Source organism: Nocardia rosealba (genome assembly GCF_020216065.1).
GTDB lineage: Bacteria > Actinomycetota > Actinomycetes > Mycobacteriales > Mycobacteriaceae > Nocardia > Nocardia rosealba.
Genome location: NZ_JAIWNA010000006.1, coordinates 227,038 through 342,380, shown reverse-complemented (window position 1 = coordinate 342,380; position 115,343 = coordinate 227,038). Strand labels below are relative to the sequence as shown.

Below are 115,343 nucleotides of genomic sequence, written 5' to 3'. Positions count from 1 at the left end.
GCGTGGTGAACATGCCCTTGTAGATGAAGGTCTCGCCGGACAGGCTCGGGAAATACACCGACTCCTTGCCGACGGCGCCCTCGCCGGGACCCGCGTTGCCGAGCTCGTGCTCGATGCGCTTGCGGATCACGTAGGCGCGACGTTCCAGGTCCATGCCCGAGAGCTGCTCGGCCGAGTTCTTGGGCGAGCCGATGAACAGCTGACGGAAGGTCGGCATGGCATCGCGGGCCAGCGCGCCGAGCGAGGACTCGTCGATCGGCACCGCGCGCCAGCCGAGTACGGCCATGCCCTCTTCGGCGACGATCTTCTCGACGCCGTAGGCGGCACGCGCGGCTTCGCGGCGGGCCTGCGGGAGGAAGGCGATACCGGTGGCGTAGGAGCCTGCCTCGGGCAACTCGAAGTCCACAACCGCGCGGAAGAACTTGTCCGGGAGCTGGATCAGGATGCCCGCGCCGTCGCCGGAGTTCGGCTCGGCGCCCGCGGCACCTCGGTGCTCCAGGTTCAGCAGTGCCGTGATGGCCTTGTCGACGATGTCTCGACTGCGTCGTCCGTGCATGTCGGCGACGAATGCGACGCCGCAGGCGTCGTGCTCGTATGCCGGATCGTAGAGCCCGGTGACACCGGGTGACCTGTGGCCAGGAAGTTGCGTCATGCCTCTGCCTTCAAGAAAGTCGGCTGTCGATGATCGGCCACCCAGCAAGCTGAGCGTGGACCCTTCGTCGTTTCGCCTCCGTCAAGACTGCGTCCGTACGATCCGAAACCAGCGGCGATGATGGTTTGCGGCGTGCAGTCACGTCTCCAGTTGTCCACCCGCTTCGTTGACGTAGTGGGGGTGCTCAGAGGTAACGGGACGCTTACCTGTCCCTTACCTCCGCGCGGGGTTTCACCCGCTACTCTTGGCCCGGTTTCACCGGACCCCGAGCAGGTGGTTGTGCCGAACAAGGGTGCGTTCGGCGTAAGAGCAAACGATAAGTCAGACCGCAGACCCAACCAACTAAGGTTGGGCTTAGTAACCCTGTCTAGCTGGGGTTTGTAACGCCAGCCCGTATCGTCACGCGCGTCGTCCAGTGTAAAGCAGGGCGGGGGCCGGATCGATCCCGCAGAACCGGCGCCGACCTGCGCGAACACCGTCGACGGGCGAGCCGGAACCGGCCGGAGGTGTGTGACCTTCGACCGAACTCAGCTGCATCGCAGCAGGATTCCCCAGCAAAGCGCAGGTCAAACCTATGGTTTCCCGCTAACCAGGGCCACCGACGGTGAGATATTCCTGACAGCGCCCCGACATGCCCTGGTAGTCAGCCAACCGTACGGTCTGCAAGTGAGACGCTCTTCACAGCACATATCCAGCTAACACGCGGCAGTGTCGTTCGCCACAGGACGGCCCCGAAGCGGCCACCGATGCGGCTCGCCGGGACCGACACGCCGAGGTCGGCGGCCCGCGCCGCTACCGCCGCGATGCCGGGAGTTCGGATCTGTGAGGCTGACCACAAATACCGCTTCGCCGCTCGGTGTGGCGGCGCCGGGCCTGTCACGCTGACACCACGAATCCATGACAGTTTCGCCACGCGAAAGAACCGGGGAGAAGGTATGACCGGCACACTCGCCTGGCTCGGCGGCGGCCTCGTCACGCCTTCGCGCGACCACAACGGGCCCGACAACGCCGGATATGTCGTCACCGGCGCCGCGGTGGCGCTGTTCGGCGTGGTCGCGGGACTGGTCACCGCCGTCGCGCTCGCCGCGGCCGACGGGATCGGGTTCTTCTTCGTCGCCGTGCTCGCGCTGCTCGCCGCCGTGGCGGCCGGTGCGATCGGGCGGGCGCTTGCCACCAGGAACACCACCGACGACCGGCGCGGCACCGCCGCGCGCGTCGGAATCGGCGTGCTGGCCGGGGTGTTCGTGGCCGAGCTGGCCACCACCGTGCTGCTCGGCGGGACCGTCGACCGCGAGCTGGACGTGCGCGCCCACGCCGACGCCGAACAGGCGCCTGCCGTCGTCACCGCGCGCGCCGAGTACGACCTCGCCGTCGCCGACCGCACCGCGCTCGACGCGTCCATCGCGACCGCGCAGGCCGATATCGACCGCAACCTGGTGATCGCGCGCTGCGAGTTCAATCCGACCCCGGAGTGCCCGCAGACCCGCATCACCGGTGTTCCCGGTCGTGGACCCGAGGCCCAGACCGCCAACGAGATGCTCGACGACGCCCGCAAGCAGCTCGCCGCCGCACAGGCCCGCACCGACGGCCTCGACCAGCGCGTACGCGCCGAAACGGCCGAGCTGGCCGCCGCCCGCGCCGACGCCTTCGCCGAGGGCGATCGCGGGATCGGCGCCCGCTGGCTGGCCATGAACGGCTACACCGCCGATCACCTCGGCGGCGCCGCGCTTCGCCTGCTGATGCTGGTCGCGGGAATCGCGCTGGCGTTGTTGCCGCTGCTGCTGCGCTGGTGGCGTGGGGAGACCGCGCTGGACCGCAAGGTCGCCGCCGACGAGATCGCCGACCGGGCCGAACGCGCCGCCGACGCCGCCATCGCGGTGAAACAGGCCGAGGTGCGCACCGAGACGGCGGTGCTGCGGGCCGACCAGGAACTCGACTCGCAACGGCTGGCCATCGAGGCCGACGGCGTGATCGATCGAGAACGCCAGCGAACCAGGATCATCGCCGCGATCGGCGGTTTCGAGCTCGGGTACACCGAGCCGCATCGAAAGGACGAGTCCGTGGCTCTGGAACCGACTTCGCAGCAGCAGCTGCCCGCCGGATACCTCCCGCACGCCCTGCCGCACGGCCAGGCCGGTGCGCTGGTACCCGCCGAGCAGGCACCGCCGCAGGCGCCGACCGGGGGCGGGCTGGAGCTGCCGATCATCGGGACCGTGCCGTTCACCGACACCGCCGCGCGCTGGATCCGGCCGCTCGTCCCGTCGTTCGTCGCCAATGCCATCGACTCGGCCACGCATCCGCTGCGGACGGCGCGACAGGCGTTCGAAGAGGTCGAGGAGGTGACCTTCACGCTGCGCCGCAGCCGGAAGGTGACCGTCGATACCCAGGACTCGCAGCAGCAGTTCCAGCACGCACCGCAGCAGCAGTTCCAGCAGGCGCCCGGGCAGCAGGGTTACCTGCCCGCGGGTTATCCACCGCCGCAGTACAACCCGTACGCGCAGCAGATCGCGTCGAATGTGGTGGACGCGCCCGGCCGGAACTACCACCCGGATCCGCGGCAGTACCCTGGGCAGCCGAGCTACACCGCATTGCCCGCAGGACAGGGCACGGCGCTGCCCGCCGCCGGGCAGGGTGAACTGGCCGGGTCGGACGCGCAGGAGCTGCCGGGTGGCCGACAGCGTCAGCTGCCGCCTGCTCGATAGCTCAGTGGACATCTGTTCACTGGGCGTCAGCGGTGATCGATCGCACCGACGACCTCCGGGTGCGCACGACAAAACGCGCGACCATCAGTTGTTATACGTACCGGATTCGCCGGTGACCTAGCTAACAAGGTCGCCTGTTCAGGGTGATTCGGTTTACAGTTCGAGTGTGATCAGCGACGTACGCTCCGGGACGTCTTCGCCCTGGGGTTCGCCCCTGCTCGGACCCGCCGAGGAGAAGGCGACCATCCGCCGGGTGCGGGTGCAGTTGCTGCTCACCGCTCCCCTGCTCATCGCCAACCTCATCGGCATCGCGATGACCATCGTGCTCGCGGGATTCGTGCTGCCGGGGCCGAGCATGTTCACCGGGCGGCTGCTGCTGGTGAACGCCGTCTTCACGCCGCTGTGCGCGGTGGCCGCGCTCGCGATCGGCACGGTGTGGGGGACCGTCGCCGGGCTGCGAACCATGCGCTGGGCCACCGACCCCGACCACGTGCCGACACCGGCCGAACAGCGCGTCACCGTCTCGGCGCCGCGCTGGATGGTGCTGCAGCAGGCGATGCTGTGGACCCTGGCGCTCATCGTGCTCACCATCGTGTACGGCGTGATCGAGCCGGGGCTCATCCCCAAACTCATCCTCGCCATCGGGTCGGCCGCGATCGTGGTGTGCGCCAACAGCTATCTGATCGTCGAATTCGCGCTGCGGCCCGTCACCGCGCGGGTGCTGCAAGCCGATCCGCAACGCCGGCGCGGCATCGGCGTGTTCGGCCGCACCATGCTGTCGTGGCTCGTCGGTGTCGGTGTGCCGGTGGCGCTGGCGATGGTCGTCGCCATCTGGGCACTCGCCGATCCTCAAGTGAGCAAGGCGCGCCTGGCCGTGTGCGTGCTCAGTCTCGGCGGCTCGGCGCTGCTGTTCGGCATGCTGCTGATGGCGCAGGTCGTCGCCGCGACTGTCGCGCCGATCCGTGGCGTACGCCAGGCGTTGCGCCGGGTGGAGAACGGCGACCTCGACGCCGAGATCGCGCTCTACGACGGCACCGAACTCGGTGAGCTGCAGAGCGGGTTCAACCACATGGTGCACGGCCTGCGCGAACGCGCCATGATCGAGGATTTGTTCGGAAAACACGTCGGCCACGATGTCGCCATGGCCGCCATCGCCTCGCGCCCCGTCCTCGGCGGGACCGAAACCGAGGCCGCCGCCCTGTTCATCGACATCATCGGCTCCACGACCATGGCCGCCACCCTTCCCGCGCCCGAGATCGTCGGCATCCTCAACCGCTTCTTCGACATCGTCGTCGACGAGGTGGAACGCCACGGCGGTCTGCTCAACAAGTTCGAAGGCGACGCCGCCCTCGCCATCTTCGGTACTCCCGCGCCGCTGGAAGACGCGGCGGGCGAGGCCCTTTCGTGTGCCCGCGCCATCCAGCGCCGCCTGCGCGACACCTCCGACCTGGACGCGGGCATCGGCGTCGCCGCCGGGCGCGTGGTCGCGGGCAATGTGGGCACCCACAATCGCTACGAGTTCACCGTCATCGGCGATGCGGTCAACGAGGCGGCCCGCCTGTGCGAACTGTCCAAGCAGTACGAACAACGCCTGCTCACCTCCGCGACCACCCTCACCAAGTCCGCGCCGACCGAAGCGAACCACTGGACCCTCGGCGAGCAGGTCACACTGCGTGGCCGCCTCGAACCCACCCACCTCGCCCTTCCGCACACTCCGTGAACCCACTGCCCCGGCCCGGCCCCGCTAGACTCGGGCCGTGCGCCCCGCCGTGACCACGGTCGGCGCCGTCGGGGCGGGCATCGATCCGGCACAAACGCCGACGGTCCCGATCCGCCCCCTGCGATTTCGCGAACTGCTCGACGAGCCGTTCGCCCTCATCCAAGCCCATATCCGGCCGCTGGCCGCGCTCGCGGGGGCAACGCTCACCCTCGCCGTACTCGGTGTACTCGGTATCACCGGCGTGGTCTCGCACCTCACCGACGGCTCCGACGCGGGTACCGCGTGGGCGGTGGTGCTGGCAACGGCCGCGTTCGGGTGGTTGTCGCGGTTGGTCTTGCGTGGTGTGACCGTTGCCCTGGTGCTGGCCGACTTCGCCGGCGCCCGCATCGGCCTGCGGTCCGGCCTTCGGACTGCCGCACACCACGGCGGGCCGCTCGTGCTCGCGCAGATCATGTTCTCGCTCATCGGAATCGGCGTGTTGGCGGTCGGCAGCCTGCTCGTCATCACCTATCCGCTCGCCCTGATCTGGCTGTCGAATCTGCGTGCCCGCAGATTCGTCACCGAACCCGCGATCATCGCCGAGAACGCAGGCTACCGGCAGGCCGTCATCCGCTCGAAAGACCTGGTGGAGGGCGCGAACTGGAGCATCGGCGGTCTCTGGCTCACCCAGCGGGTGCTGTTCGCCGTGCTCGCGGTGCCCGCCTTCGGCATCCCCTTCTTTCTGTCGGACTTCTCCGGCACCCACCGATGGGCCTTCATCACGCTGGTCGTCGGTGGTCTACTGCTGGTGGTGACGGTCGCCGAGATCGTCGAATCAACCAGCCGGGTGCTCTGCTATATCGACCGTCGCTGTGTCCGCGAAGGGCTCGACATCCGCATTCCGGGTGAGAACCGATGAACGACAACCAGATCGGTCCCCCGCCACCGCCCCGGCTCGGCCCGGCCGCCGACCATCGCGCCGAAGCCGAGAACGCCGCGGGCCGCCGCGATTTCGACCGTGCCGTACGGGAACGCTTCCGCGCGGTCCTGCGTGGACTGGAACAGAACGGCAGCCTGCCGGTGCGCCGCTCACGCACCGCGCAGGAAACCGCCGACGACGCGACCCTCACCCTTCCACCCGAACAGTCCGCCGAATTACATCCGGCGGCAAGCACTTTCGACGAGGTCGTCTACGGCGGCCGCCGCGCCACCGAGGACGAATACCGCCACCTCGAATACGCCGACCGCTATTCCCAGCACGCGCCACCGCCGGCCGCCGAGCCGGTCGACATCGAGATCGTCGACACCGAACCCGCACCGCGCCGACAACTTCCGCCACTTCCGGCGATCCTGCGCAACCCACGGTTCTGGGCGGTCCTCGCGGGCATCCTGTTCCTCGGCGTGCTCCTGTACGCGGGCCTGCAATCCTGCGGCGCGCCCAACGCACCGACCCCGCCCGACCCGCCTCCGAACATCGACAGCCCACCGGACCGGCCCGACGACCTCCCCGATCCCGCGGGCAGCGACTCGATCTTCAGCACCCTCCCCGGCTGGCTGGCCTACGGCGGCCTGCAACTGCTCATCGCCTTCGCCGTGGTGGTGTGGTGGCGAGCCCGCAGGCGCGGCGCACTCGTCGGCGAACCGCGCCCGGTGGAAGTGGCCGCCAACGAACTGCTCGCCGGCCAGGCCGGGCTGTACCGCCGCTCGGGCGACGTGGCCTACGTCGCCCACATCCTGCGCTCGGCGACCCTGCGCCGAATCCGACCACGCCTCGGCACCCCAACCGACGACCAACTCGTCGCGACCGTCGCCACCCGCCTCGGCACCCCAGCCCCCCAGATCGGCACCGTACTGTTCGGCCCGGTGCCCGACGAATCAACCCTCTACCACGTTGCCGCACACCTCGAATGGATCGAGACGGAGCTCGGATGACCGACAACACTGTCCTGCAGAAGACGCCGACCGCGGCCGAGGCCGGGGCGGCGTTGGCCGCCTTGCGTACCGAGATCGGGAAGGCGGTGGTCGGTAACGATCAGGCCGTGCTATATCTGGTGCTCGCGCTGCTGTGCCGGGGGCACGTGCTGCTGGAAGGTGTGCCGGGCGTGGCCAAGACGCTGCTGGTGCGTGCGCTGGCCACCTCGCTCGACCTCGAGCATGCCCGGGTGCAGTTCACGCCCGACCTGATGCCGGGTGATGTCACCGGGTCGCAGATCTACGACCCGCATTCGGCCGAGTTCACCTTCCGTCAGGGGCCGGTCTTCACCAACCTGCTGCTGGCCGACGAGATCAACCGCACCCCACCGAAAACGCAGTCCTCGTTGCTGGAATCGATGGAGGAGCGCCAGGTTTCGGTCGACGGGCAGCCCCGGCCGCTGCCCGACCCGTTCGTGGTGATCGCCACCCAGAACCCGATCGAGCAGGAAGGCACCTATCCGCTGCCCGAGGCGCAGCTCGACCGGTTCCTGTTCAAGGTCGACATCCGCCTGCCCGAACGCGACGACGAGTTCCGCATCCTGCAGCGCCACGCCAACGGCTTCGACCCACGCGACCTCGGTGCGGCGGGATTGCGCCCGGTCGCCGGGCCCGCGCACATCGCGGCCGCGCGGGCCGCGGTGGGCCAGGTGACGGTGAGTCCCGAGGTACTCGCCTACATCGTCGACCTGTGCCGAGCCACCCGGTCCTCGCCCGCCGTCGCCCACGGTGCGTCGACCCGTGGCGCCACCGCGCTGCTCGCCGCAGCCCGCGCCTTCGCCTGGCTGAACGGACGCGGATACGTGACCCCCGACGATGTGAAAACCGTTGCGGTTCCGGTGCTTCGGCACCGTCTGCAGTTGCGTCCGGAGGCCGAGTTGGACGGGGTGAGCGCCGAGGGTGTGCTCGCGTCGTTGCTCGGCTCGGTGCCGGTTCCGGTGTAGCGGTGGTCGTCACAGGCCGGTTCGCGCTGCTCGCCACGATGGCGGGTGCGCTGGTGATGTTCGCCGTTCCGTCGTTCGGTGGTGTGCTCGGCGCGAGTTCGCTGCTGCTCGTCGTCCTGCTGATCGATGTCGCGCTGGCCGCCCGCCCGAACACGCTGACCGTGACGCGCGAGCCGTTGACCGTCGTCCGGCTGGGCCGGGAGACGGAAGTCGAACTGGCCGTGACCAATACGGGAACCACTGCGGTTCGCGGGCTGCTCTGGGATGCGTGGCCCGAGAGTGCGCGCGCCGAATACCGCACGCGCCGCCTGGCTTTGGCACCGAACACCCGGGTCCGGTTCCGCACCAAGCTGAATCCGGTATATCGCGGCGACCGGGTGGCGGGTCCGGTGACACTGCGTCTGCTCGGACCACTCGGCATGGCCGGGCGGCAGACTCGCGTCGACGCGCCCGCCCGCGTCCGCGCGCTGCCCGCCTTCCGCAGCGAACGCCTGCTGCGGTCGAAGGTGAAGCGGCTGCATCACCTCGAGGGCCGCAATGTCGCCAATACCCGTGGTCAGGGCACCGAATTCGATTCGTTCCGGGAGTACGTGGCAGGCGACGACGTGCGAAGCATCGACTGGCGGGCCACCGCGCGCGCCACCGATGTGCTCGTGCGCACCTGGCGGCCCGAACGCAACCGGCACATGCTGATGGTGCTCGACACCGGCCGGGTCAGCGCGGGCCGGGTGGGCGACGGCACCAGGCTGGACTGCGCGATCGAGGCCGCCCTGCTGCTCGGCGGGCTGGCCGGCGCGGCGGGCGACACCGTCGACCTGCTGGCCTACGACCGCACGGTGCGTGCGGAGGTGACCGGTGCCGGTGGTGCGGGCCTGCCGATGAAACTTATGCACACCCTTGCCGGGGTCACGCCGCAGCTTGTGGATACCGACACCGACGGCCTGGTTCGCACCGTGCTCGCCCGGGTGCGCAGGCGGGCGCTGATCGTGTGGTTCACCAGTCTGGACGGTCCGACGGTCACCGAACACCTGCTGCCCGCACTGCCGACGCTCACCCGACGGCACCGGGTGCTCATCGTCTCGGTGACCGACCCCGACATCGCCGCCGCCGCTCGCGACCGGGAAACCGCCGATGCCGTCTACACCTCGGCCGCCGCCGAGACCGTGCTGGCCGAACGCGCGGTGGTGCGGGAATCCTTGCGCAGGCGCGGGGTCGCGGTGGTCACCGCCGCGCCGGATCAGCTGCCCGAGGCGCTGGCCGACGAGTATCTGGAGCTCAAGCGGTCCGGTTCGCTCTGAGTTGTGGACAGCCGGAGTTTCCACCGGCACTCACAGTTCATGCACCGATTCACCAACAGGTTGTCCACAGGATGGGCCTGTGGACAACTTCTCAGCGCAGCGAAAGCTGCTGGCGCCGAGACAGAATCGCGCCGATCACGTGATACGGGGGATAACCCGCGGGCACCTGGGTGCGGACCGCCGCGCACATCGACTCGGCCAGCTTCGTCCCCAGGTGGTGCTGGGCGGCCGGGGTGAGGGTACGCAACCTGGTGAGGTACTGCCGTGCGGCCGTCGCGAGCTCGTCGGACAGGCCGGTCGGGTCGAGCTGCGCGGCCCAGCCGGTGAGCCACGGGGGTGCGGCCGCCAGCGCGGGCCGGGGAAGCTGCTGACGGGTGTGCACAACCACCGTGCCCGCGAGCACGTCACCCACACGCCTGCCCTCGCGTGAGCACAGCGAGGTGATCACCGCGACCGCGCCGAAGCCACCGAGCATCCAGAAGTCGACGATCGCCCCCGTCAGCCCACGGGTGAGCGCGTGCCGGAAATCGGTCGGGCCCGCATCGGTGCGAACGACCCGCAGCCCGAACGCCATCTTCCCCAGGGAGCGTCCGCGCGTGAGGGTTTCGCTGCACACGGGATAACCGACCAGCACGGTCACGATGGTGACCACCGCGAGCACCGACATCCACGCCTCGTCGGCGGCGCTCCACAACAGCATCAGCATCCCGGCGTAGAACAGGCAGAAGGCCAGCGTCAACTGCAGCATCAGGTCGAGCAGGAAAGCGCCCGCACGGCTGGGGATACGCGCGATGGGAAGTTCGAGCGCCACCGCTTCGCCGGTGGTGAATTCGGCCATGTGGCTAGCATTCCCGATATGGACACCGATGCCTACAGCTGGGCGCGTCAACGGTCGTGGTATCGGCTGGATCAGCTGGTCCGTCAGCGCAGGCTCACCGGGGCCGAGGCCGACGAACTGATCGCCCTGTACCGCTCGGCGTCCCAGCAGCTGGCCAAGCTGCAGGGTCATCGGGCCGATCCCGAGGTGCTCGCCGGGCTCAGCGCGCTGCTCGCCCGCGCGCGTGGGCGCGTGCTCGCGGCGCGCTCCCAGCCGTGGCGCGAGATGGGCCGATTCTTCACCAGGGGCTTTCCGGCGACTGTGTACAGAGCATGGCCGTGGTGGTTGGGGACAACCGCGATCTTCCTGCTCGTCAGCACGGTGATCGCGGTGCTTGTGGACAACTCGGCGGGCGCCCGCGAAGCCTTGGGGATTCCCGAGGGCGATCACTCGATCATCACCGGACCTGGGGGTTCGTTCGAGACCTACTACTCCGAACACCCCAACGACGCCTTCGCCGCCAAGGTGTGGACCCACAATTCCTGGGTCTCGGCGATCGCCTTGTTCACCGGCGTACTGATTCTCCCGGCTGTGTATGCCCTGTTCATGAACGCGCTGAATCTGGGGATAACCGGTGGATTGATGGCCGACGCCGACCGGCTCGACTCGTTCTTCGGTTTCATCCTTCCGCACGGAACGCTCGAGCTCACGGCGCTGTTCGTGGCGGGCGGTGTCGGCTTGAAGCTCGGCTGGACGCTGGTCGATCCCGGTCGGTCGAGCCGGGCCGCCGCGATGGCACGGCAGGGCCGGGCGACTGCCACGGTCGCGCTCGGTCTGGTCGTGGTGCTGCTGGTGTGTGGATTGCTCGAGGGATTCGTGACGCCCAGCGGCCTGCCCGCGCCCGTGCGCATCGCTCTCGGCTTCCTGGCCGAAGGATTGTTCCTCGCCTATGTGTTCGTGGTGGGCCGCCGGGTCGCCGAAGAACAGGACGCCGCTTCCGCGCTCCCCGAGGCCATGCCCGATCCGGCCTTGCGATGGCTGCCGAAGGCTCCCGCGCGGGCGTGATCACGCATCTGCACGTGCATTTGTGCGGCAGGCAACTCCGAGCACACCTCGGCTGTGAGCCCACTGGGCAATCGACAGCTACGTGAGGTTACGAGTTGGTGAACTCCCCCGATTTGAGTTCCGCTGGCCGCAGCGAGTCGAGCTCGAGCTGCGGCCAGCGTTGCCGTTAACTGTACACAATCGTTATGCCCATGCAACCCCCTACGCGCAGGTTAGGGGTATCGAGTGCGGGTCTGCGAAGACCTGTGAAGCGCCCGCTCTCCACAACTACAGCTAACTCCTGGCGCTTCGCCGGGAAGGCAATTGCACACACCGGGAATTCACCTTCGGCAAACCTGGGACCACGAGTCCCATGCGTTCGATGGCGCGGTCAAGGGAATATTGCTGCCCATTGCCCACACCCCCGACCGCGCCCCGCGCGTAGCCGATAACCTGCGACAACGGCAACCGGATTTCGGTTTGCGCGATACGTGGCGCCTTAAAAGAAACCTTAAGTTTGTTTACAAGGCTGCAAACATGATCAACAACTAGCAATCAGGTCGAATCACCTGCCATGCAGCTACTTACTGCGCGGCTGACAAGTTGCGCAGCGGCTCCCGAACGGCTCGAGACGGGCAGTGAAACAGCTGGAAGACAGCCGGATTACCGCGCTGTGATCTTCGCCTCACCGCCCCGGAATAGCGAAGCCCTACGATGACGACATGACCGGGGTCAAGGACCGTTTGCTCACCATCGTTGCCGGCCAGCTCGGTAATCCACACGGACCACTCGGCAAGGTGGTGGCCTTGCTCCTCAATCGGGGAAACAAGCGCGCCATCGCGGGCGCCGTCGACGGCGCTGCCCCCGCCGCGGGCGCGGATGTGGCCGATATCGGCTTCGGCGGCGGCGCGGGCTTGGCGATGCTGCTGGAGCGAGTCGGCCCGGACGGCGTGGTGCACGGCATCGAACCCTCGCCCGACATGCTCGCCCGCGCCCGTGGCACCTACGCCATGGAGGTGGCCGAGGATCGGCTCGTGCTCGCCGAGGGCACCCTCGCCGCCTTGCCGCTGCCCGATGCGAGCCTGGACGCGGCGATCACGGTGAACACCGTCTACTTCCTCGACGACCTGCCTGCCGCGTGCGCCGAACTCGATCGCGTGCTCCGGCCCGGCGGCACGGCCGTGATCGGTATCGGCGATCCGGACGGTATGGCCCGGATGCCTTTCACCCCTTATGGATTCACGCTGCGCCCGGCAGCCGAGGTGACGGGCGCGCTCACCGGGGCCGGCTTCACGGTCGAACAGCGCACCCTGCCCGGCCCGCCGTTCCCCTTCCACCTACTCGTCGCACGCAAGGGGTGAGCGTCGCCGGAAATGACAAAAGGCCCGATCCCGAGGGATCGAGCCTTTTGCTCTCTGTGGGCGAAGGGGGACTTGAACCCCCACGTCCTTACGGACACTGGCACCTGAAGCCAGCGCGTCTGCCATTCCGCCACTCGCCCGAGCGACTCGAAAAATCTAACATGCTCGCCACCCGAAAATAAAATCGGGCCCCTGACCTGCGGTGATGTGAACCTGCACAGCTCGGGAACCGGGGCGCCGCGCCGGGAGTTACCTGGTAGGAGGATCGTGGATATCATGCAAGGAACGTGGTCGGGTTCGGACACGCCGTAAAGGGCACTCCGACAGGACGGACACGCGCACCGAAGGGAGGGCTGTGATGGGCATCGTGTCGAGATTCGAACGTCGCTTACAGAGCGCCGTCGGTGACGTGTTCGCGAGGGTGTTCGGCGGCAGCGTCGTTCCCCAGGAGGTAGAGGCCGCGCTGCAGCGCGAAGCCGCAGATCGGATCCAGGATCTGGAGGGCGGGCATCAGCTCGCACCCAACAGTTATGTGATCACGATCAACGAATCAGATTTCGGGAAACTCGACGCAGATCACGACCTGACGACCAAGGCGTTCGCCAAACATCTGCAGGATTACATCCGCGAGCAGGGCTGGCAGACCTACGGCGAAGTGCACGTGGCGTTCGAGGCATCACCTACGCTGCACACCGGAATGTTCAGAGCGAGCGGCCGCGTCGACCCCGACGCCGGTCGCGGGACCGTCCCCCCTCGCCCCGGACCGCCACAACGACCCGCACACCCGCAACCAGGAGCTGGCCCCATGACGCACAACTCAGGCTACGAGCCAAGCCGAGAGCCCGCGGAGTCCGATCCACGCAACCGCGGGTACGCACCGCCGCCCGCCGCGCCTGGGGCTCCCTATCCGCCTGCCGACGACTACGGCCGCGGTGGCTACGGCGCGCCCGAGGGTCAGTCCGGCTACGACCCCGCCTACGGCCAGCAGGGCGGCGAGTACCACAACGGGTACGACCAGGCCCCGCAGCCGGGCTACGGTCAGCCCGGGTACGGCCAGCAGGGCTATGCCGAGCCCGGTTACGACCAGCAGGGCGGGTACGGCCAGCAGGCCTACAGCCAGCAGGGTGGTTACGGCCAGCCCGGTTACGCCGAGCCGGGTTACGACCAGCAGGGTGGGTACGGTCAGCAGGGTTACGCCGATCCGCAGCAGGCCTACGGCCAGCAGCCCGGGTACGGCCAGCAGGGTTACGCCGAACCCGGTTACGACCAGCAGGGCGGCTACGGCCAGAACGGTTACGCCGAGCCCGGCTACGGTCAGTCCTCCGGTTACGGCGCCCAGGCGGCCGGTTACGCCGAGCCCGCTTACGAGGAGCCCGCCGGTTACGGCCAGCAGGGTGGGTACGCCCAGCCGCAAGCCGGTTACGGCCAGCCCGCGGGTGGTTACGGTGCCCCGGCCCAGTCCAGCTACTCGGCCACGCTGCAACTCGACGACGGCAGCGGCCGCACCTACCAGCTGCGTGAGGGTTCCAACATCATCGGCCGCGGCCAGGACGCGCACTTCCGGCTGCCCGACACCGGTGTGTCGCGCCGCCACATCGAGGTCCGCTGGGACGGTCAGACCGCCATGCTCTCCGACCTGGGTTCCACCAACGGCACGCTGGTCAACGGCTCGCCGGTACAGGACTGGCAGCTCGCCGACGGTGACGTCATCCGGGCCGGACATTCCGAGATCCTGATCAGGATCGTCTGATCCCGTAAGCTGCGCGGTGCAGGTCACGTGTCGACGCCGTCGGCCCTATGATGCTGCCATCACACGCACGGCCCCGACCTCGGGGCCCGCAAGCCAGCACGCTGGTGGGGGTCACTTCGTCCCCTGCCGTACCGACGTACCCGGGCGAACAGGAGGTGGAACGCCGTGCAGGGATTGATCCTGCAATTGACCCGCGCGGGGTTCCTGCTGCTGCTCTGGTTGTTCGTCTGGGCCGTTCTGCGGACCTTGCGCAGCGATATCTACGCGGCATCCGGCATCCGGATACAGCCGAGGGCCGCACGCGGAGCGCGTGGTTCCATCGGTCTGCCATCCCTGAGCCGAGGCCAGAAGGGCGCCAAGTATCTAGTGGTGACTCATGGTTCACTAGCCGGCACTCGGATCACACTCGGCACGCAGCCGGTCCTCATCGGCCGCGCCGACGATTCGACGCTGGTACTCACCGACGACTACGCCTCGACCAGGCACGCGCGACTGTCTCAGCGTGGTGACGACTGGTACGTGGAAGACCTCGGTTCCACCAACGGCACGTATCTCGACCGCGCGAAAGTCACCACCGCCGTCCGTGTTCCGCTCGGCACTCCTGTCCGGGTCGGCAAAACAGTGATCGAGCTGCGATCGTGACACTTGTTCTGCGCTACACCGCGCGAAGCGACCGCGGACTCGTCCGGGGCAACAACGAGGATTCGGTCTACGCGGGCGCTCGCCTGCTAGCCCTCGCCGACGGTATGGGTGGACACGCCGCCGGTGAAGTCGCCTCCCAGTTGATGATCGCCGCGCTGGCGCATCTCGACGACGACGAACCCGGCGAGGACATCCTCGGCAAGCTCGACCGCGCCACCCGTTCCGGCAACGCCGCCATCGCCGACCACGTCGAGGCCGAACCCGAACTCGACGGCATGGGCACCACGCTCACCGCCATCCTGTTCGCGGGCCGCAAGCTCGGCATGGTGCACATCGGCGACTCGCGCGCCTACATGCTGCGCGACGGCGAACTCACCCAGATCACCCGCGACGACACCTTCGTGCAGTCGCTGGTCGACGAGGGCCGCATCACGCCCGAGCAGGCGCACACCCACCCGCAACGATCGCTCATCATGCGTGCCCTCACCGGCAACGAGATCGAGCCGACGCTCATCATGCGTGAAGCCCGCGCCGGTGACCGGTATCTGCTGTGCTCCGACGGACTTTCGGACGTGGTGAGCGACGAGACCATCGGCAACACCATGCGTGAGGGCAATACCGACGAGTGCGCCGACCGGCTCATCGAATTGGCTTTGCGCTCGGGCGGTCCCGACAACGTCACCGTTGTCGTCGCCGATGTCATCGACCTCGACTACGGGCAGAGTCATCCGATCGTCGCCGGTGCCGCCTCCACCGAGGAGGAGGAAGACGCGCCGCCGCCGAACACCGCGGCCGGCCGCGCCGCCGCCATGCGTCCACCGCGTGCCCAGCCGCGCCGTGCCGCCGCCGCTCCCCCGCCGCCGGAGACCAAGTCGCACAAGCTGCGCTGGCTGCTGCTGTCGGTGGCCTTGATCGTGGCCGTCGCGGTGGGACTCGTGGTGGGCTACAAGATGATTCGCAGCAACTACTACGTGGGCGCCGACAACGATCAGGTGGTCGTGATGCGCGGCCTGCCCGGTTCGATCCTCGGCTACGCCATCCACGACGTGGAGCTCACCGCCTGCGTGAACAGCAAGAACGAGATCACGCTCCTCGAGGTCGGCGCCACCGCCCCCACCGGCTGCAAGAAGCTGATGGTCAGCGATCTCAAGCAGACCGGCCGCGACCAGGTGGAGCGCAGCTTGCCGCCGGATTCGCTGGCCCAGGCCCGCGAGAGCATGCGCCGGCTCACCGGCGAGGTGCTCGACCCGTGCCCCAAGAAGGAATCGGTGCCGCAGCCGGGTGTGCTGCCCACCGAGGTTCCGCCTGCCACTCCGGCGCCCGCGCCCGGCCCGGGTGACCAGCCCGCCACGGCGACACCGACGCCCGCACCGACCACTACGCCCGCCCCGACACCTTCCCCGCAGATCTCAGGGGAGAACTGCCGGGTGACGGACTGATGTCCGCACCGGCACCACCGTCGGCGGGGGCTTTCCCGAGTCCCCCAGGCGGATTCGCGCCCGCACCGCCGCCCTCGACGCGGCGGAACCAGGAGCTGTTGCTGCTGGCGGGCGCGGCGGGTATCACGACGGTGTCGTTGTTCATCGTCGAGGCGAGCCAGGAACAGTCGATCACCTGGGACATCGCCAAGTACGGTGTGGCGTTCCTCGCGCTGTTCGGGGTGGCGCACCTGGCGGTTCGCCGGTTCGCGCCGTTCGCCGACCCACTACTGCTACCGATCGTGGCGCTGCTCAACGGTCTCGGTCTCGTCCTGATTCACCGCCTCGACCTCGCCGACGCGCAGCAGGCGGCATACGACTCGAGCCCCATCCCGTCCCCGGACGCCAACCAGCAGATCATGTGGACCGGCCTGGGCATCGTGGTGTTCATCAGCCTGCTCATCGTGTTGCGTGACTACCGCACGCTGGCGCGCTACACCTACACACTAGGCCTGGTCGGACTGATCGCGTTGGCGATTCCGGCACTGTTGCCGAGCCGGTTCTCCGAAGTCAACGGCGCCAAGATCTGGATCAAACTCCCCGGATTCAGTGTGCAGCCGGGCGAATTCGCCAAGATCCTGCTCATCATCTTCTTCGCGGGTGTGCTCGTGGCCCAGCGCGACCTGTTCACCGCCGCGGGCAAGCATTTCCTGGGCATGGAGTTCCCGCGGCCGCGCGACCTCGGTCCGGTGCTGATCGTGTGGGTCGTGTGCATCGGTGTGCTCGTGCTCGAAAAGGACCTCGGCACCTCGCTGCTGATCTTCGGCACGGTGCTGGTGATGCTCTACATCGCGACCGAACGGGTGGGCTGGTTGCTCATCGGCGGCGGCCTGCTCGCGCTCGGTTTCGTGTTCGCCTACCAGCTTTTCGGGCATGTGCGGGTGCGCGTGGACACCTGGCTGCACCCGTTCGACGACTACCACAACACCGGCTACCAGATCTCGCAGTCGCTGTTCGGTTTCGCCACCGGCGGCCTGGCGGGCACGGGCCTTGGCAGCGGGCGTCCGCAGCAGGTGCCCTTCGCCAAGACCGACTTCATCGTCACCACCATCGGTGAGGAACTCGGCCTGATCGGCCTGGCCGCGGTGCTGATGCTGTTCCTGATCTTCATCGTGCGTGGGCTGCGCACCGCGCTCGCCGTGCGCGACAGTTTCGGCAAGCTGCTCGCGGCGGGCCTGTCGTTCACCATCGCCATCCAGATCTTCGTGGTGGTCGGCGGCGTCACCAAGCTGATCCCGCTCACGGGTCTGACCACACCGTTCATCTCCTACGGTGGCTCCTCGCTGCTGGCCAACTACGCGCTGCTCGGGTTGCTGATCAAGATCTCCGACGCCGCCCGCGCGCCCGCGCCGACCCGCAAACGCGCACCGGCGCCGATCGCCGAGGCGTCGACCGAGTTGTTGCGCAGGTCGGAAGGCAGGGCGAGCGCATGAACACTCCACTACGCCGGGTCGCCGTCGCCGTGATGGTGATGGTCGTCGCGCTCCTGGTGAACGCCACCTATCTGCAGGTGGTCAAGGCCGACGACCTGCGCGCCGACCCGCGCAACGTGCGCGTGCTGCTCGACGAGTACTCGCGCCAGCGGGGCCAGATCTCGGCGGGCGGTACCGTGCTCGCCGGTTCGGTCGCCACCGACGACCGGTACAAGTACCTGCGCCAATACCCCAGCAGCCCACCGGCTTACGCCCCTGTCACCGGGTTCTACTCGATGCAGTACGGCAAAACCGGGATCGAGCTGGCCGAGGACCCGCTGCTCTCGGGCAACGACTCGAGCCTGTTCGGGCGCAGGCTCGTCGACATGTTCTCCGGTCGCGACCCGCGCGGCGCCAATGTGATCACCACCTTGAACCCGGTGATGCAGCAGGTGGCCTACGACGAGATGACCGCCAAGGGCTACACCGGTTCGGTGGTGGCGATCGAGCCGAGCACCGGCAAGATCCTGACGATGGTCTCCACCCCGAGTTACGACCCCAACGAACTGTCGGGCCACGACGGTGCGGCAGGCCGGGCGGCGTGGGACCGGCTCAAGAACGACCCGTCCCAGCCGATGCTCAATCGCGCGGTCTCGCAGACCTATCCGCCCGGTTCCACCTTCAAGGCCGTGGTCACCGCCGCCGCGCTGGCCAACGGTGTGAGTGTGGACGACCAGTTCACCGCCGCCCCCAACATCACCCTGCCCGGCACCAGGACCACGCTGGAGAACTACAACGGCGCCACCTGCGGTGACCAGCCGACCGCCTCGCTCACCGAGGCCTTCCGGCGGTCCTGCAACACCGCGTTCGTCGAGCTGGGGATGAAGGTCGGCGCCGCCGAACTCAAGGACCAGGCCGCGGCCTTCGGGATCGGCCCGCACCGCGGTGTCCCGATCCCGGTCGCCGAGTCGACGGTCGGGCCGATCCCCGACAACGCGGCTCTCGGCCAGAGCAGCATCGGTCAGCGCGATGTCGCGGTGACCCCGCTCGACGTCGCCGTGATCGCCGCGACCATCGCCAACGGCGGCTCCCGGATGCAGCCGTACCTGGTGGACCAGACGCAGGCTCCCGACCTGTCGGAGCTGAGTGTGACCGAGCCCTTCTCGGTGGGCCAGGCCGTGAGTCCACAGGTAGCGTCGAGCCTGGTGAACCTGATGATCGCCTCCGAAGCCAACACCGCGGGCGGCGGCCGGTCGCCGTACCAGATCGCGTCCAAGACCGGCACGGCCGAACACGGCAGCAATCCCCGTAACACCCCGCCGCATGCCTGGTATATGGCCTTCGCGCCCGCGCAGAACCCGAAGATCGCCATCGCGGTGATCGTCGAGAACGGCGGCGACCGGGCGCTGGCGGCGACCGGCGGCTCGGTGGCCGCACCGATCGCCAGGTCGGTACTGGACGCAGGCCTGGCAGGGGGCTGAACGAAATGAGTGTGCGAGTGACAACACGGGGGCCCCGATGCTGAACAACGGCGCCATGATCGCCGACCGCTACCGCCTGCAGCGGCTCATCGCCACCGGCGGTATGGGTCAGGTGTGGGAAGCGATGGACACCCGGCTCGATCGCCGGGTGGCGGTCAAGGTCCTCAAGACCGAGTTCTCCGCCGATCCGACGTTCCGTCAGCGGTTCCGGGTCGAAGCACGCACCACCGCGCAGCTCAACGCGCCGGGGATCGCGGGCATCTACGACTATGGCGAGACCACCGACCCGTCCGGCGGCGAAACCGCCTACCTGGTGATGGAGCTGGTGCAGGGCGAACCGCTCAACGCCGTGCTCAACCGCATGGGCAGGCTGTCGGTGATCCAGGGCCTGGACATGCTCGAGCAGACCGGACGCGCGCTCGAGGTCGCCCACGCCGCGGGTGTGGTGCACCGCGACGTGAAGCCGGGCAACATCCTGGTGACGCCGACCGGTCAGGTGAAGATCACCGACTTCGGCATCGCCAAGGCCGTCGACGCCTCGCCGGTGACCAAGACCGGCATGGTGATGGGCACCGCCCAGTACATCGCCCCCGAACAGGCCGTCGGCGAAGACGCCACCGCCGCCTCCGACGTGTACTCCCTCGGTGTGGTCGGGTACGAGGCGCTGGCAGGCGTCCGCCCGTTCACCGGTGAGGGCGCGATCACCGTCGCCATGAAGCACGTGCGCGACGCACCCCCGCCGCTGCCCGCCGATCTGCCCGCCAACGTGCACGAGCTGATCGCGATCACCATGGCCAAGGATCCGGCGCAGCGCTACCGCAGTGGTGGCGAGTTCGCCGACGCCGTCGCCGCTGTGCGCGCCGGGCACATGCCGCCCGTACCCGGTGGTGCCGGCGCGTCGATGACCGGGGCGACCCGGGTGCTGCCGCCCGGACCGACCACCGTGATTCCGGCCGCCGACTACGACGGCGCGACCATGCGTTTCGGCAATCAGCCGCCGACCGGTGGATACGCGGGCCCGGCCACACAGGCCGCCGCGCCCGCCGCCGTCGCCGCGACCAACGATTCCAAGAACAACCAGAAATGGCTGATCGCGCTGGGTGTGGGCGCGCTGCTGCTCGGCGGTGGCGTGATCTGGCTGCTGTTCGGCGGCGAGCCCAACCGCGACACCGGCCCGACCACAACCACCGTGCAGACCACCGCGCCGGTTGCCCCGCCGGTGACGACCACCCGTCCGCTGCCGCCGCCGGTCACCTCCGAGGAACCCGCGCCTACGCAACCCGACCGCCCGACGACCACCACGCCGGAACCGACGACGACCACGGAACCGCCGACCACCACGCCGGAACCGACGACGACCAAACCGGAGCCGACGACCACCGCCCCCAAGACGACCAAACCCGCGCCCACCACCACGAAACCGGCGGCGGCGACCACCACCCGGGACAAGCCGCGTATCCCCACCTTCGATCTACCATTTCCGAATGAGGACAACAACGCCGTAGGCCCGAACATAGGACAGCAATGACCACCCCGAAGAATCTCTCCTCGCGGTACGAGCTGGGCGAGATCATCGGGTTCGGCGGCATGTCGGAGGTGCACAAGGCCCGCGACGTGCGCCTCTCGCGCGACGTCGCGATCAAGGTGCTGCGCGCCGACCTGGCCCGCGACCCAACGTTCTACCTGCGCTTCAAGCGTGAGGCGCAGAACGCGGCCGCGCTGAACCACCCGGCCATCGTCGCGGTCTACGACACCGGCGAGGCCACCGTCGACGACGGGCCGCTGCCCTACATCGTCATGGAATACGTCGAGGGCGACACCCTGCGCGACATCGTGCGCGGCAAGGGTCCGCTGGCGCCGCGCAAGGCGATGGAGATCGTGGCCGATGTCTGCGCTGCCCTCGACTTCAGCCACAAGGCGGGCATCGTCCACCGGGACATGAAGCCCGCCAACATCATGATCAACCGCGCGGGCGCGGTGAAGGTGATGGACTTCGGCATCGCACGCGCGATCGCCGACAGCTCCAACCCGATGACCCAGACCGCCGCCGTGATCGGTACGGCGCAATACCTTTCCCCCGAGCAGGCGCGCGGCGAGACCGTCGACGCGCGCTCGGACGTGTACTCGGTCGGTTGTGTGCTGTTCGAAATCCTCACCGGCCAGCCACCTTTCACCGGTGATTCGCCGGTCGCGGTCGCCTATCAGCATGTGAAGGAAGACCCGCCGCTGCCGTCGTCGGTGAATCCGGCGGTCCCGCGCGAGCTCGATTCGGTGATCCTCAAGGCGATGGCCAAGAACCCGGCCAACCGCTACCAGACCGCCGCGGAGATGCGCGCCGATCTGATCCGGGTGCTCGGTGGGCAGAAGCCGAGCGCGCCGATGGTGATGAACGACGAGGACTACGCCGGCTACGACGAGCCCGCGCCGCGCCGGTTCCACGACCGTGACGACACCTCCGAACACCCCGCCGTCGGCCCGCCCGCCGAGCAGGGCAATCGCACCGGTTTGATCGCGCTCGGCGTCGCCGCGGCGCTCGCCGTCGCGTTCGGCATGTTCTGGGTGCTGATCGGTCCGGGCAGCAAGCCCGACCAGGTCGCGGTGCCGGACATGTCCGGCAAGACCGCGCAGCAGGCCGAATCCGAGCTCGTCAAGGCCGGTTTCAGCGTGGCCGTGCAGCAGAAACCGGACGGCAAGGTCGCGCCGGGCAATGTGATCGCCACCCAGCCGCTCGGCGGGTCGCGCATCGACGAGGGCAGCACCGTCACCCTGCAGGTGTCGACCGGACCCGCGCAGGTCGCGGTGCCGCGCATTCTCGGGATGACCCAGGCCGAGGCCGAGCAGGCGCTGAATTCGACCGGCCTGCAGATGGATCCGAACGTGCAGCGCCGCGCGTCGAGTGTCGCCGACACCGACCGGGTGATCGGGCAGGAACCGACCGCGGGTGTGCGCATCGACATCGAGCAGCCGATCGTCATCGTCATCGGCAGCGGCCCCGAACAGGTCCGGGTACCCGATGTGGTCGGCCAGGACATCTCCGTCGCCGAACCGAACCTCACCGTGAGCGCTGGGTTCAAGGTGGAGGTCAAGGAGGTGCTCTCGCCCCAGCCGAAGGGCCAGGTGCTCTCCACGAGCCCGGCGGGCGGCAGCAACGCGGAGAAGGGCTCGACCATCACCGTGCAGGTGTCCCTCGGCGACCGCATCACCGTTCCTGACCTGACCGGGCTCACCCCCACCCAGGCCCAGGAGAAGTTGCGTGCGCAGGGCTGGACCGGTCAGCTCAGCCAGACGACGGTCATCACCCTCGACGGCAGCGCCTCGGGCAAGGTCGTCGGGCAGAACCCGCCGGCGGGCACCTCGGTGACGATGAGCGGAAATGTGATCCTGCAGGTAGGGGCCTCACCCATTCCACGGTGAGGCTCGCGGGCCTAGACTTGGGCTAGCTCCATCCCACCCAGCACTGCTGAACGAGGAGGTAGCCCATGACCACGGCCAGGGACATCATGAAGCCCGGCGCTCAGTGGATCACCCGCGACGACACCGTGGCCACGGCCGCAGCGGCGATGGCCGATCTCGGTGTCGGCTCGCTCGTCGTCGCCGACGACAACGAACGCATGTGCGGCATCATCACCGACCGCGACATCGTCGTGAAGTGCATCGCGCGCGGCCTGTCGCCGGAACTGACGACCGCGGCCGAACTGTGCGAGGCCACACCGCGCTGGATCAGCGCGGACGCCGATGTGGAAGACGTGCTCGACCAGATGGAAGACCATCGGGTCAAGCGGATGCCGGTGATCGAGAACAAGCGGCTGGTCGGCATGATCAGCGAGGCCGATCTGGCTCGCCACCTGGACGACAATCAGCTCGGCGAGTTCGTCACCGCCATCTACGGGCGGCCCTGACTCACCGTCAGCTCAGGTCGAGGTGCTCGTTCATCGACCTGGCCGCCTCGGCCAGGTCGGTGAGTTCGACGACCTCCACACCGTTGGTGCGGAGTTTGTCCACACCCTCGCAGGCCGCGACGAACAGGCTCGGTTCGCGCCACGCGATGACCACCCTGGGGATACCCGCCGCGAGGATGCGGTCGGTGCAGGGCCGCCGGGTCGCGGTGGCGCGCGTCGAGCAGGGCTCGAGCGTGCTGTAGATCGTCGCGCGGGCCAGCCTGGGGTCATCGGCGCCGAGTTTGTTCAGCGCCGATTCCTCGGCATGCACCTTTTCGTCGGTCTCGCGTGAGTAGCCGGTGGAGATCTCCACACCGTCGACGACGATGACCGCGCCCACCGAGTAGGCCGTCGAACTGGGCGGACACTGCCGGGCCAGCTCGATGGCCCTGTGCATGAAACGGTGATCGAGGCTGTCTGTGTGCACGATTTCCCCTGGGTTCGAAAGTTATCCACAGCCTGTGGCAGTTGTGGAGTCGGTCATGTTCAGGTTGTGCAGTACACCGGTGGATGAACTGTGAACAGCGGTATTTCCCCAGGTCGGCACCGGGAATTCAGTCACAGGGCCGGTGGGTGAATCTGGTCTGTCGGCGCGCCGACCAGGTAGTTCACAACAGCGACATCCCCAAGTTGTTCCACACCCGTCAAGTGGAGTCGGCGCTGCGGTCCACCAGGGAAGAGGGCCGGGCCGACGAAGCGGGGCGCGGCCGCGTCACCGACCAGGATCGGGGCGATCGCCAAGCGGATCTCGTCGACCAGGTCGGTTGCGAGGAAACCTGTGTGCATCCCGGTGCCGCCTTCGACCATCAGCCTGTGGATACCGCGCGCGGCGAGGTCGTCGAGCAGGGCAGCCAGGTCGAGCCGGTCACCCAGGCACACGACCTCGGCCGTGTCGGCGAGTCGATCACCGAGCCGGGCCGCGCCCGCCGTAGTGGTGTAGACGATCTTCGCGCCACCGGTGTGCCAGAAGCGCAGCGCCGGATCCAGCTCGCCCGATGCGGTGACGGTGATCTTCACGGGATACTCCGGTCGCCCCGACGCGACGCGTGTTGCCCGCCGCTCGGCGCTGTTGACCAGCAGCCGTGGATTGTCGATCCGTAAAGTGCCCGCACCGATCAGGATCGCGTCGGACTCGGCGCGCAAACGATCGACCTCGTCGAAGTCGGCGCTGTTGGACAGCAGCAGCCGCTGCGCGCTCGCGTCATCGATGTAGCCGTCGAGACTGGTCGCCACAGACAACAGCACTCGCGGGCGTCTCGGCGGGGCGGCGCTCCCGTCGCCACCGCCGGATGCCGCGGGCACCTCGCTCACGGGGTCACCAGCGCGGCGACCTCCGCCTCGAGCGCCGACACCAGCGCCTCGGCCGGGCGTTCGCCACAGACCTCGAGCCAGTTGGCCAGCATCCGGTGCCCGCCCTGCGTGAGTACCGACTCCGGGTGGAACTGCACGCCGTGGATCGGCAGGCTGCGGTGTCGCATGGCCATCACGATGCCGCTCTCGGTGTGGCCGACCACTTCCAGCTCCGCGGGCATGGTCTCCGGGAGCACGGTGAGCGAGTGGTAGCGGGTGGCGGTGAAAGGGTCGGGCAGACCGGCCAACACGCCCGAGCCGAGGTGGTACACCGAACTGGTCTTGCCGTGCAGGAGTTCCGGAGCCCGGTCGACGGTGCCACCGAACGCCTCGCCGATGGCCTGGTGTCCGAGACAGACGCCGAGCAGTGGCTTCTCGTACTTGGCGGCGGCGTGCACCAGCGGAATGCTCGCGCCCGCCCGGTCGGGGCTGCCCGGCCCGGGGCTCACCAGAACGCCGTCGAAAGCGCCGCCTTCGTCGCCACGGGTGAGCAGGGCGTCGAGGTCGGCCAGGCGTGGGTCGTCGTTTCGCCACACGACGGCGTCGGCACCCAGCTGGCCGAGGTATTGCACCAGGTTGAACACGAAGCTGTCGTAGTTGTCGACGACCAGAACACGCATGCAACGAGGGTACGTGCCCGGCCGGTAGGTCGTCGCATCCATTACCTGGTGGGATAGCCTAGGAGACGACCAGTACCGGAGAATACGAGGACGTCATGCCCAAGTCCAAGGTCCGTAAGAAGGCCGATTACACCCCGAGCCCTGCCAGCCGTACCCCGGTGAAGGTCAAAGCGGGTCCGTCGCCTGTCTGGTACGTCGCGATCATGCTCGGCTTCATGCTGGCCGGCCTGCTCTGGCTGCTCGTGTACTACCTGGCTGCCGAGAAGATCAGCTGGATGAACGACCTGAACGCCTGGAACTTCCTGATCGGTTTCGGCCTGATGGTCATCGGGCTCATCATGACCATGCGGTGGCGCTGAACTACACCGGTGTCATTCATGCACACCTGTGGATGAAGCTGTGGACAACTCGAGGATCAATGGGGGAACAAGCCGCGTGAACGCAGGTCGACCCGCCGACAGCAAGTCCTGGACCACGCCGACCGCCGCCCTGATCGCGGTCACCGGCGGTGGCCTTTTGCTGACCGTTGCGGCCGTGCTTGCCCAGGATGGCCCCTCGCGGCTCTTCCTCGGCGTCGCCGCTGTCGCGGTGCTGGCCATGGCCGTGCTCGCCCTGCGTCAGCGGCCCCGGCTCACCATGGTTCCCGGGTCCCCGCCGCGCCTCATCGTCGGCACTCTCACCGGCCGCGACGAATACCCCCTCGACCACATCGACCGGATCCGTGTGACCTCCTACCGGCGCATCGGCCGCAAGAACACCATGCTCGAGGTCGACGTCCGCCACAACGACACCGAGCGCCTGCTGATCTTCGGCCGCTGGGACCTGGGCACCAACCCAGCCGACGTCTACGACGCGCTCGTCGTCAACGGCTTCGCGAAGGTCGCCACCGACTGACGTTGTTTCACGTGAAGCAAAGAACTCCCCGCCGCGACGATCGCGACGGGGAGTTCTGTTCTCGGAGTCGAGCGCCGAGAACCGCGGCGCCAGCCGCTATGTCACAGTGACCGAAGAGATGACGACCGGTTCGGTCGGGCGATCGTTGCGGTCGGTCTCCACCGCCGCGATCGCGTCGACCACCTTGCGTGAATCCGGGTCGACCACCTCGCCGAAAATCGTGTGCTTGCGGTTCAGGTGAGGCTGCGGTCCCACGGTGATGAAGAACTGCGATCCGTTGGTACCCGGGCCCGCATTGGCCATGGCCAGCAGGTATCCACGATCGAAACGCAGCTCGGGATGGAACTCGTCGCCGAATTCGTAGCCCGGGCCGCCGCGGCCGGTACCGGTCGGGTCGCCGCCCTGGATCATGAATCCCCGCATCACCCGGTGGAAGACGGCGCCGTCGTAGAACGGGCCAGCTTCCGTGCCACCCGCGTTCGGGGTGGTGTACGAGGCGCTGCCGTCGGCGAGGCCGACGAAATTGCGCACCGTCTTGGGCGCGTGGTTACCGAAAAGCGCGATCTTGATCTCGCCGTGGTTGGTGTGCAGCGTCGCCACGGCCGTCTGATGGGGTGAGGTCACGCAGCAATGGTGCCACGCGGTCACCGCGTCGCCGGGCACCTGGTGGAGCGTGGTTTTCGTGTTTGTGCCGTCGGCGGCGTTCTATGCCACAGTGGTCGCATGAAGCTTCGTAACCCGCTCATCGCCTCCCTCGCGATCGCCGGTGCGGGCGCGCTGGCCTGGATCGCCCGCAGCAAGCGCCCCCAGCTGCCCGAACCCGCCGCCGAACCGCCGCGTCTCGGCTACTCCCGCAACGGCTCCGCGCCGGCCCCCGTCGCGGAGACCGGCGCGAGCTGAACCCTCAGCGGCTCACGGACTTCTTGTACTGCACCTGAGCCAGCGGCACGAAGATCAGCAGGATCAGCACGATCCAGATCAGCGACGTGGCCACCGGATGCTGCATCGACCAGGCCTCCGAGGTGGGGGCCAGCGGGCTGGTGTTGCCGAACAGCTGACGCACCGACTCGGTGACCGCCGACATCGGATTCCACTCGGCGAACACGCGCAGCGGGCCGGGCAGGTCGTTGATCGGGACGAAGGCGTTGGACAGGAACGTCAGCGGGAAGATCACCATGAAGCTGGCGTTGTTGAACACCTCAGGCGCCCGCACGAGCAACCCGACCACGGCCATCATCCACGACAGCGCGTAGGCGAACAGCAGCATCAGCAGGTACGCGAGCACCGCGTCGAGGAACGACCCACGAATACGCCAGCCGACGATCAACCCGGTCAGCGACATGACGACGAGGCTGACCAGGTTGATCACCACATCGCTGATCGTGCGCCCGAACAGCACCGCCGAGGGCGCCATCGGCAGCGACCGGAACCGATCGATGATGCCCTTCTGCATGTCTTCGGCCAGGCCCGCGCCGGTGAACGAGGCACCGAACACCACGGTCTGGACGAAGATGCCCGCGATCAGGAATTCGCGGTAGCCGCCTTCCAGCCCCGGCACCTTGATGGCCGAGCCGAATACGTAGGCGAACATCAGCACGAACATGATCGGCGACATGGTCGTGAAGATCAGCACGTCGGGCACGCGCTTGATCTTGATGACATTGCGCTTGGCGATCGTGAGGCTGTCGCTGACCACCATCGCCAGCCGTTCTTCCAGGCTCGGCCCGGTCACCGGTGGTGTCTTGTCGATCGAGACGCTCATCGGCTCTGTCCTTCCTTGGCGTCCGCCTTCTCGGCATCCCCCGCCACGAGTTCTTCGGCCTCGTGCCCGGTGAGGGAGAGGAATACGTCGTCGAGCGACGGCCTGCGCAGCGCGACGTCGTTGATCTCGACCTTGTGCTCGGTGAGCCTGCCGATGGCGGTGACCAGGTCCTGGGAACCGTCGGCCACGGGCACGGTGATCTTGCGCAGACCCGGTTCGATGTGGATTTCGCCGTCGGCCAGGCCGCTGAGCACCTGTTTGGCGTCGGTGAGCTGGTCGACGGTGGCGACGGTGAGTTCGATGCGGTCGCCGCCGACGAGCGCCTTGAGTTCGTCGGCGGTGCCGCGGGCGATGACGGTGCCGCGGTCGATCACCGCGATGGAGTCGGCCAGGCGGTCGGCCTCCTCCATGTACTGGGTGGTGAGCAGCAGGGTGGTGCCGCCGGAGACGAGTTCCTCGATCACATCCCACAGATCCAGGCGGGCGCGTGGGTCGAGGCCGGTGGTCGGCTCGTCGAGGAACAGCACCGGCGGGTTGGCGACCAGCGCGCCCGCGAGGTCGAGGCGCCTGCGCATGCCGCCGGAGTAGCCCTTCACCGGGCGGTCGGCGGCGTCGGTGAGCCGGAAGCGTTCGAGCAGCTCGCGGGCCCGTTCCTTACTGCGCTGCGTGCCGAGGTGATAGAGCCTGCCGACCATTTCGAGGTTCTCGAAGCCGGTCAGATACTCGTCGACGGCGGCGTACTGGCCCGACGCGCCGATGCGCGAACGCAGTGCCTGCGGATTGTTGATGACATCGACCCCGGCGACGGTGGCGCGGCCTTCGTCGGGAACGAGCAGAGTGGTGAGTACACGGACAGTCGTGGTCTTTCCCGCGCCGTTCGGGCCGAGAAGTGCGGTGACGGTGCCTTCGGGGACGGAGAGATCCAGCCCGTCCAGTGCGGTGAGCTGTCCGTACCGTTTGACCAGCCCCTCGGCGACGATTGCGTCGGGCATGATTCTCCTGGATGTCGTAGTTCGCGAACCCTTGGTGGCCTCAGTATTGCCCCACCCACCGACAAGTCGCATCCTCATTTCGGGTGGTTCCTGATGTCAGATGTACAAATTTGTTCGACATGCCGATTGCATGCGACACGCGGCGAATCGGACTGATTTTTGGGCGATGCGGCGACGGACCGGCCCGGAATCGGGGTGGCCGCACATCGCCGACGACGAGAACATGTTCCGCGCGCGCGAGGCGTAAAACCTTGCGTACCAGCGACTTCGGGTGTTCGTAAGAGGTTTGTGATGTCTCACAACACTGCGGCGACCGCTCTGCGGCTGCGGCCGACGGCCCCGTGACGGGCCGCGACACGAAAAATTCTCGGAAACTGATCCGTTGCGCGTACACGATTTCCGCGCGGATCGCGTAGGATCGTTCACGTCGGCCCCTCCCCCCCGGGCCGACCCTACGCGGGCCTCGGCTAACTCCCCCCCTTCGCCGAGGCCCGCTCCCCATTTTCCGGCAAGGTGCAGTTCCATCGCCCGGCAGCCGGGTTCAGGCCACGCGACGCGGCCACGAGAACAGCTAGTGATCCTCGTGGCCGGCGGGCGCTTCGGCCCCCTGTTCGGCCACTGTGCGCCAGGCGGTAGCCAGCCGGGCCGCACGGACCTTCCCGGCGACCCCGAGCAGCGGCGCGTCCCGCTCCCAGCGCTGCCGGATCTCCTGATCCACTCGGTCCCAGTGCGGTTCGAGTTCGGCGAGCAGCGCGGCGCAGCGATCGAAGACGCCGGCGAGCGCGATATGCACGCCCGCCGATATGGCGGGCTCGGTGCTGAGGCCACGCACGGCCGCAAACAGCGCCAGCAGGGCCGTGAGCGCGTCGGCGGGCCATTGCGCTTGCCGGGCTACCCGCACGAGCTGACCGAGCACAGCGGCGAGCACATGCAGGTCTTCGACGGTGCGGAACGGCTTCAGGTAATCGGCGTACCCGTCACCGGGCAGCGTTTCTCCCGGCGCGTCCGCGAAACCGACGGTGGCGTGCGGGATCTCCGGTGCGAACGGCAACGGCGGCAGCGGGGTCACCTCCGCCTGCGGTCCGGCCGCGACGAGCACGGCACGCAGGTCCGGTTTGCCGTCGGAATGTGTACCCGCACGGGCGATCACGAGAAACCGGGTGGCGAAGGTACCGAGGGTGGCGAACGATTTGGTGCCGGTCACCATCCCGTCGCCGGTGACGGTCGTCGTCATGGCCGAGGGTCGTGCTCCGGTGGCCTCGGTCGCGCACATCGAGCTCAACTCGTCGGGGGCGAGCGTGGGCACCAGCGCGTGCAGCGCTTCCTGGTACCCACCGAGGAACGCCGAACCCAATGCGACACTGTCGAATCCGGCGACAGCGGCGCGGTCGACAGAATTGGTGAGATCCGCGCAGCGAGCGCGGTGATGTGCCCAATCCGCCGCGAAATCCGCCGAATCGGCGGCGCCGGGGGCGGCGGTGAGCAGGAAATCGAAAACCGAGGAATTCACAGAAGTGGAGCCTAGGGGAATCGAACCCCTAACCCCTGCCTTGCAAAGGCAGTGCTCTGCCAATTGAGCTAAGGCCCCTTACCGGTGGTGTACCGGCTGGCAACCCGAATCAGCGGGTGGTGACCTCACGCCAGAGATCGGCTTCGTCACGCTTGCGGAATTTGGTGATACCGATGAGAACCGCGATCACAACACCGACCGTGAGGACAATCTTCATGATTCCCACCCTACTGTGATGTTCGGGAGTGGGCCTAGGAGGACTTGAACCTCCGACCTCTTCGTTATCAGCGAAGCGCTCTAACCGCCTGAGCTATAGGCCCGAACTCGATTCCGATCCCCTGCCGGAGCAGTGAACCGCAACGAGACACGAGGTTACCTTACCCGCCCGCCGATAACCAAAACGGCCGGTCAGAGCCAGTTTCCTGGTCCGACCGGCCGTGCCGGAAAACGCGTGTTCCTAGTCCGGATCGGCCAGGGTCACCTGGATGCCACCGACCAGATCGCAGCACTGGTTGTAGATGAACACACCGACCGTCGCCAGCGCGGTGAACAGCACCACGTTGATGAGCCCGATGACACCCGCGTACCCGAAGATTGTGCCCGCGTCGATCAGGCCGCCCGAGCTGCCCTCCTGGTTGAACATCTCGCCCAGCGAGTTGTCCAGGTTGTCCCACACACCCATGCCCGCGAGCACGATGTAGAGCAGGCCGACAGCGACCATCCACACGAAGAACAGCGCGACACTGATGACCAGGGTGATCTTCAGCGTCGACCACGGGTCGATGCGGCGGATCTGCACCGTCGCGCGCAGCGGCTCACCCGACGCGGCGGCCGCGATGGCCACCGGAACGGCGGGCGACACCGGGCCCGAGGCGGCCGCGGCCCGCGCCGACGGTCCGCTCGGCGGCTGCTGGGGAGCCATCGGCAGCCCGGTGTTGGCCATCGGCAGGTCCGACCCCGGATGACGCACATCCGATAGATCGGGCATGTCCTTGACCAGCTCGGGACGAGCGATGCTTCGGGTCGGCCCGTCGATGCCGACGGACTTCACCATCGCGGCTTCCTTGCGCGCCGCCTTGGCCGCCAGGTCGGCGGTGGTGCGCGCGTTGGACGGACCGCTGCCCTTGAGGCCACCGCCACCCTGACCACCCGAGGACGGGCGGCCCTGGCTCGGCGCCTCACCCGGGCGGTACAGGTTGGACTGCGGTTCCCGCTGCGGCAACTGCGCCCAGCCGTCCTGGTAGGGCGATTTACCCTTGCCGTTGCCCGAGCCGTTGGCAGGCCCGTTCGGCTCGGTACCCATCCGCACGGTGGCCTGGTCGAACGATTCGTCCCCGGCGCCACCGGATTCCGGTGCCTTGGCGCCTTCGGCCGCACCCTGACGTGGGATCGGCCGCGGCTGGATCGGAGACGAGGCGACCCGCTCGGTGACGCCGTTGGTCTGGTTCCGATCGTCGTTCGACTGATTCGGTGTGGTCAATGGAATCCTCAGATCCGTTCGTTGCCGCCGCTGGTTGGGTTATTGCTCCGAGGCCGCGTCGCCGATGAGCTGATCGGGATCGGGCTCGTCGGCGTTGCGCGCGATCGCTAGCAAGGTATCGCCATCCGCGAGGTTCATCAATCGCACGCCCTTGGTCTGGCGTCCGGCTTTGCGGACCTGCTTGGCCGCGGTGCGGATGACGCCACCACTGGAAGTGATCGCGTACAACTCGTCCTCGTCGTCGACGATGAGCGCACCCACCAGGCTGCCACGCTTCGGATCGTATTGGATTGTCAATACGCCTTTTCCGCCGCGACCCTGCGCGGTGTACTCCTCGATCGCCGTACGCTTGGCATACCCACCGGCGGTCGCGACCAACAAATAGGTGTCCGGGCGGACCACATTGAGCGAGAGCAATTCGTCGTCGGTGTTGAACCGCATGCCCTGTACGCCGCTGGTGGCGCGGCCCATCGGGCGCAACGCCTCGTCGGTCGCGGAGAAGCGGATCGACTGGCCGTGCGCCGACACCAGCAGCAGGTCGTCGTCGGAGGAGCACAGCACCGCGCCGACCAGCTCGTCGTCGTCGCGCAGGTTCACCGCGACGATGCCGCCGGAACGGTTGGAGTCGAAATCGGTGAGCTTGGACTTCTTCACCAGGCCCGCGCGGGTCGCCAGCACCAGGTACGGGGCGTCCTCGTAGGTCTTGAGCTGGATGATCTGGGCGATCTTCTCGTCCGGCTGGAACGCCAGCAGGTTGGCCACGTGCTGGCCACGCGCGGTGCGGTTGGCCTCGGGCAGCTCGTAGGCCTTGGCCCGGTACACCCGACCCTTGTTCGTGAAGAACAGCAGCCAGTCGTGGGTGGAGGAGATGAAGAAGTGCTTGACGATGTCGTCCTGCTTGAGGCCGGCACCCATCACGCCCTTGCCGCCGCGCTTCTGCGAGCGGTACAGGTCGGTCTTGGTCCGCTTGGCGTAACCGGTCTCGGTGATCGTGACGACCACGTCCTCGCGGGCGATCAGGTCCTCGTCGGCCACGTCGCCGTCGGCGGCGATGATCCGGGTCCGCCGGTCGTCGCCGTACTTCTCGACGATCTCGGCCAGCTCGTCGCGCACGAGCGCGCGCTGGCGCTCCGGCCGCTCCAGAATGTCTTTGTAGTCGGCGATCTCGAGTTCGATCTTGGCCAGATCGTCGACGATCTTCTGCCGCTCCAGTGCCGAGAGGCGACGCAGCTGCATGTCGAGGATGGCGGTCGACTGGATCTCGTCGATGTCGAGCAGCTGCATCAGGCCGGTGCGCGCGGTGTCGGTGTTGGCCGAGCGGCGGATCAGGGCGATGACCTCGTCGAGCAGGTCGAGCGCCTTCACCAGGCCGCGCAGGATGTGGGCCCGCTCCTCGGCCTTGCGCAGCAGGTAGCGGGTACGCCGGACGATGACCTCGAGCTGGTGGTTCACGTAGTGCCGGATCATCTGATCCAGGCGGAGCGTGCGCGGCACACCGTCGACGATCGAGAGCATGTTCGCGCCGAAGCTGGTCTGCAGCTGGGTGTGCTTGTAGAGGTTGTTCAGCACCACCTTGGCCACGGCGTCGCGCTTGACCGTCACCACGATGCGCATGCCGACACGGTCGGAGGACTCGTCGTGGATATCGGAGATACCCGCGATCTTGCCGTCCTTGACCTGCTCGGCGATCGAGTTGACGAAGTTGTCGGTGTTCACCTGGTACGGCAGCTCGGTGATGACGATCGTGGTGCGGCCACGCGCGTCTTCCTCGATCTCGACCACACCGCGCATGCGGATGGAACCGCGACCGGTGGTGTAGGCGTCGTGGATGCCCTGGCTGCCGACGATCAGGCCGTGGGTCGGGAAGTCGGGGCCCTTGACGCGTTCCATGCACGCGGCGAGGGTGGATTCCTCGTCGGCGTCGTAGTTCTCCAGCGACCAGTAGATGGCCTCGGCCAGCTCGTTCAGGTTGTGCGGCGGGATGTTGGTCGCCATACCGACGGCGATGCCGTTGCTGCCGTTCATCAACAGCGCGGGCACACGCGCGGGCAGCACGGTCGGCTCCATCGAGCGACCGTCGTAGTTGGGCACGAAATCGACGGTCTCGCTGTCGATATCGCGCAGCATCTCCATCGCCAGCGGCGTGAGACGGCACTCGGTGTAACGCATGGCGGCCGCGCCGTCGTTGCCTCGGGAACCGAAGTTGCCCTGGCCGTCGACCAGCGGGTACCGCAGCGACCACGGCTGGGCCATGCGCACGAGGGTGTCGTAGATCGACGAGTCGCCGTGCGGGTGGTAGTTACCCATGGTCTCGGCGACCGGACGCGCCGACTTCACGTAACCGCGATCGGGGCGGTAGCCGTTGTCGTACATGGCGTAGAGCACGCGCCGGTGCACCGGCTTGAGGCCGTCGCGCACATCGGGCAGCGCGCGGCCCACGATCACGCTCATCGCGTAATCGATGTAGCTGCTCTGCATTTCGTTCTGGATGTCGACCGGTTCGATCCGGTCGCCCGCACCGCCGGACGGTGGCAGCGTGGTCTCAGTCATCGAATCTCCTTAGAGGGCTGATGTGTTCGCGGGCGCGCGGTGGCGCAGCACCGTTCACACATCGAGGAAGCGAACGTCCTTGGCGTTACGGGTGATGAAGCTGCGACGTGCTTCCACGTCCTCGCCCATCAGCACGGAGAACAGCTCGTCGGCCGCGGCGGCGTCGTCGAGCGTCACCTGACGAAGCACCCGCACCGACGGATCCATGGTGGTTTCCCACAGCTCCTTGGCGTTCATCTCACCCAGACCCTTGTAGCGCTGGATGCCGTCGTCCTTGTTGATCTTCTTGCCCGCGGCCAGACCGGCCTCCACCAGCGCGTCGCGCTCGCGGTCGGAGTAGGCGAACTCCGGCTCCGAACGCATCCACTTGAGCTTGTACAGCGGCGGCTGGGCCAGGAACACGTGGCCCTGCTCCACCAGCGGACGCATGAAGCGGAACAGCAGCGTGAGCAGCAGCGTGGCGATGTGCTGACCGTCGACGTCGGCGTCGGCCATCAGGATGATCTTGTTGTAGCGCAGCTTGGCGATATCGAACTCGTCGTGGATACCGGTGCCGAACGCGGTGATGATCGACTGGACCTCGTTGTTCTTGAGGACGCGGTCGATGCGGGCCTTCTCGACGTTGATGATCTTGCCGCGCAGCGGAAGAATCGCCTGGTACATCGAGTCGCGGCCGGACTTGGCCGAGCCACCGGCGGAGTCACCCTCGACGATGTAGATCTCGCACTTGCCCGGATCCTTGGAGCGGCAGTCGGCCAGCTTGCCGGGCAACCCGCCCAGGTCGGTCGCCGACTTGCGGCGTACCAGCTCACGCGCCTTACGGGCGGCCATCCGGGCCTGCGCCGAGGACACCGCCTTCTGCACGATGGTCTTCGCGTCGGCCGGATTGGCCTCGAACCAGTGCGTGAGGTGCTCGTTGCAGGCGCGCTGCACGAACGACTTCACCTCGGTGTTGCCGAGCTTGGTCTTGGTCTGGCCCTCGAACTGCGGCTCGCCGACCTTCACGCTCACGATGGCGGCCAGGCCCTCGCGGATGTCGTCGCCGGTGAGGTTGCCGTCCTTCTCCTTGAGGAGCTTCTTCTCCTTGGCGTACTTGTTGACCACCGTGGTGAGCGCCGCGCGGAAACCCTCTTCGTGGGTACCGCCCTCATGGGTGTTGATCGTGTTGGCGAAGGTGTGGACCGACTCGGAGTAGCCCGAGTTCCACTGCATCGCGACCTCGAGCTCGTGGCCGGTGCCCTTGCCGGTGAAGCCGACGACCGAGTTGTGGATGGCCGACTTGGTGCGGTTGATGTGGCGGACGAAATCCACCAGACCGCCCGGGTAGTGGTAGGTGCGGGTCTTCACCTTGTGCTCGACCGCCTGGGCGGCGACCTCGTCGGCGTGCTTGGGCGCCTCGGCCGTCTCGCTGACCACCTCGTCGGTGACCTCGGAATCGCTCACCCGCTCGTCGGTCAGGGTGATGGTCAGGCCCTTGTTGAGGAACGCCATCTCCTGCAGACGGCGCGCGACCGTCTCGAAGTTGTAGGTGGTGGTCTCGAAGATCTCCGGATCGGCCCAGAACCGGATGGTGGTGCCGGTCCGGTCGGTCGGCTCGCCCTGGACCAGCTTGCCGGGCTTGGAATCCTTGTAGACCTGGGTCCAGTGGTAGCCGTCGTTGTCGATCTCGGCTTCCAGCTTGCTCGACAGGGCGTTCACCACGGAGATACCGACACCGTGCAGACCACCGGACACCGCGTAGGCGTCGGAGTCGAACTTGCCGCCGGCGTGCAGCTGGGTCATGACGACCTCGACGGTCGGAATGCCCTGCGCGTGCATGGCGGTGGGGATACCTCGGCCGTCGTCGACGACCTCGACACCACCGTCGGCCAGCAGCGTCACGTCGACCCTGGTCGCGTGGCCCGCCATCGCCTCGTCGACCGAGTTGTCCACAACCTCCCAGATCAGGTGGTGCAGACCGCGTTCACCGGTGGAACCGATGTACATGCCAGGGCGCTTGCGCACCGCCTCGAGGCCTTCGAGGACCGTGATGGACGAGGCACCGTAGCCCGAATTGTTGCCCGATGCGTTGGAGTCGTTGGCAGCCACTTGTCGGTAGCTCTCCTTACTTGCTGATCCCTGGCGCGGACAGCTCGCAAGCGGCTGCACAACACGCGCGTCGAGGGTTCGCCGCTGGTTACGTCACCATCCTACTGGTAAGGCCAACTTACAGTGCACCTACGACACCCCTGACGTCGCCGTGAATGCGAGAACTCGAACAAGCGCGAGTGGCTTCCGCCTCGCCACATGTTTTGCCGGTCGTAGGGGCCGCTAGGGTTCGCCTCGGCCGGGGTCGCGCCGATGCGTGCTTTCCTGGGGTCTTCCACACTCGACCCGAAGTTATCCACAGGTTTTGTCCACAGGCTGCGAATCTGGGGATCGAAGCGGCGGTGCCGCAACGGAACTCGCACCGGTGACCGCCCGGCTACCCGTAGGTGTCGCGCGGGCCGCGGCCCTTGATGTGGCGTTCGCCCTTGCGCCAGCTCGGCGCCGCCGGACCCGTGATCCGCAGGGAGGTGACCACGCCCTGCCCCACCGCCGCGTTGATCTTGGCAAGGATCTGGCTCTGCAACATCCGTAGCTGGGTGGCCCAGGCGGTGGACTCGGCGGCGATCTTGAGCACGCCGTTCTCGAGGGTCACCGGGGTGGCGTGTGCGGCGATGTCCTCACCCACCACGCTCGGCCAGCGACCGAAGACCATTCCCTCGGCAACCTTGCCTGACCAGCCACGATTCTTCGCGATGGAGCCCGCGAGCGCGGACAACAGCTGGGGATCGCGGGCGTCGGGGCCCGCACCGGACCAGCCGCTGCGGCGGCGTCCACCCGCGCGCAGCTTGCGCACCGGCGACGCTCGACCCTGCCCGACCGACTTGCCGCTGGCCTTGGCCGCGGCCCGTGCTTCCTCGAGGGCGCGGCGGGCCAGATCGATCCCGCGCAGTTCCGCTTCCGGCTCGTCCTGCACGCGGTCCCACCTTCCGGTCTCGAGGCTCATCGGTCGGTTCGGGAGTCTACGCCGGGTGCCCGACAGAGCCGTCGCGCACCGATGTGGCATATGTCCAGCATGTCCACGGTTTTCCACAGGCCCTGTTGATAACTATGGCTGGCTGTGCATATCTTCGGCCACGATCCGTGAGGTTCGCCGGTCCGCGTCGCCCTCGGTCTGCACCCGCAGCGGCGCGGCGGCCAGTTCGGCGGGTACGTCCTCGGCGACCGCGGCGGTGATGAGTACCTGTTCGGCACCCGCCGCCACCTCCGCGAGGGCGGTCCGGCGGCGCCGGTCCAGCTCGGCGAACACGTCGTCGAGCAGCAGCACCGGCTCGGCGCCGGTGTTGCGCAACAGCTCGAACGAGGCCAGCCGCAGCGCCAGCGCGAACGACCACGACTCGCCGTGACTGGCGAATCCCTTCGCCGGCGCGCTGCCGAGCAGCAGTTCGAGATCGTCTCGATGTGGGCCGACCAGGCACACACCGCGGTCGAGTTCGCGCCCACGCGCGGCCGCCAGTTCGCGCAGCACGATCTCGCGCACCTGGTCCACGTCGTCGGGTTCGGGAGCCCGCGCGGGATCGAGCAGGTCGGGCGGAAGGTACCCGGAGCGGTAAGCGATTGCAGCAGGGCGTGATTCCGGCGCGATCGACCGATATGCCTCTGCCAGATAGGGATACAGGTCGTGCACCAGGCGCAGCCGCTGGGTGAGCAACACCGAGGCATGCTCGGCCAGGTGCCCGTCCCACACGTCGAGCGTGCTCAGGTCCGAACGCGAACGCACCTGGCGCCCAGCGGTTTTCAGCAGCGCCGACCGCTGGCGCAACACCTTGTCGTAGTCGGCGCGCACACCGGCCAGCCTGGGCAGGCGGGCTGTGCACAACTCGTCGAGGAACCGGCGCCGCTCCCCCGGGTCGCCACGGACCAGCGCGAGATCCTCCGGCGCGAACAACACGGTCTGCAGGATGCCGAGGATCTCGCGCGACCGGCGAACCGGCGAACGGTTGATCTGCGCTCGGTTGGCGGCACCCTGCTTGAGCTCCACATCCACCCGCAGCTCGCGGCCTGCGTTCACCACGGTCGCCCCGATCGCGGCCTGGGTGGCGCCCATGCGGATCAGCGGCGCGTCGGCGGAAACCCGGTGCGAGCCGAGCGTCGCCAGATAGCCGACCGCCTCGAGCAGATTGGTCTTCCCGTTGCCGTTCGCCCCCAGCAGGACGGTGCGCCCTGGGGACAACTCCAGCTCGGCGTGTTCCCACGAGCGGAAATCACGAACCGACAGCGCACGGATGAACATGTGCGGTGCGGCCCCGCTCAGCCGGGCAGCCGGACCGGCATCAACAGGTAGATGTACTGGCTCTCCAGCGCCGCGAACGCACCGGACTCGAGTACCTTGGGCTCCTCGTCGGACGCAGGCAGCAGCACGGCGGGACGGCTCGGCGTGGTGAAGCCGAAGGTGACCCGGTCGGCGTGCAGCGCCGACAGACCCTCGGTGAGGTATCCGGGGTTGAACGCGATGGTCAGCGGCTCACCACGGAAATCGGCCTCGAGCCATTCCTCGGCGCGGCCTGCGTCGTCCCCACCGGCCGACAGCAGTACACCGTCTGTGGAGAACTCGAGGCGCACCTGGGCGCCGCGCTCGGCCACCAGCGCCACACGCTTGATCGCCTCCGACAGTGCCGACACCGGCAGCGTGGCGATGGAAGTGTGCTCCTTGGGGAGCAACTGGCGGAACTTGGGGAATTCCGCGTCGAGCAGGCGGGTGGTGGTTCGCCTGCCCGCGTTGACGATGCCGAGCAGACCGTCGGCGCCGTTGCCGTTGCCGAGCGAGAGCTGCACGGGCGCGGAGGCGGTGCCGAGCGTCTTGGCGGCCTCGGACAGCGTGCGCGCGGGGATGAGCACCGCGGTCTCGATATCGGGGCGCGTGGGCTGCCACTGCAGGTGGCGCACGGCGAGGCGGAAGCGGTCGGTGGCGGCGAGCACCACGTCGTTGCCCTCGATCTCCACCCGGATACCGGTGAGCATGGGCAGCGTGTCGTCACGGCCGGCGGCAACGGCGACCTGGCCGACGGCCTCGGCGAACACGTCGACGGTGAGTTCACCGGTCTGCTGGGGCACCTCGGGCAGTTGGGGATAGTCCTCGACCGGCATGGTCGGCAGGGAGAACTTGGCGCTGCCGCAGGCGATGAGCACACGGGTGCCGTCGACGGATACGTCCACCGGCTTGTTCGACAGTGCCTTGGTGATGTCGGCGAGCAGACGGCCCGAGACCAGGACCTGACCCGGACCGGCGACCTCGGCCGCGACACGCATCTGCGCGGAGACCTCGTAGTCGAATCCGGAGACCGTCAGGCCGTTCTCGTCGGCCACCAGCAGGACACCACCGAGAACCGGCACGGGAGGCCGGGACGGGAGGCTGCGGGCCACCCAGGCCACCGACTCGGCGAAATCCTCTCGGGCGACCCGAAACTTCATGCTCGCAAGCTCCATCGCCCGATTTGTCCTCTCCGAGTTTCGAATCCGTATGCGGGTGTGTTCAGCGGAGTTGAGGTGCTGCGTCGGCCGCGCACTGAGTCTCGCACAACCTGCCGACAACCAAACGGTACCCGGACAACGCGCGATCTCCGCATCGACCCTCTAGGAGTTCCGCGCGTCCTGATCCCGTCCCTGTTGTCCTTGCCTGTCTGTGAGTGAACCACCGACGGAGCCGAGCCCTCCCGACCGAGTTTCCACACACCCTGTTTTAAAGAGATCTCTCTATGAATGAGAACTGAAGTAGTAGTAGGCACTGTGGAATCTGTGGAGTTCCGCCATTTCCGCAGCTCAGAGGGCTTGGTGGCATGGGGATGGCCGTGGAGTGACTCGAGGATGAATCGGCGGTGTCTGTGGACACCCGAAGTTGTCCCAGATCCATCCTCGAGTAGTCCTCGAGTTGTTCCACCGATTTCACCTACTTGTTCACACCCTGACCAAGGGTGGTGACGAATCGGTGGATTCCTCGAGGAGTCCACAAGAAGTCCTCGAGGAATCCACAGGCCGGATCCGGCGCCGCCGCAGGTCAGTGGCACTCACAGGCTGTTGGTGGAGGAACCTGTGGACGATGTGCACAACTGCCTGTGGGTAGATGCTCCCCAGATCGCTCCCCAGGCCTGTGTGTGAACCGGTGCACAACCGGTGGATTCCTCGAGGAATCCACAGGGATTCCACAGGGCAAAAAAGAACACCGCCCCAGCTCAGGGCGGTGTTCGGGGTTGGGGATGAAATCAGCGGGAGCGCTGTTTGATTCGGGCTGTGAGTTCTTGGACCTGGTCGTACACGCGACGCCGTTCGGTCATCTCCTTGCGCACCTTCTTCTCCGCGTACATGACCGTCGTGTGGTCGCGGCCGAACGCCTGCCCGATCTTGGGCAGCGACAGATCGGTCAGCTCACGGCACAGGTACATCGCGATCTGGCGCGCCTGCGCCAGCGGACGCGCCTTACCCGGCCCGGTGAGCTCCTCCAACGTCGTGTTGAAGTACTCGGCGGTGACCGCCATGATCGTGGCCGCGTTGATCTCGAGGGCGGCGGTGTCGGGCATCAGGTCGCGCAGCACCACCTCGGCCAGCGACAGGTCGAGCGGCTGACCGTTGAGCGAGGCGAAGGCCGTCACCCGGATCAGCGCGCCCTCCAGTTCGCGGATATTGCGCTCCACCCGGCTCGCGATCAGTTCCAGCACGTCGTGCGGCACGTCGAGCCGGTCCATCCTGGCCTTCTTGCGCAGGATGGCGATGCGGGTCTCGAGTTCGGGCGGCTGCACATCGGTGATCAGGCCCCACTCGAACCTGGTCCGCAGCCGCTCCTCGAGGGTGGCCAGCTGCTTGGGCGGACGATCCGAGGACACCACGATCTGCTTGTTCGCGTTGTGCAGGGTGTTGAAGGTGTGGAAGAACTCCTCCTGGATGCCTTCCTTACCCTCGATGAACTGGATGTCGTCGACCAGCAGGATGTCGGTCTCGCGGTAGCGGCGCTTGAACGCCACCTTGCGGTCGTCGCGCAGGCTGTTGATGAAGTCGTTGGTGAATTCTTCGGTCGACACGTACTTCACCCGCATGCCGGGGAACAGCCGCTGCGCGTAGTGACCGGCCGCGTGCAACAGGTGCGTCTTGCCCAAACCCGAAGCGCCCCAGACGAACAGCGGGTTGTAGGCCCGGGCAGGCGCCTCCGCGATGGCCACCGCGGCGGCATGGGCGAACCGGTTCGACGCGCCGATCACGAACGTCTCGAAGGTGTACTTCGCGTTCAGGCTGGCCGAGGACGACGACTGCGGCGGCGCCTCGGGCGACTTGCTGAAATAGGTCGGCCAGTTGTTGCGCGCGTCGACCACCGGCTCGTCGTCGACCGGTTGAGCGCCCGGGGTCCCCGGCCGCGGCGGCTCCGGCGCGGTATCGGCCGGTGTCTCCTCGACACGCGCGGCGGCCGGCTCCTCCTGCGGTTGCGGCCGTCGCGGCGCACGTGCGGGCGGATCGGTGCCGAACAGGGTTTCCTGCCCGGAATGATCGCGCCGCGACGATCCCTGCTCGCGCCTGTCCTGGGGCGGTTCGGGGGCGCGCTGTTCGGGACGGGCACCACGGAAGTCCGGGCGGCCGGCGAACTCGCCGTTGAAATCGGGAACGGGGTAGACAGCCGTCGGCTCGAAATCGGCGCCGGGGAAATCCTCACCGCTGTACTCGCCTGCCTTGTACTCCTGGGGCTTGGCGTACTCGGGAGCCTGCTGGTACTCCGGTTGCTGCTGGTAGTCGCCTTGCGGCTGGTACTCCGGCTCGGCCGGGTACTCGCGCGGCCCGGCGTATTCGGTGCGCTCGCCGTACTCACCGGCCTGCGCCGGGAACTCGCGGCCGCCGAAGCTGCTGCCGTACTCACCATCGCGCTGGTAGTCGGGAGCCTGCTGATACTCGGGGGCCTGCTGCTGGTAGTCGTTGCCGTACTCGCCGGAGTTGCCGTTGTAGTCGTCGGCGCCGTAACGCGGTCGGCCGTAGTCACCGCGCTGGGGATAGTCGGGCACGCTGAAATCGGGGCCGGGGTAGCCGGCGGGCGGACGAACTTGCTCACGCGGACGCTCCGGACGGCTCGTCATCCTGGCGTGCCGGGGCGAACTGCCCGTGCGCTCCCCCGCGGCCGGGCTCGGCGCGGCGATGCGCACACCGAGTCCTTCCACCTGTGGCCCGAGTCTGCGCCCGAGCGAACGCAGGATCGGCTCGCGCAGATCGCGCTCGATCGCTTCCTGTGCCAGCGACGACGGAACGGACAGCAACGCGAAACCCTGGGCGACGGTGAGCGGTTTCACCAGCTTCAACCACGCCTGCTGGGCCCGGCTCACCGCGGGAATGGCGCCGTCGGCCGAGCCGGTGGTGAGTTCGGCGACCACCTCCGGCCACACTGTGGCCAGCACGTTCTGCTCGTCGTCCATGCAGCGTCCTCCCCGGACCGGTTTGTTGGGCCAACGGCCGCCGAGCACGCCAGCGCAGCACCTGTGACCAGGTGCGATCGGCGTGATCGAAGCGAACAACCGAAGCCGGTTCGAACGCCGTGCGGTCCCGGGATCGGACTTGGCGAGGGCACCGTCGGCCCTACGAATATGCCACTCCGGCCGTCTTTCCACACAATTATCCACAGATGTGGACAAACCTGGGGATAGAGGAATTCTGCCAGCGTGTGGCAGTGAAAGGAGCTGGACCTGCGGTTCTTCAGCAATCCCCCGGCTACAGAGGCTAGCCGCAAGGCGCCCGCGACGCCAGAGGTGTGGAGGAACTCACGAAAAGTTGCTGTCCGCGTCAGTGACGCCCGGGCGTGTCGCCGCAGGTCGGCTCGCCGACCGTCGGACACGACCAGCGGGTAATCTGAATGCCGGTACTCGTCCCGACCCTGTCCGGCCCGGACGTTTGCCGACCGTTTCGCCCCATGTGGGCCGAATTTGACCCTGTATGGGGCGATCAGTACCCTCATACAGTCACCCCTTGGCGCGGTGGCGGCTGTGCGCTGCACGCTGATCGCCAAGGCACTCTGTGCGTAGACCGCGGTCCGCAGCGCAGAATCCGAATCACCGAAAACTTCGGGTACCTCACCGGTGCCCACCAACTCGAGGAGTGTTGACCGTGGCCAAGGGCAAGCGGACGTTCCAGCCGAACAACCGTCGTCGGGCGCGCGTGCACGGCTTCCGCCTCCGGATGCGGACCCGTGCGGGCCGCGCCATCGTTTCGGCGCGTCGCCGTAAGGGCCGCTCCGAACTGACTGCCTGATCGCGCGTAGTCGGACGCTCGGGTGTTGCCTGAGCCGTATCGGTTGCACCACCGTGCTGATTTCTCCCGCACGGTGCGCCGCGGTCAGCGAATCGGGAGGCGAGATCTCGTCGTACACGCGTTCACGCATACGTACGACGATGTCGCCGACGGCGATTCCCTGGTCCGCGTAGGCGGTCCTCGGTTCGGGCTGATTGTCAGCAAGGCGGTGGGTAACGCGGTGGTTCGCCACCGGGTGGCCCGCCGCCTGCGTCATATGTGCGCCCAGGTGATCGATGACCTGCCCGCCGATACCGATGTCGTGATCCGGGCCCTGCCCGGTGCGGCTACCGCCGACTCCGCCGAGTTGCTGCGCCAGCTGCGCGCCGGACTCCGCAAGCTCGGCTTGCACCGGGTTCCGGCGGCCGCGCTCGGTCGCACCTCGGCCGGTGAACGGTGATGCGCACGCTCGCTCGGTTACCCGCGAACGCGCTGATCTTCCTGATCGAGCTCTACCGCACTTATGTCTCCCCCACCCGGATGCCGATCTGCCGCTTCACCCCCACGTGCAGCGAGTACGCGGTGACCGCCCTGCGGACCCGCGGGCTGGTCGTCGGATCGGTACTGACGGTCGTTCGCCTGGCCAAATGCGCGCCCTGGCACCCTGGGGGGTGGGATCCCGTGCCGGAGCGCGGGTCGAATGCTTTCACCAAGTCATCGCCCGCGCTGATCGGCGATACGAACGACGGGAGTACCTAGAGCCGTGCTCGACATCATCTACTGGCCGGTATCCGCCATCCTATGGTTCTGGCACAAAGCCTTCGGCTTCGTGTTCGGCCCCGACAGCGGGCTCACCTGGAGCCTCGCCGTGGTGTTCCTGGTCTTCACCCTCCGGCTGGTGTTGTACAAGCCGTTCGTGAAGCAGGTCCGCACCACGCGGCAGATGCAGGAGCTGCAGCCCCAGATCAAGGAGCTGCAGAAGAAGTACAAGAACGACCGCGAGACCATGGCGCGGGAGATGCAGAAGCTGCAGAAGGAACACGGCTTCAACCCGCTCATGGGCTGTCTGCCGGTGCTGGTGCAGGTGCCGGTGTTCCTCGGTCTGTTCCATGTGCTCCGCTCGTTCAACCGGACCGGTCACGGCTGGGGTCAGCTCGGTTTGACCGCCGAGGAAAACGCCAACATCGGCAACTACATCTTCAGCGCCACCGACGTCCAGTCGTTCCTGAGCGCCCGTATCTTCGGCGCCCCGATCGCGGCATTCATCACCGCGCCGGTGAGTGAGCTGCAGGCATTCGCGGACTGGGGCGGCACGCCGACCCGGATGAGCATCGCGCTCGTCGCCGTCCCGCTGATGGTGATCGCCGGCGTGGCGACCCACTTCAACGCTCGCGCTTCCGTCGCTCGCCAGACCCCTGAGGCCGCAGCCAACCCGCAGGCCGCCATCATGAACAAGCTGTCGCTGTGGGTCTTCCCGCTCGGCGTGATGGTCGGTGGCCCCTTCCTGATGATCGGCATCCTGCTCTACTGGGTGGCCAACAACATCTGGACCTACGGACAGCAGCACCTGGTGTTCGGCCGGATGGAGAAGGAAGAAGAGGCCAAGAAGCAGAAGAAGCTCGAGCTGCGGGCGCAGAACGCGCCCAAGCCCGGTGCCAAGCCGGTCGACGTCCGCAAGAAGCAGGACGCGCCCGCCGACGAGTCGCCCTCGGCGAACGGCACCGCGGCGAGCAACGGCACCCCGAAGCAGTCGGCCAAGCAGGGCGGCAAGCGTAAGCCCGGCGGGCAGCAGCGGCCGGGAAACCGTGGCCGCGCGAACCAGAAGCGTAAGCGCTGAGACGCGACCGGATAGAGGGAAATCCAATGACTGTTGAGACCCAGACCGACGGAGGGGACGCCACCGTGTCGACGACTGTGGACGTCGTGAACGACGCCGAGGAGGCGTTGATCGAAGAGGGCGAGATCGCGGGCGACTACCTCGAGCAGCTGCTGGACGTGCTCGACTTCGACGGCGACATCGACCTCGACGTAGAGGGCGACCGTGCGGTCGTGAGCATCGACGGCGGCCGCGACCTGACCAAGCTCGTCGGCCGCAATGGTGAAGTTCTCGACGCGCTTCAGGAACTCACCCGCCTGGCCGTGCAGCAGGCGACCGGCGTCCGTAGCCGCCTGATGCTCGACGTGGCCGGCTGGCGCGCCCAGCGCCGTGCCGATCTGAGCGAGCTGGGTGTGGCCGCCGCCAAGCGGGTGCTCGAGTCGGGCAAGCCCGAGGCGCTGTCGGCGATGACACCGTTCGAACGCAAGATCGTGCACGACGCCGTTGCCGACATCGACGGCGTGGCGAGCGAGAGCGAAGGTGTCGAGCCGAATCGTCATGTGGTGGTTGTGCCGGAGTAGGCTCACACCGCCGCGACCACGCAGGAAGTAGTAAGGCCTCCGGTCCCGGACCGGGGGCCTTATTCATGCCCCGATCACCACCACTGGAGAAGGATGTTTCACGTGGAACGAGAACTGGGTGCGCTGTCCGCCGAACTGGAACCGCCCGCTGCCGCAGCCCGGCTGTTCGGTGACCGCCTGGACCTCGCCCGCCGCTACTGCGCGGCGCTCGCCACCGCAGGCGTGGAGCGCGGGCTCATCGGTCCGCGCGAAGTCCCCCGGCTCTGGGAGCGGCACATCCTCAATTGCGCGGTGGTCGGTGAACTGATCGACGAAGGCGCGTCCGTGGTCGATGTCGGCAGCGGCGCCGGACTGCCGGGCATCCCGTTGGCCATCGCGCGGCCGGACCTTCGTATCACGCTCGTGGAGCCGCTGCTGCGCCGCACGGTGTTCCTGAGCGAGTTCATCGAGGACGCCGGGCTCGATGTCACCGTCGTGCGCGGGCGTGCCGAACAGTCGGGCGTCATCAAGGAAGCCGGTGGTGCGGATGTCGTCACCTCCCGAGCAGTCGCCCCGCTCGCCAAACTGGCGCACTGGTCGCTTCCCCTCCTCCGCGACCACGGACGCATGCTCGCGCTCAAAGGAACCAGCGCCGCTGAGGAACTCGAGCGTGACGGTGCCGAACTGATTCGCGACGGCGCGACCGATCTTCGCGTCGTCGGCTGCGGCGCCGGGATTGTCGAAATCCCGACCCTCGTCATCAGCGCCGAACTCCTCCCCCGGGCCGAACGCCCGAACCGTCGCGGCGGACGTAAAGCCGCTGGCGCGGAAAAGAAGATGAGAAAGCGCAACAACTCCTGAATCGCCACTTCCTCGCTTTCGAATGCCACTCACCGAGTTTCGTACCGTGACGAAATAGGCCGAGGGTGGTTGGGTGCACCTGATTCAGGTCGAATTTCGCCATAGCGACTGGGATGGCAAGAGGTGGGCGCAGGAGTAGCAGACTACGGCCATGCCTCGACCGTCGTGATGGCTGATCGTCAGCGGAACCGGCTCCAGCGCGGAATCCGGTGGGGGCGACGGCCAATGACTCGTGCGGTGTTTCACGTGGAACGCGATCGCGCGTTGTTTCCCGTGAAACAAGCGTCGGTGAAGTGAATTCTGTGCCGCGTTGTGCGTGTCCCGTGCGGCGTGCCGCGATTCAGCTTTCCTAACTGTCCCGGTGCTGGCAAGCTATTGAGGGTCGGCGCGAGTGAGTCCATCTCCTCGAATTTCGAGTTCTCCACCGACGCAGTTTGTTTGTGATGACACGGCGCCGACGTTCGTCGGGGATACGTGATCTGAAGTTCTCGGGTTAGGAGCAATCTATGTCGAGCGGTCCGGCGAATGTTTCACGGGAAACAACGTCGCGGGTCCCGGGGATGCTGGACTCCAGCAGCTTCGACGCGGAGACGTTCGGGAATACTCCTTTCGGGCACATCTCCCCCGCCGAGACCCCGATCGCGGCGGAAGCGCAACGCGCCAGCCAGATTCTGCATCCAGGAAAGGTCACTGTGCCGAAACCCCGCGAGCAACGGATCATCACCATCGCCAACCAGAAGGGTGGCGTAGGCAAAACGACAACGACGGTGAATCTTGCCGCCGCACTGGCGCATCAGGGGATGACCGTCCTCGTCGTCGATCTAGACCCGCAGGGCAATGCGAGTACGGCGCTGGGCGTCGCCCACCACTCCGGTGTGCCATCCAGTTACGAGCTGCTGATCGGTGAGGTGTCGGTGACCGACGCCATTCAGCAGAGCCCGCACAGCGAACGTCTGTTGTGCGTTCCCGCCACGATCGACCTCGCCGGTGCGGAGATCGAACTGGTCTCGATGGTCGCGCGCGAAGGTCGGTTGAAGACCGCGATTCGCGACGCCGCCGTCGCCGGATACGACATCGACTACGTGTTGATCGACTGCCCGCCCTCGCTCGGTCTGCTCACCGTCAACGCGCTCGTCGCGGCCAAGGAGGTGCTGATCCCGATCCAGTGCGAGTACTACGCGCTGGAGGGCGTCGGCCAGTTGCTGCGCAATATCGGGCTGGTGCAATCGCACCTCAACCCGGAGCTGCACGTGTCGACGGTGCTGCTCACCATGTACGACGGCCGCACCAAGCTGGCCGACCAGGTCGCGGAGGAAGTGCGCAATCACTTCGGCGACGTGGTGCTCAAGTCGATGATCCCGCGCAGCGTGAAGGTCTCGGAGGCGCCGGGCTACGGGATGACCGTGCTCGATTATGATCCAGGCTCCCGTGGCGCGATGAGCTACATGGACGCCGGGCGTGAGCTCGCCGGGCGCGCCCAGGTTGTCCAGGGCGCGTCGTAGTGCTGGTGTGTTGGAACGAGGAAGGGATCGGTAGCCGATGAGTCAGGCGAAAAAGGGCGGTCTCGGTCGCGGGTTGGCGGCGTTGATCCCGACGGGGCCCGCCGTGGCGCCCGGGCTCAGCAGTTCCGCGGCGAGCGTGATCGGCATCAACCCGATCGGCCCGCAACCGGCCGAGGCGTTCCTGCATCGCGTTCCCGATGCCGAGCCCGCAGAGCCGGAGGAGGATCTGGTCTCCCCCGGCGACGCGGTGTACCGAGAGATCCCCGCGGATCAGATCGAACCGAACCCGAAGCAGCCGCGCTCGGTGTTCGAGGAAGAGGCGCTCGCCGAGCTGGTGCACTCGATCCGTGAATTCGGGTTGATGCAGCCGATCGTGGTGCGTCGGCTCGAGCCGGGTGTCGACAAGTTCCAGTTGGTCATGGGCGAGCGTCGGTGGCGCGCATGCCAAGAAGCGGGCCTGGCTACGATCCCGGCCATCATCCGCGATACCGCGGACAGCTCGATGCTGCGCGACGCGCTGCTGGAGAACATCCATCGCGTGCAGCTGAATCCCCTCGAAGAGGCGGCGGCGTATCAGCAGCTGCTCGAAGAGTTCGATGTCACCCACGAGGAACTGGCCTCACGTATCGGCCGCTCGCGTCCGGTGGTGACGAACATGATCCGGCTGCTGAAGCTCCCGATTCCGGTGCAGCGTCGGGTGGCCGCCGGTGTGCTGTCGGCCGGCCATGCCCGCGCGCTGCTCGGTTTGGACGCGGGCGCCGAGGCGCAGGAGGCGCTGGCGGAACGGATTGTCGCCGAAGGTTTGTCGGTGCGCTCCACCGAGGAAGCGGTGACGCTGGCCAACCGCAATCCGTCGGAGGTCGCTCCCCCGGCGCCGAAGCGCAAGCCGATCCACATGCCGGGTCTACAGGAAGTCGCCGAACGCCTATCGGGTTCCTACGACACCCGCGTGACGGTGAGCCTCGGCAAGCGCAAGGGCAAGATCGTTGTCGAGTTCGGTTCCGTCGAAGATCTCGAGCGCATTGTGGCGCTGATGGAGCAAGCCAGCCCTGAAACGTCACTGTGACAGGGACTTCCCAGCCTTTATACATCTCGGAAAGAGGCGGCATTACTGTGGATAGTGATGTGGCGTGAGCGTGGATGAATCGGACAGCTGGAGGCTGAACAGAGCAGTGTCGACCAGCGTCACAGCATTGACCCTCGACGGACTCGATCGGCTTCCGGCGCATACCCGGCGGTGTGTTTTCTGGGAGCTCGATCCGGCGGTCGCCGCCGACTCCCAGTCCTTCAGCGATCCGGTCTTCGAGAAGGAGGCATGGCTCTCGACGGTCATGCTCGAATGGGGATCATGCGGGCAGGTGGCACAGGTCGACAACAACATCGCCGGCTGCGCGCTGTATTCGCCGCCGAGTTCGGTGCCGCGCTCGACCCTGTTCCCCACCTCCCCCGTGAGCCCGGACGCCATCCTGCTGACGACGCTGCAGGCCGAATTCCCCTATGACGAATCTGATGTAGCCCACCGGCTGGTGCAGGCCGTGGTGGCCGATCTGGTGCGTCGCGGTGTGCGGGCGCTCGAGGCATTCGGCATCCGCAATGGACCGCCGTCGAGCTCGGTCGCCGATCGGGGGCTCGGCTCGTCGATGCGGCTCATGGAACGGATCGCCGCTCCCCTGCGCGATCGGGCCTCGACCACCCAGTGCACCCCGGAAACCTGCATGATCGACGCGGACTTCCTCGAGGACGTCGGCTTCGAAGTGGTGGCCCAGCATCACCGCTTCCCACGCCTGCGTCTCGAACTCGACTCCGACCACGGCTGGAAGGAAGACGTCGAGCGCGCCCTCGACCAGCTTCTGGCCGCCGCCGAGATGGCCCCACCTGCCAGAATCGGCGTGCGCTAGCCGACACAAGAAAGCGGCCCCGCCTGCGCGGGGCCGCTTTTGTGGTTTCGGGAGAACATGGGTGACTCGCCGGGGACGGGCTGCCGCGACCCGCTACTCGGTCTGGCCGCCGACGTAAGCCTCACCGCACCTGGGTCTGGCCTGAAACTCCGGGGAGGCGGACGAGACCGGAATTTTCCGGCAGCCGATCCTGGGCCGCCAGTTCCTCGGCGAGCAGTTCGGCGAAGGTGTAGGTACCGGTGGGCTGGTCGTCCTGGCCGAGCAGGTACAGCCGCTTCACCGAGATGAGGATCGCCTCGGCGATCACGTCCCGCATGCGCGGGTTGGTGAGGATGGAGGCGTCGTATTCGTTGGTGAGGTAGCCCAGGTCCACCTGGACCGTCGGCATCTTGGTGAGGCGCAGCAGATCCCAGGTGCGCTGATGGGTGCGGCAGTCCTGCAGGGACGTGCGGGCAACCACTTCGCGCTGGATGAACCCGGCGAGTACCTGCCCGATCATCGACACCGAACCGTGCGAATTACCGAAGTAGAACCCGGCGACGCCCTGCGCCGACGGATTGTCGCTCATCGCGCAGCGCAACGAGATCATCAGATCGGCATCGAAAGCGTTGGAGGTATCGGCGCGTTCGGCATCGGTCGGGTTGGCGCCCCACGGACGCGACAGGAACGTCTCCATGCCGGTGGCGGCCATCCGGCCCTCGAGCCGCGAGGCCAGATCCCACAGGATCTCCGACTCGTACACGTCACCGAACTCCGTCGGCACGGCGAATCCCTTGTCGGGGCCACCGAATCCGGGGTCGATGACGATGCGCTTGCCGGTGAGCTGCGGTCCCGCCCGGTGCACCACCTCTTCCTCGGCGATGCGATGCGGGTTGCCGCCGGTGACGCGCGCGCCGAGCAGATCGAGCGAGCGCAGTGTGTCGGGCCCACAGATGCCGTCGGCCGAGAGACCGATCTCGCGCTGGAAGGCGCTGAGTCCCTCGTGGGTGTGTGGACCGAAGTAGCCGTCGACCCGGTGCACGTAGAAGCCGAGGTCCTGCAGCTTGCGCTGCAAGGTGGCCACGTCGTCGCCGTACAGCGGGGCGGACAGCTGGTAGATCAGTGTGCGGGCACCCAGGCGATAGGAGGCTTCCTTCAGCGCGCGATACGTGGCCGGGCCGACGATCCCGTCGACGAGCAGACCACGCTGCTGCTGGAACGCGCGAACCGCCGAGTCGAGCGAGCGGTCGAAGACCACATCGGTGTCCTGCCAATCGTGCTGGCGATGCAGGAAACCGAGGCTTGCGAGGGTGCTCCGAACCTCTGCGACGGCCGGTCCTGAATCGCCGTGACGAAGTCGGTGCATGCGTAAGAGCCCTTTCCTTCGGCCGGAGCGTCCGTCGATTGTCTCAGACCCGGGCGGTATTACGGGAATCCCGGGTCCAGGCATCCTACGGCGCGTCGGCCGGTGGGAGGTGTCTTTGTCGGATCGATCGCGGCTCAGATGAGCCCGTCGAGCTCGCGCAGCAGCGCCGCCTTGCCCTTGGCGCCGACGATCTGCTTCACCGGCTTGCCGCCCTGGAACAGGATCATGGTCGGCAACGACAGGATCTGGTAGTCGCGGGCTGCGCCGGGGTTGGCCTCGGTGTCGAGCTTGGCGATGGTGAGCTTGTCGGCATGGGTGCCCGCGATCTCCTCCAGCACGGGGGCGACCATCTTGCACGGGCCGCACCAGTCGGCCCAGAAGTCGACGAGCACGGGCTTCTCGCTGAGCAGCACGTCGTCGGCGAAGGACTGGTCGGTCACGGTGATGGTGTTGGCACTGTCGGCCATGGGTGTTCTCCTAGCTGGGTGGAACGCGAAATCAGTTGGCGGACACCGCGGCCGGGCCATCGGCGTTGTCGAGTGTGTTGGCGGTGATGTCGCCCTGCTCGGCGAGCCAGCGCTCGGCGTCGATGGCGGCGCGGCAGCCGGTGCCCGCGGCGGTGATCGCCTGGCGGTAGGTGTGGTCGACGAGGTCGCCCGCGGCGAACACGCCCGCCACATCGGTGGCGGTGCCCGGATCGGTCACCTGCACATAGCCTTCACCGTCGAGCGCGACCTGGCCCTTGACCAGTTCGCTGCGCGGATCGTGGCCGATGGCGACGAACAGGCCGGTGGCCGCCAGTTCGGATTCTTCGCCGGTCCTGGTGTCGCGCAGGGTGAGGCTGGTGACGCTGTTGTCGCCGTTGACCTTCACGACCTCGGCGTTGAGCCGGAAGTTGATCTTCTCGTTGGCCTTGGCGCGCTCGAGCATGATGCGTGAGGCACGGAACTCCTCGCGGCGGTGCACGATGGTGACGCTGGCGGCGAACTTGGTGAGGAAGGTCGCTTCCTCCATCGCCGAGTCGCCGCCGCCGACCACCACGATGTCCTGGCCCTTGAAGAAGAAGCCGTCGCAGGTGGCGCACGCGCTCACGCCGCGGCCGAGCAGTTCCTGCTCACCGGGGACGTGCAGGTAGCGGGCAGCCGAACCCATGGCGAGGATGACGGCGTAGGCCTCGAAGGTCTCGTCACCGACAGTGACCTTCTTCACCGGGCCGGACAGGTCGATCGCGTCGACGTCCTCGGTGCGCAGGTCGGCGCCGAAACGCTTGGCCTGCTCGCGCATCTGCTCCATCAGGTCGGGGCCCATGATGCCCTCGCGGAAACCGGGGAAGTTCTCCACCTCGGTGGTGGTCATCAGGGCACCACCGAACTGGGTGCCCTCGAAGACCAGGGGCGCCAACTCGGCGCGGGCGGCATAGACGGCCGCCGTGTAGCCGGCGGGTCCTGAGCCGACGATGATCAGGTCGCGAACTGGCGTGCTCATGGGGCCCTTCCGAAAAGCAATGCTGGGACGTGTCAGTCAACAACAGCCTAAACGGTGTTGTTCCCTGTGTTGGTTTGGCGGCTGGCGCCGCGGTTCTCGGCGCTGAACCCCCGCCTCTTCCCTCCCTACGGGCACTCCTTCGTCGCACCCTTCGGTCAGTCCAGAGGCGGGGACGCGCCGAGAACGGGTGAGTGTGGGGCCAGAAGGGCTGGTCAGCCGATGTCGCGGACGGCTAATCGGCTGGGGGCGCCCGTGGTGCATCCGGTGCCGACGACCAAAGCGGTGATGGTGGGGGTTTGGGGGCCTTTGACGAGGACGAGTACGGCGTCGTCGCCGCGGAAGGTGATGCTCGACGCACCCAGGACGGCACGGTCGATGCCGTTGGCCTGCACGCAGCGGGTGAGGGCGGCTTCGTCGGCGAGGGGGCCGTGCACGTCGCGTTTGCCGAGGGCGGTGAGGGCGGCGGCCGCGGTGAGGTCGTCGCCCGGGGTGGCCGGTTCGGTGGGTGGGGCCGCGGTCGGTGTGCCGTCGGTGTTGTCGAGGGTGCCGACTACGGCGCCCGCACCCGCGAGGACGGCGATCGTGGCCGCTGCCGCCACCAAGAAACCCATCCTGCGCCGGGACTTGTACTGCGCCAACGAGATCGGCGTGGACTGTTCCGCGGCGGGGGTGGCGATGGTCGGGACAGACGTGATCCGTGCGGTCGGGCCGTCGCCCGCGTCGGGTTCGGCGACGGCAGGCACGGAGGTGATTCGTTCGGTCGGCCCCTCGTTGGCGTCGAGTTCGGCGACGAATCGGAACATGCGGTCGGCCACGTCGTCGGGCATGCGGTGCATGACCAGGTCGTCGTCGGCCAGCGTACGGAGGTGGGTGTTCACCTCGTCGAGATCGTTCAGATAGCGCAGCGCGTCCGGGTCGGTGCGGACCTTGGGCCACAGTTGCTCGCGGAGTTCCGGTGCGAGATTGTCGGCGTGCAGATCGGCCAGCAGTTCCGACGGGAACGGAGGCTGCGGCACGGATCGAGCCACCTCGCACCTCCCCTGTTCTGTCGATTTTCGGATCGCAGCATGTACATCGCTGACTTGTTCGTCACTGTTAATGACGCATCCGGGCTAGCTCCGGTTCCCTGGATCCCGGAAAAATTCCAAACGTTCTTGCAAACGTACGCGCGCTCGGGCGCATCTGCTCTTGATCGTGCCTTCCGCCACGCCGAGTGCCAAGGCGGTTTCGGCCACACTCCGCCCCTCCATCTCGGTCATCACCAGGGCGAGCCGCTGTTCGTCAGGGAGGGTGAACAGCGCCTCGCTCACCACGAGGTTCAGCTCGTAGTCGGCGTAGGCATCGCGTGGCTCGACCGCCTCGGGCATGGTGTCGGGGGTGACGGAGATGGCGCGGCGGGTCTTGTTGCGCCGGATCCGGTCGAGGCAGGCGTTCACGACGATGGCGTGCAACCAGCTGCGCACCTCGGACTCGGCGCGGAACGTCTCGGCGGTGCGATGGGCGGAGAACAAGGCGTCCTGCAGGCAGTCGGCGGCGTCCTCACGGCTGTACGACGTGCGCAGCGCGGTCTGCCAGAGGTGGTCCTTGTGCCTGCGCAGCAGTTCGGAGAAGGCATGCGGTTCGCCGCGTACGTGCGCGGCGAGGAGTTCCTTGTCGCTGCCGTTCTCCAGGAACGAGCGATCGCGGAACGCCGCCTGGCGCGTTGTCCCCCCGCGTACTTGCTCGTTGACTTCCGGCGACAACACCTGACCCCTTGGACAGCGCTCATTACGGCGACTTCATGTCGGCGAACGAGGCCGATCCATCACCTGACTACAACGCGGCGTCCAGGACCGACGTCGACAGATCCTGGGTAGCTCCCTGCCGAGAGCGCGGGGTGATCATATCGCTGATAACAATTGCGCACCAACCGGACCGCGGTTCGATGAACAGTGATGTTCTAGCGCGAAATAGGCATCCACCTGCGCAGATAGCAGGTGGGAAGGACTGCGGCGCGGATTTACGGCGCGGCGTCGAAGCGGACGTCGGCGACGGCGGTCTGGAACTGTCCGCCCGAATTCGCCAGTCCGGTGATCCATACGAGCACGAAGCGAGCAGCCTGATCGGTCTGCACGGCGACCTCGGTGACGCCGTCGCCGAGACGGGCGGAGCCGATCAGCTGAGTCTGGTCGAGCGTAGGCGTCTCGGTGGGCGAGGTCCGGATCTCGACGGTGCTGCCCGCACTGGGCGAGGTGATCGAGACATTGGTGAGTTTGGCGGGCGCGGGCAGCGTGGCCAGCAGTCCCACGCCCTTCTTGAGGGCGGGGAACTGCTGGAAGTACTGGTCGGTGCGCCACACCGTTTCCGGGTTCTGGTCGAGCACCGCGCCCGCCGTCGCGGCGCCGTCGGGGGTGCCCTCCGGGGAGAACACCCTGGCACCGGTGACGGCCACCGGCACACTCGACGGTTGCGCGGGCTGGTCCGCCGTCGGTGCGGCGGCCGCGCTCGGCGGCGCCACACTCGACGTGAGCCCGATATTGATCTGCTGATCCAGCGGCTTGTCCGACGCGCCGGGCGCGAAGATACTCACCATCCACCAGATCAAGATGCCGACCACCAGCGCGGCGAGCACGCCGAGGCCGACCATGATCCACATCATCCGCTTGGAGCGTTCGCGTTCGGCCGCAAGCAGTTCCGGGTCGGCGAGCGAATCGGGGCCGGCCGCGACCGCCCGCTGACCAAGCCGCAGCACGGGGATGAAATCGGTCTTCTGATCGACGACCGAGGCCTGCTCGAGCACGTGCTGCACGGTGGCGGCGGTGCGCACACCCTTGTTCGATTCCAGCGACCGCACGGCGACGGCCGAGATCTCGAACGGCACCTCGGGCCGGATCTGGCGCGGCTCGACCGGAGTTCCGTCGGGCCCGAAGTCGGCCAGCCGCAGCCCGCCGATCGTCGCGGCCGTACCGGTGACACCGCCCACGCGAATCGGCCAGCGCGCGGTGATGAGCGCGTAGAGCATGGCACCGAGGCCACGCACATCGGACTGGGCGTCGGAATCGCCGAGCGTGCCGGGGAAGGCGAGCACGGCGTCGCCGGAAGCGCTGATCCGGATGCGGTCGGGATGGTCGATCGAGAGCGAGCCACCGCCGCGATGGGCCAGTTCGGCCGCCGAGGCGAGTACCCGGATGGCCCGGGCGGCACCGATCGGCGACGGCACGGTCTCGGCCATCTCCCGCAGCGACCGGCCGGGTGTCCACTCCGCGACCACGATGCCGCCGGAACTACCGCGCACCACGTCCAGGACCCTTGCCAAGCCGGGCGAGTTGATGCGGCCCAGGCGCAGCGTGCGCGACAGGATCGCCTGCGGACCGTCGTGGCCCGCGTTCTCACCCGACTTCTGATCGGCATCGACGAAGGTCAGCGCGACCTCGCGGTCGAGTTTGATGTCGAGGGCCTGCCAGAACTTGAGCCCGCGCGCGCCGCCGTGGCTGGCGAGCAGGCGATACCGGCCGCCCGCGACCGACGCGCCGGGGATCAGCTTCGGTCCGCGCTGCGGGCGTTGCACGTCCTGCGGCGGTACGGGGATCGGCAGCATGCCGGTGTCGTGGGTCGGATCGTGCGGCGGTGCGGCCGCGCGACGGTCCTCGGTCGGTTCGTTCTTCTCCGGCGACCCGTCTGCCTGCAGGTTCTTGCTGTCGTCGGGCGCGTCGGCGTGTTCGGATCCCGCGGTGTCTGCCCCGTCGGGCCGGACATCGGTGGACCTTCCTCCTGCGGCGCGCGCCGCAGAATCAGCGGCTGGGACGCCGCCCACCGCGTCATCGCTCACCCTCGGTCCTCCTTCGGCCTGATCTCCCGTATCGGTCTGCCGAACAGCGTACGGGAACTGTGCTTGACCGGTGATGTCAACAGCACCGGGCCGGATCACGGGCAACACCATGGTCTGGGTGTCCAGCGACTGCCCGTACGCCGGGAAGGCGTAGGTGTCGGGCCTGCGCAACACGGTGGTCGCGTAGATGTCCTCGGCCGAGGCGTCCTCGTCGAGCGCGAGTTCCGGCGCGGGCGGGGTGATGCCGAGCTTGCGCGAGACGGCGACGGTGATCGCCACCACCTCGGGGATGCCGACCAGACGCATCAGCCCGAACGCCACCGAGAACAGGACGAGCGCGTCGACGGTGACCCGCAGCAACGAGGCCGGGCCGCCGGTGACGTTCGCGAGGCCGGTCACGGTGTCGATGATGAGCATCACCGCGCCGCCCGCGATCGAGGCGAGCACCACCCGGGTGATGGTGCGGCCGACATTGGACATGCGCAGATCGCCGAGGCTGCGGTGCAGCAGTACCCCGCCGATCACCGCGCCGACGGTGAAGCTGAGGCCGGTGGCGACGCCGAGGATGATGACCACGTCGTCGCTGTCGCGAGCGATCACCGGGGCGAGCGCCGAGCAGGCGATCTTCACCGTGGTGATGCCGAGGATGATCCAGGTCGGCGTCCATGCCTGTTCGCGGGCGTAGAAGACGCGCAGGTGGATCAGCACGAGCGAATACGGGATCAGCGTGAAGGCCGACCAGCTCACCGCGCTGCCGAGGCGGGCGGCGTCACCGGAGAACCGGGCGTATCCGTAGAGGGCCTCGCCGATCGCCGGGCCGGCCAGGGTCATGAAGGCCACGATCGGGATCAGCGCGATCATGGTGAGGCGGGTGGCCGCGGACAGGTCGTCGACCACGGCGGGCGTGTCGTCGGCGGCGGCGTTGCGGCTCAGCCTCGGCATGATCGCGGTGAGCAGCGTGACGCCGATGACGCCGTAGGGCAGCTGCAGCAGCGCCCAGGCATTGGCGAAGATCGCCGGGCCCGCCTCGTCGGCCGCGGAGGCGATGTTGTTCGCCACCACCAGGCCGACCTGGCTGATGAGCACGTACAGGATGATCGCGGCGCCCATCTTGCCGAACTGCTTGAGGCGCGCGTCGATGCCCCACAGCGGGCGCAGGTCGATGCCGTGCCTGCGGATGGCGGGCAGCAGGCTCAGCGCCTGGGTGGCCACACCGGCGGTGATGCCGAGGCCGAGGACCAGCAGTTTCGGGTCGCTCATCCGTACCGGGTCGAGCGTGATCTCACCGGGTGTGAGCGCGTACACCGCCAGCACGACGAGAGCGACGATGTTGTTCATCACCGGTGCCCACGCGCCCGGTTTGAAGGCCTGTCTGGTGTTGAGGATGGCCGTGAACAGCGCCGACATGCCGTAGAACAGGATCGCCGGTGCGAGCAGGTAGGTGAGTGCGGTGGTCAGCGAGGTGTTGACCTTGCCGTCGGAGTCGACGAGCACGTGGCTGGCCAGGATGGGCGTCGCGGCGAGCGTGAGGACTGTCGCCACGAAGAGCACGGCGAAGGCGGCGGTCACCAATCTTCGGACGAACTCGGCGCCGTTGTCGGCGTCTTCCTGTTCGGCGCGCACCAGGGTCGGCACGACGATCGCCGTGAGCACCGCGCCGAGGACCAACTCGGCCACCATGTTCGGGATCAGGTTCGCCGAGATGAACGCACTGGCGATGGCCGGACCGAGCACGGTGAGCAACAACAGCTGCTTGGCGAACCCGGTGATCCGGCTGACGAGCGTCGCCACGGCGATCGACCCGGAATCTTTGAGCAGCTTCTCGTTGGCCGACTGTGGATTCGTGTCACGCGGCGCGGGCTTCTCGGTGCGAATCCGCTCGGGACGCGCGATCACCTGCGTCTGTTCGGCCGCCCGCACCGCGTCACCACCGGGCCGACTCGATGCCGCGGGCATCCCGGGGAAGTTGTCGCGCCCAGGCCCCGGTCGAGCTGCCTCGTACCCACGCGGCGGCGGACCGGCCTGCGGACGCCGCCCAGGATCTACCTCGGGACGTGCCTGCCGAGGAATCGCCCCGGACGCCCCCGCGGCCCGCTGCTGCGGAAACTCCCCCGACCGGGGCCCCGGCCGCTGCGGACCACCCGGCCGCTGTGCAGGCCCTTGATGCGCATCATCGCCACCTCGAGGACCGCGCGGTTGCCCGCCGCCAGGCTGACCGACTCCAGATCGTCCGCCGGCGCCGGGCTGTCCGCCGATGCCGGGCTGACCGCCGACGCCAGGCTGACCGCCGCGACTCCCTTGCTCGCCCGCACCGGGGTGCTCGACGCCACCGCGACCGCCCATGACCGAGGGTCCGGCCGGGCCCGCCGAACCTCGCTGCTGACCTGGCCGGTCGCCCGGCTCGACGCCGGTGGGACCGGGTCGCTGGCCTGGCGCGGGCGGGAACTCGCCCCGCTGACCGCCGGGCACCGAGCCGAAGCCACCCGGGCGTCCGTCGGGGCCGGGGCCCTGTGGTCGGAACTCGCCGGGGCGACCGGGTTCGGGGCGCCGCGGCCCACCAGCGCCGGGCACTCGCGGATCAATCGGCGGTGGTTGCGACGACTCGCCGTAAGGAGCGGCCGATCGCGGATCCGGTGCGGGTCGCTGTGGCCCTGGGCCACCCGGTCGCTGCTGGCGGGGGAACTCCCCCGAACGCCCGTCTGCCGGATAGGACTGAGGAGGCTGTGGACCACCCGGTCGCTGCTGCCGAGGCAACTCCCCGGAACGGCCGTCGGCCGGATACGGCTGGGGTCGCTGCGGACCAGGGCCGCCCGGTCGCTGCTGGATCGGGAATTCGCCGGAAGATGCGGGCCGACGGTTGCTTTCGCCGGTACGTCCCGGTGCGCGCAGCGCGTCGTCCGCCACGGCGCCGTTCGGGTCCCCCGGTCGCGGTGGCTGCCCGCGCAGCGGGTCTGCGGGCCTCGGACGGTGATTCGGCTCGACGGGCGGCATGTGCGGCTGACGCGGAGCACCAGGTGCCCCGCCGTAGTTCGACTCGCCGGGATGAGGTGCGCGCGGGGGTTCACCGGGGCGATGGCGCGGCTCGTCATCGCGCGGATACTGCGCGTGCGGCGGCTCGCCCGGCGATGGACTGAAGTTCGGTTCGCCGGGCCGGGACGCCTGCGGGTACGGCGGCTCACCGGTACGACCGGGCCCGTAGTGCGGCGCGCGAGGGGGTTGGACACGCGGGATTTCGCCCGAGCTGCCGGGAACGGGTCGTCCTGTCGGCTGGGCGGGTCGCGCACCCTGCTGCGGGCCGGGATCAGCGGGGCGCGGCCGGGCCGGGTCGACGGGGCCCAGGCGCGGCGGGACCGGGCGATCGCCGGGACGGGCGGGCACCTGCGGCTCGTCGGTGTCGCGGCCGCTCATTCCACGCTCCCATGGCGCGGCGGGGGCCCAGCGGTGGGTCGGCTCGTCGCGTTCGTCGTGGTTGTGCCGATGAGCGGAATCATCGTCGCCCATCATGCCTCCTGTACCCGGCGCAACCCGCGAATCCCGCCTCGTTCTTGCCTGTCATGGTCCCCCGCGCGCCGGTCAGGCGTGGGTGTTCACTGCCGACGCAGTCGTTGCCGGGCGCGTCGCAGCCGTCCGGCCCGTTCCACCGTTTCGGGGGTGAAGCCCTCGTCGGCGGGGTCGGGTCGGCCGCGGAAGCGCCGCCACAGCCGGCGCCCGGCCAACAGCAACAGCAGTATCGCGGCACATGCCGTAATTATGGCCAAGGCCTGACCGTAGGCGTTCGAACGCACCGAGACCGACGTCGGCTCCCCTAGCGTGATTCCGTCCGGGGTGGTAAGGGCGATGGGAATGACCAGCTTACGGCTGTCACTCACCTCGGTCGGTATCTGAAATGACCGAGTTCCGTTCGGCGGAAGGAGCTGTTCGCCGATATCGGTGATGTTCGTCTCGGAAGGCGCGGAGATCCGGAAGTTCACCCGGATCGCCACCGGCAGGTCATTGCGGGCAACCAGCAGCAACGGGCTCTGCTCGGACGCGAGCGTGTACACACCGCCCGGTGGCAACACCGATACCGACGCGAACACGGTGTCGACTTCCCGGGTCACCTGATCGACACGCCGGTCGGCATGCAGGTCGGCGAGAGTGTCGTCCTCGCCACGCCGGTCCGACAGGCTCAACGCCCGCAGCAGATCCTCGCGCGCGGGCGTGAGGAAGGCCAGCGGCGTCAACTCGGCCTCGGGCAGCTCGACGAGCGCCCGCATCATCTCGGTGATCCGTGCACCCTGGTCGCGCACGGGCACGACGAGATGTTCGGGCGCCGCGTCCTGAGCGGCCGAGGGCAGGTATTCGAGGGTGAACGGGCGCGGATCCGGCTCCTGCGCGACGAGCTCGGCGAACGGCCGGGGCTGGGCCAGCTGGTTACGGGTGAGCAGTTCCACCTGTTTGAGCAGCGCCACACCCTCCTCGCGGCTGGCGCCCCACTGCTGCGGCGGCATCAACAGCTGCGAACGCGGCCGGTCCGGCGCCGGATTCAGCGCGGTCCACGCCATCGCGCCGAGCGCGTCCTGCAACCGGGCGGCCCGCGAGTCGTTGGTGACGTCGAAGCGCACCTTCGACGGTGTGAACGAGGGCGTCGGCGGGTTGGAACCCACGGCGGCCAGCGCCGTCGCCGACCAGATGTCGAAGGTCGTCACCCGCAGCGCCGGATCGGTGTTCGGCCCCGCCTCGACGCTCACATCCGGCACCCGCACCACGTCCGGCGCGGCCTGCTCCCCGCCGACGACCGTGCCGGGCACGAACGTCGACGGTGTGGAGGTGAGCGCGGTCTCCGGATCCGGCACCGAACCCTCACCCGATACGGCCGACCCGGCGAGCACCGCCGTGCCGTACCCGTACTCACGCAGCAGCTGCCCCGCCGCGTGATCGATGCTGCCGGAATCGGGCAGGCTCACCCCGCGCAGCGACCTGGTGCCCAGGATCGCGTCGACCACATCGGCCGGTGCGTGCAATGCCCGCGCCGACAGACCCGGCTCGTTCACCGCCGCCAACGCCGTCACATCGACCTGCGCGTACGGCAACGCCACCGTGCACATCGACCCGGCGAGCGCGCGCAACCGGTCGAGCCAGGCCTGCGCGTTCGCGGCACCGGTCCCCTCCCGCGTCGCGCCCTCCGGATCCGACGGACTCGCCAGCACCCGGTAGCCGCGCGTCATCGTCTGCGCGGTCGACACCAGATCGGGATCGATGGCGATGCACACCGACCCGGCGACCGCGTTGTCCTTACCCGGTGCGGGTGCGACCGCTTCCAGCGCGGCGACCAACTGCTCGAGCCGCCCGCCCTTGCCGAGCGAGGCGGCGAGCTCGTCGTCGAGCAGTTCCACCTGCCCGTTCACCGACCCTGGTTTGCCCGCGACCATGCGCGGCCGGTCGGCCAGCGGCCAGATCACCGTCGTCGCCACCGGTGTGGCCTCCGGTGGCGCGGCGACCGGGGCCGGGTCGCCGTCGGCCGGTGGCAGTCCGAGCACCGGAAGCAGGAAGCGGGCGTCGTCGAGCCGGGCCTGCGAACCGTAGGCCGGCTCACCGTTCACATTCAGCAGCAGCGGATACACACCGGGATCGGTGATGCCGAGCGACGCGCCGTCGCCGCCGCGCAACGCGATCCGCACCGAGAACTGTTTGCGCTGGCCAGGACTCAGCTGCGGCGTCACATCCTCGAACGGCCCGGTCACGTCGTAGTTCACCTGATCGAGCCGCAGCGAACTGCGCAATCCGCTCGGCGAGAGCACCGGGGCGGCGCGCTGGATGCGCACGCTCACATCGTCGACCACCCGGTCACCGATATTGGTGACCGTCCCCGACACGGTGAGCACCGGGTCGCTGTTCGTGGTCACCGTGCCCGGCGCCACCGCGTCCAGGGTGAGTTTGAGGAACTTCGGCGCCGACGCGTCGTCCGGTTGCGCCTGCGCCACCGCGGGCAGCAGCGCCACCGAACCCAAGATGGTCAGGACCGCCGTGATCAGCCGGAACAGTCCACCCGTCATCGCTTGCCGGTCTCCATCCGGTCGATCATCCGATTAGCCACCTCGGCCAGCCGCCGCTCGTCGGCGTAGGCCAATCGGGAATCCAACTCGCTCAACGGAACCCACGCAACCTGGGTGACTTCCACGTCGGCATCGGACAACTCACCGCCCAGACACCGCAGCAGATAGTGGTGCACGGTCTTGTGTACCCGTCTGCCCTCGGTGACGAACCAGTAATCGATATTGCCCAGCTCGGCGACCACCTCGCCGATGATGCCGGTCTCCTCGGCGACCTCACGCATGGCGGTCTGCTCGGAGGTCTCGCCCTCCTCGATGTGGCCTTTGGGCAGCGACCACAGCAACCGCCCGCGCCGATCGGTCCGCCCGATCAACGCGGCGCACCGCAGTTCCCTCGGCCCGTCCAAGCCGTCGACAACGAGGCCGCCCGCGGACGTTTCGCGCACCGTGCGCATACGCGGCTTACCGCCGTTACCCGCCCCGCCGCGCCGCCGCGGCTGGCGGCGTCGACTGTTCGCGCGATCGGCCGGAGGAGACACTCCGCCAGCTTAGCTGTGTGGGTGGGGCGCAGGGGTGCGCGAGTTGGTGGTGAGGTTGCGGTGGGTGGTGTGCCCGGCCCTTTATGGATTGCGCCCCGGAGAGTACTGGCTGTGTTTTTGGAGCGCTGGCGCGCTCGAGCGCGGCCCCTGAGGGGCCGCTACGCCGCTTCGCGGCGGACCCTCCTCGAGGTCGGGTCGTGCGGGGCTGGGAATGCTGTCATGGCGGACTTGGGTGGTGCGGGGTGGCTGATAGTGCGGTAGGTGGTGGACTCGAGTGGTGCCGGGGGCTGGGAGCTCGGAATGTGGTTCGACGGGCTCGGTAAGCTCTGTACTCGTGGTTTCCTCTGATGTTGTCGCGGATCGTCGTGCTCGGCTGCTTGCTGGTGCGGCGGTGACGTTGGGGCAGCTGTCCGAGGTGCTGGTGCCGTTGGGGGGCATGTTCGCCGCGCGGGGGCATTCGCTGTATCTGGTGGGGGGCAGCGTGCGCGACGCGGTGCTCGGGCGGTTGGGCAATGATCTGGATTTCACCACCGACGCGCGGCCGGAGGTCGTGCAGGAGCTGATGCGGGGGTGGGCCGATCAGCTGTGGGACACCGGTGGGCTCGCGTTCGGGACGGTGAGTGCGGCCAAGGGGGATCAGCAGCTCGAGATCACCACGTTCCGGGCCGATACCTACGACCGGGTGTCGCGCAATCCGGAGGTGACCTTCGGTGACACGCTCGAGGGCGACCTGGTCCGGCGCGATTTCACGGTGAACGCGATGGCGGTGAAGATCGCCGAGGACGGTTCGCTCGAGTTCGTCGACCCGCTCGACGGGCTCGACGCCCTGCTGAAAGGCGTGCTCGATACGCCTGCGGCACCGCAGGATTCGTTCGACGACGACCCGTTGCGCATGCTGCGCGCGGCCCGCTTCGTCGCGCAGCTCGGTTTCGAGGTGGCACCTCGGGTGCGCACGGCGATCGTGGAGATGGCCGAGCAGATCGACCGCATCACGGCCGAACGGGTGCGCACCGAACTCGACAAGCTGATCGGTGCGGAGCATCCGATCGACGGCATCAACCTCATGTGCGATACCGGTCTCGCCCAGCGGGTGCTGCCGGAGGTGCCCGCGATGAAGCTCGAGATCGACGAGCACCACCAGCACAAGGACGTCTACCAGCATTCGCTGACGGTGCTGTCGCAGGCGATCGACCAGGAGGAGGGCGACCCCGACCTGGTGTTGCGCTGGGCGGCGCTGCTGCACGACATCGGCAAGCCCGACACCAAACGCAACGAGCCGGGCGGCGGCGTGAGCTTCCACCATCACGAGGTGGTCGGCGCGAAGATGGTACGTAAACGCATGCGGGCACTGAAGTACCCGAAGGCGTTCACCGAAGACGTTGCGCGCCTGGTGTTCCTGCATTTGCGCTTCCACGGCTACGGCAAGGGCCAGTGGACCGATTCGGCGGTGCGCCGCTACGTCACCGACGCCGACGACCTGCTCGATCGCCTGCACAAACTGGTCAAAGCCGACTGCACCACCCGCAACAAGCGGCGGGCGGCGGCGTTGCGCGCCACCTACGACGAGCTCGAGCAGCGCATCGCGGCCCTGCGTGAGCAGGAGGATCTGGCGCGGGTGCGTCCGGACCTGGACGGCAACGCGATCATGGAGCTACTCGGCCTCGAGCCGGGCCCGCAGGTGGGCAAGGCGTGGAAATACCTCAAGGACCTGCGCCTGGACCGTGGCCCGATGACCCGCGACGAAGCCGAGGCCGCCCTGCGTGAGTGGTGGGCGACGCAGCAGTCCTAGAACACGATCAGCGTGGTCCCGGCGATGATGGCGTCGCGGATCTGGGTGAGGTCGAACGAACCGGTGGTCTCGGGCAGTTCGATGCGGAATTTCACCACGTCGCCGCGGCGGTGCGCGTAGGAGATGCTCGCCCGGTTGGGCAGGTCGTCGAGCAGCAGCGCGGGCGCCTGCACCACCCGGCGCGGTAGCCGGATGCGGTACCAGCTGGCGCGGCGGATGTCGATGGTGAGCAGGTTGTCGTAGACCTGCGCGTCGACGACCGCGCTCATCTTGCGGGTGCGGTGGGTGGCGACGATCCGGCCCTGCTCGTCGAGCCGGAGCTTCCAGTCCAGGTTCTGTTCGTCCACCCAGTCGATGAGGGCCCCGATGCCGATGCTGCCCTCGATGTCGAGTTGCTGCACGCGAATCTTGGTCGGCACACCGGGAATGAGGCGAACGCCGTGCGCGATCACGGTGACGATGTCGAAGGGGTGGGAGTCCCAGACCAGGTCCGACAGCACCGTTTTGCTCTGGAAGTGGGCACCGCGCCTGCGCACCTTGAAGGTGTCGAGGGTGGCGGTGAGGTCGTGGCCGAGCAGGGTGGCCGACACTTCCCGCCCGCCGAAGCGGCTGAAGATGCCCTCGCTGAGCACGGTCATCAGGACGTCGGGCATCAGCGCGGTGACCGTGCCCGAGCCCAGGTCGGCCACCGGGTCGGCCCAGGACGTGGTGAAGCCGAGCCACTGGTCGATCCACGAGGGGTCGAGCAGACGTTTGCCCAGGTCGACAGCGCCCGCCAGTGACCAGGACTTCGGATCGAAATACGTGGCCATGATGGTCCGAGAGTACTTGCCCGCGGCGTCGGCGGCCATGCTCCACGGCGTGTTGAGCCGACATCACAGCCGGATGCTTCCGCATGTGCGGGAGATTTATCTATGTATCGCCGCATCTGCGGAACTATCCTGGTCGGGTGGCACTACTGCGAATCAAGGAAGCCGCCGATCTGCTCGGGGTCAGCGACGACACCGTGCGCCGGTGGATCGACTCCGGCGCGCTGTCGGCGAGCAAGGACAGCGCCGGCCGGTTGGTCATCGAGGGTCGTGAGCTGGCGGCTCTCGCTGTCGAGCAGGCGCGCCCGCCGCACACCGAGGTGGGCAGTGCCAGTTCGGCCCGGAATCGGTTCCCCGGCTTGGTCACTCGCGTGCTGACCGACACGGTGATGGCACAGGTGGAGATGCAATGCGGTCCGTTCACAGTGGTCTCGTTGATGAGCAGCGAAGCGGTGCGCGAGCTCGGGCTCGAGCCCGGCAGTGTGGCGTTGGCGAGTGTGAAGGCCACGACGGTGGTCGTGGAACGGGCCGCCGGATGAAGCGCGCGCTCGCCTTGGTGGCCGCGCTGACCGTGCTCACCGCCTGTGGTTCCGAAACGGATTCGGCGACAGGTGATTCGACGCTCACCGTGTTCGCGGCCGCCTCGTTGAAGAAGGTCTTCACCGATCTGGAGGACGACTTCGAAGCCACGAATCCCGGTGTGGACCTGCGGTTCTCGTTCGCCGGATCGTCGGATCTGGCCGCCCAGTTGCAGGCCGGTGCGCCCGCCGACGTCTTCGCCTCGGCAGACCAGCCGACGATGGACAAAGTGATCGCCGAGGGACGCATCACCTCTTCGCGCGCCTTCGCCACGAACGTCCTCACCATCGTCACCGCACCCGGTAACCCGAAGGAGGTCAACAGTTTCCGCGATCTGACCAAGGATGGCGTGTCCGTCGTCGTGTGTGCGCCGCAGGTGCCGTGTGGCCGAGCGACACAGAACGTCGCGGGGGCAGCGCAGGTGACATTGCGGCCGGTGAGTGAGGAATCGTCGGTGGCCGATGTGCTGACCAAGGTGACTTCCGGACAGGCGGACGCGGGCCTGGTGTACGTCACGGATGCGGCGAGTGCCGGCGCGAAGGTGCGTACGGTCGCGATCCCCGAGGCTTCGGCGGCGGTGAACACCTATCCCATCGGGGCGGTCGACGATGCGGGCAATGCCGGGAAGTTCATCGACCTGGTGACCGGCCCGACGGGTCGGCGGGTGCTGACCGAAGCCGGGTTCGGTGTGCCGTGAGAACCGGCGCCGCAGGGTTTCCCCGCTGGTTGTTGCTGCCCGCGCTGCTCGGATTCGCCCTGGTCGTCGTGCCGCTCGGCGCCTTGGCCTGGGGCGTGGAATGGGGTCGGTTCGGTGCGCTGGTGACCACCGAGGCCTCGCGCGACGCACTGTGGTTGAGCCTGCGGACGGCGGCCGCGAGCACGCTGCTGTGCGTGCTGCTCGGTGTACCGATGGCCGTGGTCCTGGCCAGGGCGCGATGGCGCGGGCTACCGGTGCTGCGCGCACTTGTGTTGCTGCCCTTGGTATTACCGCCGGTGGTCGGTGGTATCGCCCTGCTGTACACCTTCGGGCGGCGTGGGCTGTTGGGAAGCCACCTCGAAGCCCTCGGTGTGCAGATCGCGTTCAGCACGACGGCGGTGGTGCTCGCGCAAACCTTTGTGGCACTGCCGTTTCTGGTCCTCACACTCGAGGGCGCGTTGCGGACGGCGGGTCACCGCTACGAGCAGATCGCGGCCACCCTCGGTGCCGGGCCGAGCACGGTGTGGTGGCGGATCACCCTGCCGCTGATGCGTCCCGCGCTCATCTCCGGTGCGGTGCTCGCCTTCGCCCGCGCGCTCGGTGAATTCGGCGCCACCCTCACCTTCGCGGGGAGCCTGCAGGGCCGAACCCGCACGCTCCCCTTGGAGATCTACCTGCAACGCGAAGCCGATCCCGATGCGGCCGTTGCGCTTTCGGTGGTGCTCATCATCGTCGCGATTCTGATCGTCCTCCTCGCCTACCGCCGTACCAGCCCGATCCCAGGCACCCAGCTAGGCAGCGCCCGCAGCGGAGGGAGAGCGGAATGAGCCCACACGACGAGCCGCGAAGCGTGCCGTCGGGCTTCGATCCGGCGAGCGCACACCACGAATCCGTACGGAGCGAGCCGTCGTCCGGTCCGGCGGGGTTCTCCGCGAGCGCACCCGACGAATCGTCAGGGAGGTCGTCGCATCCGGCGGGCCTTTCGGTGGCCGCACGCATCGCGGATCGCGAGCTGGACCTGGCGCTCGAGCTCGCGCCGGGCGAAGTCCTCGCCGTCCTCGGCCCCAACGGCGCGGGAAAGTCCAGCCTGCTCCAGGTGATCGCCGGCTTGCTCGTCCCCGACGAAGGCCACGTGCGCTTGGGCGCCGACACTCTCACCGATACGGCGAAAGCTATCGCGTTGGCACCACATCGACGCGGCATCTCGCTGCTCGCCCAGGAACCGTTGCTGTTTCCGCACCTCACGGTTGCCGAGAACGTCGCTTTCGGCCCACGCAGCCGTGGGAATCGGCAAGCGAAAGCTGTTGCCGCCGAATGGCTCCGAGCCGTCGACGCCATGCACCTGGCCGACCGCCACCCCGCAGCGCTCTCCGGCGGCCAGGCCCAACGCGTCGCCCTGGCCCGTGCCCTCGCCGTCGACCCGCACCTGCTCCTGCTCGACGAACCCATGTCGGCCCTCGATGTCGATGTCGCCCCCGCCATGCGCTCGCTGCTGCGCCGAGTCCTGCGCGATCCCGCCCATCCGCGCTGCGCGGTCCTGGTCACCCACGACATCATCGACGCCATCACCCTCGCCGACCGCCTCGTCATCGTCGAATCCGGCCGCATCGTCGAATCCGGCCGGGTCACCGACGTGATGTCGCACCCACGCAGCCCCTTCGCCGCCCGCGTCGCAGGCCTCAACCTCCTCCACGGCACCGCCACCGCGCCGCGCGGGTCCGACCCGGCCTTCGCGGCAGTGCTGGTCGGACCCGGCCGACACAGCGAACCGATCTCGCCAGGTGACAGCGAAGCCCAGCACCGGCCAGCAGCACACCCCGCCGATCGGCCGGCGGACAGCGCCGCTGCCAGGGCCTCGCTCGGCTCCACAGAACGGCCGACAACCAGCGTTGCCGGTGGTGGGTCGGGGTCGAGTTCGGCCGGCGGCGCCCGGCACTCGGCAGCGGTCGCCCTGAGTATCGACGACTACTCGGGGTCGACACCCGATGACGAATCGGCAGTCGATGGTTGCGTCGTCGGCGATTTCACCGCAGGCACCCGCGCGGCGGCTGTCTTCTCCCCCGCCGCCGTGTCGGTTTTCACCCGCCCTCCCGGTGGCAGCCCACGCAATGTCTTCACCGTCGACATCACCGAGATCACCGATCGGGGCGGCATCGTGCGGGTGCGTGGCGACGCACCGAACGCGCCCGGGCTGTGCGCCGATCTCACCCCGGCCGCCGTGGCCCAGCTCGGCCTCTCCGTCGGCGCGCGGGCGTATTTCGCGGTCAAGGCCACGGAGGTGCGGGTGTACGCCTGCTGAAGCGTGGGCCCGGGCTACGGCGCACAATGAGGGCGTTCATGCACGCGCGCAAACCGGAGGGCAGCATGCCGCTGGACCTGAACAGTGATCTGGGCGAAGGCTTCGGCCCGTGGCGGATGGGTGAGGACGCCGCCATGCTCGACATCGTCACCAGCGCCAACATCGCGTGCGGTTTCCATGCGGGCGACCCGACGATCATGCGCCGCACCTGCGAACTGGCTGTGGCCAAGGGCGTGCGGATCGGCGCGCACGTCGGCTACCGCGATCTGGTCGGCTTCGGCCGCCGCGATATCGCCATCGCGCCCGCCGAACTGCGCGACGAGGTGCTGTACCAGATCGGCGCTCTCGCGGCATTCGCGCGCGCGGCGGGCGACCGGGTGCGGTACGTGAAGCCGCACGGCGCCCTCTATCACGCGGCCGCTCGCGATCGTCTGCTCGCCGACGCGGTCGCGACCGCCGTCGCCGAGGCCGAAACCGGTCTCGCCCTGCTCGGCCCGGCCGGAACCGAACTCGAACACGCCGCGAACCGGGCGAAAGTGCGTTTCGTCGGCGAGGGTTTCGCCGACCGCGCCTACACCGCCACCGGCACGTTGGCGCCGCGCGGGGTTGCCGGTGCGGTGCTGACGCCCGACGACGCCGTCGCCCAGGCGGTATCCCTTGCGTTGTCGGGGACCGCGCGTACCGTTGACGGTCCGGGTGCGGTCGCTGTGTCCGTGGCCAGTGTGTGCGTCCATGGTGACTCACCGGCGGCCGTGGAGATGGCGCGCCGCATCAGGGGGGCGTTGGACGAGGCAGGCGTACCTGTCGAACCATTCGGTTGAGGGTGGGAGGCGCGATGGTGACCGACTGGAGCACGCGGATCAGGCCCGCGGGCGACCGTGCCATGCTCATCACCCTCGACGATCCGCGGCCGGTGCAGCGCCTGGCGTCGGCGCTGCGGGTGCATGCCATCGCCGGTGTCCAGGACGTGCTGCCCGCGGCGGAGACCGTGCTGGTCACCCTGCATTCGGTGAACTACGGCACGCAGGTGCGCCGCGAATTGCTCGCGCTGCTCGACCGCCTGGATTCCGAATCCGCACAGCCGGATTCGCTCGATGTTTCCCGTGGAACACTGTCCGACCCGGACCGCCCCGACGAGCTGGTCGAGGTGCCGGTGCGCTACGACGGGGTCGACCTGCCCGAGGTCGCCCGGCTGCTCGACCTGTCTGTCGCGGAGGTGATCGCGGCCCATACCGGTACCGTCTGGCAGTGCGCCTTCGTGGGTTTCGCACCCGGTTTCGGATATCTCGTCTCGCCCGACGGAAGGCTCACCGTGCCGCGCCGGGCCCAGGCCCGCACCGCCATCCCACCGGGTGCGGTGGCACTGGCCGGTGGGTACTCGGCGGTATATCCGCGTGGCACACCGGGCGGATGGCAACTGATCGGAAGTACCGATCTACGCATGTGGGCGGTCGATCGCGATCCGCCCGCGCTGATCCGAGCGGGAACGGCGGTGCGGTTCGTCGACATCGCGCAATAGGCAAGGGCTGCTCAATGGTGCGCCGCCTCGACAGTTAATCGGGGAGAGATCGCATGGTGATCTTCATCGAGCGGGTGGGGCCGCTCGCGACGATCCAGGACCTGGGCAGACCCGGCTGGTTCGATTCCGGCGTGGGTCCGGCGGGCGCCGCCGACCGCGCCTCGCTGCGGCTGGCGAACCGGCTGGTCGGCAATCCGGAGGACCACGCGGGCATCGAGGTACTGCTCGGCGGACTCGTAGTGCGCACCGATGCGCACGTCACCGTCGCGGTCACCGGCGCACCAGCGGCGGCCACGGTGGACAGCACGCCCGTCGGCCATGCGAGCGTTCTCGAACTCGAGGCGGGCCAGACCCTTCGCCTCGGCATGGCAGGCACCGGTTTACGCACCTACATCGGTGTCCGTGGCGGCATAGACGTGCCGAAGGTCCTCGGTTCCCGCAGCCGCGACACCCTCTCCGGTATCGGCCCCGACCCGCTGCGACCGGGCATGCAGCTACCCGTCGGTCCCCCGCCGCGCACCTTCCCGACCGTCGAGTTCGCGCCGGTCCCCGTGCCGCCGGAGGTGCTCGTCGTCCGCGCTCGTCCCGGCCCGCGCGAAGACTGGTTCACCGACCCCGCCGCCCTGTTCCGGGGCTCGTGGCAGGTGAGCAGTGAGACCGACCGCGTGGGTGCCCGCCTGGATCGGGTCGCCGGGCCGCCGCTCACCCGCTCGATCACCCGCGAACTGCCCGCCGAAGGTGTCGCCCTCGGTTCGGTGCAGGTCCCACCGAGCGGTCAACCGGTCGTCTTCCTCGCCGACCATCCGATCACCGGCGGCTACCCGGTCGTCGCGGTCGTGCTCGACGCCGACGTCGACCGCGTCGCCCAACTCCGTCCGGGTGAACGCCTGCGCTTCGCACCCGACGACTGACCGACCACAACCTGTGCCGCTCACCTCCGCCGGAAACGCGGCACGCTCGGTGCTGCGCGGCGACGAACTTCTGCCCGTCGCACCCGGCTCGACACCGCCGACCTGCGCGGTCCCCGCGGAATGATGTGGTCGAGTGCGTGCTCCGCGGAGACCGGACAGGTGCCCGACGACTAGCGCGCCCGCCGCGAATTCAGCGCGATCGCGACGATGCCGAGCGTGTACACCCCGGCCCCGACCAGCACCACCGGCAGCGAACGACCATCGGCCGGGATCACCAGTGCGGTCGCGGCGATGGCCAGCACGAAGGTCATGTTGAACACCGTGTCCTGGAGGGCGAAGACCTGTCCGCGCCGGTCGTCGTCGATCTCGATCTGCATGCTGGCGTCGCCGGTGAGCTTGATCGTCTGCCCGGCGAGCCCGAGCCCGAACGCGCCGATCAGCAGCAGCCGGTGGGCGTGGTCGGTGGCCGATTCCGATGATGCGAGCGCGATCGGTGTCACCAGGGTGAGCTGCACGATGACGGCTGTCGCGAGCCCGACGAGCACGGTCCGCGGCCTGCCGAGCCGGGGAATCAGCACGGGCGCGAGGATCGCGGCGAGCAGCATGCCCGCCGCGGCCGCACCGATCGCGACCCCGAATCCGACCAGCCCGCCGCTCATTTCGCTCTGCCCCTCGGGCTGACGCAGTACCAGCACCATGATGAGCGTGTTCATCCCGAACACGATGCGATGCGCTCCGATGCCGATCATCGCGGTCGTCACCTGCGTCGATCGCCAGACCGCGCGCGCACCCGTGGCCAATCCGGTGGCGATCGCACGGACAGTGCTTTCCGCTCCCGCCGAGCCCTTTTCGGGCCCGAGGATGTGGGGTGTGAAACCGACGGCGAGCAGCGCGCCGACCACCGACCCGACCCCACTGAGCGCGACCGCCACGGCCGAGGCCGAGTCCCCCGCTCCGAGCACCGCGATCACCGCCACCGACGCCGCCGCGCCGATCCCCGCGCACGCCGAGGCCACCGTGGCCAGCACGGAGTTCATCGGAACCAGCCAGCGCTGTTCGAGCACCCTCGGCAGCGCGGCCGACACTCCGGCGAGCACGAATCGGCTGATTCCGACGGTCGCCAGCGCGAGCACGAGGAGCACGCTCTCCCCCGCCCCGGCGAACAGCGCGAGCGCGGCGGCCGCGATCAGCGTCGCCCGCGCGATGCTCGCCACCAGCAGCACACTGCGCCGATCCCAGCGGTCGAGCAGGGCGCCCGCGTAGGGGCCGAGCACCGAATACGGCAGCAGCAGCACCGCGAAACCGGCGGCGATGGCCAGGGGGTCGGTTTCGCGTTCGGGGTTGAACAGGATGGCGCCCGACAGCGCCGCCTGGAACATGCCGTCACCGAATTGGGCGGCCAGGCGCAGCAGCGCCAACCGTGGCATCCGTGGATTGCGCCGCACCACACCGCGGCTTTCGCGCAGCAGATGTCGCAGCGAGATCGGCCGCTCATCCGCCGGATTCGAGCCGTCAGCGCGATGGGTCGACACGTCGTGAGGATAGTGGTGCCAGAATTGAGGTGGCGGTACGGGTGCAGCGCAGGAGGAGGGTCATGTCCACATCGACGACACCGCGCATCGAGGTGCATCGGGGCGGTGACCGGATGAAGACCAGGATCTCCTGGCTCGACTCCAAGCATTCGTTCTCGTTCGGCGAGCACTACGACCCCGACAACACCCATCACGGCCTGCTGCTGGTGAACAACGAGGACGTGGTGCTGCCCGGCGAGGGTTTCGACACCCACCCGCACCGCGACATGGAGATCGTCACCTGGGTGCTCGGCGGCAGTCTGGTGCACCAGGATTCGCTCGGCCACAACGGCGTGATCTATCCCGGTCTGGCCCAGCGGATGAGCGCCGGCACCGGCATCCTGCACTCGGAGAAGAACGACTCATGGCGCCTCGACGGCAAGCTGCCCGAGCACGACGAGCCGGTGCATTTCGTGCAGATGTGGGTGGTGCCCGACGAACCCGGTGTCGATCCGGGCTATCAGCAGCTCGAGATCGATGACGAACTCGCCCGCGGCGATCTGGTGACGGTGGCCTCGGGCCTACCGCGTTACCGCGACCGCACCGCCATCTCGATCAATTCCTCGCACGCGGCGATGCACGTGGCCCGGTTGACCGCCGAGAGCGCACCCGTGACCCTGCCCGATGCCCCCTACCTGCATGTTTTCGTCGCCCGCGGCGAGGTGGACATGGAAGGTGTCGGCACCTTGGCCCAGGGCGACGCCGTGCGGCTCACCCGCTCGGGTGGTCAGCTGATTCGCCCGCACGGCGACGCCGAGGTGCTGGTCTGGGAGATGCACGCCCGGCTGGGCGGCTAGGCCGAGCCGGGTTCGCGCACCAGGGCGGTGGTTCTGGCGTTGGCGCGGGTGGCGGCGACGATCTGCGCGAAGTCGGGGCGGTAGTCGCCGTCGGGTGGTTGCAGCCAGATGCGGTAGCCGCTGCGTTCGTCGGCCGGCGAGGGCAGCACCACGTCGCTGCCGGGCAGGGCGACCGATGCGCACACTCGGAACATCTCGGCGAACAGTTCGGTGTCGAGGTAGGAATTGTCGGTGGGCCCGGTGAGGAAGGTCCAGCGGCCGGACCGGGGATGCCCGATGATCGGTCCGCAGCGTTGACCACGGCTGAGGAGCTGTCCGCGCACTCGTTCGCCCAGCGTGGAGGGCATCACCACGGCTCCGACGGCCCCGATTTCGAGCACGATGCGCCCGAAGGTGGCTTCGACCACGGCATAGAGACCGTTGTGCTTGCGATAGTGACGACAGCGCGCGAGCGCGTCCTGGGTTTCCGAGTATTCCTCGGCGGCGGCATAGCCGCCCTTGCTGTCAGTGCGCTGGCTCATCACTACCTCGTCTCCGTCGACGGTGTGGAGCTTGCATTCGCTAGATATTTGCCGCTATCTACAGCCTAATGCGACACAACGACGCTGACAATAGTCAGTAGCAGGTGTGTTCACCCGGAGTACGATCAGCGCCCATGGCACCCGTTTCGCCTACCGCCGCGCGCTGGGAACTGGTCCTGCGCCTGCGTGAACTGCGCGAACAGCGTGGTTTCGACTCCGCGGGTTTTGCCAAGCGGGTCGGTTTCACCCCCGCCAACTGGTCCCATGTGGAAAAAGGCCGACGGGTCCTCACACGCACGACTATCGAACCGGTGCTCGATGTTCTCGATGTGCCCGTCGACGAACGGCGGGAATTGCTCGCGCTGCTCGAGGTCAGCAAACAGCGCGGCTGGTGGTCCACTTCGGCCGCGCTGATCGGCCCCGAACTGCAGCGTTTGTACGGAATGGAGGCGGGGGCGCAGAGCATCCGCAGCTACGACAGCCTGATCGTGCCCGGCCTCCTCCAAACGGAGGCATACGCGCGGGCGCTCATCAGTGCCGACGTGATGATCCGCCCGGTGCAGGTAGACCAATTAGTCGCGATACGGTTGCGGCGCCAGCGGCGGCTGCGGGAACCGGAACCGCTGGAACTCACGGCCGTGCTCGGTGAGGCGACGCTGCGTCAGCAGACCGGGGGACCCGAAGTGTTGCGCGGGCAGTTGCGTCACCTGGTGGAGCTGATGCGCGAGCTCGACACCGTCGACGTCCGGGTGATCCCGTTCAGCGCTCCCGAGGGCGCTGTGCTCGGCGGTTCCAGTTTCCATCTGCTCGACTTCGCAAGCGATCAGCTACCGACTTTCGCGTGGGCGGAGAGCGCTGTTTTCGGTGGGCATGTAGACGACGCCGAACAGGTCCGCGATCTCGGCTACGCCTTCCTGCGGGCCAGGGATCAGGCCATGCCGAGATCCGAATCCCTTGCCCTGATCAGCGACTATGCGAGAGTGTAAGATTTGTGTCATGTCGATCACAGCTCGCCGCCGCCCGGCCGATCACGGCTGGTTCACCTCGTCGCGCTCCAACAACGGTAACCAATGTGTCGAGGTTCGCTTCGAAGGTGACGCCGTCCAGATACGAGACAGCAAATTCCGGCGCAACCCGATGAACCGTGGCCTCGACGAGCCGATCATCACCGTCCCCGCCGCCGTGTGGACCGCCTTCCTCGACTGCCTGCTCGCCCAGCGCCCGCACCCCTCCCTCACCACCCAGCACGCAGCCGACGGCACGACAACCCTGCGCCACGGATCGACCGCCCTGCACTACACCCCCGCCGAATGGGACGCCTTCGTAGCCGGCGTCCGCGACGACGAATTCGCCTGCGTGTAACCCGAATCCGCTCCGCACCCGTCGGCGACCGGGCAGTGCGCGTCAGGATGGACGCCGATGCCCGATCGCCGACGTGTCGCGGCGCCTTCCAGCACGCCCCCGGTTCGCGATGATGTTTCGGCATACTGGAGCGCGTGACTTCGGATCTGAGCAGCCCCTCCGGTATCGACCTGTCCTTCCGTGATCAGGATGTGCGGGTGCAGGACGATCTGTTCGCGCATGTCAACGGGCGGTGGTTGGCCGACTACGAGATTCCGGCCGACCGGGCGGTGGACGGTGCGTTCCGGACGTTGTACGACCAGGCCGAGATCGATGTGCAGACCATCATCACCGAGTGCGCAGAGGGTTCGGCCGACAGCGCGGATGCCCGCAAGATCGGTGACCTGTACTCGAGCTTCATGAACACCGAGCTGGTCGCCGCCGCCGGGCTCACCCCGGTGGCCGACGAACTGCGCGCCATCGCCACGGTCGCCGACGCGAGCGCGTTCGCCGCGCTGCTCGGCCGCTTGCAGCGCACCGGCGTGCGCGGCGCGCTCGCCTACTACGTCGACACCGACGACAAGGACTCCACCCGCTACCTGCTGCACGCCACCCAGTCGGGCATCGGCCTGCCCGACGAGTCGTACTACCGGTCCGACGAGTTCGCCGAGATCCGCGACGCCTACCGCGCCCACCTCACCAAGATGTTCACCCTCGCCGCGTCCGACCCGGCCCTGGCCGGCCTCGTGCCGACCGATCCGGCCGACGCGGCGAATCGGGTGTTCGAGCTGGAACGCACCCTCGCCGCAGGCCACTGGGACGTGGTGCGCCGGCGCGATGCCGAGAAGAGCTACAACCTCACCACTTTCGACGAGCTCGCCACCGCCCACCCCGAATTCGATTGGGCCGCTTGGGCCGACGCCGTCGCCGAGGGTGTCGACCGTGCGGGCACCGAGCTGTTCGCCGAACTCGTGATCCGCCAGCCCGGTTACGTCGGCGCCTTCGCGCGCGCGTGGTCGGATGTGCCGCAGGCGGATTGGCAGGCATGGGCCGCGTGGCAGGTGCTGCACGCGCGCGCCCCCTACCTCACCGACGAGATCGTCGCCGCGAACTTCGACTTCTACGGCCGCACTCTCACCGGCGCGCAGGAGATTCGGGAACGCTGGAAGCGAGGCGTCGGCCTGGTCCAGGAACTGCTCGGCGAGGCCGTCGGCAAACTGTATGTGGCCAGGCACTTTCCGCCCGAGGCCAAGGCGCGCATGGTGGAACTGGTCGCCAATCTGCAGGAGGCCTACCGCCGCAATATCGCCGAACTCGAGTGGATGGGCCCCGACACCCGCGCCGCGGCACTGACCAAGCTGGAGAAGTTCACCCCCAAGATCGGCTACCCCGACACCTGGCGCGACTACTCGGCCGTCGAGATCGACGCGGCGGACCTCGTCGGCAACTACCGGCGTGGCTACGCCGCCGAACACGACCGTGACCTGGGCAAACTCGGTGGTCCCGTGGATCGCGGCGAATGGTTCATGACCCCGCAGACGGTGAACGCCTACTACAACCCCGGCATGAACGAGATCGTCTTCCCGGCCGCCATCCTGCAGCCGCCGTTCTTCGACATGAACGCCGACGACGCCGCCAACTACGGCGGGATCGGCGCGGTGATCGGCCACGAGATCGGGCACGGCTTCGACGACCAGGGCGCGAAGTACGACGGCGACGGCAATATGCAGGACTGGTGGACCGACGACGACCGCGCCGAATTCGGCAAGCGGACCAAGGCGCTGATCGACCAGTACAACGTGCTCTCGCCCGCTGATCTGTCCGACGAGCACACCGTGAACGGCGAGTTCACCATCGGCGAGAACATCGGCGATCTCGGTGGTTTGTCGATTGCCCTTGCCGCGTACAAGATCTCGCTCGACGGTGAAGAGCCGCCGGTCATCGACGGCCTCACCGGTCTGCAGCGGGTGTTCTACGGCTGGGCGCAGGTGTGGCGGACCAAGGCGCGGCAGGAGGAGGCGATCCGCCGCCTCGCCGTCGACCCGCATTCGCCGCCGGAGTTCCGCTGCAACGCGGTGGTGCGCAATATCGACAGCTTCTACGAGGCGTTCGAGGTGACGCCCGACGACAAGCTGTACCTGGCACCGGAGGAGCGGGTCACCATCTGGTGATCGGGCGCGACCCTACCGCTGAGCCGGTAGGGTCGAAACCCACTGTCAGGGAGAGGTTTTCCATGCGCTGTCACCAAGTCGCCGACGACGTCTTCACCATCCGTGGCACGGATGTGAACATGGTCCTGCTGCGCGAGGGCCGCGACCTCACCCTCATCGACGCCGGCTGGTACGGCGACGCGAAGATCATCGAATCGGCGATCCGTGCCCTCGGCCACCGCCCCGAAGACGTCGTCGCCGTCCTGCTCACCCACGCCCACCTCGACCACGTCGGCGCCCTGAACCACCTGCACCGCCGTTACGGCACCCCCGCCTACACCAGCCCCACCGAGGTGCCCCACGCCCGCGGCGAGGTCCACGAGTCAGCCACTCCCCTCGACGTGATCAAACGCCTCACCGCCCCGAGCACCGCGGCCTGGGCACTGCGCATCACCGCCGCGGGTGGCCTCCGCAAGAACCCGGTCCCCCACATCCAGCCCTTCCCCACCGAAGGCCCCCTCGACCTCCCGGGCAACCCCGTCCCCATCTCCTCCCCCGGCCACACCTCCGGCCACACCGCCTTCCACCTCCCCACCCAGGGCGCCATAGCCACCGGCGACGCCCTCATCACCGCCCACCCCACCTCCACCCACCAGGGCCCCCAACTACTCCCGAAGTTCTTCCACCACAACACCGAACAAACCCTGAACGCCCTCGGTGCCCTCGAACCCCTCGACGCCCCCCTCGTCCTCCCCGGCCACGGCCTCCCCTTCCGGAAGGGCATCACCGAAGCCGTAACCCGAGCCCGCGAACACGCCACCACCCTCCTGCGCTGAACTTCACGCCTGCTCCGGTTTCGGTGCATCGAACGCAAGTAAGAACGGAGAAAGTCGCGTTTAAGGGGATTAAAGTATAGTAAGCAACCGTCTCCGTTCCCCCGCGCATCGCCGATCTGGACTATGTACCGCCATCGCAAGTGGTGACCGCGTGCGAAGCAGCCGCGATCGCGGTGGCACGGCTCGAAGCAGGCTTCGGTCAGTACATGGCACCGCTCGCCGACTTCCTGCTGCGCAGCGAGTCGGTGGCGTCGTCAAAAATCGAACACATCGACGCCGGCTGGCGGGCCTTCGGAAAGGCCATCGGCGGAGCGAAGGCGAGCGACGAAGCGAAATCACAGCTCGCCGCCGTCCAGGCACTCGCCGCAATGGTGGAGGCGGCAAGCACCGGCCCGGTCACGACCTCGGATCTGCTTGCCGCACACCGGCTGCTCATGGCTCCGGACTATTACGCGGCTCGTGAGGCCGGCCGTTTCCGCGATGCACAAAACTGGATCGGCGAGAGCGACTACACCCCACTGCACGCGTTGTTCGTCCCGCCGCCGCCCGAGCTCGTCGACGACCTGATGGACGACCTGCTGACATTCGCCGCCCGGACCGACCTGCCGATCATCGCGCAGGCGGCGATCGCGCACGCTCAGTTCGAGTCCATCCATCCGTTCGTCGACGGCAACGGACGGATCGGGCGCGCATTGATCAGCGCGATATTCCGCAGGCGTGGGCTGACCAGCCGGGTAACCGTTCCGTTGGCGTCGGTCATGTCGGCGAACACCGCACGCTACTTCGATCAGCTCACTGCCTACCGGGCGGGTCGCGTCGACGAATTCGTCGAGTACGTGGCGCTGGCGGCCGTCCACGCGAGCGAGGCGGCGGTCGAATCGGCCCGGACGTTGGCGGACTTGCCCGCGCAGTGGCGTGCCTCGGCCCGGCCGAGGGCCGGATCTTCGGACGAAGCGCTGATCGCCGGTCTGCTCGACCACCCGATCCTCAATATCGACACGGCGCTGCGAATCGCCGGAACGACAGACTCCGCCACCTATCGAGCGCTGGATCGCCTGGTCGAGGCGGGCGTGCTCGAGGTGCTTTCGGCAGCGAAGCGGGGTCGAGTATGGGCGGCAACCGACATTCTGGCCGAACTCGACGCGCTCTCGGCGACGATCGGAAAGCGGACGGCCGCCGGGCTGAAATAGGTCAGCGGAGGCGGAGTTCGGTTTCGGCGTCGAAGTAGAAGATTTCTTCGGGTTTGGGGCGGAGGTGGAGGGTTTCGCCGAGGGTGGTGTGGAAGCGGCGGTCTACGCGTACGACGATTTTGCCCGCGCGGGTGGACCAGTCGGTGCCTGCGCCGTGGGTGTAGACGAAGGATTCGGCGCCGAGTTCCTCGAGGAGTTCGGCGACGACGGTGATGCCGTCGGGGTCGGTGGTGACTTCCCAGGATTCGGGGCGGATGCCGAGGACCACCCGAGCGCCGGTGACACTGCGCGGCAGCGGGATTCGCAGGCCGTCGAGGACGGCGTGACCGTCGGTGACGGGGGCTTCGAGCAGGTTCATGCCGGGTGAGCCGATGAAACCGGCGACGAAGGTGTTCACCGGGTCGTCGTAGAGTTCGCGCGGTGCGGCGATCTGCTGCAGGGTGCCTTCGCGCAGCACAGCGACGCGGTGGCCCATGGTCATGGCCTCCACCTGGTCGTGGGTGACGTACACCGTTGTGGTGCCGAGGCGCTGCTGCAGGGCGGCGATCTGCGAGCGGGTGCTCACCCGCAGTTTCGCGTCCAGGTTGGACAGAGGTTCGTCCATGCAGAACACCTGTGGGCGGCGCACGATCGCCCGCCCCATCGCCACCCGTTGCCGTTGCCCGCCCGACAGTTTCGCCGGTTTGCGGTCGAGCAGCGGCTCGAGTTCCAGCATGGCTGCGGCTTCGCGTACGCGAACGAGAGTGTCGGACTTCGACATTCCCGCGTTGCGCAGCGCGAAGCCCATGTTCTGCGCCACCGTCATGTTCGGGTACAGCGCGTAACTCTGGAACACCATCGCCACATCGCGCGCCCGGGGCGGCAGTCCGGTCACATCACGATCGCCGATGCGAATCGTGCCGTCCTCCACCGATTCCAGCCCGGCGAGCATGCGCAGGCTGGTCGACTTGCCGCACCCGGACGGTCCGACGAGCACGAGGAATTCGCCGTCGGCGATATCGAGATCGAGTGCGTCGACCGCGGCGGTCTCGCTGCCGGGGTAACGGTGGGTGACACCGTCGAACTGCACTGTCGCCATGGACTTCTCCTCGAAACGCTGGGACTACTTGGGCAGCTTGGGGGTGATCTGCCGGTCGATGATCGCCTGGATGTCACCGGCGACCTTCGCGAGAACCGTTGCCGGATCGGCGTTCTGCAGACCGATCTGCTCGTATCCGGTGCCGATGATCTGGTCGGCGCCGGGCACGAACACCCGCGCGTAGTCCTGCGACTTGGTCACCGCCAGTTGGTCGATGGCGGTCTTGGAGTGCGGGTTCTTCGCGAGGAAGTCCACCTCGGTGGGATCGCTCACCGCCGACTTGCGCACCGGCATGTAACCCGTGTTCTGCGAGAAGTACGCCGTATTGGCGGCATTGGTCGCGAACTCGATGAACTTCAACGCGTTCACCTTCCGCTCGGCGGAGATGCGCGAGGGCACCGCGAGACCGGCACCACCGGTGGTGACGCCGGGCCCACTGGGATGCGGCAGGAACGCCGTGCCGAGCTCGAACTTGCCGGTCGCGTTCTTCTGGATGCCCTTCAGGTCACCGGTGGAGGCGATGGTCGAGGCGGCGACCCCGGTCCCGAAATCGACGGCGATCTGCGGACGGATCGCCGCGTACTTCTTCACATTGATCGATTCGCGCAGGTAGGTGGCGGCCGCGATCGAACCGGGGTCGGTGAACTTCAGCGCCCACTTGTCGGAGTAGGCGCCGCCGAAGGTCCAGTTCGGGCCCTGGAAGGTCCAGCCGAGGTAGTTCTTGGCATCGCCCCAGGCATGCGCGAACTTGTCGCCGCCGACCACCGACTGGATCTTGGGCCCCCACTCGTCGAACTCCTGCCACGAGTTCGGCCCACGATCCGGCAGCCCCGCCTTGGCCCACACATCCTTGTTGTAATAGAACAGCGGCGTCGAGCGCGCGTACGGCAGCGCGTAGTGCTTACCGTCGAACAGGTAGTCCGCGGCCAGCGAGTCGACATAGTCGTCGAGCTTCACCCCCGCGTCTCCGAACAGCCCGTCGAGCGGTTCGATGGCACCGGTCAGCGCGTAGTTGAACCACCAGACATCGGACAGCACAACAACATCGGGCAGGTCACCACCGGTGAGCGCGGCGTTGAACTTCTGCGCCACCTCCTCGTAGTTCTTGCCCGCGTCGACGAGGTTCACCTTCAGCTCGGGGTGCTGTGCCTGGAACCGGTTGATGAGCTCGAGCTCGAGTTCCTTGGAGGTGCCGGGGTGGTTGGACCAGAAGGTGATCGTGTTCGCGTCGCCGCCACCACCGGACCCGCCGCCGGTGCCCGCGCAAGCGGTGAGCGCGAGACCGGCGGCGACACCGCCGGACAGGCCGAGGAAGCCGCGACGGCTCAGCGCCGGAAATCGTGAAATGGACACGTGGATCTCCTGTTCGAGAATCAACCCTTGACCGCACCGGAGGTGAGGCCTTTGATCATGTGACGTTGCAGCGCGAGGAACACCACGAGAATCGGCAGCATGGTGAGCACCGTGCCCGCCATCACCGGACCCCAGTTGGTGACGCTCGGGTTCTCGGTGTTCTGCAGCAGCGTGAGCCCCACCGGCAGGGTGGCGACGTCGGCGGAGTCGGCCATCAGGAACGGCCAGAGGTATTCGTTCCACTCGTTCACCAGCGTGACCACCGCGAACGCCACCATCGTCGGCCCCGACATCGGCAGCACGACACGGGTGAGCAGCCGCCACCAGTTGGCGCCGTCCATGCGGGCGGCCTCGATCACCTCACCGGGTAGCGACAGGAAGTGGTTGCGCATGAGGAAGGTTCCGAACGCCACGCCGCAGAGCGGGATGATGATGCCCTGGAAGGTGTTGCGCCAACCGAGCTGCGCGATGAGCGCGTAGTTGGAGATGACAGTGATCTGGTTGGGCACCATCAACGCGGCGATGATCGCCAGGAACACGATGTTCTTGCCGGGGAAGCGCAGGAACACCAGGCCGTATGCGCTGAACACCCCGAGCGTGAACTTCACCGCCGACACCACCCCGGTGACGATCAACGAGTTGCGCAGGAACGTCCAGAACGGGACGGTCGTCGTGGCGTGCCCGTAGTTCTCCGGGTGCCAGCTGTGCGGCCAGTACACCGCGGGCTGGGTGTAGATGTCGGCGCGGTCCTTGAACGAGGTGATGAGGATCCAGAACAGCGGAACCCCAACCATGACGAGCACGCACAGCATCGCCGCGTACCCGAGCAGGGTGATCGCGCGTTCCCGCCTGCGATACGAAACCGTTTCGGGACCAACGTGTTTCATCGTTCACCTCGATCCATCACGCGCACCTGGATCAGGGTCACCACGAGCAGCACGGCGAACATGATCGTCGCGACAGTCGCGCCGTAGCCCGCCCGGAAATTGCGGAACGACTCCTCGTACACCTGGAAGACCATGGTTGTCGTGCCGTTGCCGAGCGGCCCGCCACGTGTCATCACATTGATGATGTCGAATACCTGAAGCGAGTTCAGCAATACCGTGATCGAAAGGAAGAATGTGGTCGGACGGAGTTGCGGCAGAAGTACTTTGGTGAATCTCGTCCACCGGCTCGCGCCATCCATTTCGGCGGCTTCCAACAGTTCGCTCCGCACGCCCTGCAATGCCGCCAGATAGATGACGAAGGTGTATCCGAGATTCTTCCAGATGTAAGTGATCGTCACCATGAACAACGCCCACTGCGGATCCTGGTAGAAATCCGGCACATTCGTCACGCCGAGGCGGTGCAACACATCTTGCACGAGCCCGAAACTGGGGTCGAAGATGAATTGGAACGCCACCCCGATCGCCGCACCGGAGATCACGAACGGCGCGAAGATGGCAGAGCGAACCACATTGCGCCCGAACAACTTCCGGTCGAGCAGCATGGCGAGCGCCAGGCCGAGTGCCATGCTGACGACCACCGCCGCGACGGTGAAGATCACGGTGTTGCCGACGACCTTCCAGGAGTCGTCGCGCTGCCACCATTCCACGTAGTTGGCGAAACCGATGGGCGTGGCGACGGGGTCGGCGATGTTCCAGTCGGTGAACGAGAGCCGGATGTTGTCTGCCAGCGGCCGGTAGACGAACATCCCGAGCAGAACCAAGTTCGGGACTACGAGTAACAGAAACAACGCGTAGTCCTGCCACGGCCGATTTCTCAGGCCGCGACCTCGCTGCACGGGAAGAACCCGCTCCGGACTGCTACGCACCGCGGCAGCTTTACGGCGCATGGCGAACCGCTGGTTAACCCTGCCCGCCGATTTCCTGAACATCGGGCGCACAAAGACGAGTACAGCAAAAAGCCGAACAACACGACCTGGTTTGATCGTATTGTTCGGCTTTTGTTCAGTGCCGCTGGGGAATCAGTGGCGCCGGGCTGTTAGTTCCAGTCGCCCAGGCCGTCGCCCGCGCTCAGGGTGGGGCCCTGGGTGCCGGTGACGATCACCGCATCACCGCGACGCGAGTTCTCCAGAAACCACTTGGCATCCTCGGTGCTCACGTTCAAGCAGCCGTGGCTGGCATTGGAGTAGCCCTGCTGACCCACCGACCACGGCGCGGCGTGGATGAAGATGCCGCTGTTGGACAGGCGGGTGGCGTACTCGACCTCGAGCTTGTAGCCCTCGGGGTCGGTGACCGGCACACCGTAGGTCGACGAGTCCATCGTCATCTTCTCGAGCCGCTCGCCGACGATGTAGGTGCCGTTGGGGGTCTCGTAGCCGGGCTTGCCGAGCGAGGTCGGCATCTCGCGCACCACTTCACCGTTGCGGGTGACGGTGATGACCTTGGTGGCGTCGTCCACGGTGGCGACGAAGGCGTCACCGATGTGGAACGAGCTGGTCGTGCCGCCGGCGACGACGGTCACGTCGGTGTTGGCGGGCCAGAACTCGGTGGGCTTCCAGCGCACCTGCTTGTCGCCGGTCCAGTAGAAGTTGCCGGGCACGTTGGCGCTCGAGGTGACCTTGATGGCCCGCTCGGCGGCCGCACGATCCTCGATCGGGTCCTTGAAGGTGATGATGATCGGCTGTGCGACGCCGACCGTCTCGCCGTCGGCGATGTTGATGTTCGGTGGCGCGAACGTCGCCTGCGGCGCGGGCTGCTCGACCACGGGGTTGCTGGAACCCGCGCCGGGAAGCGCGGGCTGAGCCTGCGCGGGAACAGCGATGAGCGCGCCGGTGGCCGCGATCGCCGCCGTCAGCAGCAGACCACGGCGAAGCCGATGGGATTGCTGCCGGTTTGCCTCGTAGTGCATTAGGTTTCCTCGTCTATATCTTCGAATGACGCGGAGTCCGCATGGGGTCTCCACGGGGTAACGACGCCCCGACCCTGACCGCTCATTCCTACCCGTCCGGGGTGACAACGTGCCAGCTCCGTTGCATCGCGATCACGGAACGGCAACGCTGTGCGCTGTGTCACATAACAACCTGTGACTCAGCGGCTTTCGTCAAACGCCACGCTCAGGGCGGCGAGTCGGAAAGGCGTCGGCACCACGGTCCGGAAGCACACGCATGTGACTCTCAAACCTGGAGTGAGGGAGATCACGCCGTGCGTGTGAAGTGGATCGCCCGGTTCGGCGCGGTCGCGAGATTGTGCGGCACCGTGCGCGGCCGGCGGCCGAGGGCCAGCGCGGGGTCCAGGCGCAGCCGGGCACCGGTGAGCAGGGTGGCGAGCACGACGCGCAGTTCGTATTCGGCCAGCGTGGCGCCGATACACCGGCGATGACCGCCGCCGAACGGCGCGTACTCGAACGGGGTGAACTTGCGGCCGAGGAAACGGTCGGGGTGGAACATTCGTGGTGCCGGCCAGATCGACGCCTGGCTGTGCAGTACACCGACCGCCAACCCGATCGTCTGTCCGGCGGCCACGTCGACCCCACGCCAGCGCCACGGTTCGCGCAACTGCCGCAGCACGATGGGCACCGCCGGGTGCAGGCGAAGCGTCTCCTGGCAGACGGCGTCGAGCAGCGGCGCGGTGGCCTGTTCGGCCGGGTCGTCGCCCGTCTGCGCCAGCTCGTCGGTGAGCCTGGCGAGCAGGCCGGGTTCGCGATGCAGGTGATACAACGCCCAGGTGAGTGAGGTCGCGGTGGTCTCGTGCCCGGCGACGAGCAGGGTGCGCAACTGTTCGCACAGTTCGGAATCGGTCAGCGCGGAGCCGTCCTCGTAACGAGTGGCGAGCAGCAGATCGAGCAGATCGCCCGCGGCCGGGCCCTCGGCGCGACGACGCGCGATGCCTGCGAGCAACTGCCGATCGAGCCGGCCCCTGGCCGCGACGAAGCGGTCCCACGGCCCGAAACCGCCTGTAGCACGGCGCAAAACGGGAGCTACGAGTAGTGGCGTGGTGAAGGTCGAGAGGAAGTCGTCGACCGCGTCGGCGTATTCACTGTCGGCGCCAGCGCCGAACGCTGCCGCGAGGATCGTGCGCAGGGTGATGGATCGTGCCTTCGTCAGCACGTCGACCCGACTGCCGACCGGCCAGGAAACCCCTGTACCACTGTCGGATTCGAGTTCGCGCAGCGTCGATTCCCGGATCACCTCGCCCAGCGCCCGCACCTTCGCGCGGTGGAACGCGGGCGCGAGCATGGCCCGATCCGTGCGATGACGCGGCCCTGAACTGAGGATCAGCGACGCCGTGCCGACCATCGGCTCGATCGGGTTCGGCCGCGGCGGGCCGACGAGCTCGACCGGCGCCCGGAACAGTTCGCGCGCGCCCTCGGCGGTCCCGGTGAACAACACCGGCGGAAATCCCGGAAAACCGACCGCGAACGGGTCACCGCTCGCCGCACGTCGACGCAGGTAGCCCTCGAAATCGAGGCCCGCGGCCAAGCCGTGCAGCAGGGCGGGGCGTGGTGGGCGCTGGCCGTTCATGCTGTGTCCGATCGGCATGCTCGGGCGGCCTCCGTGGTTACGCTTCGCTGCCGCTTCCGGCCGCTGACCTCTCATGCCAGGTACTACGGCGTGCGCCCGCGCCCGGTTCGACTACGGCTCGGCGCGGGTGCGCCGCACGGTGCCCTGGGCGATGGCCGCGAGCTTGGCCAGTCGCGCGTCCCCGAGCGCGGTCACCGCGTTGCCGAGCCGATTGGTGACGAACGCGATCGACATGCCCAGATCAGGATCGGCGTAGGCGCCGGAGCCGCCGACTCCGTAGTGGCCGAAGGCATGTCGTGGTTGCTGCTTGGTCATCAACACGGGCCGGTGGTAGCCGAGGGTGAACCGCAACGGCAATCCGAGCACGTAGTCACGGCTCTCGGTCTGCTGGGTGCGGTTGATCTGCTCGATCGTCTCCGGGCGCAGGAACTGCACCGGCGAATCACCTTCGGCCACAGTATTTTCCGCGTCACCCGTATAAACAACGCCACCGTTGGCCAGCGCGCCGTACATCCGCGCCAGCGCCCGCGCCGAGAACACCCCGTTCCAGCCGGGCATCACCGCGTCGTGCACGCGGGGATCGCGCACGAGTTCGTCGAAACTCTCCGGCATCCCGGCCTCCGCGAGCCCGCGCACGGGCCGCACCCAGGACAACACCGACGACGCGGTGTTCCAGCGGATACCCGGCGGTGCGAGATGCGGGAAAATCTTCGCGATCCGGCGGCGCTGTGCGACGGGCACCTGGAACCAGAACTCGTCGGTGCCCAAGGGCTGGGCCACTTCCCGGCGCAACAGCTCGGTGAAGGATTCGCCGGTCGCGCGCTGCAGGATCTCCGAGACCAGCCAGCCGAAGGTGATGGCGTGGTACCCGGAGGTGCGGATGCGGCGCGGGTCGGCCGGACTCTCGGCCAGGGCCGTCACCACCGCGCCGTAGTCGAGAATCCCCTCGCGGCCCGGAACCAGCCCGCGCACCCGATGCAACCCGGCCCGGTGCGACAGCACATCGCGCACGGTGATGTCGTGCTTGCCGTGCGCGGCGAACTCGGGCCAGTACTCCGCGACCGGCGCCTCGTAGTCGATCAACCCCCGCTCGGCCACCCGGTGCAGCACGGTGGCGGCCACACCCTTACCGGTGGAGAACGTGAGCGCCACGTGCCCGCCGTTCCACCGCTGATCCTTGGCCGCCCACCCCGCCCAGACATCGACGACCGGGCGTCCGTCGAGGTAGATCGCCAGCGCACCGCCCCCGCGGCTCGGCTGCTGGAACATCCCGAAGAAGTGGTCGGCCAGCCGGATGAACCTCGGATCGATGCGCATCTGCCGTGGCGCGGTCGGCGTTCCCGCGTCCGGCTCGCCCGCTGTTGCTGACACCATCGGCCCAACCTCCTGATGCTGCGTAGCGATCCGCCGACCGGATCGGGTCGACGCCGGTGGCTTCGGTGGTGTATTCACAGTAGGTGTTTGCAGATCTGTCCATCCGCCGGTTGGCCGGCGCGCTCGCCATCACGGCGTTCGCGCTCGGTTCGAGCGCGTGCGGCGGCACCATCGACGGCTACGCGCAGCCGGCGATCGACGTGGTCCCCGCCACCAGCAGCGCCGCACCGACCACCAAGAAACCCGGCAAGTCGACGACGAGCAAACCGGCACCCACCACCAAAAAGGGTGGAACCACCGACTTCCAGGCCAGCGTCGGCGACTGTGTGAATCTCGGCGGTACCGCCGAGGACGCCACCATCGAGAAGGCCTCGTGCGGCAGCCGCTCGGCCAACTACAAGGTGATCGGCAAGGCGCCCAACCGCGACGGTTGTATCGCCGACAGCGACCAGAACTACTTCGAAACTCTCGACGGCGTCGAGACCGGCGCCCTGTGTCTCGACATCGACTGGGTGGTCGGTGGCTGCATGGATGTGGCCGCCGAACAACTCGTCGCACGCCGGATCGACTGCAACGCCTCGGGCAACGAGCCGGTGCGGGTCGTCACCATCAAGAGCGACGCGACCAGCGCCAACGACTGCCCCGACGACGCCGACGTGGGCTATGTCTACGACACCCGCCGCTTCGTCGTCTGCGCGCAGACGCTGTAGACACCGACGACGAGACGGGCCGCACGGTGTGACCGCGCGGCCCGTTGTCTGTTCACTCGCCGATCAGATCGGGTGGAACCCGGATCCGTGGCCGCCGCGCGCGTTCATGTCGTTCATGATCGCGGACATGTTCGTGCCGACCTCGGGGCCGAAGCAGGCCACCGCGAGATAGGCGTTCACCATCCCCACCAGCGTCGAGCCGACCACCACCGGCGCACCGGAATCGCCTTCCACGACGCACATCTGCGACCACGTCTCCACATTGGTCGCGAACACGTCGCCCCAGGTGATGCCGCAGGTGTTGCCGGTGGTCCGGCCCTCCTTGCACACGATGGTCGGGAACTGGGCCGGCCCACCGACGCCGGTGATGGTGACATTGCCGATCCGGTTCACCGGGGTGATCCGGCCGGGAGTGAATTCGATGACGGCGTAGTCGAGTTCGGTATTGCTGTAGACGAACCTGCCGATCTCGCCGTATCCGCGATCGACCTCTGCGGCCACGGGTGCGCCCGCGTCACCGCAGTGCCCGGCGGTGAGGCCGACGAGCCTGCCCGCGCCGTCGTGGCCGACCGTGGTGAGGGTGCATTCGAAGGTGTTGTCGATGACGATTCCGGATCCGCCGCCGATCACCGGTGGGCCGGGTTGTGCCTGCGAGGTGCCCGCGCCGGTGCCGAGTAGAGCCGCACCGAGGGTGAGCGCGAAGGCGGCCGTGGCCACACGCGCGAGTTTGCTGAACATGTCCCTCCAGATGTCGGAAGTTCGCACGATATCAATACGGTCTGTCTATAGCCGCAGTATTCGATCCCGGGCGCGCCAGAGCGAAGCCCTCGGATTGCTGCTTACCAGGCGCCGCGACACCCCGGGCAGTGATAGCGATTCTCTATCGAAATCGTGATGAAGCCGGCCCTGGCGAGTTATACCCGTGATCCGTGCGAGAAATCAGACGTGTCATTCGTTATGTATGACAGTTTTCCGCAATATTCTTTCCGGCAGCCGCAGACGCTGGGAGTCCGTGCTCGGAAACGACATCCGGCGCAAACTCCTAAGCGGGACAATTCAGGGCTGTATGGTCCGTCATGGCAGTGGTCATAAGGGCCGCCGACAGTGATATCCATCTATGACAGCGCTCACATGTCGGTGGTGTGTTCTGCACTACTCCGTAGTAAGGTGCGTCAAGCAAACAAGTCGTCGGGGTGTTGATGGCCTGGCGTCGAGAGGGGTAATAGCAGTGCAGTCGACCAAGAGTCCGCCCGAACGTTCACGGGTCAGTGAAGCTGTGGACTGGACCAAGGGCCTTTGGGAAGACCATCCGAAGAAGTCCCTCGAAACCTTCGGTCGACAGATCACGATGGGTATCGAAGCCATCACGGAACTGATCGTCGCGATCTTCCGTAAACGCTTCCCCTTCGACGAGTTCGTCCGCCAGTGCGCGTTCATGGCCAACGTCGCCGCCGCACCGACGCTGCTCGTGGCCATCCCCATCGCCGTGATCGTGTCCATCCAGGTCGGCGCGGTCGCCGGTCAGGTCGGCGCGACCTCGTTCATCGGCGCCGCCAACGGCCTCGGCATCATTCAGCAGGGCGCGCCCCTGGTCACCTCGATCATGATCGCCGGTGCCGTCGGCTCCGCGGTGTGCGCCGACCTCGGCTCACGAACCATCCGCGAAGAGATCGACGCCATGAAGGTGATGGGTGTCGACCCGCTGCGCAGGCTGGTCGCGCCCCGCCTCGGCGCCGCCATGCTGGTGAGCTTCCTGCTCTGCGGTTTCGTCGTGTTCGTCGGCTTCATCACCGGCTACATGTTCAACATCTTCGCCCAGGCGGGCACGCCCGGTTCCTACATGAGCACCTTCGCCTCGTTCGCGGTGACCCGTGACCTCGCGGTGGCGCTGCTCAAGTCGGTCATCTTCGGCATCATCGCCGCCATCATCGCCTGCGACTCGGGCCTCAACGCCCGTGGCGGCCCCGGCGGTGTCGCCAACGCGGTGAACTCGGCGGTCGTGAGTTCCATGGTCATGCTGCTCGGCGTCAACGTCGCGATCACGCAGATCTACGCCGCTGTCTTCCCCCCACAGGTGGTCTGACCATGTCATCGACTTATGTACCTCCGCTGCTGCGGCCGATACGCCAGCTCAAGGCGGCGGGCAAAGCGCCCGTCGACATGCTCGCCCGCCTCGGCCACCAGGTCTTCTTCTTCCTGCGGTCCGTCGGCTCTATTCCGCTGGCGTTCAAGCAGTATCCGAAGGAGATCTGGCGGCTGCTCTCCGACGTCACGTGGGGAAACGGCAACATCGTCGTCGGTGGTGGAACCATCGGCGTCATTCTCATCATCAGCGCCTTCGGCGGCATGACCGTCGCCATCCAGGGCCACACCTCGCTCGACCTGCTCGGCCTGAGCCCGATCACCGGTGCCATCTCGGCCTTCGCCACCACCCGTGAACTCGGTCCGCTGCTCGCGGCGCTGGCGTTCGCGGCCCAGGCGGGCTGTCGATTCACCGCGCAATTGGGCGCCATGCGCATCTCCGAGGAGATCGACGCGCTCGACTCCATCGCCATCCGCCCGCTGCCCTACCTGGTCAGCACCCGGATGATGGCCGCGGTCATCGCGATCGTTCCGCTGTACTGCATCGGCCTGGTGATGGCCTATCTGTCCTGCGCGGTCACCGTGCAGCTCATCGGTGGCACCGCGGCGGGCACGTACTCGCACTACTTCTACCAATTCCTGGTACCGACGGACGTGCTGTACTCGCTGCTCAAGGCGATCATCTTCGTCATGATCACCACGTTCATCCAGTGCTACTACGGCTTCTTCGCCTCGGGTGGTCCCGAGGGCGTCGGCGTGGCCGCGGGCCGGGCGATCAAGATGTGCATCATCCTGGTCGTGTTCGCCGACCTGTTCATGACATTGGCGATCTGGGGCGTCGACCCCGGCATCAGGATCTCGGGGTAGGGCCAGATGATCATCGATCCCAGTGGGCGCGGCCCCACTATGAAACAGCTGTACGTCGCGGGCCTGTGCGGCCTGGTCGTCTTCGCTGTGATTCTCGCTTTCCTCATGGCCAGGTACCAGGGCTACTTCGTACCCAAGGTGAACGTGGCCGCGAACCTGTCGACCACCGGTGACGGGCTTCCGTCCAACGCCGACGTGAAGTTCCGCGGTGTGCTCGTCGGTACGGTGAAGGACGTCGACATCGTCGACCAGGGCGCCGTACAGAAGGTGAACATCGAGCTCAAGCCCGAGTTCGCCAAGGGTGTCCCGAGCAATGTCACCGCTCGCATCGTGCCGAGCAACCTGTTCGCGGTCACCTCGGTGGAACTGGTCTTCAACGGTGCCTCCGCCGACTACCTCGAAGAGGGTTCGGTCATCCAGGAGGACCGCAGCGAGGGCACCATCGCGCTGCAGGACACCCTCACCACGGTGCGCGACATCCTCAACGAGGTCGACCCGGTGCAGCTGGGTCGTGTGCTCGGCACCCTCACCCAGGCCCTCGACGGCAGCGGCCGCGTGCCCGGTTCGACCATCCAGCGCCTGGACGAGTGGATCACCACCGTCTCCGACGCGGGCCCGAACCTGGCAGGCATGCTCGACGACTTCTCGGCCTCGGCCAACGCGCTGAACCAGTCGGCGCCGGAACTGCTCGACGTGCTGGGCAGCTCGGTGCAGACCGCCAACACCATCGCCACCAAGCGCGATCAGCTGGTGGCGCTGCTGATGGGCGCGAGCGCGACCACCGACCGGGTCAACGACCTGTTCGCCAGCAACCCCGATGTGGGTAAAGAAGTCACCGTGGGCATGAACGCCACCCTCGGGGCCGTCGCGCACGAGCCGAGCTCGATCACCAAGACCTTCCAGGTGTTCGGTCCCTCGCTCGCCGCGCTGAACACCACCTTCCACGGTGGTCCCAGCGGCAAGCAGATGGTCTGGAACGCGGGCCTCACGTTCACCCCGTACCAGCCCAACACCGTCGCGGATTGCCCGCGCTACGGCGATCTGCTCGGCCCGAGCTGCTTCACCGCGCCCGCCGAGGTGAGCCTGCCGCCGCTCCCGGAGAAGCTGCGTCCACGGGCGCTCGACTCCGCCGCGGGTCTGCCGCCGCTGGTGAACATCCCCGGGCTGCCGCAGATTCCGGGCCTCACCATCCCGGCCGCACCGCTGCAGGCTGCCGCCGGAACCGAGATCACGCCGTTCGCCGGTACTCCGCTCGAGGGGCTCGTCCCGTCGTTCCAGATCCCGGGCCTGCCCGGTGCTGCGCCCGCCGCCGCACCCGCGCCTGCGCCCGCACCCGAGCAGGCACCCGCGGTGCCGTCGGGTACGCCCATCTCCTACCAGGGCAACGACGCCATCGTCGAACTCCTCGGCCGCAAACCGACGGTCTCCGAGCTGCTGCTGCTCGGTCCGATCATGAAGGGCGGAACTCTGACCGTGTACGAAAACGAGGGTGGCGTATGAGTATCCGCAAGCCACTGATCGGATTCAGCATCTTCGCGCTCGTCTCGATGCTCGTCATCGTGGTCGTGTGGAATACGCTCGCCCGTTCGGTAGACGGTGACACCCGCAAGTACACCGCCATCTTCACCGACGTCCTCGGGCTGCGCCCCGGCGACGACGTCCGGATGGCCGGTGTGCGCGTGGGCAAGGTCGAGAAGATCGAGCTCGACGGCAAGAACGACGCCAAGGTGTCGTTCATCGTGCAGAGCGACCAGGACGTCTTCGACGACACCAAAGCCCTTGTCCGCTACCAGAACCTGATCGGCCAGCGCTATGTGGCGCTCACCCCCGGCAAGTCGCCGAGCCCGCAGGTGCTGGCCAGCGGTTCGGTGATCCCGCTCGAGCGCACCGAGCCCTCGTTCGATATCTCCGCGCTGCTCAACGGTTTCCAGCCGCTGTTCCAGGCGCTGGAGCCGGCCCAGGTGAACGCGATGTCGGAAACGCTGATCCAGGCGTTGCAGGGTGACGGAGTCTCGTTGTCCTCCTTCATCATCCAGGCCGCACAGCTGGCCACCGACTTCCAGCGGCGCGATGCCATCCTGAGCGATGTCATCACCAACCTGTCGGCGGTGATGGCCGGTCTGGCCAAGCGCGGCGACGAACTGGAGACCCTGGTGACCCAGACCCGCGCCCTGATCGGCGGGCTCTACGACCAGGGCCAGTCGCTGCAGAATTCGACGGCGACGCTGGCCGACGCCACCACCTCGCTGGTCGCGATGATGAGCAAGATCCAGCCGCAGCTGGCCGCTACGCAGAACTCCACCACCGCAGCACTGAACCTGTTGCTCGCCAACGGCGCCAAGCTCGACCAGGTGGCCATCGACATGCCGTCGATGCTCGCCGACCTCGGCCGCATGACCTCCGAAGGCACGCACGCCAACGCCTACCTGTGTGGTCTCGATGTCTCGCTGTACGGGGTGCTCTTCCCGCGCGGCCTGTTCAGCCAGATCGGTGGCACGTCGCACTCGGAGGTGTGCCGATGAGCAAGCTCAAGAAAACCTTCCTCGGCAACCGCAACTTCTGGCTCGGTGTCATCGGCTCGCTGGTGGTCGTGCTGTTGCTGGTCGGCTCGAGCATCCTGCAGTTCATCGGGATCGGTAAGCAGACCATCGATGCCGAGTTCGTGCAGGCCGCGGGCATCAGCACGGGCGACAAGGTCGCGGTGTCCGGTGTCCAGGTCGGCACGGTGTCGGGCGCCAAGATCGAGGGCGACCACGTGGTCATCACCCTCGACGTGGACTCGAGCATCAAGTTCGGACCCGACGCGCACGCCTCGATCAAGATGGCGACCCTGCTCGGTGCCCGCTACGTCGACCTGAAGCCGGGCGACGGATCGGGCCTGAAGAACGACACCATCCCGCGCTCCAACACCGATGTTCCCTACGACATCGCCGATGTGGTGCAGGTCGGCACCCCGAAGTTCGAGGCCCTGGACACCAAGAAGCTGGCCGCCTCGCTCAACACCATCAACGGCGAGCTCGGCGATTCGCCCGCGCTGGTCGCGCAGGCGCTCGACAGCGTCGGCGCGCTGGCCAAGGTGATCGACAAGCGCAAGGGCGAGGTCGACAGCCTGCTCAAGGACCTGGACCGCGTCACCCAGCTGCTCGCCGACAACCGCAACAGCGTGCTGCTCGTCATCACCCAGGGTGAGGCCATCGCCAGCCGGGTGATGGAACGGCAGAACCTGCTGCGTCAGCTGCTCGACAACATCGCCACCCTGACCCGTCAGCTCGAGGAGATCGGCGGGCAGAACGGCAACCAGTTCGCGGGCACTATCGAGCAGCTCAACACCATGTCGCAGGGCCTGCAGAAGAACAAGGACAACCTCGACAAGCTGTTGCAGATCGGTCAGCCCACCGCGCGCTACTTCAACAACGCGCTCGGCAACGGCAACTACGGCTCGGTCGCGCTGCCGTGGTTGCTCCCCGACAACTGGCTGTGCTTCGCACAGGTGATCCAAGGGTGCGCAGGATGAAACTGAATTTCGGACGCGGTAAGGCGCTGGTTCGCGCCGTGCTGATCGGCGCGACCGCACTCACCATCGGCAGCTGCTCGTTGCTGCCCAGCCAGGTGGACGACGCCCTCGGCCGCTCGACCAAGATCACCGCGGACTTCGAGAACATCGCGGGTATGTATGAGGGCAACGAGATCATGGTCCTCGGTCTGCCGGTGGGCAAGGTCGACAAGATCGTGCCCAAGGGCACCTTCGTCGAGGTCCACATGACCATCGAGTCGGGGGTGAAGATCCCCAAGGAGGCGATCGCCGCGATCATCTCCCCCTCGATCGTCACCGACCGCCACATCGAGATCACCCCGCCCTATACCGGTGGGGAGGCACTCGAGTCCGGTGACCACCTGCCCAAGGCGCGCACCAGGACCCCGGTCGAGCTGGACACGATGATCAAGACCATCGACCAGTTCGCCGCCGCGCTCAAGCCCGAAGAGGGCCAGGAAGGGCTCGGTCCGCTCTCGGGCCGGGTGCTGTACCCGGTGCTCAACGGCAACGGTCAGAAGATCCGCGAAACCCTCGATGCCCTTTCGTCGGCGCTGAAGGTCGGTATCGACAACAAGGACGCGATCTCCAACATCATCATCAAGCTCAACGAGCTCACCACGATGCTGGCCGACAACGACCAGTCGGTGCGCGACTTCAGCAACCAGGTCACCCAGATGTCGGGGCTGCTCGCCGAACAGGCCCCCGGCCTGCAGGCCACCCTCGACCAGCTCAACGGGTTCCTGGCCAACACCTCCACGACCTTCGGCGAGCACGCCGACACGTTGTCGGAATCGTTGACCGGGCTCACCACCGTCACCAACCAGTTGCGCGCCAACTCCGGTGCGATGGTCGAGATCGTCGATGTCGTCCCGCTGCTGATGCAGAACATCGACGGCGCGATGAACAAGGAGAAGGGCTTCGTTCGGCTGCACGCACTGATCGGTACGGCTCTGTCCGGCGAAATGATCAGCCTGTTCTGCGAGCGCATCCAGATGAAGTCCGATGGTTGCCGCACCGGCAAGATGGAGGATTTCGGTCCCGACTACGGGTTCACCGCCGCACTGCTGGGACTCACGAAATGACCGGACCTATGACGAGGAAACTCCGCCGCAGCATGCTTGCGGCCACCGCGCTCGCCACCGTGACCATCACCACCGGTTGCGGTTTCACCGTGGAAGATCTGCCGCTGCCCAAGCCGGGCGCCGAAGGCGACACCTACACCATCCACGCGGAGTTCGACAACGCGCTCAACCTGCCCGACCAGGCCAAGGTGAAGATCGGTGGTTCCGACGTCGGGGTGGTTTCCTCGATCAAGACCAAGAACTTCACGGCCATCGTCGACCTGCAGATCCGCTCCGACATCGACCTGCCCAAGGGCAGCACCGCCGAGTTGCGTCAGGCGACGCCCCTCGGTGACGTGTTCATCGCCCTGAACAGGCCGAAGAACAATACCGGCACCGGCGGAAACCTGGCCGAGGGCGACACCCTCACCCAGGAGTTCACCTCCGCGGGCGCCACCGTCGAGGAACTGCTGATCTCGGTGTCGATGCTGTTCAACGGCGGCGGTGTGGCCAGCCTCAGCAGGCTCGGCACCGAACTCGGTTCCATCCTCAACGGCCAGGGCGGCAACCTGGCGCACCTCATCACCCAGATGACCGGTGTCGTCGGCGAATTGAACAACAACAGCGCCCGCGTCGACGCGGTGCTCTCGGAGTTCAACACCCTGGCCAACACCATCGAGGCGAACAAGGCCCAGCTCGGTCAGGTGGCCGACACCCTGCCGCAGGCCATCGGCGCGATCGCCGAGAACAACCGGGCCATCGGCGATCTGCTCGCCAAGGTGTCGACGGCCAGCGCCGCGCTCGGTGACTACGCCAACACCACCGGTGACCAGCTCTCCGAACTGCTCACCAACCTCGACAACCTGATGAACGCCCTCGCGGCCTCCGGTGACAGCTTCGGTTACGTGATGGATCAGCTGATCGACATCAAGCCGAAGGTCACCGAGACCTTCCAGGGCAAGTCGCTCGCGCCGTACGCGACGCTGACGAACCTCGATGTGGGCCTGCTGACCGATCCGGCCAACAGCAAGTTCCCCGATATGAAGGACGTGAACGACTTCGTCGGCAGCTTCATCCAGGTGCTGCAGATCGTCCAGGGCCGAGTGGGAGGCCACCGATGAGCAAGGTCAAGAAGTTCTTCAGCAGCAAGATCGTGCTGGCGAACTCGGCGCTCGTCGTCGTGCTGATCATCGGCGCCAGCTACCTGCTGGTCAATGTGATGCGGGTGAACCCGCTGCGCTCGGAGTACGACGTCACTGTGACGCTGGACCGCTCCGGTGGCCTGCAGCCGGGCAACGACGTGACGCTGCGCGGACACCGGATCGGCAAGGTCGACACGGTGGAGCTCATCGACGAGGGCCAGGCCATCGCGGTCAAGGCCGTGATCGACAAGACCTACAAGATCCCTGTCGACACCATGATCCAGGTGGCGGCGCTGTCGGCGGCCGGTGAGCAGTACATCGACTTCCGGCCCAACAGCGACGCGGGCCCATTCCTGCGTGACGGCGCGGTGATCGAGTACAACCCGGAGCAGATCAAGACGCCGGTCCCGGTGTGGGCCGTGCTCGACGATACGAGTGCGCTGATCGGGCAGGTAAACCCGCAGCAGTTCAAGACCATCCTCGCCGAGCTCGACATCGCGCTCGGTGCGGGTCCGGATCAGTTGCGCGGCCTGATCAACGGTGTGAGTCTGGCGGTGGCCGGCCTGCACAGCCTGCTGCCGCAGACGGTGAATCTCATCGCCAACCTGCGGGTGATCGCCGATACCACGTCGAACGCGCAGCCGGATCTGCAGACGCTCACCAGCAATTCGGGCACCCTGCTCGCGCAGTTCAACAACGCCAACGCCGAGCTGCAGAGCGTGCTCGACAACTCGCCTGCCCAGTTCGAGGCGCTCGGTGCGGTGCTGGACAAGACCGCCGATCCGATCAGCGGGCTCGCGGCGAACTTCGTCGCCATCACCCGGGCGGCGCAGTTGCGTCAGCCGGCGCTGCGGTTGCTGTTCCCCTCGCTGGCCCAAGGCCTCGGGGCGATCGCGGTCCCCGCGCACGACGGTGAGTTCCACACCATCCTCGATATCTGGCCCCGCCCGACCTGCAACTACAACACCGAGTACCGGCGCAACGAGGAAGTCCAGGACGGGTCGATCCCGAAGTGGAACTACTGCGTGAATCCGCCCGCCGATCTGCAGATCCGTGGTTCGGCCAACGCGCCGCGCCCGAATGTGCCCAATAACGGTGCGCAGATGCCTCCGGGTGTCGATCCCAACGAACGCACCCCGATTCCGGCCAAGTGAGACCATGCCCGGTCCTACGCTCCGGCGTGGGACCGGGCATACTCGGCGGGGGACACTGTGGCCCGCCTCACGGGCCAACGAACGAAGTCGGTGCGAGTGTGTGCCGGGAAAGAGCAGGATTGATCTAGATGACCAGCGACGACGCCGAGAGCAAGAAGGACGCTACCCCGGCGGAAAAGCCCGAATCGGCCGCTCCCGAGACCACCGCCGACGAGACGGTGAAGCTCGGCAAGGCCGAGTCCGAGACGCCGAAGGCGGCCGAGACCGCCGCCACGGCGGCAGCGGCCCCCGCGGAGCCCGCCGCGTCGTCCGGGGGCAAACGCCCGGTCGGCTGGCTGGTCGCGGCGGGTACGGGTGTTGTCGCTGTCGGCGCGATCACCGCCGCGGTGGTGTTCTTCCTGCAGAGCAACGACCGGGGCGACAAGCTCGACGCCATCGAGGAGTCGACGAAGGCGGCCTGCGCCTACGGCCGGGTGGCCACCAACTACGACTACTCGAACAACATCGACAAGTACTTCGAGGACATGCGCTCGGGCTCCACCGGCGACATCAACCAGCAGTTCACCGAGGCCGGCGACCTGCTGAAGGACATGATGGTCGAGCGCAAGGTGAAGTCGCGTGGTGAGGACATCCAGTGCGCGTACCTCAGCGGCGGTGAGGACCAGGCCAAGGCCATGGTGACGCTGGCGCAGTACAGCTCCAACATCACCGGTGTCGAAGAGCCGCCGATGAACATCGCGATCGAGATGACCCTCGACCGCGAGGGCGACAAGTGGCTGGTGAGCAAGATGGAGTCGCCGGTGCTGAAGAACGGTGGCGGCCTGATGGGTGGCGTGCCGGGCGGGGCTCCGCAGCAGCCCGCACCGGAGACGCCTGCTCCGGCTCCCGCGCCCGGTAACTGATCGGGTAGTACGACAGTGCCTCCGGCGGAATCGATTCCGCCGGAGGCACTGTCGGTTGCGGACGCACTCCGGTCGCGCCGCGTCAGAACAGGGTGAGTGTTCCCGACGCTGTCGGCGCGACCGGCTTCCCCGTGGTCCGCGGCTGGGTGGTTCGGGTGGTAACGGGTGTCGCGGCGTGTTCGTGGCCGTGTGCCGCGGCTTCCCTGGCGGCGATGCCCGCCAGCTTGTCGGCTTGCTCGTTGAAGTAGTTGCCCACGTGCCCGCGGACCCAGCGGAATCGCACGGGCCCTTCGCGGGTGGTGATGGCGCGGTCGATCTGCTTGATGATCTCGACGTTCTTCACCGCGCCGCCGGTGGAGGTGCGCCAGCCGTTGCGCCGCCAGCTGCCGATCCATTCCGAGGCGCATTTGATGGCGTATTGGGAGTCGCTCTCGATGAGCATCGGTTCGGTGCCGGGGTGGGCGAGGATGGCTTCGAGGACCGCGCGCAGTTCCGCGATCTGGTTGGTTCCGCTGGCCGCTCCCCCGCTGGCCACCGGTCCTTGATGATTCACCCAGGCCCAGCCGATGGCACCACCGGGATTGCGCAGGCAGGACCCGTCGGTGCTCACGATGATCATGACCGCCACCCTAGGCGATGCGGCCGACAAGATCGGTACCGTGGAATGCCTCTATCTCCCTTCGCAACCGCGATTCTGTGCGGCGCAGTGCCGATCTCGCGGCCGCGTCGACGAGGCCGTGGCACATGCGGCCGAACGCACCGCGTGGTGGTGGATAGCCGGCTTCGGCGGTCAGTACCGACCGTTCGTAGCCGAGTGGGTCGAACCGCAGTGTCACGGTTCCGTATACCCGCCCCCGCAGGGTATACCCGATCACCGCATCGCGCCGGTATTCGGTGATCTCGCAGGTGAGTGTCGCCGGGATCACCCCGCCCAGGCGAACTTTCAGCGAACAGCTCGCGCCCAGTCCCTGTGCCGGTGCCGCGCCCTGTGTGGTGACGGAGGTGACGCCTGCCATCCAGTGTGCGAGGTGCTGGAAGTTCTCGGTATAGGCGAAGGCCGCGTCGGTGGGCGCGCCGACGTCGCTCGCGTACCTGATGTGGCCCACAGGCCAAAAATACTACAAGAATCCTATTTATTTGCTGGAAGCTGGATCTGGTCAACCAGGTATCGGGCGATCGGCATGGCCGAGGTGGCGGCGGGTGAGGGCGCGTTGAGGACATGGATGGATCGTGGCGTGCGCTCGATCAGGAAATCGTGCACGAGGGTGCCGTCGCGCAGCACGGCCTGCGCCCGGATGCCCGCGCGATGGGGCAGCAGGTCGGCGGTGCCGAGTTCCGGGCAGTACCGGCGGCATTCGGCCAGGTAGCCGCGTTTGAACACAGAGTTGCGCAGCTCACGCACCCCGGTGCGCAGGTGGGTGCGGGCCACCCGGTGCACGCCGGGGAAGCGCAGCACGTCGAGGGCGTCGCGCCCGTTCACGCTGCCCTTGCGGTAGCCCTCCCTGGCCAGCCCGAGCACCGCGTTGGGGCCGACGGTCAGGTCGCCGTCGATGGTCGGGCTCAGGTGCACGCCGAGGAACGGCAGGGCCGGATCGGGCACCGGATAGATCAGCGTCCGCACGAGTCCGGCACGTTCGGCGGGCAGGCGGTAGTACTCGCCCCGGAACGGCACGATCCGGAAGTCGTTGCGGATTCCGGCCATTCGAGCCAGGCGATCGGCCTGCAAACCGGCGCAGACCACAAGAGTGTTCGCGACGACCGCACCACTCGGACCGGAAACCGTGACAGCGGAGTCCGTTTCGACGATCGACTCGACGGTCGTGCCGAGCATGATCCGGCCACCCATGTCCTGTACCTGCGCAGCCAGCGCGGCGGTGACCTTCGCGTAGTCGATGATGCCGGTGGCGGGCACGAAAAGTGCTCCTACACCCCGAATTCGGGGTTCACGGCGGGACAGTTCCGCGGCGTCGACGGCCTCCACCTCCACACCGTTGGCGATGGAGCGCTCGTAGAGGTCGAGCATCCGGGCGTGTTCGGTGGAATCGGTTGCCACCAGCAGCTTTCCGCACACCTCGAACGGAATGTCGTTGGCGGCGGCGAACTCCTTGGTCCACTGCGCGCCCGCGCGGCACAACCGGGCCTTGAGGCTGTCAGGCGGGTAGTAGATGCCGGAGTGGATCACGCCGCTGTTGTGCCCGGTCTGATGGGCGCCGAGCGAGTTCTCTTTCTCGATCAGCACCAGGCTCGCGCCGGGGTAGGCGCTCAGCAGGCGATGCGCGGTGGCGACACCGACGATGCCGCCACCGATCACGCAGAAGTCGTACACCCCGTCATGGGTACCGCCGGAAATCACACGCCGACGGTAGTCGGCTCTTCGACGGTCTCGGATCCGGGCTGGTCGCCGGGCGCTTCGATGCGCACGGTGTGCTGTCCGAGCGTGGGGTCCGAGAGCACGAATTCCACCGCGCCCTTGCGGGTGTCGACCTCGGTGTGCAGCGAGGTGACCCCCACCGGCTCGGTGGTGATGCCGAGATACTTGCCGGCCTTGTTCAGCGCGTTCGTATCGACGGTGAAGCTGACGATGTCGGTGCGGGGCGTGGCGGCCTGGGCGCCGACATAGGTGGTGCCGATGCGCAGTCTGCCCTCGAGTGCCCGGCCGTCCAGTGCCTGGTTGCTCTGCGGTGTCGCGGCAGTGGCGGTCTGGTGCTTGACGGCCGGTGCCCGACCTGCCTCGGGAACGAAGCGTTCGGTGGTCCAGGCCAGTTCGACCACGTCGTCGGCGACGGCGCGGACCGAGTCGTCGGCCCGGTGGTGTTCCCCCGGATCGGCGATGTCGGCGGGGGTGGGGTTGTCGTGCGGCGGCACGAGCTGGGGCATGTTGTTGACGATGTAGGCACCCGCGGCCACGGTGAGGCAGAGGCTGGCGGCCCCGGCGGCCACCGTCGCGGACAGCCGCGCGATCTGTGCAGGTCGTTGTGCGGTCACGATGCAGTCCTCCCGGTGGGTGTGGATCTACCCGAGCGCTGTGCTCGCATCGTTGAAAGCCACGCGCTGATTCCCACGTTACGCCGGTGCTAGCTGGAGTTAGCACCCCTGATGCTGAGATCAGGGTCACATCTGAAACATGCGTGTATCGCACCTGGTGGGCGCGCGTGTCGTCGGCGTGGTTGTTTTCCTCACGTCCGACGGGGTATTCCGTGAGTGCAGGCGAGCGTCATTCACGACTGCCACGGGCCTACCCCGGCCAACGTCGTCCGGGGCAGTCAGGAATGGCGCTCACGGACGACGCTCGCCTGTGCTTATTGGAGCGCTGGCGCGCTCGAGCGCGGCCGGGCCGCTACGCCGCTTCGCGGCGGACCCTCCTCGAGGTCGGGTCGTGCGGGGTTGGGAATGCGCTCATGGCGGACTTCACGTGAACTGATTTGGCTCTCGGCCGGGTCCCGGGGGGCCCGCGAAGGCTTGGGCGATGGTGAGCCAGTGGTCGGCGTCGGGGCCGTCGGTGGTCAGGGCGGTGTCTTCGCGGTGGCGGCGCTGGGTGGCTACCAGGCAGAAGTCGAGGGCTGGGCCCGATACTTTTTGGTTCGCGTCTTCGGGGCCCCAGGTCCAGAGGGTGCCGTCGGGGGCGGTGAGTTCTACGCGGAATTCTTCGGCCGGGCCGGATTCGCCGTGGACGGTGTAGGCGTAGTTCCTGGCTCGCACGCTGATGTGGGCGACGGTGCGCAGGCGGTCGGTGGGTGTTCGGGTGACGCCGAGTGCGTCGGCCACGTCCTGACCGTGCGCCCAGGTTTCCATGATGCGGGCCGAGATCATCGAGGCGGCGCTCATGGGCGGGCCGAACCAGGGCAGTTTGGTGCCGGGCGGGACGGCGGCCAGGGCGGCGATGAGCTGTTCGCGGCCCGCGCGCCAGCGGGGCAGCAGGTCGGCGGGCGGAGTCTTCGCCAGTTCCTCGGCGGCCTCGTCGACGAAGGTGAACATCTTCGCGGCGGCCTCGGTGAGCAGCTCGGTGAACGCCGCGTTGTCGGTGGCGGCCAGGACGGAGACCTCGTCGGTCCAGGTCAGGTGGGCGATCTGGGTGGCGATGTCCCAGCCGGGAGCCGGTGTGGGGGTCTGCCACTGTTCGGGGGCGAGCGGGGCGACGAGTTTCTCGAGGTCCGCGCATTCGGCGGCGAAATCGTCGAGCAGCGCTGCGAGGTCAGCCATGTGATTCCTTGGGGCGAAGCGTTCGCGCCACCGGTCGGGTGCGCCGTCGTCACTCAGAATCGCAGCGCCACCCCAAAAATGCAAGCACGCGTGCTTGTTATTGCCTACCAGCCGAAGATGAGCAGGTGAATCGCGCCGACGGCGATTCCGAGCGCGCCACCGTGCAGGTACAGCAACCAGGCGTCCTGCTCCACCGATGCGTAGAACATTTCCATGAACTCGCCGGGCGTGAGCGTGCGCAACTTGCGGGCCGCGAAGTCGTCGATCTTCTTGGCCTGCTCGCGCACGAACTGTTCGTCCTCGACCATGCCCGGCGCCATGCTCAGCCCGGCCCCCGCACCCGAGACGGCGAGGTTCTCGAACTGCTTCTTGCCCATCGCCGCGCGCACCATGAACGCGGTCGGCCCCAGCTGACGGTGGATCTCCTCCGACACCACCCGCTCGATGAGCTGGCGCGTCTTGTCCCCGTTCGGTCCCTCGAGCAACTCGTTGGACAGGTTCTCCACGGTGAGCACCTGGTAAGCCAGGATGTGGGCCAGATCGGTCGCGGCCTGCGGCTGGCGCTTGGCCAGCAACGCCTGGCGCCACAGGTACTTGTAGCGCGGCTGCGGGTCGCCCGGCTCGAACACCATCTTGATGGCGATGACGTTCACCGTCACACCGATCATCGCCGAGGCGAACAGCACGATCACCCAGGCCGGAATGGCGCCCCAGTACGGGATCTGCGAGTGCACGTGCAGGTACAGCGCGAGAATCAGGCCGAAGGGCGCGCCGAGCAGACCGATGCGCGCCATGAACTTCAGCTCGGGCGCGGCGATGGTGGTGGTGAGGTCCTTGAGGATCTGCGGGTTCTTCTCCAGATACCGGATCACGAAGTTCTTCACGTCGAGCAACTGATCGATATTGTCGCCGAGGCTCTCGAACGCGCGCCGCGACAAGGTGGGCAGCTGCCGGTCCACCCGCTGGTAGACCGCCTGCTTCATCTGCCGGGGCAGCGAGCGCCACAGGTCGGGATTCTCCCGGTACATGATCTCGTCGACGATCGACTGCACCTGTGGACGGGCGTGTTCGGCCAGGTAGTCGCCGATACCGTCGAGGTCGAGTTCGTGGATGAAGTCGCGCGGGCTGCCGATGCGCATCAGCGCCTTGTCCACGCAGATGCTCGCCATCTTCTCGGCGCGCGCGGGAATGAAGCCCTGGAAACCGAGCATCCGCCCGTCGCCGGAGAACGTCGGAAGCACCTGCACCCGGCGGGGCAGGTACGGGTAGAGGATGTGCAGCATCGGCACCCGGAAACCCTTGAAATGCAAGGGCCAGAACAGCATGAGCACGCCGGTCCAGTTGGTGAGCCAGCCGGCCAGGGCGCTGAAGATCGGGAAGCTCACGAGATCGACGACGAATTTCGACTGGCCGGTGAGCTCTTCCCAATCGATGAAGAGTCCGGAGGCCAGTGTGGTCATCGAGGAGCCCCCTAGAGCTGACGCGCGAATTTCGTGAAGAACGTGAGAATAAGGCAACCACATTCTGACCGGTCATGACGGGGTGTCAACGAACCGACCACCCGCCGCCAGCGGTGTAGCAACCGTTCGGCAGCCGGTTGGCGATAGGCTTGCCAACACGCTTGACGACGAGTTCTTCCCACCACCACCTGTGTAGAGGGAGTCACCGTGAGTGTTCCGCAGGATCATCTGAATCGTCCGGTCGCCGTGATCGGCGCGGGCACGCTCGGCAGACGGATCGCCCTGATGTTCGCCACCCGGGGCGGCAAGGTCCACATCATCGACCCGACCGCACAGGCCGGTGCCGAGGCGGTGGACTACGTGCGCGAACAATTGCCCACCGTCGCCGCGTCGGTCCCGAGCGGGTCGCCGGGTTCCGTGGAGTACATCCAGGACCAGGCGAGTGCGGTGCGGGGCGCCTGGCTGGTCGTCGAGGCCGTGCCCGAGATCCTCGACCTGAAGAAGAAGGTGTTCGCCCAGCTCGACACGCAGGCCGACGCCGACGCGATCGTCGCCTCGAACTCGTCGTCGTACGCCAGCCGGTTGTTCACCGAGGACTGCGAGACCCGCGACCGCATGCTCAACACCCACTTCTACATGCCGCCCGCGTCCACGGCGCTCGATGTGATGTCGAACGGGCACACCTCGCAAGAGGTGCTCGATTTCGTGCTGCGCACTTTCCCCGAATACGGTCTGCACCCGTTCCTGTGCCGCAAGGAGAGCACCGGTTTCATCTTCAATCGCATCTGGGCCGCGATCAAACGCGAAGCACTCGAGGTGGTCGCCGAGGGCGTCTCGGTGCCCGAGGACATCGATCAGATGTTCGTCCTGAATTTCGGGACCGAGGCGGGACCGTTCCGGATGATGGATCAGGTCGGGCTCGATGTGGTGCTCGATATCGAGGAGCATTATCAGAAGGAGAACCCGAATCTGCCCGAGGGCCCGATCACGGTGTTGCACAAGTATGTCGACGCGGGCAAGCTCGGCGTGAAATCCGGGGAGGGCTTCTACGACGACTACCCGAAGCAGGGCTGAGCGGTGACCGACTTGCTGGCCCTCGATCTGGCAGCCGGTGCCGTCCTCGCCGTTTCACTCGACGGCAGCGAGGTCCGCACGCTGGTGAGCGGACTCGATCAGACACCGGACGGCATCGTCGTCGACCAGTTGCGCGGCCACATCTACTGGACCAACATGGGCCGCCCCGATCCCGGCGGTCGGCCGGGGATCGAACCGGAGTTCTTCTCCCGCAACGGTTCTCTCGAACGAGTCGACCTCGACGGCGGCAACCGCACGACCCTCCTCGCGCCCGGCTCGTTCACCACGGGTAAACAGCTCACCGCCGATTTCGAAGCGGGGCGGTTGTATTGGTGTGACCGGGAAGGCATGTCGGTGCTCACCTGCGACCTGAACGGTGACGACCTGCGACCACTCGTCGTCGCGGGCACCGACGCTCAGCTGCAGACGAATTGGTGCGTAGGTATCTGCCTCGACACCGATCGCCGCCTCGTCTACTGGTCGCAGAAAGGCTCTCCCGATGCGGGCGAGGGCCGGATCTTCCGCGCCCCGATCGACCTGCCCGCCGGCATGGACCCGGCCGCCCGCACCGATATCGAGATGCTGTGGACAGGATTGCCGGAGCCGATCGATCTGCACCTGCGCGGCACCCACACGCTGATGTGGACCGATCGCGGCGCCGAACCCGACGGCAACTCGCTCAACGAGGCTCTCGTCCAACCCGACGTGGGCCGGCCGAAGATCTTGTCGCGCGGGTATCGCGAGGCCATCGGGTTGGCCGGGTTCGACGCCCACTTCTATGTGAGCGACCTCGGCGGCTCGATCCGCCTGGTCGACCTGGGCGCGGGCACCGACACCGAACTGGTCCGCATCGGCAACCCGCTCACCGGTCTGGCCTTAGCCGACCTGTAGCGCCGGGCGCAGCACCACCCGGACGGTGATGTCGATCCACCGCCCGATCAGCAGCGACGGCGCGCGCAGGCCGAGTTGGGTGCGGTCGAGGACCGTCGAGGCGGTGACGGTGACGGTCGTGTCTGTGACGTCGAAGGCGTCGACGGTGAAGATCAGCGGCACGGTCCGTCCGCGCGCCGAGGCGACCCCGGCGACGCGCCACCGACCGTCCTCGGCGGTGATGTCTTCGGCGGTGAAGGTCATCCGTGGATGACGGTCGAGGTCGAGCAGGCGTGGTTTGCGCAGGTCGCGGTCGCGCCGGGCGTGGCCGGTGTCGATCGCGGCGAGGTGGATCACGCCTGTGGCGGTGACCGGTCGGCCGTCGGGTGCCAGTGTGAGCAGACCGGCCATCACCGGGGCCTCGCCGCGGACGGGATGCCCGAAATGGCCCACCTGGAAGGCGGCGGTGCTGTGTGCGGTGTCGGCCACCCAGTCGGTGGCCGTCATGATCGGGTTCACGACCGTGCTCCTTCGGCGTAGATGGTCGCCCGGTCGCGGTGCACGTGGACCGGGAGGATCTCCACCCGGTCGGGTCCGGGCAGCAGGGCCGGATCCTCACCCGGCAGCAGTTCGGTGGCGAGGACGGCCGCGCGTACGGCGTGGATGGCGGACTCGGTTTCGGCGACGCCGATCACCAGGCCTGATCCGTCGTCGCGGCGCAATTCGTAGAAGTCGAGCAGGCCGGGCACGGCGGCGACGGCGGGCTGGATGCGGTGGGTGGCGGCGAAGTCGGCGGCCGCCAGTTCGGCGGCGCCGCGTGGGCGGTCGAACCAGACGAGGTGTGCGTACATGATGGGCTCCTGACCTGCGATGACGTGGTGATCTCAGGATTGCCGCCTGCGGGCTTGCGCGGATCAGTGCCGGTACGTATTCGCGGTACTGAACTTCGCCCGATGCGCGGATACTGGGACGATGCAGACTCCGGTCGTCGGGCGGCACGAGGAGCTCGCCCGGTTGCGGGCCGCGGTGCTGGCCGCGCAGTCGGGTTCGGGTCGATTCGTGCTGGTGAGCGGGCCCGCCGGGATCGGCAAGTCGTGGCTGGCCGACCGGGCAGCCGAGCTCGCCGCCGAAGCGGATATGCCGGTGGCGCGCGGCAATGCCGTCGACGACGCGGGCATGCCGCCGCTGTGGTTGTGGCGGCGCGCGGCCCGTTCCGTACCCGGTCTGGCCGCCGCGCTGGACACGGTCGCCGAGCCGGGCGCCGCGGCCGAACGCCGGTTCCGGATGTTCGCCGAGGTCGCCGACGTCCTCACCGCCGCGTCCTCGGGGCCCGGCCTGCTGCTGATCGTCGAGGACCTGCACTGGGCAGACCCCACCTCGCTCGCCCTGCTCAGCCACGTCGCCGCCCGGACCGAGCGCACCGGACTGCTCATCGTCGCCACCGCCCGCGAACCGGCGGGCGACGACCTCCTCGCCGTCCAGCCCGACTGGCTACGCCTTCCGCACGCCCATTTCCTGTCCGTCCCAACCCTTTCCGAGCCCGAGGTCCGCTACTGGCTCGAATGCCACCACCTCCCTGCGGAATACGCACCCCGCGTCCACGCCCGCACTGACGGAAATCCCCTCCTGGTCCGCCTGGTCATCGATTCCGATCCGGCTCGCTCCGGAGACCCCCTGATCGAGGTCCCCGGTTTCCGCCGCCTCGTTCTCACCCGCCTCGATCACCTCTCCCCCGAACAGATCGACATCCTAGGCACCGCGGCCGTCCTCGGTGAACGGATAGACGTGGAGCTCCTTGTCCGCGTGTACGAGTCGATTTGCACGCAGTCGGCACCGCGAGACCGGCTGGATCAGGGCACGAGCGTCGAACAGGACGCCCTGTCTGCCGGCCTGCGCACGAATCGCGGTGCTGCTGGTGGTCGAAACCAACCGGAGGTGGAGGGCGCGCGGGAGCGGGTGCTTCGGGCGCTCGACGCGGCGACGGCGGCGGGAATCGTGCGCCGTTTCGCCGAGGGTGCGACCGGGTTCGCGCACGCGTTGATCCGGGATGCGGTGTATGCCGATCTGGCGCCGTCGCATCGGGCGGTGCTGCATCGGGCGGCGGCGGTCACCTCGGCCGAGAGCTGCGGGGATGGGCTTGCGGGTCTGATCGCGACGCATTGGCGGCAGGCGAGTGGGTGTGGGGAGTCTCCGTCGTGTCTGTACTGGTCACGGGTGGCGGCGCGGTCGGCTCGGGCGGCGGCAGCGTATGCGGAGGCGATCCGGTTCGGGCAGTGGGCCATCGACGCGGCCGGGTCGGCTGCTGAGGAGCGGGCCGAGTTGCTGATCGACCTCGCGCGCGATGAGTTCGCGGACGGACGGATCGCCGACAGTCTCGAGCACTGCGTGCGGGCGAGCGATCTCGCCGAGCAGGCGGGCCGCCCCGATCTGCTCGCCGAAGCGGGTCTCGTCGTCCACGGCGTCACGACGCCGACCGTCATGACACAGCTGGATCACCTGTGTGACAGAGCTTTACAGCAGTTGGATCCCGCCGAGCACGCCGACCTGATCGCCCGCATACTCGCCCAGCGAGCCCTGTCGGCGGCCGATCGCGGTGCGGGTGCCGAGGCCAGACGTCTGTCGGAGCAGGCCATGCGCGCCGCCGAGGGTTCCACCGATCCCGATGTCGCGCTGGATGTCATCCATGCCCGTCACCTCTCGCTGGCCACCACCGAATACCTCGAAGACAGAACGGTATTGGCCGCGCGGGCGATCGAGATCGCGGTCGATGCCGAACAACCACTGGCGCAGCTCTGGGGATATGTGTGGACAGCCGACGCCGCCCTGCAACGCGGCGACCTCCCCGCCTTCGACAACGCCCTCGACCACATCGAACTCCTGGCCGACCGCCGCAAGCTACCGGTGGCCCGCTGGCACCTGCTGCGCTTGCGCGCCACCCGCGCGGCCCTGGTCGGCGAACTCGACGCCGCGCTCGAATTCGACGCCGCCGCCTATGAATTGGCACTCGGCATCGGTGACTACTCCCTCGCCGGGCTGCACCACGCCTTCCGAGGAATGCATGCGGTGATCGTCGGATACGTCGACCGCACCGTCCTGGACGAAGCCGTCGCCGCGCTGGCCTTCGCCCCGAAAATACCTATCGCACAACTGTTCTCCCCGATGATGCACGCCCTGGCAGGCGATCTCGACGAGGCGCGCACCCTGTTCGAGCCGCTCCGCTCGCTCCCCGACACCCTCGAGATCGGCCCACGCTGGAACGGAACGGTGTACTCGGTCGGTTTGGTAGCCGAACTGCTCGACGACGCCGCCACCGCCGACCGGGTCTACCGTGTGCTGGCCGGCCGCGAGCACAACTACGCCGCCGACGGCACGGGTGCCCTGATCTGCGTCGGCTCCCTGGCCCGCGTCCGCGCCGACAACGCCAGGGTGGCAGGCCACCTGAACGCCGCCATCGACCTCTACCGCCTCGGCCTCACCATGGACACCGAAATAGGCGCCCACCCTTTCATCGCCCTCGGCCACCTCGGCCTGGCCCGCACCCACCTGGCCCGCGCTATCCGCGTTCCCAGCGACCCCGACCGGAGCGTCGACGACGACGCCGACCCTCATGCCGGGCGCGCCACCGGCCCGCGTGCCGATCCCACCGCCGTCTCCTCCGCCGACCTGAGCGGTGGTGGCCGGACCGCCGGCCTGCGTGCCGCCCACACCAGCCCCGGCGGGGTCCGCATCACCGACCTCTCCTCGGCTCGCGCAGCCGCCGAAAAGGCCGCCAACGCATTCCGCCGTCTCCACATGCCTCACCGCATGCGGCAAGCCGACGACTTGCTCGCCGCGATCACCACCGCTACCCGCACCGCCGACCCCCTGACGGCCCGCGAACGGGAGGTACACGACCTCGTCGCGGCGGGCGCGACCAACCGTGAGATCGCCCATCGCCTGGTGCTTTCCGAGCGGACCGTCGAAACGCACGTCCGACATATCCTCGCCAAACTCGGCATCACCACCCGCACCGAGATCCCTCGCCGCCCCGCCGAGCGCCCGCATTCCGGATAACCTCGCGAGGTAGTTCGTTCGAAGGGGGACCTCACGCGATGCAGCCGTTGAACGCCGACGACCCGCGCCGGATCGGGGACTACCGGCTACTCGGTGTCCTCGGCGCGGGCGGGATGGGCAAGGTGTATCTGGGCCGCAATTCCGGTGGTCGCACGGTGGCGGTGAAGGTGATCCGGCCGGATCTGCTCGGCGATCCGGAACTGCGCGCGAGGTTCCGGCGGGAGGTCGCGGCCGCTCGACGCGTGGTGGGCGCTTTCACCGCACCCGTCCTCGACGCCGAAGTCGACGCTCACCCGCCCTGGCTGGCAACGGGTTACGTGGCCGGAATCTCCCTGTCGGACGCCGTCACCGAGTACGGCCCGTTCCCCGAACGATCCCTGCTCGCCCTCACGCACGGCCTGGCCGAAGCGCTGGTTGCGGTGCATTCGGTCGGCATCGTGCATCGCGACCTGAAGCCGTCGAACGTGCTGCTCGCCGTCGACGGGCCCAAGGTGATCGACTTCGGTATCGCCCGGGCCACCGAGGACACGGCGCTCACCACCACCGGAAGAGTCATCGGCTCACCGGGTTTCATGTGCCCCGAACAGATCACCGGCGAACCGCTCGGTCCCGCCTGCGACGTCTTCGCCCTCGGCGGTGTCCTGACCTTCGCCGCCTGCGGGCACGGCCCGTTCGGCACCGCCGACATAGTGCAGCTGCTCTACCGCATCGTCTACGAGCAGCCGAACCTCGACGCCGTGCCACCGAGCTTCCGGCCACTGATCGAAGCATGCCTGGCCAAGAACCCCGCTGACCGCCCGACGCCACAACAGGCGCTTGCCGAGTCGAGGAAGATCGGCACCCCCGACGGCGCGGGCTGGCTCCCACCGCTCGTCATGCAGGACGTGAGCATGCGCGCGGTGCGACTGCTCGACCTCGACACCGACCCGGACGCCCGCCCGACGGCGGTTCCCCCGAGTCACCGCACGGACCCGACTGCCCTCGCGGGCATCACCGCGCCCGCCCGACCGCAGACCGTGTCGTACCCGCCCCCGGTCGCGCGGACAACGACACCAGGCGGCCCTACCCAGCCGCCGGGCGGCCACGGCTCGACCTCAGGTGTCCACGCCCAGCACCCGGGCGGGCACACCTTCCCACCGGGCGGCCATACCTCGCCACCGGGCGGCCATACCAGACCACCAGGCGGGCACACCTCGGCGCCGCATGGGCATGCCCCGTCACCGGGGAACGCCCCTCATCGCACCCGAACCCGCACCCTTCTGATCGCGGCCGTCTCCGTGACAGCGGTCGTCGCCGCCGTCATGGCCTCGCTCATCGGCATACGGCTCGGCGACCGATCGGGCACCGCCACGCTGACGATTCCGCCGGGCATGCCCCCGACCGGCACCGAGACCAGCACCCAATCGGTATCGAGCGTCCCGGATTCCTTCATCGGCACCTGGACCGGCCAGGCCGCCGACGGCCTCGTCACCTTCGACATCGTGCTGACCATCGGTCCGGGCGAGGTCGGCCAGGAGCTGGCCACGGCGTCCAATACGGGCCAGATCTCGCAGACGCGTTGCGAACGGGCCGAGACGCTCACCCAGGCGACCGCCGACCGCCTGGTCTTCCGCGCGCGCCTCACGGGTGATACGTACGGCGACTGCGTCGACGACGGCAACACCTCCACCGTCACCCGCCAGCCGGACGGCACGCTTCGGTACAGCACGCCCGGAGTGTTCGGCGGTTCCATCGCGGGCACCCTGCACAAGAAGTAGGTAGAACAGGTTGCTGTTCAATTGCCGGAAGGCTGCCGAATGCGGCCCTAATCGGGCGACTGACCAGTAACCTGAGGCCCTGTCGGACGTCCTCGAATGGCCGATATCGCGATAGTGACAATCTACAAACGCACAGGTGATACCCGTCTCAGAAATTCTGCCGTTGCGACCTGAGTCACTCCTGTGCCAGACTCTCGTCCCACACTGTGAAGCCGTTCGGTCTCACAATGTCCGGAAAGGGAGTTGATTGAGTAGGCGGCAGGCGCACGTATTTGCCACCCTCTCGTCGGCTGCGCGCGAATCAATCGAAATCGACAAGCGCCAAGGCGGCACCGGTCAGCAGATCCACCAGTTCGCTGACCGGCGGCCGGGACTCGCGCAACAGCCACTCGTGAGCGACTCCCGTCACCGCACCGGTGAGCAGGGCGGTGGTGAGTTCGGCGTCGCCACGCAGGCGCACGCCGATGTCCACCAGCGCCGAACCGATCAGTACCGACCACGCGTGCCTGCGCGAGCGGCGGTGGTTCTCCATCCGGTCGCTCACCCCGACCACCTCGATGAGCGCGACCTGGGCCCGGTACGGGTCCGAGCCGAGCGATTCGAGGTACGCGCGGAAACCCGCGTGCAGCGCGAGCTGGGGGTCGGTGGGCGTGGTGAGTTCGGCGAGCGCGGCGGCGACGGCCGCGGCGGCGTCGTCCTGGATGCGGTCGTAGGCCGCCACCAGCACGTCTTCGCGGGTCTCGAACTCCTCGTAGAACTGCCGCTTGGACAGCCCGGCGGCCGCGCACACCTCGGCGAGCGAGCACGTGGCGTACCCGCGTTCGGCGAAGATTCGCGTCGCTGCTTCCAGGAATCGCTGTCGGCGCTCGGCTTTACGCGCGACGACCGTACGACCCCCATACCGTCTGTCCGCTGTAGTCACCTCTCCAAAGTATCTGAAACTCCGGATAACACAGACATTCCTGTGAATTCCGGGTCGCTCCATTTATCCACCGAACGAAGGACGGCCGACCAGTGCTGAGCACCCGAGGATCGCGGACCGCAGTGTCTGCTTTCGTACTAGCGGCGAGTGCTGTACTCGTGGCGCCCACGCCAACCCTGGCCGCACCGCAGCATGCGGCGCAGCAGAGCGTTCCCGCCATCGCGGAGAACGTGCCCTCCGAGACGCTGGCAGCGCTGGCACCGACGATCGTAGGCGCCATCTCCGGCCCCGGCCTCATCGCCGACGGCGGACAGGCCGCGATCCTGGCCCAGGCGCGCCTGCTGCTGGCAACCCCCGGCATCCCCGCGCAGGTCAAGTCGACCCTCGAGCGGATCATCAAGTTCCTCGACGGCAGCGGCGGTGGTGGCCCCGAACTGCCGCCGTCGGACGGCCCGCGCATCGCGCAGTTCCTGTACCCGACCATCGGCAAGGGCTGCATCGGCCCCACCTCCGACTCGGTCGGCACCGCGCTGGCCGTGCCCGGCCCGGCCGAACTGCCCCCGCCGGGACCCGCCGCGGGCCAGACCGGCTTCGTGTTCACCGCGCTCGGCACCAAAACCCCCACCGCCGAGCAGACCCCACCGATGACCGTGCAGTGGGTCAACATCGACAACCGCCGCACCGGCACCCAGGTGCTCACCAACGCGGCGGGCATCAACCCCGACGGGCCCGCCACCCTGTCGGCCATCGCCGACACCGGCGCGGGCCGGGTCGTCGCGGTCGTCACCGGCTCGCTCACCACCGAA

Annotated in this window: 102 protein-coding genes, 3 tRNA genes and 1 pseudogene (2 of these 106 only partly in view); 57 read left to right on the top strand and 49 right to left on the bottom strand. The window is 67.6% G+C overall.

What is annotated here, in order from left to right; genetic code table 11:
• On the bottom strand, positions 1–652 hold the 5' end (the start) of the coding sequence (gene gltB, locus LDL21_RS22800) for a glutamate synthase large subunit (RefSeq protein WP_181698181.1). Its footprint begins 4,001 nt before the window's first position; 652 of the gene's 4,653 nt are visible here — the first part of the coding sequence; its start codon is at positions 650–652; the stop codon falls past the left edge of the window.
• Positions 653–1,587: 935 nt separating this feature from the next.
• Here gltB and LDL21_RS22795 point away from each other — a divergent pair.
• The 6 genes from LDL21_RS22795 (at position 1,588) to LDL21_RS22770 (ending at position 9,266) form a co-directional block, all read left to right on the top strand.
• Positions 1,588–3,354, top strand: coding sequence for a DUF4407 domain-containing protein (locus LDL21_RS22795; protein ID WP_225281659.1), 1,767 nt, complete (start codon positions 1,588–1,590; stop codon positions 3,352–3,354).
• 166 nt (positions 3,355–3,520) lie between these two features.
• On the top strand, positions 3,521–5,074 hold the full coding sequence (locus LDL21_RS22790) for an adenylate/guanylate cyclase domain-containing protein (protein WP_225281658.1): 1,554 nt from the start codon (positions 3,521–3,523) through the stop codon (positions 5,072–5,074).
• Positions 5,075–5,111: 37 nt separating this feature from the next.
• Positions 5,112–5,972 (top strand): hypothetical protein, encoded by an 861-nt coding sequence (locus tag LDL21_RS22785; protein ID WP_225281657.1) that lies wholly within the window; start codon positions 5,112–5,114, stop codon positions 5,970–5,972.
• Positions 5,969–6,985, top strand: coding sequence for a DUF4129 domain-containing protein (locus LDL21_RS22780; protein ID WP_225281656.1), 1,017 nt, complete (start codon positions 5,969–5,971; stop codon positions 6,983–6,985). Before LDL21_RS22785 ends, LDL21_RS22780 begins: the two co-directional genes overlap by 4 nt.
• Positions 6,982–7,968 carry an AAA family ATPase gene (locus tag LDL21_RS22775; RefSeq protein WP_067644085.1) on the top strand — a complete coding sequence of 329 codons (987 nt, stop codon included), beginning with the start codon at positions 6,982–6,984 and terminating at the stop codon, positions 7,966–7,968. Before LDL21_RS22780 ends, LDL21_RS22775 begins: the two co-directional genes overlap by 4 nt.
• Positions 7,969–7,970: 2 nt before the next feature.
• Entirely contained in the window at positions 7,971–9,266 is a 1,296-nt protein-coding gene (locus tag LDL21_RS22770) for a DUF58 domain-containing protein (protein ID WP_225281655.1), read from the top strand.
• A gap of 91 nt (positions 9,267–9,357) precedes the next feature.
• Here the strand turns inward: LDL21_RS22770 and LDL21_RS22765 are convergent, their stop codons facing one another.
• Complete coding sequence (locus tag LDL21_RS22765; RefSeq protein WP_181698186.1) at positions 9,358–10,104, bottom strand: RDD family protein; 747 nt, start codon at positions 10,102–10,104, stop codon at positions 9,358–9,360.
• An 18-nt stretch (positions 10,105–10,122) separates the two neighbouring features.
• Here LDL21_RS22765 and LDL21_RS22760 point away from each other — a divergent pair, with 18 nt between their 5' ends.
• Together LDL21_RS22760 and LDL21_RS22755 are read left to right on the top strand one after the other, a co-directional pair.
• Positions 10,123–11,148 (top strand): stage II sporulation protein M, encoded by a 1,026-nt coding sequence (locus LDL21_RS22760; protein WP_225281654.1) that lies wholly within the window; start codon positions 10,123–10,125, stop codon positions 11,146–11,148.
• Positions 11,149–11,849: 701 nt separating this feature from the next.
• Positions 11,850–12,488, top strand: coding sequence for a class I SAM-dependent methyltransferase (locus tag LDL21_RS22755; protein ID WP_181698188.1), 639 nt, complete (start codon positions 11,850–11,852; stop codon positions 12,486–12,488).
• A gap of 57 nt (positions 12,489–12,545) precedes the next feature.
• Here LDL21_RS22755 and LDL21_RS22750 read toward each other — a convergent pair.
• Positions 12,546–12,628, bottom strand: a tRNA-Leu gene (locus tag LDL21_RS22750).
• A gap of 218 nt (positions 12,629–12,846) precedes the next feature.
• Between LDL21_RS22750 and LDL21_RS22745 the strand changes: the two genes are divergently transcribed.
• From LDL21_RS22745 to LDL21_RS22710, 8 genes are all read left to right on the top strand, one after another.
• The gene (locus tag LDL21_RS22745; protein ID WP_225281653.1) at positions 12,847–14,238 is read left to right on the top strand and encodes an FHA domain-containing protein; all 1,392 of its coding nucleotides are present in this window, start codon (positions 12,847–12,849) and stop codon (positions 14,236–14,238) included.
• Positions 14,239–14,403: 165 nt separating this feature from the next.
• Positions 14,404–14,880, top strand: a complete 477-nt coding sequence (locus LDL21_RS22740) for an FHA domain-containing protein FhaB/FipA (RefSeq protein WP_067495180.1) — start codon at positions 14,404–14,406, stop codon at positions 14,878–14,880.
• Positions 14,877–16,319: a PP2C family protein-serine/threonine phosphatase gene (locus LDL21_RS22735; RefSeq protein WP_181698190.1), complete on the top strand. Its 1,443-nt coding sequence runs from the start codon at positions 14,877–14,879 to the stop codon at positions 16,317–16,319. Before LDL21_RS22740 ends, LDL21_RS22735 begins: the two co-directional genes overlap by 4 nt.
• The gene (locus LDL21_RS22730; RefSeq protein WP_067495175.1) at positions 16,319–17,791 is read left to right on the top strand and encodes an FtsW/RodA/SpoVE family cell cycle protein; all 1,473 of its coding nucleotides are present in this window, start codon (positions 16,319–16,321) and stop codon (positions 17,789–17,791) included. The genes LDL21_RS22735 and LDL21_RS22730 overlap by 1 nt, the downstream gene beginning before the upstream one ends.
• A complete protein-coding gene (locus tag LDL21_RS22725; RefSeq protein WP_067495172.1) occupies positions 17,788–19,251 on the top strand; it encodes a peptidoglycan D,D-transpeptidase FtsI family protein in 1,464 nt (487 codons plus the stop codon). The genes LDL21_RS22730 and LDL21_RS22725 overlap by 4 nt, the downstream gene beginning before the upstream one ends.
• A gap of 37 nt (positions 19,252–19,288) precedes the next feature.
• Positions 19,289–20,779, top strand: coding sequence for a serine/threonine-protein kinase (locus LDL21_RS22720; RefSeq protein ID WP_181698191.1), 1,491 nt, complete (start codon positions 19,289–19,291; stop codon positions 20,777–20,779).
• Positions 20,776–22,665: a Stk1 family PASTA domain-containing Ser/Thr kinase gene (pknB, locus tag LDL21_RS22715; RefSeq protein ID WP_181698192.1), complete on the top strand. Its 1,890-nt coding sequence runs from the start codon at positions 20,776–20,778 to the stop codon at positions 22,663–22,665. The genes LDL21_RS22720 and pknB overlap by 4 nt, the downstream gene beginning before the upstream one ends.
• A gap of 65 nt (positions 22,666–22,730) precedes the next feature.
• Positions 22,731–23,150 (top strand): CBS domain-containing protein, encoded by a 420-nt coding sequence (locus LDL21_RS22710; RefSeq protein ID WP_067495164.1) that lies wholly within the window; start codon positions 22,731–22,733, stop codon positions 23,148–23,150.
• 7 nt (positions 23,151–23,157) lie between these two features.
• Here the strand turns inward: LDL21_RS22710 and LDL21_RS22705 are convergent, their stop codons facing one another.
• From LDL21_RS22705 to LDL21_RS22695, 3 genes are all read right to left on the bottom strand, one after another.
• Positions 23,158–23,616: a deaminase gene (locus LDL21_RS22705; protein WP_225281652.1), complete on the bottom strand. Its 459-nt coding sequence runs from the start codon at positions 23,614–23,616 to the stop codon at positions 23,158–23,160.
• Positions 23,617–23,747: 131 nt separating this feature from the next.
• Positions 23,748–24,500, bottom strand: coding sequence for a RibD family protein (locus LDL21_RS22700; RefSeq protein WP_225281651.1), 753 nt, complete (start codon positions 24,498–24,500; stop codon positions 23,748–23,750).
• Positions 24,497–25,159, bottom strand: coding sequence for an aminodeoxychorismate/anthranilate synthase component II (locus tag LDL21_RS22695; RefSeq protein ID WP_225281650.1), 663 nt, complete (start codon positions 25,157–25,159; stop codon positions 24,497–24,499). The genes LDL21_RS22700 and LDL21_RS22695 overlap by 4 nt, the downstream gene beginning before the upstream one ends.
• Before the next feature lie 95 nt (positions 25,160–25,254).
• Between LDL21_RS22695 and crgA the strand changes: the two genes are divergently transcribed.
• Positions 25,255–25,518 (top strand): cell division protein CrgA, encoded by a 264-nt coding sequence (gene crgA, locus LDL21_RS22690; RefSeq protein WP_067495154.1) that lies wholly within the window; start codon positions 25,255–25,257, stop codon positions 25,516–25,518.
• A gap of 76 nt (positions 25,519–25,594) precedes the next feature.
• Positions 25,595–26,053, top strand: a complete 459-nt coding sequence (locus tag LDL21_RS22685) for a PH domain-containing protein (protein ID WP_225281649.1) — start codon at positions 25,595–25,597, stop codon at positions 26,051–26,053.
• Between the two features lie 96 nt (positions 26,054–26,149).
• Here LDL21_RS22685 and LDL21_RS22680 read toward each other — a convergent pair whose 3' ends face one another.
• Positions 26,150–26,677, bottom strand: coding sequence for a peptidylprolyl isomerase (locus LDL21_RS22680; protein WP_181698195.1), 528 nt, complete (start codon positions 26,675–26,677; stop codon positions 26,150–26,152).
• Positions 26,678–26,776: 99 nt separating this feature from the next.
• On the opposite strand from LDL21_RS22680, the gene LDL21_RS22675 reads away from it, so the two are divergent.
• Positions 26,777–26,953 (top strand): hypothetical protein, encoded by a 177-nt coding sequence (locus LDL21_RS22675; RefSeq protein WP_166655808.1) that lies wholly within the window; start codon positions 26,777–26,779, stop codon positions 26,951–26,953.
• Positions 26,954–26,957: 4 nt separating this feature from the next.
• Here LDL21_RS22675 and LDL21_RS22670 read toward each other — a convergent pair whose 3' ends face one another.
• The 13 genes from LDL21_RS22670 to dnaA all read right to left on the bottom strand — a co-directional run bounded on the left by LDL21_RS22670 (position 26,958) and on the right by dnaA (position 42,815).
• Positions 26,958–27,752 (bottom strand): ABC transporter permease, encoded by a 795-nt coding sequence (locus tag LDL21_RS22670; RefSeq protein WP_225281726.1) that lies wholly within the window; start codon positions 27,750–27,752, stop codon positions 26,958–26,960.
• A gap of 59 nt (positions 27,753–27,811) precedes the next feature.
• On the bottom strand, positions 27,812–28,807 hold the full coding sequence (locus tag LDL21_RS22665) for an ATP-binding cassette domain-containing protein (RefSeq protein WP_181698197.1): 996 nt from the start codon (positions 28,805–28,807) through the stop codon (positions 27,812–27,814).
• A gap of 571 nt (positions 28,808–29,378) precedes the next feature.
• Positions 29,379–30,317: an acyl-CoA dehydrogenase middle domain-containing protein gene (locus LDL21_RS22660; protein ID WP_225281648.1), complete on the bottom strand. Its 939-nt coding sequence runs from the start codon at positions 30,315–30,317 to the stop codon at positions 29,379–29,381.
• 5 nt (positions 30,318–30,322) lie between these two features.
• A tRNA-Ala gene (locus LDL21_RS22655) sits at positions 30,323–30,395 on the bottom strand.
• A 31-nt stretch (positions 30,396–30,426) separates the two neighbouring features.
• On the bottom strand, positions 30,427–30,534 hold the full coding sequence (locus LDL21_RS22650) for a DLW-39 family protein (RefSeq protein ID WP_210740150.1): 108 nt from the start codon (positions 30,532–30,534) through the stop codon (positions 30,427–30,429).
• Between the two features lie 29 nt (positions 30,535–30,563).
• Positions 30,564–30,637: transfer RNA gene (locus LDL21_RS22645), tRNA-Ile, on the bottom strand.
• Between the two features lie 137 nt (positions 30,638–30,774).
• Entirely contained in the window at positions 30,775–31,797 is a 1,023-nt protein-coding gene (locus tag LDL21_RS22640; RefSeq protein ID WP_181698199.1) for a DUF3566 domain-containing protein, read from the bottom strand.
• 39 nt (positions 31,798–31,836) lie between these two features.
• Positions 31,837–34,347, bottom strand: coding sequence for a DNA gyrase subunit A (gene gyrA, locus LDL21_RS22635; RefSeq protein ID WP_181698200.1), 2,511 nt, complete (start codon positions 34,345–34,347; stop codon positions 31,837–31,839).
• A gap of 54 nt (positions 34,348–34,401) precedes the next feature.
• On the bottom strand, positions 34,402–36,435 hold the full coding sequence (gyrB, locus tag LDL21_RS22630) for a DNA topoisomerase (ATP-hydrolyzing) subunit B (RefSeq protein ID WP_067495136.1): 2,034 nt from the start codon (positions 36,433–36,435) through the stop codon (positions 34,402–34,404).
• Positions 36,436–36,811: 376 nt separating this feature from the next.
• On the bottom strand, positions 36,812–37,378 hold the full coding sequence (locus LDL21_RS22625; RefSeq protein ID WP_067495133.1) for a DUF721 family protein: 567 nt from the start codon (positions 37,376–37,378) through the stop codon (positions 36,812–36,814).
• Between the two features lie 102 nt (positions 37,379–37,480).
• Positions 37,481–38,665 (bottom strand): DNA replication/repair protein RecF, encoded by a 1,185-nt coding sequence (gene recF, locus LDL21_RS22620; protein WP_225281647.1) that lies wholly within the window; start codon positions 38,663–38,665, stop codon positions 37,481–37,483.
• A gap of 17 nt (positions 38,666–38,682) precedes the next feature.
• The gene (dnaN, locus tag LDL21_RS22615) at positions 38,683–39,858 is read right to left on the bottom strand and encodes a DNA polymerase III subunit beta (protein ID WP_067495127.1); all 1,176 of its coding nucleotides are present in this window, start codon (positions 39,856–39,858) and stop codon (positions 38,683–38,685) included.
• Positions 39,859–40,631: 773 nt separating this feature from the next.
• Positions 40,632–42,815 (bottom strand): chromosomal replication initiator protein DnaA, encoded by a 2,184-nt coding sequence (gene dnaA / locus LDL21_RS22610; protein ID WP_225281646.1) that lies wholly within the window; start codon positions 42,813–42,815, stop codon positions 40,632–40,634.
• Between the two features lie 685 nt (positions 42,816–43,500).
• On the opposite strand from dnaA, the gene rpmH reads away from it, so the two are divergent.
• From rpmH to LDL21_RS22565, 9 genes are all read left to right on the top strand, one after another.
• Positions 43,501–43,644, top strand: a complete 144-nt coding sequence (gene rpmH / locus LDL21_RS22605; RefSeq protein WP_071932098.1) for a 50S ribosomal protein L34 — start codon at positions 43,501–43,503, stop codon at positions 43,642–43,644.
• Between the two features lie 22 nt (positions 43,645–43,666).
• Positions 43,667–44,083 (top strand): ribonuclease P protein component, encoded by a 417-nt coding sequence (gene rnpA, locus LDL21_RS22600; RefSeq protein WP_181698204.1) that lies wholly within the window; start codon positions 43,667–43,669, stop codon positions 44,081–44,083.
• Complete coding sequence (yidD, locus tag LDL21_RS22595) at positions 44,083–44,382, top strand: membrane protein insertion efficiency factor YidD (protein WP_067495118.1); 300 nt, start codon at positions 44,083–44,085, stop codon at positions 44,380–44,382. The genes rnpA and yidD overlap by 1 nt, the downstream gene beginning before the upstream one ends.
• A gap of 4 nt (positions 44,383–44,386) precedes the next feature.
• Positions 44,387–45,460 (top strand): membrane protein insertase YidC, encoded by a 1,074-nt coding sequence (gene yidC, locus LDL21_RS22590; RefSeq protein ID WP_181698206.1) that lies wholly within the window; start codon positions 44,387–44,389, stop codon positions 45,458–45,460.
• 26 nt (positions 45,461–45,486) lie between these two features.
• Positions 45,487–46,020, top strand: a complete 534-nt coding sequence (locus LDL21_RS22585) for a Jag family protein (protein ID WP_067978066.1) — start codon at positions 45,487–45,489, stop codon at positions 46,018–46,020.
• 93 nt (positions 46,021–46,113) lie between these two features.
• Positions 46,114–46,860 carry a 16S rRNA (guanine(527)-N(7))-methyltransferase RsmG gene (gene rsmG / locus LDL21_RS22580; RefSeq protein WP_225281645.1) on the top strand — a complete coding sequence of 249 codons (747 nt, stop codon included), beginning with the start codon at positions 46,114–46,116 and terminating at the stop codon, positions 46,858–46,860.
• 506 nt (positions 46,861–47,366) lie between these two features.
• Positions 47,367–48,362: a ParA family protein gene (locus LDL21_RS22575; RefSeq protein ID WP_067644030.1), complete on the top strand. Its 996-nt coding sequence runs from the start codon at positions 47,367–47,369 to the stop codon at positions 48,360–48,362.
• Between the two features lie 37 nt (positions 48,363–48,399).
• Positions 48,400–49,428: a ParB/RepB/Spo0J family partition protein gene (locus tag LDL21_RS22570; RefSeq protein WP_067644027.1), complete on the top strand. Its 1,029-nt coding sequence runs from the start codon at positions 48,400–48,402 to the stop codon at positions 49,426–49,428.
• 106 nt (positions 49,429–49,534) lie between these two features.
• Positions 49,535–50,260: a GNAT family N-acetyltransferase gene (locus LDL21_RS22565; RefSeq protein ID WP_181698208.1), complete on the top strand. Its 726-nt coding sequence runs from the start codon at positions 49,535–49,537 to the stop codon at positions 50,258–50,260.
• Between the two features lie 121 nt (positions 50,261–50,381).
• Here LDL21_RS22565 and LDL21_RS22560 read toward each other — a convergent pair whose 3' ends face one another.
• The 9 genes from LDL21_RS22560 to LDL21_RS22520 all read right to left on the bottom strand — a co-directional run bounded on the left by LDL21_RS22560 (position 50,382) and on the right by LDL21_RS22520 (position 63,385).
• Positions 50,382–51,605, bottom strand: a complete 1,224-nt coding sequence (locus LDL21_RS22560) for an N-acetylmuramoyl-L-alanine amidase (RefSeq protein WP_181698209.1) — start codon at positions 51,603–51,605, stop codon at positions 50,382–50,384.
• 134 nt (positions 51,606–51,739) lie between these two features.
• Entirely contained in the window at positions 51,740–52,072 is a 333-nt protein-coding gene (trxA, locus tag LDL21_RS22555) for a thioredoxin (RefSeq protein WP_225281643.1), read from the bottom strand.
• 31 nt (positions 52,073–52,103) lie between these two features.
• Positions 52,104–53,090: a thioredoxin-disulfide reductase gene (trxB, locus tag LDL21_RS22550; protein ID WP_181698210.1), complete on the bottom strand. Its 987-nt coding sequence runs from the start codon at positions 53,088–53,090 to the stop codon at positions 52,104–52,106.
• 212 nt (positions 53,091–53,302) lie between these two features.
• Positions 53,303–54,106, bottom strand: coding sequence for an RsmA family anti-sigma factor (locus LDL21_RS22545; protein ID WP_225281642.1), 804 nt, complete (start codon positions 54,104–54,106; stop codon positions 53,303–53,305).
• A 96-nt stretch (positions 54,107–54,202) separates the two neighbouring features.
• Positions 54,203–54,760 carry an RNA polymerase sigma factor SigM gene (gene sigM / locus LDL21_RS22540; RefSeq protein ID WP_225281725.1) on the bottom strand — a complete coding sequence of 186 codons (558 nt, stop codon included), beginning with the start codon at positions 54,758–54,760 and terminating at the stop codon, positions 54,203–54,205.
• Between the two features lie 329 nt (positions 54,761–55,089).
• Positions 55,090–58,854 carry a murein biosynthesis integral membrane protein MurJ gene (locus tag LDL21_RS22535; protein ID WP_225281641.1) on the bottom strand — a complete coding sequence of 1,255 codons (3,765 nt, stop codon included), beginning with the start codon at positions 58,852–58,854 and terminating at the stop codon, positions 55,090–55,092.
• A gap of 86 nt (positions 58,855–58,940) precedes the next feature.
• Positions 58,941–59,381: a hypothetical protein gene (locus LDL21_RS22530; RefSeq protein ID WP_225281640.1), complete on the bottom strand. Its 441-nt coding sequence runs from the start codon at positions 59,379–59,381 to the stop codon at positions 58,941–58,943.
• Between the two features lie 1,104 nt (positions 59,382–60,485).
• Positions 60,486–62,933 (bottom strand): DUF6049 family protein, encoded by a 2,448-nt coding sequence (locus LDL21_RS22525; protein ID WP_225281639.1) that lies wholly within the window; start codon positions 62,931–62,933, stop codon positions 60,486–60,488.
• A complete protein-coding gene (locus LDL21_RS22520; RefSeq protein ID WP_067495077.1) occupies positions 62,930–63,385 on the bottom strand; it encodes an NUDIX hydrolase in 456 nt (151 codons plus the stop codon). Before LDL21_RS22520 ends, LDL21_RS22525 begins: the two co-directional genes overlap by 4 nt.
• Before the next feature lie 418 nt (positions 63,386–63,803).
• Here LDL21_RS22520 and LDL21_RS22515 point away from each other — a divergent pair, with 418 nt between their 5' ends.
• On the top strand, positions 63,804–65,258 hold the full coding sequence (locus tag LDL21_RS22515) for a CCA tRNA nucleotidyltransferase (protein WP_181698214.1): 1,455 nt from the start codon (positions 63,804–63,806) through the stop codon (positions 65,256–65,258).
• Here LDL21_RS22515 and LDL21_RS22510 read toward each other — a convergent pair.
• Positions 65,255–66,109, bottom strand: coding sequence for a hypothetical protein (locus tag LDL21_RS22510; protein ID WP_225281638.1), 855 nt, complete (start codon positions 66,107–66,109; stop codon positions 65,255–65,257). The two genes, LDL21_RS22515 and LDL21_RS22510, sit on opposite strands and share 4 nt — an antisense overlap.
• 98 nt (positions 66,110–66,207) lie before the next feature.
• Between LDL21_RS22510 and LDL21_RS22505 the strand changes: the two genes are divergently transcribed.
• The 7 genes from LDL21_RS22505 (at position 66,208) to LDL21_RS22475 (ending at position 72,072) form a co-directional block, all read left to right on the top strand.
• Positions 66,208–66,606, top strand: a complete 399-nt coding sequence (locus tag LDL21_RS22505) for a TOBE domain-containing protein (RefSeq protein WP_225281637.1) — start codon at positions 66,208–66,210, stop codon at positions 66,604–66,606.
• Positions 66,603–67,343 (top strand): molybdate ABC transporter substrate-binding protein, encoded by a 741-nt coding sequence (gene modA / locus LDL21_RS22500; protein WP_225281636.1) that lies wholly within the window; start codon positions 66,603–66,605, stop codon positions 67,341–67,343. The genes LDL21_RS22505 and modA overlap by 4 nt, the downstream gene beginning before the upstream one ends.
• Complete coding sequence (locus tag LDL21_RS22495) at positions 67,340–68,170, top strand: ABC transporter permease (protein ID WP_181698217.1); 831 nt, start codon at positions 67,340–67,342, stop codon at positions 68,168–68,170. Before modA ends, LDL21_RS22495 begins: the two co-directional genes overlap by 4 nt.
• A gap of 158 nt (positions 68,171–68,328) precedes the next feature.
• Positions 68,329–69,642 carry a sulfate/molybdate ABC transporter ATP-binding protein gene (locus LDL21_RS22490; protein ID WP_372462219.1) on the top strand — a complete coding sequence of 438 codons (1,314 nt, stop codon included), beginning with the start codon at positions 68,329–68,331 and terminating at the stop codon, positions 69,640–69,642.
• A 65-nt stretch (positions 69,643–69,707) separates the two neighbouring features.
• A complete protein-coding gene (locus tag LDL21_RS22485) occupies positions 69,708–70,463 on the top strand; it encodes a LamB/YcsF family protein (RefSeq protein WP_067644304.1) in 756 nt (251 codons plus the stop codon).
• Between the two features lie 14 nt (positions 70,464–70,477).
• Complete coding sequence (locus tag LDL21_RS22480; RefSeq protein WP_225281634.1) at positions 70,478–71,161, top strand: 5-oxoprolinase subunit B family protein; 684 nt, start codon at positions 70,478–70,480, stop codon at positions 71,159–71,161.
• Between the two features lie 53 nt (positions 71,162–71,214).
• Positions 71,215–72,072 carry a 5-oxoprolinase subunit C family protein gene (locus tag LDL21_RS22475; RefSeq protein ID WP_225281633.1) on the top strand — a complete coding sequence of 286 codons (858 nt, stop codon included), beginning with the start codon at positions 71,215–71,217 and terminating at the stop codon, positions 72,070–72,072.
• Between the two features lie 170 nt (positions 72,073–72,242).
• Here the strand turns inward: LDL21_RS22475 and LDL21_RS22470 are convergent, their stop codons facing one another.
• Complete coding sequence (locus LDL21_RS22470) at positions 72,243–73,499, bottom strand: MFS transporter (RefSeq protein WP_225281724.1); 1,257 nt, start codon at positions 73,497–73,499, stop codon at positions 72,243–72,245.
• A 167-nt stretch (positions 73,500–73,666) separates the two neighbouring features.
• Between LDL21_RS22470 and LDL21_RS22465 the strand changes: the two genes are divergently transcribed.
• Positions 73,667–74,440 carry a pirin family protein gene (locus LDL21_RS22465; RefSeq protein ID WP_225281632.1) on the top strand — a complete coding sequence of 258 codons (774 nt, stop codon included), beginning with the start codon at positions 73,667–73,669 and terminating at the stop codon, positions 74,438–74,440.
• On the opposite strand, the gene LDL21_RS22460 is transcribed toward LDL21_RS22465, so the two are convergent.
• Entirely contained in the window at positions 74,437–74,961 is a 525-nt protein-coding gene (locus tag LDL21_RS22460) for a hypothetical protein (RefSeq protein ID WP_220139377.1), read from the bottom strand. The genes LDL21_RS22465 and LDL21_RS22460 overlap by 4 nt on opposite strands.
• A gap of 134 nt (positions 74,962–75,095) precedes the next feature.
• Between LDL21_RS22460 and LDL21_RS22455 the strand changes: the two genes are divergently transcribed.
• From LDL21_RS22455 to LDL21_RS22435, 5 genes and pseudogenes are all read left to right on the top strand, one after another.
• Positions 75,096–75,947, top strand: coding sequence for a helix-turn-helix domain-containing protein (locus LDL21_RS22455; RefSeq protein ID WP_225281631.1), 852 nt, complete (start codon positions 75,096–75,098; stop codon positions 75,945–75,947).
• 10 nt (positions 75,948–75,957) lie between these two features.
• Positions 75,958–76,323, top strand: a complete 366-nt coding sequence (locus tag LDL21_RS22450; RefSeq protein ID WP_225281630.1) for a DUF397 domain-containing protein — start codon at positions 75,958–75,960, stop codon at positions 76,321–76,323.
• Positions 76,324–76,457: 134 nt separating this feature from the next.
• Complete coding sequence (locus LDL21_RS22445; RefSeq protein WP_225281629.1) at positions 76,458–78,473, top strand: M13 family metallopeptidase; 2,016 nt, start codon at positions 76,458–76,460, stop codon at positions 78,471–78,473.
• A 62-nt stretch (positions 78,474–78,535) separates the two neighbouring features.
• Positions 78,536–79,288, top strand: coding sequence for an MBL fold metallo-hydrolase (locus LDL21_RS22440; RefSeq protein ID WP_225281628.1), 753 nt, complete (start codon positions 78,536–78,538; stop codon positions 79,286–79,288).
• Between the two features lie 89 nt (positions 79,289–79,377).
• Positions 79,378–80,478, top strand: a pseudogene (locus LDL21_RS22435) (Fic family protein); the annotation flags it as partial.
• 1 nt (position 80,479) lies between these two features.
• Here the strand turns inward: LDL21_RS22435 and LDL21_RS22430 are convergent.
• The 7 genes from LDL21_RS22430 to LDL21_RS22400 form a co-directional block, all read right to left on the bottom strand.
• Positions 80,480–81,556: an ABC transporter ATP-binding protein gene (locus LDL21_RS22430; RefSeq protein WP_181698545.1), complete on the bottom strand. Its 1,077-nt coding sequence runs from the start codon at positions 81,554–81,556 to the stop codon at positions 80,480–80,482.
• A 24-nt stretch (positions 81,557–81,580) separates the two neighbouring features.
• Positions 81,581–82,909 (bottom strand): ABC transporter substrate-binding protein, encoded by a 1,329-nt coding sequence (locus LDL21_RS22425; RefSeq protein WP_225281626.1) that lies wholly within the window; start codon positions 82,907–82,909, stop codon positions 81,581–81,583.
• A 20-nt stretch (positions 82,910–82,929) separates the two neighbouring features.
• Positions 82,930–83,796, bottom strand: coding sequence for a carbohydrate ABC transporter permease (locus tag LDL21_RS22420; protein ID WP_067643970.1), 867 nt, complete (start codon positions 83,794–83,796; stop codon positions 82,930–82,932).
• Entirely contained in the window at positions 83,793–84,743 is a 951-nt protein-coding gene (locus LDL21_RS22415) for a carbohydrate ABC transporter permease (protein ID WP_255675318.1), read from the bottom strand. The genes LDL21_RS22420 and LDL21_RS22415 overlap by 4 nt, the downstream gene beginning before the upstream one ends.
• Positions 84,744–84,892: 149 nt before the next feature.
• Positions 84,893–85,762, bottom strand: a complete 870-nt coding sequence (locus LDL21_RS22410) for a L,D-transpeptidase (RefSeq protein ID WP_225281624.1) — start codon at positions 85,760–85,762, stop codon at positions 84,893–84,895.
• Between the two features lie 286 nt (positions 85,763–86,048).
• The gene (locus tag LDL21_RS22405; RefSeq protein ID WP_225281623.1) at positions 86,049–87,392 is read right to left on the bottom strand and encodes a cytochrome P450; all 1,344 of its coding nucleotides are present in this window, start codon (positions 87,390–87,392) and stop codon (positions 86,049–86,051) included.
• A 93-nt stretch (positions 87,393–87,485) separates the two neighbouring features.
• Entirely contained in the window at positions 87,486–88,748 is a 1,263-nt protein-coding gene (locus tag LDL21_RS22400; RefSeq protein WP_225281622.1) for a serine hydrolase domain-containing protein, read from the bottom strand.
• A gap of 83 nt (positions 88,749–88,831) precedes the next feature.
• Between LDL21_RS22400 and lppU the strand changes: the two genes are divergently transcribed.
• Complete coding sequence (gene lppU / locus LDL21_RS22395) at positions 88,832–89,458, top strand: LppU family putative lipoprotein (RefSeq protein ID WP_181698549.1); 627 nt, start codon at positions 88,832–88,834, stop codon at positions 89,456–89,458.
• 63 nt (positions 89,459–89,521) lie between these two features.
• On the opposite strand, the gene LDL21_RS22390 is transcribed toward lppU, so the two are convergent.
• A complete protein-coding gene (locus LDL21_RS22390) occupies positions 89,522–90,196 on the bottom strand; it encodes a S1 family peptidase (RefSeq protein ID WP_181698550.1) in 675 nt (224 codons plus the stop codon).
• Positions 90,197–90,686: 490 nt separating this feature from the next.
• On the opposite strand from LDL21_RS22390, the gene LDL21_RS22385 reads away from it, so the two are divergent.
• From LDL21_RS22385 to LDL21_RS22345, 9 genes are all read left to right on the top strand, one after another.
• On the top strand, positions 90,687–91,541 hold the full coding sequence (locus tag LDL21_RS22385) for an MlaE family ABC transporter permease (protein WP_181698551.1): 855 nt from the start codon (positions 90,687–90,689) through the stop codon (positions 91,539–91,541).
• A 2-nt stretch (positions 91,542–91,543) separates the two neighbouring features.
• Positions 91,544–92,407 carry an MlaE family ABC transporter permease gene (locus LDL21_RS22380; protein ID WP_181698552.1) on the top strand — a complete coding sequence of 288 codons (864 nt, stop codon included), beginning with the start codon at positions 91,544–91,546 and terminating at the stop codon, positions 92,405–92,407.
• Positions 92,408–92,413: 6 nt separating this feature from the next.
• Positions 92,414–93,907, top strand: coding sequence for an MlaD family protein (locus tag LDL21_RS22375; RefSeq protein WP_225281621.1), 1,494 nt, complete (start codon positions 92,414–92,416; stop codon positions 93,905–93,907).
• The gene (locus LDL21_RS22370; RefSeq protein ID WP_181698553.1) at positions 93,904–94,929 is read left to right on the top strand and encodes an MCE family protein; all 1,026 of its coding nucleotides are present in this window, start codon (positions 93,904–93,906) and stop codon (positions 94,927–94,929) included. Before LDL21_RS22375 ends, LDL21_RS22370 begins: the two co-directional genes overlap by 4 nt.
• Complete coding sequence (locus LDL21_RS22365) at positions 94,926–95,921, top strand: MCE family protein (protein WP_181698554.1); 996 nt, start codon at positions 94,926–94,928, stop codon at positions 95,919–95,921. The genes LDL21_RS22370 and LDL21_RS22365 overlap by 4 nt, the downstream gene beginning before the upstream one ends.
• On the top strand, positions 95,918–97,024 hold the full coding sequence (locus LDL21_RS22360; protein WP_181698555.1) for an MCE family protein: 1,107 nt from the start codon (positions 95,918–95,920) through the stop codon (positions 97,022–97,024). Before LDL21_RS22365 ends, LDL21_RS22360 begins: the two co-directional genes overlap by 4 nt.
• An 8-nt stretch (positions 97,025–97,032) precedes the next feature.
• Positions 97,033–98,124: an MCE family protein gene (locus tag LDL21_RS22355; protein WP_181698556.1), complete on the top strand. Its 1,092-nt coding sequence runs from the start codon at positions 97,033–97,035 to the stop codon at positions 98,122–98,124.
• Positions 98,121–99,299, top strand: coding sequence for an MlaD family protein (locus tag LDL21_RS22350; RefSeq protein ID WP_181698557.1), 1,179 nt, complete (start codon positions 98,121–98,123; stop codon positions 99,297–99,299). Before LDL21_RS22355 ends, LDL21_RS22350 begins: the two co-directional genes overlap by 4 nt.
• 128 nt (positions 99,300–99,427) lie before the next feature.
• Positions 99,428–100,201, top strand: a complete 774-nt coding sequence (locus LDL21_RS22345; protein WP_225281620.1) for a hypothetical protein — start codon at positions 99,428–99,430, stop codon at positions 100,199–100,201.
• Between the two features lie 82 nt (positions 100,202–100,283).
• Here LDL21_RS22345 and LDL21_RS22340 read toward each other — a convergent pair whose 3' ends face one another.
• The 6 genes from LDL21_RS22340 to LDL21_RS22315 form a co-directional block, all read right to left on the bottom strand.
• Positions 100,284–100,820, bottom strand: coding sequence for a ribonuclease H family protein (locus tag LDL21_RS22340; RefSeq protein WP_225281619.1), 537 nt, complete (start codon positions 100,818–100,820; stop codon positions 100,284–100,286).
• 10 nt (positions 100,821–100,830) lie between these two features.
• Positions 100,831–101,307, bottom strand: coding sequence for an SRPBCC family protein (locus LDL21_RS22335; RefSeq protein WP_225281618.1), 477 nt, complete (start codon positions 101,305–101,307; stop codon positions 100,831–100,833).
• Positions 101,308–101,330: 23 nt separating this feature from the next.
• Positions 101,331–102,554: an L-2-hydroxyglutarate dehydrogenase gene (gene lhgD, locus LDL21_RS22330; RefSeq protein ID WP_225281617.1), complete on the bottom strand. Its 1,224-nt coding sequence runs from the start codon at positions 102,552–102,554 to the stop codon at positions 101,331–101,333.
• Positions 102,551–103,186, bottom strand: coding sequence for a hypothetical protein (locus LDL21_RS22325; protein WP_225281616.1), 636 nt, complete (start codon positions 103,184–103,186; stop codon positions 102,551–102,553). The genes lhgD and LDL21_RS22325 overlap by 4 nt, the downstream gene beginning before the upstream one ends.
• Before the next feature lie 423 nt (positions 103,187–103,609).
• Positions 103,610–104,401, bottom strand: coding sequence for a TIGR03084 family metal-binding protein (locus LDL21_RS22320; RefSeq protein WP_225281615.1), 792 nt, complete (start codon positions 104,399–104,401; stop codon positions 103,610–103,612).
• A gap of 104 nt (positions 104,402–104,505) precedes the next feature.
• Positions 104,506–105,861 carry a DUF445 domain-containing protein gene (locus tag LDL21_RS22315; RefSeq protein ID WP_067643933.1) on the bottom strand — a complete coding sequence of 452 codons (1,356 nt, stop codon included), beginning with the start codon at positions 105,859–105,861 and terminating at the stop codon, positions 104,506–104,508.
• 207 nt (positions 105,862–106,068) lie between these two features.
• On the opposite strand from LDL21_RS22315, the gene LDL21_RS22310 reads away from it, so the two are divergent.
• Both LDL21_RS22310 and LDL21_RS22305 read left to right on the top strand, forming a co-directional pair.
• Entirely contained in the window at positions 106,069–106,935 is an 867-nt protein-coding gene (locus tag LDL21_RS22310; protein ID WP_225281614.1) for a 3-hydroxyacyl-CoA dehydrogenase family protein, read from the top strand.
• Between the two features lie 3 nt (positions 106,936–106,938).
• Positions 106,939–107,826 (top strand): hypothetical protein, encoded by an 888-nt coding sequence (locus LDL21_RS22305; RefSeq protein ID WP_225281613.1) that lies wholly within the window; start codon positions 106,939–106,941, stop codon positions 107,824–107,826.
• Here LDL21_RS22305 and LDL21_RS22300 read toward each other — a convergent pair.
• Both LDL21_RS22300 and LDL21_RS22295 read right to left on the bottom strand, forming a co-directional pair.
• Positions 107,812–108,324, bottom strand: a complete 513-nt coding sequence (locus LDL21_RS22300; protein ID WP_225281612.1) for a YceI family protein — start codon at positions 108,322–108,324, stop codon at positions 107,812–107,814. The genes LDL21_RS22305 and LDL21_RS22300 overlap by 15 nt on opposite strands.
• Positions 108,321–108,656 (bottom strand): hypothetical protein, encoded by a 336-nt coding sequence (locus LDL21_RS22295; protein WP_225281611.1) that lies wholly within the window; start codon positions 108,654–108,656, stop codon positions 108,321–108,323. Before LDL21_RS22295 ends, LDL21_RS22300 begins: the two co-directional genes overlap by 4 nt.
• Before the next feature lie 121 nt (positions 108,657–108,777).
• On the opposite strand from LDL21_RS22295, the gene LDL21_RS22290 reads away from it, so the two are divergent.
• Complete coding sequence (locus LDL21_RS22290) at positions 108,778–111,858, top strand: helix-turn-helix transcriptional regulator (protein WP_225281610.1); 3,081 nt, start codon at positions 108,778–108,780, stop codon at positions 111,856–111,858.
• A gap of 38 nt (positions 111,859–111,896) precedes the next feature.
• Complete coding sequence (locus LDL21_RS22285; protein ID WP_225281609.1) at positions 111,897–113,615, top strand: serine/threonine-protein kinase; 1,719 nt, start codon at positions 111,897–111,899, stop codon at positions 113,613–113,615.
• A 301-nt stretch (positions 113,616–113,916) separates the two neighbouring features.
• Here LDL21_RS22285 and LDL21_RS22280 read toward each other — a convergent pair whose 3' ends face one another.
• Complete coding sequence (locus LDL21_RS22280) at positions 113,917–114,537, bottom strand: TetR/AcrR family transcriptional regulator (RefSeq protein ID WP_225281608.1); 621 nt, start codon at positions 114,535–114,537, stop codon at positions 113,917–113,919.
• Positions 114,538–114,629: 92 nt separating this feature from the next.
• On the opposite strand from LDL21_RS22280, the gene LDL21_RS22275 reads away from it, so the two are divergent.
• On the top strand, positions 114,630–115,343 hold the 5' portion of the coding sequence (locus LDL21_RS22275) for an Rv1157c family protein (protein ID WP_181698569.1). It continues 63 nt past the right edge of the window; only the first 714 of its 777 coding nucleotides appear in the window; it begins with the start codon at positions 114,630–114,632; the stop codon falls past the right edge of the window.

What these genes read in the sequence shown, in the direction of transcription:
- LDL21_RS22795 (WP_225281659.1), top strand. Translation starts at nt 1,588, where the DNA reads ATGACCGGCACACTCGCCTGGCTCGGCGGCGGCCTCGTCACGCCTTCG.
- LDL21_RS22780 (WP_225281656.1), top strand. Translation starts at nt 5,969, where the DNA reads ATGAACGACAACCAGATCGGTCCCCCGCCACCGCCCCGGCTCGGCCCG.
- LDL21_RS22775 (WP_067644085.1), top strand. Translation starts at nt 6,982, where the DNA reads ATGACCGACAACACTGTCCTGCAGAAGACGCCGACCGCGGCCGAGGCC.
- LDL21_RS22765 (WP_181698186.1), bottom strand. Translation starts at nt 10,104, where the DNA reads ATGGCCGAATTCACCACCGGCGAAGCGGTGGCGCTCGAACTTCCCATC.
- LDL21_RS22760 (WP_225281654.1), top strand. Translation starts at nt 10,123, where the DNA reads ATGGACACCGATGCCTACAGCTGGGCGCGTCAACGGTCGTGGTATCGG.
- LDL21_RS22755 (WP_181698188.1), top strand. Translation starts at nt 11,850, where the DNA reads ATGACCGGGGTCAAGGACCGTTTGCTCACCATCGTTGCCGGCCAGCTC.
- LDL21_RS22745 (WP_225281653.1), top strand. Translation starts at nt 12,847, where the DNA reads ATGGGCATCGTGTCGAGATTCGAACGTCGCTTACAGAGCGCCGTCGGT.
- LDL21_RS22730 (WP_067495175.1), top strand. Translation starts at nt 16,319, where the DNA reads ATGTCCGCACCGGCACCACCGTCGGCGGGGGCTTTCCCGAGTCCCCCA.
- LDL21_RS22725 (WP_067495172.1), top strand. Translation starts at nt 17,788, where the DNA reads ATGAACACTCCACTACGCCGGGTCGCCGTCGCCGTGATGGTGATGGTC.
- LDL21_RS22720 (WP_181698191.1), top strand. Translation starts at nt 19,289, where the DNA reads ATGCTGAACAACGGCGCCATGATCGCCGACCGCTACCGCCTGCAGCGG.
- pknB (WP_181698192.1), top strand. Translation starts at nt 20,776, where the DNA reads ATGACCACCCCGAAGAATCTCTCCTCGCGGTACGAGCTGGGCGAGATC.
- LDL21_RS22710 (WP_067495164.1), top strand. Translation starts at nt 22,731, where the DNA reads ATGACCACGGCCAGGGACATCATGAAGCCCGGCGCTCAGTGGATCACC.
- LDL21_RS22695 (WP_225281650.1), bottom strand. Translation starts at nt 25,159, where the DNA reads ATGCGTGTTCTGGTCGTCGACAACTACGACAGCTTCGTGTTCAACCTG.
- crgA (WP_067495154.1), top strand. Translation starts at nt 25,255, where the DNA reads ATGCCCAAGTCCAAGGTCCGTAAGAAGGCCGATTACACCCCGAGCCCT.
- LDL21_RS22675 (WP_166655808.1), top strand. Translation starts at nt 26,777, where the DNA reads ATGAAGCTTCGTAACCCGCTCATCGCCTCCCTCGCGATCGCCGGTGCG.
- LDL21_RS22670 (WP_225281726.1), bottom strand. Translation starts at nt 27,752, where the DNA reads ATGGTGGTCAGCGACAGCCTCACGATCGCCAAGCGCAATGTCATCAAG.
- LDL21_RS22665 (WP_181698197.1), bottom strand. Translation starts at nt 28,807, where the DNA reads ATGCCCGACGCAATCGTCGCCGAGGGGCTGGTCAAACGGTACGGACAG.
- LDL21_RS22650 (WP_210740150.1), bottom strand. Translation starts at nt 30,534, where the DNA reads ATGAAGATTGTCCTCACGGTCGGTGTTGTGATCGCGGTTCTCATCGGT.
- gyrA (WP_181698200.1), bottom strand. Translation starts at nt 34,347, where the DNA reads ATGACTGAGACCACGCTGCCACCGTCCGGCGGTGCGGGCGACCGGATC.
- LDL21_RS22625 (WP_067495133.1), bottom strand. Translation starts at nt 37,378, where the DNA reads ATGAGCCTCGAGACCGGAAGGTGGGACCGCGTGCAGGACGAGCCGGAA.
- recF (WP_225281647.1), bottom strand. Translation starts at nt 38,665, where the DNA reads ATGTTCATCCGTGCGCTGTCGGTTCGTGATTTCCGCTCGTGGGAACAC.
- dnaN (WP_067495127.1), bottom strand. Translation starts at nt 39,858, where the DNA reads ATGGAGCTTGCGAGCATGAAGTTTCGGGTCGCCCGAGAGGATTTCGCC.
- dnaA (WP_225281646.1), bottom strand. Translation starts at nt 42,815, where the DNA reads ATGGACGACGAGCAGAACGTGCTGGCCACAGTGTGGCCGGAGGTGGTC.
- yidD (WP_067495118.1), top strand. Translation starts at nt 44,083, where the DNA reads ATGCGCACGCTCGCTCGGTTACCCGCGAACGCGCTGATCTTCCTGATC.
- LDL21_RS22585 (WP_067978066.1), top strand. Translation starts at nt 45,487, where the DNA reads ATGACTGTTGAGACCCAGACCGACGGAGGGGACGCCACCGTGTCGACG.
- rsmG (WP_225281645.1), top strand. Translation starts at nt 46,114, where the DNA reads ATGTTTCACGTGGAACGAGAACTGGGTGCGCTGTCCGCCGAACTGGAA.
- LDL21_RS22575 (WP_067644030.1), top strand. Translation starts at nt 47,367, where the DNA reads ATGTCGAGCGGTCCGGCGAATGTTTCACGGGAAACAACGTCGCGGGTC.
- LDL21_RS22570 (WP_067644027.1), top strand. Translation starts at nt 48,400, where the DNA reads ATGAGTCAGGCGAAAAAGGGCGGTCTCGGTCGCGGGTTGGCGGCGTTG.
- LDL21_RS22560 (WP_181698209.1), bottom strand. Translation starts at nt 51,605, where the DNA reads ATGCACCGACTTCGTCACGGCGATTCAGGACCGGCCGTCGCAGAGGTT.
- trxA (WP_225281643.1), bottom strand. Translation starts at nt 52,072, where the DNA reads ATGGCCGACAGTGCCAACACCATCACCGTGACCGACCAGTCCTTCGCC.
- trxB (WP_181698210.1), bottom strand. Translation starts at nt 53,090, where the DNA reads ATGAGCACGCCAGTTCGCGACCTGATCATCGTCGGCTCAGGACCCGCC.
- LDL21_RS22535 (WP_225281641.1), bottom strand. Translation starts at nt 58,854, where the DNA reads ATGCCCGCGGCATCGAGTCGGCCCGGTGGTGACGCGGTGCGGGCGGCC.
- LDL21_RS22525 (WP_225281639.1), bottom strand. Translation starts at nt 62,933, where the DNA reads ATGACGGGTGGACTGTTCCGGCTGATCACGGCGGTCCTGACCATCTTG.
- LDL21_RS22520 (WP_067495077.1), bottom strand. Translation starts at nt 63,385, where the DNA reads ATGCGCACGGTGCGCGAAACGTCCGCGGGCGGCCTCGTTGTCGACGGC.
- LDL21_RS22510 (WP_225281638.1), bottom strand. Translation starts at nt 66,109, where the DNA reads ATGGCCGCCGACGCCGCGGGCAAGTACTCTCGGACCATCATGGCCACG.
- modA (WP_225281636.1), top strand. Translation starts at nt 66,603, where the DNA reads ATGAAGCGCGCGCTCGCCTTGGTGGCCGCGCTGACCGTGCTCACCGCC.
- LDL21_RS22485 (WP_067644304.1), top strand. Translation starts at nt 69,708, where the DNA reads ATGCCGCTGGACCTGAACAGTGATCTGGGCGAAGGCTTCGGCCCGTGG.
- LDL21_RS22480 (WP_225281634.1), top strand. Translation starts at nt 70,478, where the DNA reads ATGGTGACCGACTGGAGCACGCGGATCAGGCCCGCGGGCGACCGTGCC.
- LDL21_RS22475 (WP_225281633.1), top strand. Translation starts at nt 71,215, where the DNA reads ATGGTGATCTTCATCGAGCGGGTGGGGCCGCTCGCGACGATCCAGGAC.
- LDL21_RS22470 (WP_225281724.1), bottom strand. Translation starts at nt 73,499, where the DNA reads ATGCCACGGTTGGCGCTGCTGCGCCTGGCCGCCCAATTCGGTGACGGC.
- LDL21_RS22465 (WP_225281632.1), top strand. Translation starts at nt 73,667, where the DNA reads ATGTCCACATCGACGACACCGCGCATCGAGGTGCATCGGGGCGGTGAC.
- LDL21_RS22460 (WP_220139377.1), bottom strand. Translation starts at nt 74,961, where the DNA reads ATGAGCCAGCGCACTGACAGCAAGGGCGGCTATGCCGCCGCCGAGGAA.
- LDL21_RS22455 (WP_225281631.1), top strand. Translation starts at nt 75,096, where the DNA reads ATGGCACCCGTTTCGCCTACCGCCGCGCGCTGGGAACTGGTCCTGCGC.
- LDL21_RS22450 (WP_225281630.1), top strand. Translation starts at nt 75,958, where the DNA reads ATGTCGATCACAGCTCGCCGCCGCCCGGCCGATCACGGCTGGTTCACC.
- LDL21_RS22440 (WP_225281628.1), top strand. Translation starts at nt 78,536, where the DNA reads ATGCGCTGTCACCAAGTCGCCGACGACGTCTTCACCATCCGTGGCACG.
- LDL21_RS22430 (WP_181698545.1), bottom strand. Translation starts at nt 81,556, where the DNA reads ATGGCGACAGTGCAGTTCGACGGTGTCACCCACCGTTACCCCGGCAGC.
- LDL21_RS22420 (WP_067643970.1), bottom strand. Translation starts at nt 83,796, where the DNA reads ATGAAACACGTTGGTCCCGAAACGGTTTCGTATCGCAGGCGGGAACGC.
- LDL21_RS22415 (WP_255675318.1), bottom strand. Translation starts at nt 84,743, where the DNA reads ATGCGCCGTAAAGCTGCCGCGGTGCGTAGCAGTCCGGAGCGGGTTCTT.
- LDL21_RS22410 (WP_225281624.1), bottom strand. Translation starts at nt 85,762, where the DNA reads ATGCACTACGAGGCAAACCGGCAGCAATCCCATCGGCTTCGCCGTGGT.
- LDL21_RS22405 (WP_225281623.1), bottom strand. Translation starts at nt 87,392, where the DNA reads ATGCCGATCGGACACAGCATGAACGGCCAGCGCCCACCACGCCCCGCC.
- LDL21_RS22400 (WP_225281622.1), bottom strand. Translation starts at nt 88,748, where the DNA reads ATGGTGTCAGCAACAGCGGGCGAGCCGGACGCGGGAACGCCGACCGCG.
- LDL21_RS22390 (WP_181698550.1), bottom strand. Translation starts at nt 90,196, where the DNA reads ATGTTCAGCAAACTCGCGCGTGTGGCCACGGCCGCCTTCGCGCTCACC.
- LDL21_RS22380 (WP_181698552.1), top strand. Translation starts at nt 91,544, where the DNA reads ATGTCATCGACTTATGTACCTCCGCTGCTGCGGCCGATACGCCAGCTC.
- LDL21_RS22375 (WP_225281621.1), top strand. Translation starts at nt 92,414, where the DNA reads ATGATCATCGATCCCAGTGGGCGCGGCCCCACTATGAAACAGCTGTAC.
- LDL21_RS22370 (WP_181698553.1), top strand. Translation starts at nt 93,904, where the DNA reads ATGAGTATCCGCAAGCCACTGATCGGATTCAGCATCTTCGCGCTCGTC.
- LDL21_RS22365 (WP_181698554.1), top strand. Translation starts at nt 94,926, where the DNA reads ATGAGCAAGCTCAAGAAAACCTTCCTCGGCAACCGCAACTTCTGGCTC.
- LDL21_RS22360 (WP_181698555.1), top strand. Translation starts at nt 95,918, where the DNA reads ATGAAACTGAATTTCGGACGCGGTAAGGCGCTGGTTCGCGCCGTGCTG.
- LDL21_RS22355 (WP_181698556.1), top strand. Translation starts at nt 97,033, where the DNA reads ATGACGAGGAAACTCCGCCGCAGCATGCTTGCGGCCACCGCGCTCGCC.
- LDL21_RS22350 (WP_181698557.1), top strand. Translation starts at nt 98,121, where the DNA reads ATGAGCAAGGTCAAGAAGTTCTTCAGCAGCAAGATCGTGCTGGCGAAC.
- LDL21_RS22345 (WP_225281620.1), top strand. Translation starts at nt 99,428, where the DNA reads ATGACCAGCGACGACGCCGAGAGCAAGAAGGACGCTACCCCGGCGGAA.
- LDL21_RS22340 (WP_225281619.1), bottom strand. Translation starts at nt 100,820, where the DNA reads ATGATCATCGTGAGCACCGACGGGTCCTGCCTGCGCAATCCCGGTGGT.
- LDL21_RS22320 (WP_225281615.1), bottom strand. Translation starts at nt 104,401, where the DNA reads ATGGCTGACCTCGCAGCGCTGCTCGACGATTTCGCCGCCGAATGCGCG.
- LDL21_RS22315 (WP_067643933.1), bottom strand. Translation starts at nt 105,861, where the DNA reads ATGACCACACTGGCCTCCGGACTCTTCATCGATTGGGAAGAGCTCACC.
- LDL21_RS22295 (WP_225281611.1), bottom strand. Translation starts at nt 108,656, where the DNA reads ATGTACGCACACCTCGTCTGGTTCGACCGCCCACGCGGCGCCGCCGAA.
- LDL21_RS22290 (WP_225281610.1), top strand. Translation starts at nt 108,778, where the DNA reads ATGCAGACTCCGGTCGTCGGGCGGCACGAGGAGCTCGCCCGGTTGCGG.
- LDL21_RS22285 (WP_225281609.1), top strand. Translation starts at nt 111,897, where the DNA reads ATGCAGCCGTTGAACGCCGACGACCCGCGCCGGATCGGGGACTACCGG.